The organism is Vibrio palustris (genome assembly GCF_024346995.1).
GTDB classification, from domain to species: domain Bacteria; phylum Pseudomonadota; class Gammaproteobacteria; order Enterobacterales; family Vibrionaceae; genus Vibrio; species Vibrio palustris.
Window position 1 is genome coordinate 980,414 of record NZ_AP024888.1, and the last position, 102,354, is coordinate 1,082,767.

The following is a 102,354-nucleotide window of genomic DNA, read 5'->3' on the forward strand; positions in this document are numbered from 1 at the left end:
CCTCTACAAAAAACACAACCCGCTCTCATGCTAGAGTGGCTCATAAGAGCAAGTTAGATAAATCCAATGGTCAATACTCACTGGATTAATTCAGTCCGAACATGCCTCGCATCTGCGAAAGTTCTTCAGCCAACACGGTAATCGGGCCTTGCAATGCTTTACGGTCTTGCGTCGACAATGCTTCATAAGATTGAAAACCGTCGCCCTCTCGATACTTCGCTAAAATGGTATCGACACGTTGAAAGTTGCGATCAATTTTGGCAAGAAACTGAGCATGTTCTGCTTGTAAAGGCTCACGCAGCAAATCGACAATCTTTTTCGCGCCGTCAATATTGGCTTGAAAATCCCAAAGATCCGTATGGCTGTAACGGTCTTCTTCACCGCTAATTTTGGTTGCTGCCACCTCTTCAATCAACGCCGCAGAACCATCCACTACGTTGCTTGGTGGAAAGGCTAAATTGGTTAAGCGGCTTTCCAGCTCTTGGGTATCACTCATCAATTGTTGGGCAAATTTATCCATTCCTTGCGTTGAGTTTTGTGCCCACAATGCGTATTCAATACGGTGAAAACCAGAAAAGTTAGGATCATTCACGCCTTTTTCATAATCATCTTCACGGGCATCCATACTGGCATCTAAATCGGCAAATAACTCAGCAACAGGTTCAATACGCTCGTAGTGAATACGCGCCGGGGCATACAGTGATTTGGCTTTGGCAATATCACCATTTTCCACCGCTTGGGTGAACGCTCGGGTATCGTTGACAAGCTCATGCACTTCATCGATGACATAGAGTTTATATTCTGTCATCGGTTGTACTAACGCAGCCGAGTCACTCGCGGCATTGGCGTGCACTGCAAACGAAGCCAGTAGCGCGGGTAAGACAAGACGTTTGAAAGGGTGTGTCATAATAACGTTCCTATGTTTTATAATTAATGGTTTTATAGTTAATGGTTTTATAATGTACTCGTTATGTTTGGTGTTCTGCCGTTGTTAATTAATCGGATGGCGTTGACGTTTCAGTCCGAGTACGACGCATGTTGAGGCTAAACCATGCTAACGCGGGGATTAAATACAGACCGTAAACAAACACCTCACTGACCGTCGGGGCTTCTTGATAACCAAACAAGCCCTGTAAAAGAGTGCCTGTCACGCTATGCGTCGATAATATGGCACCAAAATGATAAGCAATATTTTGGTAATGATTCCAAATCCCTGCTTCATGAAAGGCACGAATCGCTCCCGCTGCTAAGCCAGCGGCCACGAAAAGAATCAACAGAGCGCTCCAGCGGAAAAACGCCGCCAAAGGCAAACGCACACCGCCAAAATACATCACTCCCCCCAATAAGATGGCAGTGATAAGTCCTGTCATCGCACCGAGCGGTGCCATCACTCCGACGTCTTGAGAAAATGCCGCAATCAGAAAGAAAACGGACTCTAATCCTTCACGTGCTACCGCCAAAAACACCATTATCACGAGCGCTTTGGCTTTTCCATCTTGCTGACTGATTGCGCCATCAATAGCCGTTTGCAGATCTTTGCCTATATTTTTGCTGGCGTTTTGCATCCAAAAAACCATGTAGGTCAACATAACAACGGCAATCGCAGCAACAATGCCCTCGAACAATTCTTGTTGCTGCTGAGGAAATTCGCCGGTGGTTGCTTCAATAAAAAACCCTAATCCCAGGCACAAGGCTACTGCGCTAAACGCGCCGATCCATACCGCATTCATCCACTGACTTTGACCGGTTTTTTTAAGGTAGCTGGCGATTAATACGACAATCAAAGCAGCCTCTAACCCTTCACGCAGCATTATCAAAAAAGGAACAAAAAACATAAATACAAACACCAAGAATAATGATAACTATTCTCATTCTAATGATGTTTCAAAATGTGTCAACTCGTTTATCCGTCGCTTTGCTGCGCAGAAAACACACTTAACAGCCTCATGAAATTTATGTTAAGTACATAAAAATCAATTAAATAAACAATATTTTCTGTTCGATAATTCAGAGGAAGTGATGAAGGCCGCGAGAAAGTAATAGGAGTTACTATGAATAAGATCACATTTATATAGCGCTAAACACGATCGTCAGCAAATACTAAGGGAAGGCTTCGCAATGTGTTACTAAGAGGTTCAAGATGCTTAATACCGACACTTAAGCATCTTCGTCGACAACGTTTCAAATGTTAAACCAGAGCAATCAATCCGGAAATTGCACGTCAGGGAGACATTCAAAGCCAGGTTTCGCGAATAGAAACCCCTGCATTAACCTAACACCTTGAGCCTTTATCCAGGAGTACTCTGCAAGAGTTTCTACCCCCTCTGCCAACGCGGTGATATTTAAGCTATCCAGCATGGCTAAGCTGTGTATAAAAATGGTTTGCCGCACGGTATCTTTGTCGATGCCACGGATAAGCTCCATATCAAATTTGACAATATCGGTTTGAAAGTCAGCAAGTAGAGTTAATCCCGAATACCCCGATCCAAAATCATCAGTCGCCGTTTTAAAACCGAGCTTTTGGTAGTACTCAACCACTTTTTTGATGTGCTGATTACTCTGTAGCTTTTCGTTCTCAGTAAACTCGAACATGATATTTTCTAAAGGAAAGTCATATTGCTCGGCCGCTTCTAACGTCGTGCGAATACATCGTTCGGGTTTATAAATAGCATTAGGTAAGAAATTAATACTCAACATCGAGGTGATTCCTAGCTTCGCGGCGAGTGCGATCGCTTTTATGCGGCAATGCTGATCAAATAAATACCGGTTATCATCATTCACCTGAGAGATGATAGAAAAAGCCGATTCATTGTTCAGCCCACGAACGAGGGCTTCATAACCAAATACCTCATGAGTTTGACAATTCACGATCGGATGAAATGCCATAGTAAAATCAAACGGCAATGATTCATCACTTTTGCACTTTTGACAGTTAGGCAATTTAGAAGATAAACAGGATGAAGTCATAGGATACCTTTTCGTCAATACACAATTGGCGTGAACGGTTGACTCATTCACGCCAATACTATTGCATAAGCTTTGTTGAACTTCGACTTTTTATCAATATAAAAATAGCAATACTACTGCCTCCGATCAGTCAGTTGCTGTACTATCCGCCATTACCCTGGTTTTCATTAAAGCTTTGGGTGAATATCGTTAGGAATAGGACAAGCGTAAGGATGACGCTTAAGCTCTTGGGTTAATTCCTGCTTGGCTTGATCAACATGGCTAGGATTAAGTAGTACGTCTAACCCTGTCGCTGCCATCACCTTTGCTGCGGCAAACATGCCTTTAAAACCAACCGATGTGTTTCCTTGTGACACCGCCTGCCAAGTGTGCAATGGCGTGCCAAAGGCGTAACAAGGCGCTAAACATTGTACCGTAGGTACCACCCAGCTCACATCGCCCACATCAGTAGAACCATACAGAAGTTCGTAGCTGGCTTGGTAAGCGACGATGTTGCGCATCACTGGTGAATGATACAAATAATCCAGAGATCTCGGCGCTATACTGCGATTAGCAGCCAGAACTTGATCGATATTGGCTTTAATATCGTCACAGGTTAAGGTCTTCTGCATTTTCTCCAAGTAAGTAAATTCTTCATGGGTATACTCGGGAATCCCCAAACGTTCAATATGCGTAGACATTAACTGCTCTAGATATCGATTAGGTTGATAACTCGAGCAGGCTTTCGTGAAATCAACCTTAACGGTGGTACCGCTCATCAAGGCTGCCCCCTGCGCTATTTGCTGAATACGTTCATAAATATCTTGAACATCAGCAACTCGTGGAGAGCGTATTAAATAGCGCACAGAGGCGTCGGCTTGCACCACATTCGGGGCAGAGCCGCCCGTTTTCGTTATCGCATAATGCATGCGCGAGTCGGTAGGAATATGTTCACGCAGATAGTTCGCACCGATATTCATCAGTTCAACGGAATCTAATGCGCTACGTCCGACATGGGGGGCTGCAGCAGCGTGAGCCGCTTTACCATGAAAGTGAAAATCCGCTTGGATATTAGCAAGAGTTGGTGTGTTAAATACCCCCATAAACGTTTGTGGATGCCAAGTAATCGCGATGTCTGTATCGGAAAAAACGCCTTCGCGCACCATGAAAGTTTTTCCAGAGCCGCCTTCTTCTGCCGGACAACCATAGAAAGTCACACGACCTGGTAACTGTTTTTCTTCAATGTGCTGTTTAATTGCTAAAACCGCAGCCACAGACGCGACCCCCAGCAGATGATGACCGCAGCCATGCCCATTCCCCCCCTCTTCAAGGCATGACGGATGGGCTTCATGCGCATGTTGGCTTAACTCTGGCAAGGCATCATATTCTCCTAATAGGCCAATATTAGGATACCCTTGCCCATAAGTGGCCTTAAAGGCGGTATCAAGGCCGGCAATTGGCGCGGTAATCGTAAAGCCTTGCGCGCCTAAAAAGTTTTTTATTGCCGCACACGATTGGTGCTCTTCAAAGCGCGTTTCGGCATATCCCCAAATGGCCTGACTCAGCTGAATTAAGCGCTCAGCATGATCATCGATGTCCTGCCAAAGTGATTGATAAATCGTGTTATTAGTCGCTGACATACTCATTCCTTCTCTAAGAAAACCGGGACAAATACACTGAGCATCCCTCTGCCAAATCACGTAACGTTAAGCGAACTCTTTTGCGTCCATCACAACATGTGAAAGCAACACCATGGCGTTTTGTAATACCGACTCATTAAAATCAAATTTATCGTTATGATGACCTGCAGCCAGCTCAGTGCCAAAAATCATGTAGGTGGCTTGACCGCCATGTTGCTTAACCCGCTCCATAAAGTAGGTCGCATCTTCCGATCCTGCCGAGCCTTTCAGTTCATGATGCACTTGTTTAAAGCGCTGTAAGCTTGTCGCTTTATCGGCAATAAACGTCACCCAATCCGGCGACGGCACACTTCGCTGGGCGGCGCCCACAACATCGATATCAAAATCGACTTCATACATCTGCGCCACACCTTGAATAATGGCTTTGCTGCGCGCGAACATATAATCATTGATCTCGTTATTTTCGCCGCGGCATTCCACTTGTAAGTGGGCATGCTGAGCAATCACATTACGTCCCGTTCCACCGTTGAACACGCCGACGTTAATGCGGGAGGCGCCATCACAATGACGGCTAATACTATGCAAGCCAATGGTCGCCTGAGCAGCGGCTAAAATGGCATTGCGGCCTTGTTCTGGATTACCGCCTGCATGAGCAGGCACGCCATGAAAGTCCACATTAAACTTGGTCGTGGCCAGAAAGTTATCACTGCCACAAATCACTTCACCATCCGGTACACCAGTTCCGATATGGATCGCCATAAACAAATCAACATCATCGACGACACCGGCATCCGCCATGGATTTAGCGCCGCGCGTGCCTTCTTCCGCGGGTTGAAAAATCAATTTCATTGTTCCGCATAACTGCGCTTTATTTGCGATTAAATAATGCGCAACCCCTAAGCCAATCGCGGTGTGCCCGTCATGCCCGCAAGCATGGGCCATGTTATGATTAATCGACGCAAAGCCACACTGCTCAGGAACATGAGCGCAATCGGATGATTCTTCTAAGTCCAATGCATCCATGTCAACGCGTACACCCACTGTCGGACCAGGTCGGCCAGTCTCTAGCGTCGCCACGATTCCAGTAAAGCCACCAGCAAACGCATCAATCCATTTTTCTAACGCGCCTTGCTGCAGCGCACGCGCTTTTTGTGCCGCTAAAAATTCGGCGCTGGGCACTCCCATGCGCGATTCTTCACAAATCACGTCGCGACCGAGTGCTAAGGAGTACCCCAACTTATCGAGTTCTTCAGCGACGAGTGTCGCGGTACGAAATTCAACCCAACCTGACTCTGGGTGTTTGTGTAAATCACGGCGCCAAGCGACCATTTTTTCGGTCAGTGCATTGAGCTGAGAGTCGTGTTCTGTTGCTGACATAATGGATTCTCCAATTTGCTTTCAAGCGTTACTAACGAACGGAATAGAGGGAAAACTAAGGGGTGAGCCCCCTAAGTTTTAGATTATTTTTAAGCCAACAAGCACTACAACATAGGATAAATGCCTGGGCCAATCGGTAAATTAAACGTGAAGAAAATCAATAGCATGACTAACCAAGAACCTAAAAACGCCAGAGAATAAGGAATTAATAAGGCGATCATCGTGCCCATCCCCGCGTCTTTGTCGTACTCTTTCATCATCGATAAAATCACAACAAAATAAGGGCTTAGCGGTGTCACAATATTGGTGGAGGAATCGGCTACGCGATACGCCAACTGAATAAACGCTGGGTGGTAACCTAACTGCATAAACATCGGTACAAACACTGGCGCTTCTAACGCCCATTTGGCCGAGCCACTAGGGATTAAAAAGTTAAGCCCCGCAGTAAAAACACAATAACCGAGGATAACGGCAATGCCATCAAAATGGATACTAGCAAGAAAATCAGCACCATTTACCGCAATCCATGTTCCTAAATGGCTCCAGTTAAAGTAAGCAATAAACTGAGAACAAAAGAAAATCAGAACAATATAACTCGACATATCAGAAATGGCTTCTGACATGTATTTGGTCATATCTTTACTGTTTTTAATCAGCCCCATGGTAATGCCATAAGCCAAACCAACAGCGACAAAAAAGAATAGAATGATCGGAATAATGCCTTTCAAAAACGGCGACGGAATTAGACCTCCATCGGCATTTTGTAAAGGCGAATTGGGCCAAACTGCGAGCGCAATAATGGCACTCAAATACACTATCGCGGTGATACCTGCATTACGTAATGCGCGTTTTTCCACGCCTGGGGCATGCTCTTTGACGGTTTTACGCTTTCCTTGATATTCACCAAACTTTGGCTCTATGACTTTATCCGTCACGAGTACGCCAACGACGGTCAATACAAACACGGAGACAATATTAAAATACCAGTTATCAACGGGTGTTACCGTGAGATCGTTTGATACAGCTTTGACCGCTTCAGAAGAAATCCCCGACAGTAATGCGTCTGTTCCGGCAATTACTAAATTCGCGGTAAACCCCGCGCCTGCACTGGCAAAGCCTGCCATGAGCCCGACAATTGGATGACGGCCTACCGACATAAAAACTAATGCCGCCAGTGGAGGTAAAACGATCATCGCGGCATCAGACGCAATGTTCATCATAATGCCGGAAAACACTACTGCGGTCGTAATGAGGGCCTTAGGCGCATTTAAAATTGTGTGTTTCACCACACTTTCAAGCAGCCCAACACGCTCGGCTAACCCAACGCCAATCAGCATGGCCAACACTAACCCAAGTGGAGCAAATCCAGTGAAGTTGTTCAGCATATGGGTAAAAATAAATACGATGCCATCGTGGGATAACAAACTGCGAATCGGTAAATCTTTACCCGTCGCGGGGTGGATGACGGACGCACCTTCACTCGCGGCCCATACCGAGGCGGCAATGACGACTAACGCAAGAACAAAAAACAACACGATCGGTTCTGGCAGTTTATTACCCAGTCGTTCAATGGTTTTAAATAAACCACTTGGTTCTGATGAACGAGCTACTTTTGTGGCTTCAAATTGAGACATATCAACAATCCTTCGCAATATCACAATGTTATTTGACGCTTCTGGTTTTCTTCCTGATACCATAGAACGAAGCAATCAATGCATAAACTCAATGTATTGATTAAAGGAATACCCCACAAGACAACGAATACAATGGGGGGATAACCAATCGTTATCACGGATGAAATATGGCAATAAAGATCAATCAATTAAAATGTTTAGTAACGGTAGCGGAACACGGAAGTATTCGTGCGGCCAGTCGAGCACTGGCTATTTCTCAGCCAGCGGTCACGCGCGCAATACGTGAACTCGAAGCCTATTTAGGTGCACAAATCGTCATTAGAGGTACACAGGGCATTACTCTAACTGAGCCTGGTGAACATTTGCTTGCTCATGCGCATTTAGTGCTGCGAGAACTGCACCTTGCTGAAGAATCGTTTAAGCAAGCTACGGGGCATCAGTACGGAACGGTCAATGTGGGGATTGGAGCAAGTGTGGCCTGTGAGTTGATGCCGCAAGTGATCCGTAAATTTAGAGAAAAGTATCCGCATGTCAAAATCAAAATACAAGAAGGACAATTAGAAGCGCACATTGAAAGCCTACGCCAAGGAAAGCTCGACTTTGCTATCAACACACTTCAGCCTAATATGGAACTTCATGATTTTAAACGCGAAAAAATTATGGAAATTCCATTTAAGTTAGTCGTACGTAAAAACCACCCACAGCTCAATGGGGAGTGCTCAATTGAAGAATTACAAGATTATGATTGGATAATGCCGACCACTCGCAGTAGCTATCTCAATACAGTCTACGATGCGTTAAGTCAGCACAGCCGTCACTTAAAAAATACTATCACGTGTGAGTCTTATCTATCGACATTGGCCATTGTTAGTCAAACCGATTGCATTGCCCTAGTCTCAGAAACCGCGTTCGATCATTACACTTACTCCAATCAACTCGATGAAATTATTTTAGATCCGCCTCTACCATTGGCGACCTATTATTTAGTGTCGAGAAAATCAAGCCAGCTTACGCCGATAGCGCAAGCATTGGCGCAGCTCTTTATGTATCAAACACGGCCACTGTTTTCCAGCGCTGAACAGCCAACGTGTTGATACCACATGCAAAAAACGCCCTCTATATTCGGGCGTTTTACTCAGAGTTGCTCGGAAAAACGGGTTTGCACATGTTGGTGAGCGGCGTCAGATATATCACACCCTAAATACTGTCGCTGAAGATTATGGGCGGCAATTAACGTCGCCCCAGAGCCAAAAAAGGGGTCGACCACGGTTTGTTTTTCACAGCTACTTTGCTTAATCAACGTTTCTAATAAGCCCACGGGTTTCTCGGTCGGGTAACCGCGATAGACACGCTTAAATGTGAGAATATCGGGAATGCTTAAATCGTTAAGCTTACGTTTACCCTTTTCAAAAAACAAAATATATTCGTGGCGTGCTCGGTAATGATATCCCATACCAATGCTAACTTTATCCCAAATAATCGGCTTCCAAAACTTAAAGCCAACTTGCTCAGCAATCGGTTTAATCGCGAACATGGTTTCTTGGTCACAGAATAGATAAAAGTGCGCATTAGGCTTTAACACGCGATACACTTCGTTAAGCAATGCTTCAAAGCGATCGTTAGGGAAAATATCAAACCATTGATTACTTGATGATTTACTAACTTTAAGCCGCGTAGTTGTGCCTATTTTACGATGCTTTTCCAGCGACTCATAAGGAGGATCGGTGATCATAAGATCGACGCTTCCCGCCTCCAATGTCGCTAACCATTGCACCGCATCTTGTTTGAACAGTTGCATTAATTAATACTCATCACGCTTATATTTAAGCGGCTTAACAACAGCATCCAACCCCTCGACTTTGAGAGCCAAACACAGCTGCATGAGTTCCCCTAGTTCTCCTTGAGGGAATTCGCTTTTGTTGGCAAACCACAATAGGTAGGCTTCAGGTAAATCAATAAGATAGCGCCCAGCATATTTACCAAACGGCATTTTCATGCGCGCTAACTTTATGATGTTCTCTTTTTCTAACATGGGAATCTACTCATGCACATAATCATTCACCCATTCAAGAATATCAATTAAATCATGATCAGACATGTCGAGCAGACGATCGCCGACATAACATTCAATAACACAACGATCCGGTTGTGGGGCAGTTTGGGGATTACCAAGCCAAATACCTTTCGCTTTGGCTAATTTATCACGCAGTACTAATGCTTTTTCATAGCTGACAGGTAAATACCAGTGAAACATGTTGGCCTGCGGAGCTCGAGGGTTAAGCTCAAAATCCAGATAGTCATGAAAAATTTGATACACTTGCTGAGTGCGTTCAAACAACGCCCCCATACGCGCAATGCGCTCATCGAACTGCATCGCTGCCGACACAATATACGGCGTGCGATGATATACATTCCCCCCTTGGCGGCGCATCCATAGCCGTGCTTTTTTGATAAAGTCGTGATTACCCAACAATAGTGAGCCACCTAGGCCATTCACACCTTTGTATAAAGAAACATAAACAGAATCGAACCCGTGGGCAATATCGGCATACGAACATTCGTAGTAAGCCGCACTTTCCCATAACCGTGCTCCATCCATATGTAAATGGATGTCTTGGTCATGACAGTAAGATTTGATTTTCTCAAGCTCATCCCAACCAGGTAATTGCCCGCCTAATTCTCGCATCGGCAATTCATAGACAGCCGCGGCTAGCTCATCTGGCCAAGCTTTTAAGTCCTCGACCGACCAAGGACGATAAGCATCGCCCACCGGCAAAACATTAAAGCGCTGTTGAAGCTGATACCCTTGCCCTTCATGACGCATAACATGGCAAGTTTCATGCATCGCGACATTAAAACAGTGGCGTTGCTGACAGGCTAATTGCAGGGCTGTAGGCTGTGTCATGGTGCCAGAAATCACAAATAGTGCCGATTCAAACCCAAGTAACTGAGCAATTTTGTTCTCAAATTGCTCAATGGCTTCGCCATCGCCATAAACATCATGTTTGATGTTATTCTGTTCGCACCAAGTGGCCATGGCGGAAAACAACTCCGCTGGGGTCTGCTCTCGGTTCCCCGAAAGAAAAGTGTGGCACTGCTCGCGTAAACCTGTTGCCATCATCATACTCCAAGATCTGTGATTATTTTGGTTATCATTATTGTTTACCTTACCCCCACTAAGCTGATAAATCTAATCAAATTTATTTGCTTTCCTCGACTATTTTTTGGCGAATTCTCTCCCGCGATTCTCAGGAAAATACCTCACAGGCATAGCCGAGACTATCATTGGTTGCTACTATACGCGCCCAAACTTGACTAAACGACTCAAGTATTGGTTTTACCCTGTTTAATTTAAGGGACGATTTTGTTTTTTCCTTTGTAAGGCACAGATTTTTCACATGCAGCAAACCCAACATACAACATCGCTCGCGCGACAGCTTTTTCAAATGACTTGGCCAATGATGTTTGGCGTACTGTCGTTAATGAGTTTTCAACTCGTGGACAGTGCATTTATCGGCCAGTTAGGTGTGTTACCGCTCGCGACTCAGGGCTTTACTATGCCTATCCAGATGATCATTATCGGATTACAAGTAGGCTTAGGTATTGCGACTACTGCCGTCATTTCTAAAGCATTAGGCGCACGTCAAACCCGTTATGCCAAACAGCTAGGTGGGTTAGTCGTCGCAATGGGGAGTTTTGGCGTTGCTATATTTTGCTTACTGATTTATTGGATTCGCGATCCTATTCTTGCGTTGCTCAGTGCTCCTGAGGACATTGGTCCTATCATTGATACTTATTGGATTTGGTGGCTTGCAAGCGCATGGATTGGAGCTGTTTTGTACTTCCTATATAGCTTATGCCGTGCGAATGGCAATACCATGTTACCCGGTACCATTATGATGGTCACCAGCTTACTCAACTTGATTCTTGACCCTTTATTTATTTTTACGTTCGATATGGGGTTAAATGGTGCCGCTTTCGCCACTTGTGCCGCCTTTGGTATCGGTATTCTCATCGTCGCTCCCAAAGTATCGATGAGACATTGGATGCTTTTTGATTGGCACGATATACATATTAAAAACAGTATTGTTGATATTGTTCATATTATGGGCCCAGCGATGCTCAGCCAGCTACTCCCGCCACTATCTTCAATGCTGGCAACGAAACTCCTCGCCTCATTTGGTACAGAGGCCGTGGCTGCGTGGGCAGTGGGATCTCGCTTTGAATTCTTTTCTATTGTCGGAGTCTTGGCATTAACGATGTCGATGCCGCCTATGGTGGGTCGCCTTCTCGGGGCCAAAAATACCGCAGAAATTCGTTCTTTAGTCTCAATTGCGGTGAAGTTCATCTTTATCTTTCAGCTTATTATCGCTGTTGTTGCTTGGCTTTTTGCCACACCACTGGCCAATATTATGACGAGCGAACCAGATGTTCAGCACATATTGAATTGGCACTTAACGATCGTACCATTTAGTTTAGGGTTATTGGGCATTTGTATGCTCATGGTATCGGTATCTAATGCGCTCGGAAAGTCGTATGTCGCCCTACTTATTTCTGCATTACGTTTATTTGCCTGTTTCCTTCCTTGTTTATGGCTAGGTGCCGAGTGGGGCGGATTACACGGGGTTTTCTGGGGGGCTTTCGCGGGCAACCTTCTCGCGGGTGTGATTGCTTACCTACTCTACGATTCTGCATTGAGTAAGGTAGAAAAGCGCATTACGTCTGCGCCTTCCACTAAATCTAAGTAAGTCGGACGAGTGTTTGACTCGCCCCTTCATTTAAGCACAAAAAAAGCACCGCTCAACGGTGCTTTTTATTTTCTATTGCCGAGTGAATGGCTCAATCGTTATTTTTGACGACGGGCTTCTACGGATGCCGCTAATTGACGTAGTACCACTTCGGTATCATCCCAGCCGATACAACCGTCCGTCACCGACTGACCATACGTCAGTGTTTGGTTTGGTTCTAAATCTTGGCGACCTTCAACTAAGTGCGACTCAATCATCACACCAAAAATAGCGTCATCACCTTGTGCAATCTGCGCACCAACATCCTCCGCAACCACACATTGACGTTGATACTGTTTAGAACTGTTCGCATGGCTAAAGTCGATCATAATTTTAGGTCTCAGACCCATTGTATCCATTTTCTCTTTTACTTCTGCTACCTGTTTTTGGCTATAGTTTGGCTCTTTACCACCGCGTAAAATAATATGGCAATCAGGGTTACCATGCGTTCCGACAATGGCAGAATGACCAGACTTGGTGACAGATAAGAAGTTATGTGGTGCACCGGCTGAGCGGATCGCATCCGCTGCAATTTTAATGTTGCCATCGGTGCCATTTTTAAAGCCAACTGGGCAAGATAAACCTGATGCCAATTCGCGATGGACTTGAGATTCTGTCGTCCGAGCACCGATCGCTCCCCAACTGATCAAATCTGCGACATATTGTGGCGTAATCATGTCTAAAAATTCACTCGCCGTTGGAATTCCCATATCCGTAAGATCGAGCAGCAATTTACGGCCAATACGCAAACCATCATTAATTGCATACGTATCATTCATATAAGGGTCGTTGATTAGACCTTTCCACCCTACCGTCGTACGAGGTTTTTCAAAATACACACGCATGACAATTTCTAGCTTATCACCGAGTTCTTCACGCATGGCTTTTAAACGCTGCCCATACTCAAGGGCGGCTTGTGGATCATGAATAGAACATGGACCAATAATAACGAGCAGACGGTCATCCTGACCTTCTAAAATGTTATGAATCGCATCACGGGCTTTAAATGTTGTGGAGGCGGCGATATCTGTTGCAGGAAACTTTTCTAATACCGCAACAGGTGGTAGTAATTCTTTGATTTCATTTATTCTTACGTCATCGTTCTGATACATCGCGTCCATCATCCTAGTTTATTCTCGTACTCGTTCTATTTTAGAGATTATTAGCAGTCCGTTCGCTGCTTTACGAGTAAGGTAGCGATTATCACCAAAAATGGCAACCAGTTATTTCCTTTAAATGCAATATTTAAACTAAAAAGCACTAATTACAGAATCGTAAAATTAACTTTACACTTGTAAAACCTCGAGAAATGCAGCAGATTTAAATAATTAATTTATTGATTATTATCATTTTATTACTTTTAACACGCAGACACTCATGCGCAACTGAGCGGATTCACGTCAATGATATTCGTCTCATCACTCAGTATAAATCGCGATAAGTAGGCATAAAAATTGGTTTACATCACATTTTTATCTTTCTTTTATTAATGACAAAATGCAAAATTGCTTATGCGCTTCTCACTATTTTTCTGTCCTTAGAATTGAGAGCGATGTTTAACGATTGCGCCCTCAGTATCTTGAAATAAAATTTTTTATAATCAATCTCATTGCTAGTAATAAATTAAGGTGACACTTATGATGCGTTACGTCACTCAGTGGTTAAAGAAAGACCCTGATGCAAAAAGTCGCGAAGAATTAAACTATTTAATCGACGAACAAATGACCGATGAACTCGAAGAGCGTTTTGCTTCTCGGTTGCAATTTGGTACCGCTGGATTGCGCGGCAAAGTTGGGGCTGGTCCTAACCGAATGAACCGTCTTGTCATCCAAGAAACAGCAACTGGACTTGGCAACTACCTACTCACCACCGTTAAAGATGCCAAAAAACGGGGTGTCGTGATTGGCTATGATGGTCGCCCAGACTCCCAACAATTTGCAGAAGACACCGCGAGTGTGCTTACGGCATTAGGCATTCACGTGTATCTAACCCACGATGTGGCAGCGACACCGATTGTCGCCTTTGGGGTGGAGCATTTCTATGCTGCGGCGGCTGTTGTCGTAACCGCGAGCCATAACCCTCCCGAGTACAATGGGTTCAAAGTCTATTGGGAAAATGGCGCCCAGATCATTCCGCCGCATGACTCAGGCATTGCCGCCGAAATCGATACGGCCGCCAAGCACCCAATCACCACATTAGATTTATCTGAAGCTAAAGGGCTTGGTTTACTCACCATGTTGGGCGATGAGTATTATGATACCTATCGTGCAGCCATCAATGCCAATCCATTGCTTAATAATCATCAGCAACCACAAGACCTCGTGATTGCCTATACCGCGATGCATGGTGTTGGGGCAGATATGGCCGAAACATTACTGGCGGATGCGGGTTTCACGCAAGTTCACAGTGTGGCCGCACAACGCGAACCCGATGGCACATTCCCAACCGTCAACTTCCCCAACCCGGAAGAAGCTGGCGCGATGGATAAAGTGATCGAATTGGCCAATGCCACGCATGCTCATTTGGCCTGTGCTAACGATCCCGATGCAGACCGATTTGCAGTCGCGGCACGTAAAACGGATGGCACGTATCAAATGCTCACTGGCGATCAGGTGGGGACACTGTTTGGTCACTATTTGCTATCACGAGCCGAAACACCTAGCAAAGCACTTGTAGGTAATACGATTGTTTCGTCAAGTTTGCTGGGTAAAATTGCTCAAGCTTGTGGCGCGGAATATTACCAGACGTTGACTGGGTTTAAATGGTTAACCAACGTCGCAATGGATAAGCAAACCAATGACAAGCCATTTGTCTTTGCTTATGAAGAAGCGCTCGGCTATACCATTGGTAACACGGTGTGGGATAAAGATGGTTTATCGGCTTTGGTTGGCTTTGCACAATTAAGCGCAGAGTTGCTTGCTCAAGGCAAAACGGTTTGGGATGCTCTGGAAGATATTTATCGTGAACATGGTTTATATGTGACTGCGCAACAAAGTATTGCATTAGACCCTAATGCGCCAGCGATTGGTGATAAACTGCGTGCTAAGCCACCGCAAGACATTGCAGGTCGAGACGTCATCATGACTGACGACTTCAAGTTGTGTGAGCGTCACTATGCCAATGGCGATAAAGCGCCAATCCACTTACCAGCCAGTGACGTGTTGATCTATCATCTCGACGGAGGAGCACGTGTTATTGTGCGTCCATCAGGCACAGAACCTAAACTCAAATGTTATTATGAGTTAGCGGGCAGCTTTGCCGATGATGAGTCGTTTGCTAGCGCACAAGAGCGAGCGGAAGAGCAATTAGCTCTATTGATCACCGAGCATCAACATAGCCTAGACGACTAAGCTAGCCGCGAAGTGTCACGATCCAACGATCTGCTCAGCGGTTGAGACTCTCGAGCTAATAAAACCCACTTTTGATCGCTCAAAAGTGGGCTTGTTTTGCGCTTACTAAACTAAAAACTAAACGTCGTAACCGCAGTCTTACGTTTATACTAAATCATTGAGCATCTCGGAGTCATAGGCTTTTAGCGGCTTACCTGATTGTACGCGCTCGACAAAGTCTGGGTTAGCAATAAACGCACGACCAATCGCAATCAAGTCAAATTTCTCATCCGCAATCGCTTCAGCAGCGGTATCCGCGGTGTAATTACCGACTCCCATTAGGGTATGGGAATACTGCTGACGTAAATAGGTAGAAATACGACCATCAAACGCATCAAACTCTACAGAGTCATCAAACATCCCCTCATGCACATAAGCAAGCTGACGTGAATTCAATTCAGTCAATAAATGGTCAAAGACACCACGGTCGCGTGCATCCGCTTCAATATGCATATACCCACCAGGAGACAGGCGAATCCCCACACGATCGGCACCGATTTCGTGACAAACCGCATCCACGACTTGAAGAGGGAAACGAGCCATATTCTCAGCTGTTTCACCAAACTCATCTTGTCGATGGTTAGTATTAAAGTGTAAAAACTGATCCAATAAATAACCGTTAGCCGCATGAATTTCGACACCATCAAAACCCGCTTCGATAGCATTCTTAGCCGCTTGGCTGTAGTCAGCAACTAACTGATCAATATCTTCGTGCGTGGCGGCTTTTGGTGTCACATATTCTAAATCACGGCGACGTGGGACCGAACCATCAAAACGAATCGCCGACGGAGCCAGTACCTCACCATCAAAAAACTCTGGGTGAGCGACGCGTCCGGTATGCCAAATTTGTAGGAAAATTTTCCCGCCTTTGTTCTGTACCGCTTCGGTGACTTTTTTCCATCCCGCAATTTGCGCTGATGAAAATATTCCAGGAGTATTTGGATAGCCCTGCCCATCAGGACGAATAATGGTCGCTTCAGTAATAATCAAACCTGCGTCAGCACGACGCTCGTAATAACGCACCATCGCCTCTGTGGGGACTAAATCATCATCGGCCATGCAACGAGTGAGTGGAGCCATCGCGATACGGTTTTTAAGCGTTAAGGTGTCGTTAAGCGCGTAAGGCTGAAATAATATGTCAGTCATGGTGGTTTCCTAGTTGTTACTTTCAATGCATACACCCTACTCCTTTCTTGAATGTTTGTTCAAGTAATTTTTCGATCAAACTTCCAAGCATCTTTTCAGCTCATACGATTCACGATACACTCTCTCTTTATGAATCGTGAGGGATGACAAAGAGTGCGCGCCGCCGAATTTGATCGCGAAAAAGTATTAAGAGCCGCAATGAATCAGTTCATTCGTTATGGCTTTTCAAAAACCAGTATGCAAGACCTTAAACGCGTGACAGGTCTGCATCCGGGGTCGATATACTGTGCGTTTGAAAACAAGCGTGGTTTACTTTTAGCCGCCTTAGAACAGTATGCCGATGATCGTGCCTGCGAATTTGAAGCATTTTTTCTTCAAGCAGACACCGTTCTGGCAGGGATCACGGCATATCTTCAACATATTGTGAGCGAATGCCAAGCAGAAAGCATTCGAGATTGCTTATTGCAAAAAGCCCTTAGCGAATTTTCACAGAATGACGAAATGGTAGAGCAGGCACTCTGTGAAGCCCTTGCAGCTTGGCAGCAAGGGCTAAACGAAAAATTGCATATTGCTCAGCAAAAACAGGAATTACCTGCGGATGCTGATTGTGATTTTTTATGTCACTACTTAACGATGGGCATTTGCGGTTTACGATCTTTTGCTCATACCAAACCGCAGCCTGCTGTTATTCAACAACTTGCAGATAAACTACTTGCTGCTCTTTACCCCTAATTTTCGATTGCTCATTATCAAGGAATGACAGGATGTCTTCGAATACAACGTCACCACCGACCAGCACCGTATCATCTCAGTCAACAATCAAGCATTTCTGCCAAGGAGCCATGGCAATTGCACCATTGAGTATTGCCGTGCTGCCTTGGGGGCTATTAGCCGGTTCTTATGCAATGGATGCAGGCTTAACGGGATTAGAAAGCCAAGCCTTATCGGCGATTCTTTTTGCGGGCTCAGCTCAGTTAGTGGCGACCGGTATGCTAAAAAGTGGGGTCGGACTGGTGACATTATTGCTCACCACCCTATTTATCACCTCACGACATTGTTTATATAGCATCGCCATGCGTGAATCGATCAAATCATTGCCACTACGTTGGCGGCTTATTCTTGGCTTTTTGCTGACAGATGAGCTGTTTGCGGTATCCGGACAGCGCCCTGATAAGCCTTATGACCGATGGTTTTTATTAGGTGCTGGGCTGAGTTTCTATATAGCTTGGAATGTGGCGACGGTGGTCGGAATTTTAGCAGGCCATTATATTCCTAATCTCAATACATTGGGGCTAGATTTTGCAGTGGCAGCCACGTTTATTGCCATTGTCGTTCCCAATACGAAATCTTTACCAGTATTCGCTGCGGTGTTTATCGCTTTGGTATGCTCAGTGGTGTGTGACGTCTATAACGTACCTGGTGGATTAATGCTTTCTAGCGCCGCGGGGATGGTTTCTGGATACCTGTGTGAAACTCATATGAAGAGAGTAAACCAATGACGATGCTATCTATTATTGCTATGGCGGCGTTGGTATTTTTAAGTCGTTATATCTTTCTTGAACCGAGCTTGCCGATAAAATTACGTCCAGGAATACAACGATTACTTGCATATTCTGGACCCGCGGTCTTGACCGCATTGTGGGGGCCAATTGTCTTTACCCATGAAAATACATTATGGCTTAAGGCTGACAATCCCTATTTGTGGTCGGCATGTGTAGCGGTACTGTTGGCATGGAAAACCAAAAATGTCTTACTGACCACAGTCATCAGTATGGGGATGTTTTTGGTGTTACATCTTATGGTTTTCAACTAGCTTTATTGGGCGATCCATTCTATTTCAATTAACGTGGTATCGCCCTCTTTTAAGCGTGCTAAAAAAGCATCACCAGCATGAACTTCACCGACACCTTGTGGTGTACCAGTCATGACCACATCATTGTCTTCCAACGTCGTAAATGTCGCCAATTCCTCAAGAATCATCTGCGGCGAATAGATCATTTGCGACACATGTGCATTTTGGACGCGGACACAGTTGATCAGAAGCTCAAGCTTTAACTCAGTAATATCAATATGATCAAGGGCAATAAATTTACTAAACACCGCAGAGCCATTAAAGGCTTTCGCTCTTTCCCACGGAAGTCCTTTCTGTTTAAGCTTGGATTGCAACTGTCGTTTGGTTAAGTCTAACCCTACCCCAACCCCAACATACTGCCCGCCCTGTACGACCAGACATATCTCAGTCTCATAGTGTAATGATTCATCATGCTTAGCACATAGCGTCGCGGTTATCGCACTGTTAGGTTTATTAAACACTACCATCTGGTCTGGAACCACGTTATTTAATTCTTTAATATGGTCCACATAATTACGCCCAACACATAACACCTTAGAGGGAGTAATCAATGTATTATTAAAACGCACAGAATTCATAGCTCTTCCTTGAACATAATTATAACCTGCTAATTTAGTCGCTTAATTAACAAAGACACTAAACAAAGTAGGTATTGTCACCATCGAGGTCACTATTGTAGTTGCAGCAGCAATTTTTCACATAGCAACTTCATCATTTGCATTTCTTCCGGTGCCAACTTTAACTTACAAAACATTTCAGCCGGTACCGAAACAGCCTTAGCATGCAGTTCTTGTCCTTGCGCGGTTAAATGCAAAGTTCGCACTCGTTCATCATGTTCACCGCGTTTACGTAACACTAGCCCTTTCACTTCTAAGCGTTTCAACAGCGGAGTCAGTGTGCCTGAATCTAAGTGCAACCTCTGCCCCAAATCTTTCACACTCACACCGTCAGATTGCCACAACACCATCATCACAATATATTGCAAATATGTCAGGTCTAGTACCTCAAGCAAAGGACGATAAGCTCGAACCACTGCATTGGCCGCGCTGTATAACGGAAAGCACATTTGTTTATCAAGTAACAAATGTTCATCATTCGATGCGTCTAAATCATCGGAAGTGGACGAGGAAGTACAATTGCTCATAGTCATCATTACGTTAACATTACCCAACTGACAATATACGTCGAATTCAAAAAAAAATCATCCGTTGCCGCTTAACGCCTAAGCTTCTCGCTTAGCAAACAACCTCAGATCACAATCTATGCCCATGTGTTGGGTCAGAGCCCTTCAGTACGCAAAACGTCAAAACTGCTCCTTTATTATCCAATCCATAAAAACGACATGTAAATGTCAATTTTGAGTAATCAAATCGTCATCAATGGACACTAAATTTGAGTCATACCAAAACGTTAGAGCAAAGAAGCTCATACCCATTATAGATAAGGCAATACGATGAAAAAATCCGTTTTAGCAACCGCGGTTCTTGCAACTCTTGTTTCAGGTTCCACTTTGGCAGCAACCGTATATAAAGCAGATGGTACTGAATTTAAAGTTGGTGGTCGCGTTGAATTTCGTGGGGATTTCAATGCTGAAACCAATGGTCAAGAAATTGACGGTACAATGAGCGACCAAACACGTGCACGTTTGAATTTAAAAGGGTCATCTGAAATTTCAGATGGTGTCAAAGCCTTTGCTTTCTACGAAGTAGAACAAAAAGCCAATGACTCTGATGAAAAAATGAAGAATCGCTACATGTATGCGGGTGTTGATATGCACGGCAACGCACTCTCTTTTGGTGCACAAGATATGGCTTCAGTTCAAATTTCTAAATTTTCCGATATTGGTGCTTTTACAGGATTACAAAAGCCTATCGCAGCCTCTAAAGACCACACTGAAGGTGTTATCGCTTACCGTGGTGACTTCGATGCTTTGAATGTACAAGCAACGTACAAAGCAGAATCAACAGATGACTCTGATTCATACGGCGTATCGGGCACTTATTCACTCCCTGTTGGCGTAAAACTGGGTCTGGCTTACTCTGCCGATCAGGATAAAGTCGCCGGTAATGCCACATCAACGGATAAAGGCAACCAAATCCTAGCGGGTATCAGTTACTCTATGGATGCATTGTATCTAGCGGCTACTTACTCAACGGGTGATACCGGGAATGGGGATGATGAATTTGATATTATGGAATTTGCAGCGGCTTACGACATTACAGATCAAGTTCAAGTGCAAGCCATTTACGGTAAAGATACTACCAAGCCAGAAACAGGCGCGGATGTGGATAACGAAGATTTCGTTGAATTAGGCGGTTACTACAAATTCAACAGCAACCTAAAATCTTACATTGCCTACAAAGCCAACTCTGCAGATGGTGCTGATGATGACACTATCCGTCTTGGTCTAAAATACGGCTTCTAATCAATACCAATCAAGTCCTGAAACTGCCTTAATCCATGGCCTAACATTCGTTAGGCCATTTTTTTGCACCAATTTAGACAGAATATGCCCTACCACTAGGCATTCGCCGATAGAAACACAACCACAAAATCATAACCAACTGAAATTACTAAAGAAAAAAACTGGCATACTTACTGCTTTATAATAAGTACAAATGCAGGCAGCGTTTGTGCTTCTTGTTAGTGGTATGGCAGAAACCACTGAGCACTTCATTTTTAACCTCCCAACGGGAGGTTTTTTTTTATAAGAAGTTAGACATCGCCGAGTCAATCACTACGCTCGCTTAGGCTGCTGGTAAGTTTTCCCTGCCGCTTGATAAACATCCTTACGCTTTACGCCAAATTGAGTGTCAAAGAACCAAGCGATAAAGCGAATCACATCGTCTTCTTTATTCATGATGTACTCGAAGAACTCGTCTTGTCCACCTTGCGGATTAGTTTCGAATGTCACATGGTAAATGCGTTCTTCACCTTCAACTTCTGCCAACGTGAATTGCCCAGTAAGATCTTGTGCGGCCTCCGCGACTTGCTCGTCATCAGCGTTTTTTAATGTTGCAAGAGCCGTCGGTAAATCGCTATCGGCGCATAAGCGCACCACAAGTGCTTCAAAATCTGATTGTTGCATGATGTATCCTCTATCAATGTAGATTGGATTATAACGGTAAAGATATAAGAGTGGTACTGATTGTTCTGGTGCTCTCAATGACATACTGTCAAATAAAAAAGGCCTGCATCGTGCAGGCCTTTTTATGCATAGACTTTCTAGCTGTCTTGTCCGGCGTCATCAGCGTCAGACTTATGAGTTAATGACGCTTCTTTTTCGGCAAGCAGTTTATCCATTCTGTCACGCTGATGAATAAATTGCTGACGATCTTTTTTCGAGACAGAGCGTGCCATTGGGATTTTCGCTTTCATAGCATTAACAGGATGACCTTTAATAATCAATTCATAATGTAAATGCGGTCCAGTCACTCGCCCTGTTGAACCCGATAGCGCGATTTTTTGTCCTCGTTTGACATGCTGTCCTCGATGCACATAAATCTTACTTAAGTGCAAATAGCGCGTGGTATACGTACTATCATGGCGAACCACAACATATAACCCAGCATAAGGGTGGTCGCGAATCAAAGTGACAACGCCGTCACCTGTCGTTAATACTGGCGTTCCCACCGGAGTCGCAAAATCCGTTCCATAGTGAGGCATGATGCGTCCAGTAATCGGATGGCGACGATGTGGATTATAAGGCGATGAGATACGATAACGGCGTTTGGTTGGATAACGACGAAATGCTTTTTGTAAGCTTTCCCCATGGCGGTCATAGTACTGTCCATCTTTATTCAAATACGCCGCAATAACACGCTTTCGATTAAAAATTTTGATCGCTTTAATTTCGCGCACACCTGTCAACTGCCCTTTGACATATTGATTTGCTTGCACGACTTCAAATCGGTCGCCAGCACGCAGGTCTCGCCCAAAATTAATCTTGTCTTTTAATAATTGGACAATTTGTTCAATATCAGCAATATGTAAACCCGCTCGGTGCGCTGACTGCGAAAACGAACCATGAATTTCACCAATAACGGTACTATTTTTCCACGTACCTGGTAAATTCACTTCGTGATAATCATAACCACCATCAGAGTTTAAGGTGTAAGAAGAACTATTAGCAATATCAAATACCAGCTCCATCTTCTTTAGGTGCTTACCATCATCGGTTTGCCAAAAACGCAGCGTATTACCCGGCTGTAATGTATCCAGCTTGAGGTAGTTCAAGTCGGTTTCCATTACCTTCATGAGATCTTTGTACGGAAAATGAAGACGTGAAAAAATCAGACTTAGGTTATCACCACTTTTTATGGTGTATTCATAATCTGGTATGTTTTGTGTTTGCTTTTGCTTTTGCTGTTCTAACTGTTTATCCAAGATCGACCCGACAACTTGGTTCTCAGGTATGGTAACTTTTATTTGCTTGTGCAGACCATTGTCGTGAAAAGCGGAGGATAAGAGCGTCATTCCAATCAGCGGAAATCCGATTATTAAGACTTTTTGTCGCTTAGACAACTCGGAAAACCGTTGCAGCAGGGACTTTATTTGCACAATCTAACCCGTGTAATTCATAAAACTGTTCCAAGATTAAGGCTTTCAGAGAAAAATGTCACCCGAGAGATGAAAAACAATCCATGAAAAAGGCACATTAAGTGCCTTTTCGCCCATATAATATGCAATCTTAGTACGCAAACTAATACAAAAAGTTCCCTAGCTCAAAGTATAGGTTACATCAGTTTCTGATAGAGCAGGCTTAATCATGAGTGGAAACAAGGCAATTATCCTCCCCATAACCATTTGGAATATAGTTGTCAGCACGGGGATCATTAACCCATGTATCGCCATCCATTAAGTAGCGAAATTGAAATTCGCCATCTTTTGGCAAACGAGTTTTAAATTTAAACTGATGCGATTTGGGTACTTTTTTCATCGGTTCGGGCTGCCACCCAAGAAAGTCAGCGACAATAGCGACCTGTGAAGCATCATCAGGCACCTCTATTTCAAAGGTCACTTCGACTTCATCTTTGGTTTTAAAGAAGCGTTTATTGATCATGACAAACTCCATTTGTATAAAAAACATTCAACCCCATAAGAATAGGTCATTCTTTTATATGCACAATGTTGTGGTCAAAAAATAGTGCTAACCATGACAAGACGCAAACTCCTCTGCAACCTACTGTTAATCATCATATTCCATCCTGATTTATTGACCCCTTTACCTGTCCGGCTCGTTGTCAATAAGTGACTAATTACTCTATAAATGATAATACGGTAACGTTTGCTTTTAGTAATAGATAAATTTGAATATTTAAATATTAATGGTGAATAGTATTGCGATTATGAATAAAAATAGATATTCTCCCCAAGCGATTAAACAAGGACATTAAGTGAATGAATATTCCATGGAAGGAGAAATTAAACCACACAGTCACATGAGATAAATGATGCAGAACAACGCACACAAACGTCCCATCACTTCCGCTACCCTTTGGCGATTTTTACTCCCTTCTCTTCTTGGGATGTTTCTTTTTATGGCCCCTATTCAATATCAGGGTTCATTCTCTATTCCTGTGGCTGTTATGGCCAAGTCGTTGCAATCACTACTAGGTGCATACCTTGTCCCTGTCATCACAATGATTGTCGCGTTTATGGGTGTTGCCTCACTCATTGTAAAACTGACGAAACCCAGTGCTATTCTCAACCGTCCATTCTTGAATAGTCTTTTTAATCCATCTTGGATATGGTTAGTAGTACGCCTATTTGGGAGCGTGTCCGTCGTCATGACGTTTTGGCAAATCGGCCCAGAAATGATCAGAGAATCTAACACCGGCGGCTTAGTTTTAAGGGATCTTTTACCTACGCTGTTTTCCGTGTTTATTTTTGCTGGGTTATTACTTCCATTGCTATTAAACTTTGGCTTGTTAGAGCTTTTTGGAAGCCTACTTAGTAAGATAATGCGACCGATTTTTAATTTACCAGGGCGCAGTGCAATTGACTGTATGGCCTCTTGGCTCGGTGACGGTAGTGTTGGGATCTTATTAACGAGCAAACAATACGAAGAAAAATTTTATACCCAGCGAGAAGCCGCCGTAGTCGCGACAACATTCTCCGCGGTTTCTATTACATTCAGCTTAGTGGTCATTGCTCAAGTCGGGCTTGAATCAATGTTTTTGCCGTTTTACGCAACGATCTGTTTAGCCGGGCTCGTTGCTGCCATCGTGATTCCACGTCTACCGCCTTTGTGCTGGAAGAAAGATCGTTTTGTCGATGGCTCAAAACCAGAAGTAGATGCAAACCATTTACCACAAGGTGAAACTGCATGGTCATGGGGTTTAACACTCGCATTAAAGAAAGCCGAGAGTGTGCAATCTTTACGCTCAGTCTTTGCTGCCGGCGTGCATAACGCAATTGATATGGTGTTTGGCGTACTACCTGTCGTCATGGGACTGGGAACCGCAGCTTTGTTATTGGCCGAGCATACCTCAGTATTCTCATTACTTGGGCAACCTTTTATTCCTTACCTTCATCTATTAGGAATTCCAGAAGCGGTAGAAGCATCGAGTACCATCGTCGTCGGGTTCGCCGATATGTTTATCCCCGCGATCTTATCGACTTCGATTGAGAGCGACATGACCCGTTTTGTCATTGCCGCCATGTCTGTCACTCAGTTAATTTATATGTCAGAAGTCGGGGCACTCATGCTAGGCAGTAAAATCCCGATAAACATTATTGAGTTATTTATGATTTTCATTCTGCGTACTTTGATTACCTTGCCAATCATTGCTGGCGTGGCGCATTGCTTATTCTAAAAGTCCGCCTGACGTATAAAAAAACCGCCTCATACAGGCGGTTTTTTTATTCATTCTCCGTAATACTGAACACCAATTTTTATACGCTCACGTCCTTGCTGATCACGCCACTGGTTTGCATCTCGTAAAGAATATGAACAACCGCAATATTCTTGTTGATAGAAACGCTCTCGCTTCGCCAGTTCAACCATACGGTTTGCGCCGCCTTGCTTACGCCAATTGAATGTCCAATAAGTCAACTCAGGAAAGCGAGCGGCCGCTCGTATACCGCAATCATTAATTTGCTCCATATTCTTCCAACGCGAGATCCCAAGACAGCTAGTAAACGTATCGAAGCCGTGTTCATGCGCGTATTGAGCCGTACGCTCAAAGCGCATATCAAAGCACTCAGTACAACGCTGTCCCCTTTCAGGCTCCCACTCTAGGCCTTTGACGCGCTCATACCAGTTTTGCACATCATAGTCTGCATCAATAAACGGAATACCTAACTGCTCTGCAAAGCGAATATTTTCTTCTTTGCGCAATAAATACTCTTTTTTAGGGTGTATGTTGGGGTTATAGAAAAAAATGGTAAAGCTAATACCAGCATCGGCCATACGTTGCATCACGTCGCCAGCGCAAGGTGCACAACAAGAATGCAGCAACACATTATTTGATTGCGTTGGTGTATCTAAAACTATCGTTTGTTTACCCATAACCGCTTCCATCGTGAGTAGGCATGAATCGTCTTGTGACGAAAAGAAACCATATGATACCAATTTACTATTATTCGAGCAAAAAACCTCGCGTAATAGAAGTTATGATCTAACACCGCTATGACAACGACAACTGGTACTCTCGTTTACGTTAACTACACTCTAAGTGGTTAAACTCTAGTGAATCATTACGATACATAGAAAACCAATAACGAGATTTTCACCCAATCAAGGAGGGCTTTATGTCCATTGAAAACGTTCTATACCGTGCAGAAGCAACCGCAACTGGTGGCCGAGAAGGGTCGGCAAAAACCACTGATGGGAAACTGGATTTAACGCTATCGACTCCTAAAGAACTTGGTGGCGCTGGCGGCGCAGGGACTAACCCTGAACAGCTATTTGCGATGGGCTACTCAGCCTGCTTCCTAGGCGCGCTACAATTCGTCGCCTCTCAAGAAAAGGTTGCCCTGCCAAAAGAAACAACAGTCACAGGTGATGTGGGTATCGGTGCGCTTCCGACTGGTTTTGGTATTGAAGTCGAGTTGAAAATCCATGCGCCAAACCTTGATAAAGATAAAGTCAAAGAGCTCGTCGATAAAGCTCATATTGTTTGTCCATATTCCAATGCGACGCAAAATAATATTGATGTCATGCTCACTATTGTATAAATCGCTTAAAGGGTAGGTGCCCCGCCTACCCTCTTTTATCGTTGCCTTCATATTTACGTCTCTCCATCTTTCTTTCTCTTTCTCTTTCTCTTTCTCTTTCTCTTTCTCTTTCTCTTCATTGATTATGTAGTTTTTAGGCATGAACTTCGCTAGTATACGCGCGCTAAAGATCAATCTCGTGTGATCAACATCACCTTCTTTAGTGCCAAAAAACTTGCCCAGGATTAACCACACTAAAAGGAGATAATGTGGAATCAATACGTAATAATGAACCGTCAACCCCGCCGATACAGAAACTTACCGTTGACAAATATAGCTGGAAAGCAATGCTCGGTTCTGCCGTTGGCTATGCCATGGATGGATTTGATCTGCTGATTTTAGGTTTCATGCTTAACGCTATAGCATCGGATCTTTCTTTATCTACCGCACAATCCGGCGCGTTAGTCACTTGGACATTAGTCGGTGCGGTTATCGGAGGGATTGTCTTTGGCGCATTGAGTGATCGCTTTGGTCGAGTTCGTTTACTCACATGGACCATTATTATGTTTGCTGTCTTTACTGGTTTATGTGCCTTTGCACAAGGCTACTGGGACTTATTAATTTATCGTACTTTAGCAGGGGTCGGTTTAGGTGGTGAGTTTGGTATAGGAATGGCACTCGCCGCAGAGGCATGGCCATCAAAATACCGTTCGCGTGTTTCTTCTTATGTTGCTCTAGGTTGGCAAGTCGGTGTTTTATTAGCCGCTGTATTAACACCATTACTTTTACCTACAATCGGGTGGCGTGGCATGTTTTTAGTTGGGGTAATTCCGGCTCTGATAGCCTGGTTTATTCGTCATCGCTTGCACGAACCTGACGTATTCACACAATCGCAAAAATCTCCTAAACCTTCTTTATCTACATCATTTAAGCTACTAATTAAAGATAAAGACACCATAAAAATTAGCACCGGAATTGCTATTTTAACCTCAGTTCAGAACTTTGGTTATTATGGGATCATGATCTGGATGCCTTCATTTTTGGCAAAGCAATTAGGATTCGGTTTAACTCGTTCTGCTGTATGGACAAGTGTGACGATCCTAGGCATGATGTTTGGTATCTGGGTGTTTGGTCAGCTAGCCGATCGAATTGGACGTAAACCTAGCTTTATTGTGTTTCAGATTGGTGCCGCTGTCATGGTTATGGTTTATTCTCAGCTCACCGATCCTTATACCATGCTATGGGCGGGTGCCTTATTAGGGATGTTTGTCAACGGGATGCTTGGTGGCTATGGGGCTCTAATTTCAGAATCATATCCAACAGAAGTGCGTGCTACTGCTCAAAATGTGTTATTCAACATTGGTCGAGCCATTGGCGGATTAGGCCCTATGGTCATCGGCGCTATCGCGACACTGTATTCATTTCAGTATGCGATTATTCTCCTGGCCGGGATTTATATCATCGATATGATTGCGACCATTTTTTTAGTGAAAGAACTAAAAGGCTCAGAACTGCAATAACTCATATTGATGGTGCGCATTAAATCGAAAAGGTCGTGATAAATCACGACCTTTTTAAGTATGCGAGCTTCTATATCCTATATCAGTTTATGGCTGATACTGGCTTTTCGCCGCTTCTACTTTCGAAAAGTCCAAGCCTAATTCATCAACCGCTTCTTTAATCAACCCTGGATTTTGCATCACCTCTGCCATCACTTGCTGTAACTGATCTTGAGGTAGTCCTAATTGACTAATAGTCGTCATTGCCGCCATTGGGTTTTGTGTCAAGGCTTCAAATACTTCTGTAATTTGCGCATCGCTTACATTGTTCTCTTTTAATACCGCAATAATTGGATTCATTTTTCTACCTTTCAACTGATTATATAAGTTAGCAGTTTATCACTGCTGCACACTTGTGTGTACTACCAGTCATATGCTGGCAATGTTAACGCCTACTTTTTTCGCACATTAATCGTCGATAGTTTCAAACTCAAGCTCATCCAACGCCTCATAATGAATCGCTTGCTCAAACGCTTTCAAGCGCTTATAAATTGATAGTAACTCAACAATCGTTGTCCATGAGTTGACTAAGTATTGAAACGAATCTTCGACTTTACCAAACGCATTCATAATACGTTGCATAGTTCCGAGCGTGAAAGCCCCCGCCACGATAGATGGTGCTAACACAATGAGCGGAATAAAGTTGCCAAACTGTAAGTAACCATAACGAACGACATTAAAATACACATAATGAAGATATAGTCTGAAGTAACTAAAGCGTACATCGCCAAATAACTGCCTTAATGTTTTCGGCTCGGCTCGATGTTCATAATCTTCCCCGTAAACCAGCTCTTTACGATAAGCGGCTTCTACCTTCTGGTTTTTGAACTCAAGACCCGGCAGCTTAATACCCGCAATACCTAGCAGTGCGGTGCCAATCACTGACCAAATAATCGCAACAAATACCAGTCCTTGCGAGACATGTCCAACAATCGGTAATTCCGTCACTTTCGCAGATAAGTGCCATAAAATAGGCAAGAAGGCGATTAAGGTCATCACCGCATTCAAAAAGCTGACACCGAGGTTTTCTACAATACTCGCGAATCGCATCGTATCTTCCTGAATACGCTGTGATGCACCTTCAATATGCCGTACTCTTTGCCACTTTGATGTATAGTATTCAGTTAATGCGGTGCGCCAACGAAACACATAATGACTCACAAAAAAAGCGTTGAAGACGGCAACCATGATTGCGGTCATCAATAACACTCCTACTGTAGTGAGCTGCCCATAAAACTCGCTGAGCTTAATACTCCCCGGATGACCTAGCGCTTGCTGGATTAAATTATAAAAATCACCGTACCAATTATTTAGGCTAACGCTGACTTCAACCTGAAACCAAACGATAAACACAATCAAAGCAGAGCCAGCAACCGACCATTTTGCCCACGGGTTATCCGTCAACTGCAACCATACGCCGACAAAAAGGCCAAAGCATACCAGCATATATTGATAGAGCCATCCGTCTAATGCGCGACTGTATGCTTCTTGATAAGCGCTTTGCACCGCGTCGCTAGCACCGTTTTGTGGAACCGTTGGAAAGCCGTAGCCAAACCACTCTCCAACACTGAGCATTGTTCCCATACCTTTAATGGCCACATACCAAGCAATAATGCATAGCAAAGACCACATTATAAAAGAACTAAAAAACCATTTGGGGTTAGGAAAAAAAGAGCGAAACATATAGGGCGCATTCCATAAAAGTGAGTCACGAAAATCAACACTCATTCCGTGAGAAAAGTAAATAATACCTCAGACTGGTTTAAATGAAAAAAATTCCAACTAAATCAATCATCATAGCCCGAAAGGATTAACAATAAGTATGTATTTAGTCAACGGTAAACTATGAAAAAAATAAATATCAACTCAATTGACCGAGCTGTTAGAGATTATAGGTTGTGTATCATCGTTGATTTACAATACTTGAGCATAAAACTCTGATTTTCTATCTCTGACGTAATTATTATGATGCAAGCAAGAAAATGACCTATAAAAATAAGATAATCAATATAAAAACATGATTTAATATCATTTATTTTTAACAAATATCTAGTTGATTAAAATCCATTCTCACGGCAGAATTGCCGTCTTTTGCTCAATACCTATTTTTTGATGGTAGATAGATATAATTAGGCTTTACCATTTTTTTTACATTTTTCTATTTAGAATAAAAGGACCCCCACTTATGCGCCAAATGCTCGGTAACTTGTCTATCAAGTTGCAAGTTGTTGTACCAGTGATTATCACCATGGTGCTCTTACTTGCAGGCATTATGTACAGCACATCGACTCTAAAAAATAGCTTTCATCAAGCCACCACATCGACGGAAAACTTGATTGAAAATAAAGAAGCTGTCATTCATGTTATCGATAATACGTATGCGATGCGTATTAAAGCGATCTACAGTCTATTCCGTACAGACGATTTGAATGCGTTAGAAATGAATCTGAACAAAAAGCTAGACGACACGCATCAGCGATTAGATCAACTAAACGCCATTCCAGCGATACGCAATGAAACACAAGCGTTACGCCGTGCAAGTGACGAATATGTGCGCTTTTCAGTACAAACCATGATGCCATTACTAAAACAAAAGCATAACAGTGGAATGGATCGGGCATTGGAACAGCGTTATAACAATGCATCTGCAGAGTATCGCAAGAAAGGTCAAGATATGGTTCAAGCAATTGAAGCCTTATCATCACGCCTAAATGACCATTCCTTACAGGAAATGAAAACCAATTCGCAGCATTCTAGCAGCGTGATGGATAATACGGTCATTGGGTTACTTGTCATTTTGCTGCTTGCGGCAGGGGCAACGTGGATACTTGCTAGTATCATTGTCGCACCAATTCAAAAGCTACAAAACGTGATGAATGCTGTGTCGTCTGGCAATCTTACCGTTACTGCGCAAGTTGAAGGGAATAATGAACTGTCTCGATTAGCGAAAGATATCAATGCAACGGTCAGTCATTTAAGAAACACCATGGGTTCATTAGTACGTGTCAGTGAAGATGTGGCATCAGCATCAACTGAACTGGCTGCAGTCATGACCCAATCGTCGGTCAACTCAGATCAAGAAAAACACGAGGTGGAACAAGTGGCATCTGCCGTTAATCAGCTCGAGAGCACGGCTAGAAATGTGACCGATAACGCTCACCAAGCTGATAACGCAGCGATACTTGCCAAAAAAGCCACTGAAGAAAGTTTAGAAATGTTTGCATCAAGCCAGCAAGCCAATGACAAGATGATGGGACAATTAACTGCAGCGGCTGATGTGGTCAGTAGTTTAAAAACCCAATCAGAGAAAATCGGCCAAGTCATAGAAGTTATTCAAAGTATCTCAGAACAAACCAACCTCTTAGCACTGAATGCGGCCATTGAAGCAGCGCGTGCGGGTGAATCAGGTCGAGGGTTTGCGGTTGTGGCCGATGAAGTTCGTATGCTTGCAGCGCGTACTCAAGACTCAACCAAAGAAATTCAAACGATTATTGAAGAGCTACAAACACAATCAGGCACCGCGAACAGCAGCATGGTTGTTACCCTTGATACATTAAATGAAAGCCAAGAAATGGCAACACAGTTAAGTCAGTTCCTTAATCGTATTCACGAGACAATTAACGAACTAACGGGCATTAATACGCAAGTCGCCAGTGCATCTGAAGAACAAAGCCACGTTACGGCAGATATTAATAAAAACCTCACCAATATTTACGAACTGGTTAGTCAGAATGTGGCCGGCATTACGCAATCAGCCGCTGCAAGCCAAGAGTTATCTAGTTTAGCTGAACAACAAAATCACGAACTCAATAAATTTACGATTTAATCTTTAATGGTTGAATAACAAAAAGGCAACGAATTATCGTTGCCTTTTTTATATTAGAATGTTGTCCAGCTATTCTAGCGTAGCTTATTCGTTATCATCATCAATGACGGGCGCTTTTTTCTTTTTAGGAATGAAAACATTATCGCCCACATCCACATTGTTATAGAAACTTTTATCGCGCTTAACTGGCTTTTTAGTCACTTTTTTCGGCTTGGCTTTCTGTGCACCAGCATGACCAGCCTGGGTTTTACTCACTGGTTTTTTCGCCGGCTTAATGCCTTTAAACTTACCTTGTAATCCCTCAAGGACACTAAATGACATTTCTTGTTGTAGGTAACGCTCGACGCGTTTCAAGCTTTCCCAATCTTTCGGGCCGACAAACGAAATCGCATCGCCCGTATTTCCGGCGCGCCCAGTACGACCAACTCGGTGCACGTATTCTTCAGTATGCTTAGGCATATCAAAGTTAATCACGTGTGTCACATTTGAAATGTCCAATCCACGGGACGCCACATCAGTAGTTACAAGAATCTTAAATACGGCCCTTTCAAACTGACTCATAATGGTATTACGTTGCGTTTGCGTCAGATTACCGCTTAGCGCGATCGCTTTCAGTTTACGTTCATTAAGCTTATCGGTTAATCGCTCAGTATCATTACGCGTCGCGGTAAAAATAATCACCTGACGGTAATCTTCTTGTTCGAGAATGCGATCTAGCAAAGCTTCTTTATGATCTAAATGGTCACATAGATAAAAACGTTGCGTAATGTCTTTGTCTACTGAATTAGAGGTACCAACGGAAATGCTTTTTGGAGCATTGAGCATTTCTGATGCAATATCATTCACTTGATCATGGTCTAATGTCGCAGAAAAACATAACGTTTGACGGCGACGGTGCTTAGCGGCGCGGTGAATACGGCGCAGTTGCGGGGCAAAGCCAAGATCAAGCATGCGGTCAGCTTCATCTAAAACTAACGTCTCTAAGCCATCTAAAAATAGGGAACGATGATCAAGGTGATCGGCTAAACGCCCAGGTGTCGCGACAATAAAACGTGGGTAACGACGCAAAGCCTTAACTTGATCGTTAAAGTTCTCTCCTCCCGAGATTAACGTCGCGGTGTAACTAAATCCCGCTAGCATAGTACGCAGCTCACTGTATACTTGTTTTGCTAATTCTCGAGTAGGAACAAGAATAACACCGCGAGGATCGCGTGCAGAAAATGCCTTACTTTTAAGGGATTTATGAAGCATAGGCAGTAAGAACGCCAAGGTTTTGCCTGATCCTGTTTTTGAAGAGGCCAGCAAATCTTTCCCTAACATAGAATAAGGAATCGCTTGCTGCTGGATTTCAGTTGGGGTTTTGAAATCATAGTGCATCAAGTTCTTCAATAAACGATTATCTAAGCCTAAATCTTTAAACTGCAAAGGATTCTCCAAGTTAAATGTCTGCCTGCGTCATTCAGGCAAATACTATCAATTAAAAACAGCGTATATTACCGCGAAACCCTGCATTAAGCATAGTGAATATCATAAATAATATGGCGCACTTCGCCGCGGTATAAGCAGCCTGAATATGAACTTAGATCACAGATTCACATAAGATAAGAAAAAATAGAGGTTTCTTGATGAAATCTTTGGATTATTTTTACGTTTATGCTCGCAGAGTTTATAGGTTTAGCACTACACTATAGGGGTAATAGATACTTACACCTTTTGCGATACACTATCGCGACAAACGATATAATCAAGGAGTTCATTATGAACAAGATGTTACTGGCTGCAGCAACGTCATCGGTACTGTTATTGGCAGGTTGTGCATCTGGCACCAATGAAGCAACCACATCTAAGCTTGATAACTTGACAGATCAAGTCGAGCAACTACAAGATGAAGTGGCTTCACTGAAAAGTGAACATGCCGCTCTTGCGTCGAAAACAAATCAATCGGCAGATGCAGCCATGGCTGCTCAAGATGAAGCACAACGTGCGAACAAACGCATCGATAATATTGCTCAGTCTTACACTAAATAATCCGAATTCAATAACAAAAAGAGTCAGCATATGCTGACTCTTTTTTATTTACTTAACACTTTAGCCACATAGATTAATCGCGAGAAGCCACACTCACGGGCACACCGTTTTTGGCCATAATTGCTGCTTTAGAACGACTCTTAGATTGATTAAACTCTTTTAACCACCAGCCTAATTCCGCAGGCACGACCAAATGCTCTTTGGTGCCATTACTGCGAGTCAGAGGTTCGTGGGCTTCAAGATAAACATGGTGATCAGGTTCCAAACTGACTTTAACCGGATCATTAATCACTCGGACTTTAGTTCCCGTATGAACTTGATTAAATAACCATTTAATATTTTTTGGCTCCATACGAATGCAACCAGAACTCACACGTAACCCGATACCAAAATTCTTGTTAGTACCATGAATGAGATACGTACCGTCACCATAAGCTAAGCGAAGCGCATAATTCCCTAATGGATTGTCTGGTCCTGCCGGAACAACCGCAGGCAGCGTTTTACCTTTTTTTTCATACTCAGCTCGAATAGATTGCGGTGGCGTCCAAGTTGGATGAGCGCGCTTTTGGCTGATCGCGGTTTTCATTACCGGAGTATCACGACCAATACGACCGATCCCCACAGGAAAAACACTCACTGTGTGTTGATTGGGCTCAAAATAATACAACCTTAGCTCAGCTAAGTTAATGACAACCCCTTGATAATCGACATCGGGAAGAATAATTTGCGACGGAATGGTGAGAACATATCCAGCTTTGGGTAAAAATGGATCGACGCCTTTATTGGCAGCCATCAATGCTAGAAAGCCGACGTCATATTGCTTCGCAATTTGCGCCATAGACTCGCCTTTTTTAACCATATGATATTGTAAATTACCCACTATACGACTGTCTTTAACGGGCAAATCATAGGTTGTGGCCAGTGCTGGTAAATTCACACCACTCAGCACGGCCCCCAATACGATCATGGCTCTTAGACCCATTTTATTCATTACCTTTTGCTTGCTTATATAAGCTTAAGGTTACTGCTCTTTCTGCCTTGTGATCAACGATTGGTTGAGGATAATCGAGTTTTTTCTGAGCTTTCCAAGGCTGATGGATAGTTTTGTTGTCAAGTGTTGATAACTCGGGAACCCAACGCCGAATAAACTCACCTTGCGGATCAAATTTCTCACCCTGCGTCGTCGGATTAAAAATTCGAAAATACGGCTGACCATCACATCCCGTCGATGCAGACCATTGCCATCCGCCATTGTTGGACGCAAAATCTCCATCAATAAGCTGGCGCATGAAATAGGTTTCTCCGTGACGCCAATGAATGTGCAAATCTTTAGTGAGAAAGCTCGCAACAATCATACGTAATCGATTATGCATCCAGCCTGTATTGTTGAGTTGCCGCATCGCGGCGTCGACAATCGGATAACCTGTACGACCTTGAGACCATGCTTGAAAATGCTCATCATTATGCTGCCACGCAATGTTACGCGCCCACTGATGAAAATTATCGCCTTTACATAATCGCGGTTCAAAATACATTAAATGTTGGTAGAACTCACGCCAAATGACTTCACTTAACCAGGTTGCTGCACCGTCACTTAATTCACCAGACTTTGTTTCAGCTTGTAATCTTGCCATACATTGCCGTGGTGATATCGCGCCAATAGCAAGGTAGGGAGATAATAGGCTAGTTCCCGCCATGGCAGGAAAATCACGTTGAGTTTGATAGTCATTAACCGTGTTGTGACAAAATAAACGTAGCTGCTGACGTATCCCCTCAAAATCAACCACATAGTCACTGCTGTCTACCCGTGGATAATCAAAAGCTTGGTTGTGCGACCACAACCATTGCTGGGCCGTATTTGATAATTGCGCCACCGGCTCTGCGGCTGCGGTTTTCACAATTTGCGGCCAGATTACCTGCTTTAACCAGGCCTTTTTAAATGGTGTAAATACTTTGAAGTATTCGCCTTGTTGATTCAGCACCGTCCCCGGAGCTTGCACACATTTATCATCAAAGCTACTCCAACCGATATTAAGATCCTGACTGCGTTGGTAGGCCAAAAGATCACGATGAGTCTCATTGACTTCATACTCTTTATTCACATAAATATGATCGGCATTGATTTCCTTGGCCACATCCATCAGCACATCAACAGATTCACTAAAATCATCACACTGTCGATACAACAAGGGTATAGAGTAGGTATTAAGCTCTGCTTGTAATGTTGCTAAACGACGATAAATGAGATCCGCTTGTATTGGTGCCATTTGATGGCTTTCCCATTGTTTGGGGGTCGCAATAAACACAGCAATAACAGATTCCCCAGTCTCTATTGCTCTATTGAGCGCAGTATTATCTATGGCTCGTAAATCACGGCGCAACCAGACTAACTTCATACTAACATCCTTATGTTATTAGCGTGTTTAATACATCCGACAAACAGCATTCTCCCGCCACGTTTTTTTGTATATCACGAATGTGGTTATACTGTACTGAGGTGAGACTACGATTAGAAAAAATGCCTACTTGGCTATACGCATCCAGTATTTCTTCACTGACAAGTCCAGATAAATCTTCGATACCATCGAGAAACGTGATACTCACTCCTTTTCCAGAAAGTTTCAGCATCCATAGCCAAGCATAAATACTGCCAGCAGAATCCATATTGATGCACAAACACTGCTCTTTATGACGAACTTTATTCTCAGCCTCAAAAATCCCGACTAAGGTCGCCAACATAAGTGATTGTAATAGTCCTTTTTGAATACTACGCTGCGGACCTTTCACATGGTCTAACGTTTCAATGACTGGATTGAGAAATTGCGTTTCCACCAAATCTAACGGGTATTCTTTAAATACCGTTGCAATGATTTTATGGGCTTTCGTTCGCTGCAATTTTGACAGTGCGTCAAGTAATACTGAGCATTCCGCGAGTTCACTAGACTGATCGAGTTCTTCCTCAGATTGCTGGCCCATTAGCAAAGGTTTGACTTTACCAATAGAGACCCCTTTTGCCAGCCAACTTTGAATTTGTCGAATCGTCGCAATATCACTTGATAAATATAAACGATGACCTTTTTCCGTACGCTGAGGTTGCACTAGATTATAACGACGCTGCCAAGCGCGGAGCGTCACAGGCTTTACACCAGTGAGTTCCGAAACTTCACGAATGGTATACAATGGTTCTTCACAAGCCATAGCGTAATTTCAACTCCTGTGGATAAGGTTCTAAGTATCGTTGCTGACTTAGGTATTCATCGGGATACATCGTTAAGTAATGCTTTATCAGCGTAACAGGCGCAAGCAAAGGCAATACGCCTTTACGATAATCGTGAATAACTTGAGTCAATTCTGCTTTCTGTGTTTTCGATAAATCTCGTTTAAAGTAGCCTTGAAAATGCATGAGCACATTCGTATTATTTTTCCGACTAGCACGATGAGATAAAGCGTTCATTAATCCCAACCGATATTCTTCAATAAACTCACCTAAATCGTAGTTTTTAATATTGGCGACCATGCGCCCCAATGATCGGTAAGATTGTGGATGGTGTGCCATGAGCATCAATTTGTAACGCGAGTGAAAATTAACGACATCTTTTACGGTTGGATTGTCTCCGAGCGATTCATATAAATCATGTAGACTAAAAACTCGTGTCACGAAATTTTCACGTAATACGTCATCATGTAAGCGGCCATCTTCTTCAATCGGTAGCCACGGTAGCTGCTCTTGAAGCTGACGCGTATACAAGCCGACACCGTCTTTCTCGGCAAAATTCTGCCTATACACCTTCACCCTTTCCATGCCACACGTCGGGGATTTGGCGCACACAACATAACCACACAGAGGAAGCGAAGTTAACTCTAAGGCCTTATCTTTAGAAAACTGGTTCATTGTATCTGTATAATCTTGAGACTCATCTTTGGTCTCAACTAAGGCCACCCGTTCCTCATCTTGTATTAATCGAATGGCTTTACGTGGAATGGGCATTCCAATCGCAACTTCAGGGCATATCGGTAAGAATTGCGCAAAACTGGCTAGTTCATCATTCACAAACGCATTACGTTTATGACCGCCGTCAAACCTTACTTGCTCACCTAAGACACAAGCACTGATTCCGATTAAAATTGATTGTGCTGTCATGTAACCACCGTTATACAAATAGTTATTTTGTACAGGTATAGCATATGCAAACTTGTTATACAAATAAAATAACTGTACAAATCCTTAATACATAAAAATAAATGCATTACTTATCATATGGTTAAGTTAAATAACCGATTAAATAACTTGCTGTTTTATGGGGAAATATATATGTTTGTTAATCAAATCAACTTTTTTGAAACATCACGGTAAGGTATAATCAAGTTGGTTTATTGAAGTAACCAATACATAAAATAATAGCGTGCTAATCTATAAAAAATGTATTTTCGACTGTCAATCATAGACATTTCTGTGAGATAGGTATTGATGATTTATATAGGACCCACACATTTACACAATGTGTCAAAAGGTATATAAAATTGACTAATCATTGCGGCTTAAACGAGAAAACTATTCAAGAGCTTGAGCATGAGTTGTTGACCGGTACTGCCGACGGTTGCAAAAAAATTGAGTATCTACTTAGTCAAGACTCTACCGCAGATGAGCCTATTTTCCGACTACAACTTACCGTGTTGGCGGCGAAATTACAGTTAGATAATGAACAACTATCGAAGAGTTTAAAATACATCCGCAGCGCCTATCGCCTACAACAAACCTTAGATACCGATGATTATTTAGCGGAGATTCTCCATTTACATGCTTATATTTTCTGGAAACAAGCTAAATACTACTCAGCCTTACAATTTTGGACGCGTGCGCTTGAATTATCAGCGTGGTCAGACAGCACAGATATACAAATACAAGCATTGATTGGCCTGGGCAATGTTTGGCGGGCAACAGAATCTTATCACTTGGCCAAAGCAACCCATCAGCTCGCGGTAAGAATCGCTAATCATACTCGTCAAGCAAAACTCGAAATTCGCTCACGTATTTTGCTGTCATGGGATTTGCACTTACTCAAACAATACCCTTCTATGCTCACCGAATTAGAAGGTGCGGAAGATTTGTTACATCATAATCCTGATAACACATTAAAAGCGCAAATTTGCGATTTTAGGGCGGCCGCATTACTGGAGCTTGATCGTATCGAAGATGCACATCGCGCGACCACAATGGCGCAAACACTTGCAGAAACCCATGGATTCGATGAAATGCACATCTTAGCTTTACTCAATAAAGCCAAAATTGATGTGCGCCGTACTATGCCAGAACGAGCCTTAGAATGGCTTAACCAAGCTGAAAGTATTGCCACCACTAATCATAATCATGAGCTACTCACCCGCATCTACGCTCAGCAGTCGGCGATATCCGAGTCGCTAACTTATTATCAAGATGCTTTTATTGCCTACCAACGCTTTCGTCATCATTCATTGGCAAGGCAAAGAGAAAAAACGTTGCAATTAGGCTCGGATAAAGCGCGAAAATCTAAGAATTTACTCGAGCAAAAAGCGCGTAAAATTATTAATCGTCTCCGTAGTCAATATGAGTTCAACCCTGGAAAACAATTCCCTAACCTAGTCTCAGAGACACTCTGGTGGGAGCGTTTGGTCGAATTAAAAACACAATTAAAGGCATCGAATTATTCGATCATCATGATTCATCATAATAGCCCACAACATATCGACATTTGCACAGAAATCACACATAGCCTGTCAGCTCCAGGGGATTATTTAGCGCGTCTGGACACAACACACTTAGGCTGGCTTATCAATTCGAAAGACAGCTTAGCGAGTCAGCTTTATGATACGTTTCAGCAAATGATAACGATGTATCCGTGGGAGCGAAGAGGACTCGTCAAAGACCTACCTAAAGTTTCTTTACATAATATTTTAATGTTCCCATTTACGTTAGAACAACTAGAAATTGAAGAAAGCTCAATCATAGGATAAGAGTAACTCTATGGAAGCGTTATTAAAAAAGATACAAAATAGTGGATACGATGTCACCTACCTATCGGGCCAAGACGCCATTTCTTTATGGGAAGAAATTAGCAAAAATGTCGCTGAAACCGAGAGGGAAAAAGCGTTATGTTTACTCATTAGCTCTGAATATCTCAATCATGCCCGCTTATATGAACAAAGCATTCAACAATTACATCATGCGCTCCAGTTAATCTCAGATGATGAAGATGAACATCATATTGAGCTACAGCTTTCGATTAAGCAAAGTCTCTGTGAGTGCTATATTGCCACGAGACAATACGCGTTAGCACTGGCGGAATATGTACTAATCACCAAACTGGCGATGCAACACTACGACTTAGACTCACACGCATCGGCAATTATTGGGATGGGCCGACTTTGTGAGCATTTCGGAGATTACAATCGCGCCATTCGTTACTATAAAAAGATTGATCATATTGATCATGCCTTATCAAGCCGTAACGTACGTTTGCAATATAAGCTCTACAAACTGGGTAGCTATATTCGACTCCAACGTTATAAAGCGGCGCAGGCACTATTACTAGAATGCGAAGAACTGTCTATATTAGTAAACGACAAATTATTAAATGGTAAGGTTTTGTTATATAAAGCAAGGCTATACCGCTTTAAAGGTAAATTAACCGAATCTCTGAATGTCCTTTCTACTATTTCCTACACTCTAGGGGCTATAAGTGATAACTGGTTTGCCTGCGCATGTCGTATCGAACAGGCATATTGTATGTCTCACCTTAATAAACCGCATTTAGCGATCTATTTACTCGATAACGCTCATCATAAAGTCGCTAATTTTTATCACCCTAAGCTCAAAATCGACCTGTACAATGCCTATAGTGACCTCTACACAAAATCTAGACAGTATCAACAAGCATTAAGGTATGAAAAATTAGCTTTTGAGTGTGAGTCTGAACTCATTAGTCTAATTCCTATTGCCGAGTTAGGCGCAAACCAATTACGCCGACTTTCTCAGCTTGATTTGCAACTGAAGTTAATTTTGTCAGAAATAGAGAATCGTGAGCTGAAAGAAACGACAGAGACACAACGTAATGCGGTGGCTCAGCTGCAACAAGATGTCTTTACCGACCCTTTAACTCAAATGCATAACCGTCGCTGGCTTGACAGTCAATTGAAAGACATGCTTTTGCACGATACTAACTTTGCATTTTTGATTATCGATATTGATCATTTTAAATCAATTAATGATGACTACAGCCACTTAGTCGGGGATCAAGCGATCAGCCGAGTCTCTATGGAAATTCGTCATTATTTTAATGATGAAGGACAGCACTGGGTACGATTTGGTGGAGAAGAGTTCTTAGTGATTATTGAAAATAAAAGTTTAGCAGAAGTGAATGCTTTAGCCGAACAGTTACGCCACAATATTGCACAAACAGACTGGCAGCACATGTTAGGTGATAGACAACTTACCGTCAGCATTGGCGTAACGTTACACCGGGTCGGAGAGAATACTCAACGAACATTTAACCGAGCAGATAAAGCCTTATATCGCGCCAAAGCAAACGGCCGTAATCAAGTATGTTACGAAGAGTGATTTATTGAAAATGATGCGTACACATCGGGTAACGGTATTCTTTCTGGCATGCTCGCAAGTGCACACTTAAACACGCTTTTGCAGACAATAGATAAAAAAATAGCCAATCGTAAGACACGATTGGCTTAAATATAATGTGAACAAAAATATTCACTAACAACGTCAGTTGGCTAGGTGACTCTTGGCTTAAAGAGTCATTATTACTAATGCAGTTTGCGTGCCAACTTTTTAATGCCCGTCAATTCAAGCCCCCATTCCAATTCCGCTTAAAAAACACTCAACCATCACTAGGTAAATGCATTATGCAATTCCCATTTTGCAAAGATTTGCGTAACGTTGCTATCCATAAAGCAAAACCTTTGCAAGGTTTTCGCTGGAATAAGTCAAACCGACAAAAGTTCGCTATACTGCGCTAAATTCTCAGTTGAACGAGTTGGCTTAAGGTATCTAATGAATTATATAAGTACGTACTTAAAAGGTATTGCAATGGGAGCGGCCGACGTGGTTCCCGGTGTCTCTGGGGGCACTATCGCTTTTATCACTGGAGTCTATGACACGCTGTTAGAAAGTATTCGTCGAGTAAACCCAAACCTTATTACTATCTGGCGTAAACACGGCTTTAAAGCGGTGTGCGAGCATATTAATCTTTTCTTTTTACTGTCTCTGTTCGGCGGCATTCTAACCAGTATACTGACATTGGCTAAGCTCATCTCTTGGCTATTAGACACCCATCCGATCCCTACTTGGTCTTTCTTCTTTGGGCTTATTTTGGTGTCTGTTTATCACATGATGAAACAAATTGAGCATAAAAAAATACCGCAATGGATAACCTTATTGGTGGGAATAGCGGTGGCCTATAGTATTACCGAAGTGAAACCAATCACGATGGATGCAACCGATATTAATATCTTTATCGCCGGTTCTATTGCAATTTGTGCGATGATCCTACCGGGTATCTCAGGGAGCTTTATTCTTCTATTACTAGGCATGTATGCGCCAATTCTAGGGGCGGTAAAATCAATGCAATTGGATGTTATCGGATTATTCGCCATCGGTTGTCTCGCGGGACTCATGACATTTTCGCATTTATTATCTTGGTTATTAAAACATCACAGAGATACGACGCTTATGCTTTTAACTGGGCTAATGCTTGGTACCCTACCTAAAATATGGCCTTGGAAAGAAACGTTAACGTGGAGAGTAAATTCACATGGTGAACAGGTCCCTCTATTGCAACAGAACTTATCACCTTTTCAATATGAAACAGTGACTTCAAATCCATCTCAATTGATACTCGCCATCATAATGATGTTGTGTGCGATTGTCGTCGTTTTAGGCTTAGAAAAATACGCTAGCGATAACAATAAATAACCCGTATCTCTTCTTGTGGTGAGGGCGCGCCTTCATCACAAGAAGCTCACCGTGAATCACTGCATCGATCAACGAATCACGGTATACTCGTCCTAACTTGACTATTGGATAATGTGACATGAAACGATTTCTAACCCTAGCGTTTACACTTATTGCCAGCTTTAGCGCACAGAGCAAGTCCGCTGAGGATATTACCGTCATACAACCTTATGTCACGGTAACCAAAACGGCCCAATTGAGCGCTTTTGTTTACGGAAAAATTGTGAATAATTCCAACAAACCTCAGGTGTTAACCAGCGTAACAACGAGTGCCTCGACACGAGTAGAGATTCAAAATACCGATAGCCACAGCAAAAAAGCGGTTGTGCATAAATTGGAAAATTTGAGTATTCCCGCACAAAGCTCCAAAGTGCTAGAACCACGGGCGACTCGAATTGCTTTGTTAGGACTGGTAAAACCGTTAGAAACACATAAACATATAACGCTAAAGCTGCATTTCGAGAGTGGAGCAACGATTAATGTGAACGTTCCGGTACGCCTAAGTTTAAAAGATGCAATGCACTCACCGGGGGTTATCCCCATCCCAATAAATAACAAAATTACGCATTAATATTCACTCTCTAGCTTAGTAAAAACACACATAACTGCGCACAACTCTTCCCGCATTGACTGCGGCTTCATGCCGTTCCTATCAATACAATATTCTTAACTATATCCCTTATAACACTACGTACCACTAATTTTTTCATCAATAAGACAATAAACTCTAGACAGCTCGATTGATGACGTTAGTATTAGTGACTGCTCAAAACACATAACTAAAAATCGTTACAAAACCATTGTTATATAGGAATGAATATGCAAAGCAGTAACATATTACAACGCTATGCTCAGGGGAATCTGGTTCTGCAGATCATTGTGGGCATTATCGCGGGTGTCGTTCTCGCCCTTATTTCACCAGCCGCTGCTATCAGTGTCAAATTACTTGGTTCACTGTTTGTTGGCGCGCTGAAAGCTGTTGCACCTATTCTTGTCTTTATTTTAGTTGCTGCTTCTATTGCAACTCAGAAGAAAAACCAAAGCTCGAATATGCGTCCAGTGGTCACTCTCTACCTTATTGGTACGTTTGCCGCATCACTTACCGCAGTTGCACTCAGCTTCCTTTTCCCAACCACATTAAACCTGGGTGATTCAGTCACAGGCACCACCCCTCCTCAAGGGATTGGTGAAGTATTACACACATTACTGTTTAAATTAGTGGATAACCCAATTAGTGCACTAATGAATGCAAACTATATTGGTATTCTGGCTTGGGCGATTGGTTTAGGGATTGCACTTCATCATGCATCAGATAGCACCAAAGGTGTATTTGAAGATCTAAGTCATGGTGTATCAAAAATCGTGCGCTTTATTATCCGACTTGCGCCTATTGGTATTTTTGGTTTAGTGGCGTCAACGTTCGCGACCACGGGCTTTGACTCTTTAGTGAATTTTGGGCATCTGTTGGCAGTATTGCTTAGCGCAATGGCATTTATAGCCCTCGTGGTAAACCCTTTAATTGTTTATATCAAAACAGGCGTGAACCCTTATCCATTGGTTCTACAATGTTTACGGGAAAGTGGCGTAACGGCTTTCTTCACTCGTTCGAGTGCAGCCAATATCCCAGTCAACATGAACTTGTGTGAAAAACTAAAGTTAGATGAAGATACTTATTCCGTCTCCATCCCATTAGGTGCGACCATTAATATGGGCGGTGCAGCGATTACCATTACTGTACTGACGCTTGCTGCTGTACATACTTTGGGTATCGATGTTGATATTACAACCGCAATTCTATTAAGCCTAGTCGCCGCGATTTCAGCATGTGGTGCATCAGGTGTGGCCGGCGGCTCGCTACTACTCATTCCTCTAGCATGTAGCCTTTTTGGGATTTCCAACGATGTCGCGATGCAAGTCGTAGGGGTTGGCTTCATCATCGGTGTCATCCAAGACTCTGCTGAAACCGCTTTAAATAGCTCGACCGATGTTGTATTTACTGCTGCAGTATGTCGCAGTAAAAATAAATAATAATACACTTAATCTACCGCTCAATAGCGGCATCATTAAGCAATTGTTTATAAAAAAACCCAGCCTAAGGCTGGGTTTTTTAGTGTTACCATCCGGATTAAACTAGAAGTGTTTTTGTGTAAAATCTAGCGATGGGCCATTGGATGCTTTCTCTGATGAGGCACCATCATAACCCGCTTCATTCTTTCCCAAGTGACCGTCACTGTCGCCCCCTACTTCCTGAAGATCAGTGGCTTCCAACTCTGAAGAAAGATGGTCAAAAGCGCTAGGATCGTCTGATTCTTCTTGTTCGAGTAATGGAATCGGACGTTTATACAACTTATTTAATACACGAATAACCGCATGTTCAGAAAATTCTTTACTCACTATTTTTTTATATAGCGGTTTAGTCAAAGATTGCAACCCCACCACGGATTCAACGCCAATTTTCCCACCGACCGTATCGCGAACCACTTTCGCGGGTTCATAATTAAACATTGCCGACAGAAAAAACCAAATATACGCGATTTCATTGCCGTGAGTACCATAATCCATCCATGCATGCCCTGCATGGAACATGGCTTCACTATGACCATGCTCCGCTGCTCGCTCTAACCAATAACACGCTTTACGATGGTTACTAGCGACTCCGATACCCTGTAAATAATGTAAACCGAGCTTCATCATCGCCGTGCTATCACGCAGTTTAATCGCTTTATACAACCAGTAATTTGCATCACTTGCTGACGGAGTCAGATTATTCCGAGACGTACACCAATCAGCCATGAACAAAATCGCTTCTATTGAGTTCTGCTCTGCCGCTTCTTTCATGAACATCAGCCCACGTTCTACATTGACTTCCGTCCCTCGGCCCTCCGTAAGAAGTTTACCGACCTCAATTTTAGCGGCTAAATCGCCATCTAGAGCGCGTATGTATGTTTCCCAGAAATGCACTCTCTCTTCCATAAGCACATTATTACTTATACGCTTACCTAAACGAATCAGTCCAAAAATACCATTTCTGTCATCCTGTAATGCCGCTTTTTCATACCAAAAAAAAGCTTCTTTCAAATTATCTCGCTCGGCCTCTTTGGCAAGATACAACATTGTTGGTACATGACCAGACTCTGCTTTAAACAAGCGATCTTTCTTCTCTTGCTCACGCATACGCTGCAGAGCCTTATGGTAGGCGAGTTCTTTGGCTTCTTTTTCCATTTTTAATCGGCGCTTTCTCATCGATAAAGAAATCATCCAAATAAAAATTAGGATAAAGGAAACCCCTAAAACACCGACCGCAATTCCAATATTATCCATTGATAAATATTCTTTCTCTTTGTTTGCTAACACCCGTGAGTCAATGAGTGTTAAATATAAATACATTTACATCATGATAAAGCTTATCATACCTTAACCTAGCCACTTTACCCATCATTCACACCCCTCTTCTCATCATAGTGATGGATTGACAGTGAAAAGAAACATCGACGCCAAGCTAGCAATAAAAAGCGATGACAAATTCAATAATAGCTTAATAAGTATGACAGAAAATAAACAAAGAAACTTATTAATAAAAAACAATACTATAGAACAAAAATCACCGACAGAACCTCACGAATCCCCGCCCGACAAATAGGGGCTATCGCCTAACCGCTCTTTTTCATGCTGCCTTTTTCAACCTCTTACCTTGACCTATTAAAAACAAAGGCTTTTACTAAAGGATAAGATTCAAAAAGCCACCACTCACATGGAAGAAGTCGAATTTATCATGAATGATCTGGTCTCTAGCCCTTATCCTTTAGGGGCAACACTTAATACTCACGGATGCAATTTTTCTATCTATGCACCCGCCAGTTCAGATATCCAACTCGCTCTGTTCGAGCCAACAGGTGAAACGTACACGACACATCCACTACACAATGAATATGCTGGTATTAAACATACGTTCGTTCCTAACATAAAGGAAGGTCAGCGATACGGTTTTATTGTGTCAATCAATGACCAACCTCACTACCTTGCTGATCCCTATGCCAAAGCACTATCACAGCCACTGACCTATCAACCGCCTTTTGATGCCAAGCAAAGCCTCTCTTTAGCGAAATGTCTTGTCACTACTCATGATTTTGATTGGCAAGATTCCGCCATGCCTAAAAGACCGAGAGATGAAATGGTGCTTTGTGAAACGCATGTCAAAGGGCTAACAAAACTGCATCCTGACGTACCTGCTCGTGAAAATGGATCGTATCTAGGCCTTGTAAGTGAGCCCATGCTCGAGTTCTATCAACAACAGAATATCAATACGTTACAACTATTGCCCATTGCCGCCTGTATGCATGAACCCCACCTACTAGAAATGGACATGGTCAATTATTGGGGTTATAACCCTTACCTCTTTATGGCCCCCGACCCTCGCTATGCGCATAAAGACGCGGTAGTAGAATTCAAAACGGCAGTGCGCGAACTTCACAAAGCCGGCATAGAAGTCATTTTAGATGTGGTCTATAACCACACGGCTGAGGGAGGGGATAATGGTCCTATCTTTAATTTAAAGGCTCTCGATCCGCACTATTACTTAATGCACGAGGGACATTTTGCTAATTTCACCGGCTGCGGTAATACGTTAAACCTTGCGTACCAACCTTCGCTAAATCTGGTTATGGATACGCTGCGTTATTGGGTTGAGGAATATCAGATTGACGGTTTTCGCTTTGATTTAGCAGCAACATTAGGTCGTTATGGCGATCAATTTCGTAGTGACGGTGGTTTTTTTAAAGCCATCGCTCAAGACCCAATTCTCAGAGACATCAAACTCATTGCTGAACCTTGGGATATTGGTCCTAATGGCTATCAAGTGGGAAATTTTCCGTTTGGCTGGAATGAGACCAACGATAAACTTAGAGATGTCGCACGTAGCTTTTGGCGTGGTGATGCAGGTTATATGAAAAATTTTGCGACACGTCTTATGGGTTCTCGTGATTTATATAGCGCCGCGAACTGGCCATTTAAACTCACAGTCAATTACATTACCTATCATGACGGGTTTACCATGCAAGATCTTGTGTCTTATAAGCACAAACATAACGAAGCCAATGGCGAGGACAATCGCGATGGCCATGGTGATAACCGATCGGATAACTACGGCGAAGAAGGTGAAACCTTCAACGTCACCATTAAAAGCCGTCGAGAGCGCCAAAAACGTAATATGGTAGCAAGTGTATTGTTTGCCTTTGGTATTCCTCACCTACTCACCGCAGATTTGTTATCACATACCCAGCAAGGCAATAATAATGCCTATTGCCAAGACAATGAATTAAGCTGGCTTGACTGGGAGCTCACCCACTCACAAGAGACCTTTCGTCATTGGGTCGCAAAAATTATCAAAGCACGTCAAGAATATATGGTGCCATTTATTCGCGCTTTCAGCGGTAAAACTCGTAATGATAATCGCGTCTACTGGCGCCGTGTGGATGGCCATGAAATGAGCATGGAAGATTGGGATTCACTCTCGTCAGTCGCCTTACACTTAGGTATTGGCGAGCATGGTGATGAGCTGCTCTACTTAATCAATCAAACTCGCGCTCCTGCCCGCTTTACCTTACCAGAAGATCGCAAACAACAATGGCAAATTATTTGCGATACCAATAATCTGCATAATCAAAAACTAGGAGTCGCAGAAAAAGAACGATTACAGTTGCCAGTTTCCATGTCTATTTTACATTTCTCGCCGCAAAAAAAATAAATAAGTACGACGGATTCTTCGTCATATTTCTTGAAAGCCCGATATAACAGCTACAGCTTAACTACATGGATGGTTGAGTTGTGGCAGTTTATTAACATTATTCTGTTTTTCCCTTGATATTAGACTGCTCAAATAGCCAGACATTAATTATTCACCATAAAACGTCTAGTTAAACGTTTAATGAAAAAAAGACTGGATGGAAACAATACCGCATCAATAATGCAATAAAAATTTATAAGTCATTGTTTGTGTAAACCAATATTCAAGTTTAAAACTTATCGCCCATTTGGGAAATAAAAAGGTGGTTCATATGCAGAAAACCGTTTCAGTAGTCATTCCTTGCTATAACGAAAGTGAGGTGATTGATCATACCGTAGAAGAAATGCTACGCGTGACCCAAGGTATTGAGAACTACCAGTTCGAACTTTTATTCGTTAACGATGGTAGTGCCGATGATACTGAAAGCAAATTACTGCAATACAGTAAAGCGCATGACAATGTACACCTGATTTCTTTTTCTCGTAACTTTGGTCATCAACCTGCCGTATCTGCAGGTATCCAAGCCAGCACGGGAGACGCAGTGGTATTGATTGACGCTGATTTACAAGATCCTCCACAGCTTATCGAAGGTATGATCAACCTTTGGGAGAAAGGCTATGACGTGGTCTATGGCACCCGCGAAAACCGCGAAGGCGAATCAAAATTTAAACTGGCCTCAGCGAAATGGTTTTACCGTATATTGAATTACCTCTCAGAAGTACCGATCCCATTAGATACTGGCGACTTTCGCTTAATGGATCGCCAAGTCGTCGATCAACTCAACCAGATGCCAGAGAAACACCGCTTCATTCGCGGCATGGTAAGCTGGATTGGTTTCAATCAAACCTCCATTACCTACAAACGTAATGAGCGTTTTGCAGGCGAAACTAAATATCCGCTGAAGAAAATGTTGTCATTTGCTTTAGATGGCATCCTGTCTTTCTCGGTGAAACCTCTCAAACTCTCTATTATTATGGGGTTCATTTCATCAGGCATTGCTTTAATTATGCTGTTTTATACCATCTATATTCGGTTAGCAACCGATCAGTGGCAATCTGGTTGGGCATCTATGCTCGTCGCTATGTTATTTATTGGTGGGGTGCAATTAATTTCCATCGGTATTTTAGGTGAGTATATAGCACGTATTTATAGTGAATCTCAAAGCAGACCGCTATATGTCGTGAAGAAAAACATCAGACAACCGAGACAAGATGATGAATCTAACCTCGATTAAGCACACGCTTTATGCAAATTTACGACAAAAGGTACGGTTTGCAGCTGTCGGCGGTTTAAATACCGCCGTTTCTTACTTCGCTTTTGTGACTCTTTATCAGCAGTTAGATAATTATATCCTAGCTTCTGTACTCGCGTACTGCATTGGTGTTATGTGCAGTTTTCTTCTTAACCGCGGATTTGTCTTTAATAGTCAGCACCAGAAAGGACAGTTTATTCCGTTCATTCTAGTGAATCTCGCCTCTTTAGGCGCAAGTACGCTCACTTTATATTTACTCGTTACTGAGTTACATATTAATGCGTACATTGGGCAGTTTTTTAGTATTTTTGTGTCCATGATAATGAACTATATAGGCTATCAACGCATTTTTAAAAATGGTATTAGTTTGAAAACATTAACTCAACGCTTCACTGATGGAGCACAAACTATGAAACTATCATCTGGAATACGCGCAATTTTATTCCTCGCTTGCTTAGCGGTCACACTACATAATATTTATACATCAGTACTCATTAATATTGCACATGACGCCCTGCCTTATATGGCGCATTATTCTGATAAATTCACATCAGAAGGTCGTTGGATTAATTTTGCGGTTTTTCCGATCAGTAGCAGTTTAAACCCGCAATTAGCTAACGCTCTATGCTTTCTTTTTATCGGCATGTTTGGGTATAACGTGTCTCGGTCACTGAGCCGTGATCGCTGGTTAGCGGCGTTTTTTGCACTCACTGTGATGAACATTCCATACTACACCATGCTCTTTAAATGGCCAATGACACTGCTTCCAGGGTGTATCATGCTGGCGCTATTTAGTTACTATCGTAATCGTTTGTCGATTCCAAGTATGTTGCTAATTGCGGGTGTGCTCCTTTTCGCTACCTACCCTGCTTTCTATTTTGTGATGCCTTTGATTTATATCGCACACTTAAAAGATCGTAGCTACAAAGACATCATGGTTTTCATGTTGTGGTGGGCCGCGGGTTATGTATTGGGGTATTTAATCGGTAATGGTCTAATTTACCTGTATACATGGCTTTTTGAAGGGCATGCGCATTTCATGCAGATGGCTTCTTGGCGTAAAGAGTCCCCACTGACTGGAATGGCATCGCTCATACACAACGTGGATAGAAGTGCGGGTGACTTTGTACGTAATGCCAACTATATATCAGAACTGAGCGCTTGGTATTTTCTCCCTGCTCTTGGCATTACCTTGCTGATGGTTAAAGATAACGTTAAGTATTTTTTAATCCTGCTTGCAATGATTATCTCCATCTATGCGAGTGTCGTAGTATTGGGCGTTCATGTACCGCTACGTTCAGGTATTACATTGCCACTAGGGATTGCGATGGTGGTTTTCTTACTTAAACACCCATGGGCAAAATACATCAATCTGATTTTATTACTGATCCCACTGGCCTATCAAACTTATCATTACAATAATAAGTACAACAATACACGTATTATTATGTCTCAAGTGATTGAAAAGAATGACGTAAATCATAAAATTGAAGACAAATCAAAATACGATAAAATTGTTGCAACGGTAGACCAAGAAAAAATGAGTGAGTGGCTAAAGCACGTGACTGGGTCTAAGCAGTTTAATAACCTGTCTAACTTGGAATATCACATGATTCGACCATACTTTTACAAACAAGGATGGCCAGATTCAGCGATTAGCGTGAAATACATTCACCAAAAAGCCCCAATTAAAGGTGAAACTGAAGTATCCATTAAAGACCGCACACTGTATGTCCGTTTCGAATAACGTTCAGCGGTGAGCGCACCAAGACCCAAAAACGCGTCCCTTCACAGGACGCGTTTTTTTATCTCTTCATCATAACAATGTGCGACCTGATACCGCGACACATAACACGCACAGCAGGGAGTATGGCTTTTCAAATCGGCTTAGCATCATGGGTAATAAACATTAAATTTATAAAATTTATAAAATACATAAATACCACTGAAAAATGTGAGCATTATAGAATAGGAAAGCCCAATTGATAGCGTTAAACTGTGCTAGGTTATCCAGCCAAAGACGGCATCCAATCTTATAACAATAATGCCGAGTATTGATAATTGGTTACTACCGACATAAGGTCACAGGAGATATTTTGAATTCTATTACAATGGGCGTGATTGGTAATTATTTTGGTCACCTATCAAGCGCAGAAAACGTGCAAGAAAGCGAGCTACCCAGTGGGTTGTTTGTCATTGACCAAAATGCTTCATCACTCACGACCGATAGCATCATGAACTACCCATCTTTGGGTGAAAATATTGATATCGAACCCGAGTTTGTTATCGAATATGACATTATTTACGATGGTGAGCAAGTTAGCCAAGTTCGTGGACGCCGCATTACCATCGGTAACGATACGACCATTCGCCAGTTGCAAGATGCACAGAAAATCAGTGCACGTAAATCATGGGGCAAAGCATCAAAAGGTCTGCATTCACAATGGTGGTCGCTCGAATCTATTGACAACTTATCGCATATTAGTCTTATCTCTTATATTGAGAATAATGGCGAATGTCACCTCGCAACCCAGCCTTTAGATATCGAGAACATTAAATTATTCGGACAACCTTTAGAAGATTGGCTCGTAACTGCTATCAATCAACAAGGTGGTGATGGCATGTTCGACCAAATATTACCGCAACTACAAGCCAATGGTTACCCTAAAACATTGACCCTGTTTACTGGTGCGCCCAATTATACTGCCTGGGGAAAGAAACACTTTCTTCAACCAGACGATATAATGCATATTATTGGTTATCAAACAACAGAATATAACCACAAAGAAGTGATGGAATTATTTGAAAGTAACAATATTAAAGAAGTTCCGAATATTCTTTATCTTAAGCAAAAAATTAAAGAGCCATCATTAATTGCTTAATTAGCATATATTAATTCGACATGTAACTGTATGATATATCGTATATTTACATGTCGTCATTTTTAAAAATAGCTAGATCTTTATTCCATAAATTAATGTAACAATAATAAACACTCTTAATTTTAATGAAGTTGTCATTGGAAAATGATTATTTAATAGCGCATTGAATTATTTCATCAATGTCTATGTCTTTAATATTAGGAGAAAACATGTCTATTATCCAAAAAGGGAAATTGGTCGGAATAGCACTAGGCGCTGTCTGCTCCATATATACATTACCTGCCCATGCCGATTTTTTTCGAGCGCTACCACAAGCAACCCCATTGAATGTTGATGCACTTACATTCGCGCCACACTTTGATTTTGATACTGACTCTTGTTTACCCGACGCAGGTATCTCATCGACAGGTCAGCAAAATGGGGGATTAAAAAACTCAGGATCCATTACGGGCGGCTGTCGTCGTACCGATTTTATGAATTTTTCTAATACCTACCACCGCTATGTATGTAAGACAACAAACGCGAACTATTGTGCCCATATTTATGCCTTGTACTTTCAAAAAGATCAGGCAGTTGCCGGCGTCGACGCGTTTGGTCACCGTCATGATTGGGAATACACAGTGGTATGGACACGTAACGGACAACCGACCCACTTTAGTACCAGCGCTCATGGTAAGTTAACGACTCACGATTGGAATAGCATCGAAAAAGACGGCAACCATCCAAAAGCCGTCTACCACAAAGATGGCGGATTAACCCACGCATTCCGTTTTGCCAAAGCGGGAGAAAACAGAGCTGAAAATCCAACCGGTCGCTGGGTATTACCGCCTTTAGTAAGCTGGTATACAATGCACGGACAAGCCAGTAATGCGACTCTTCGTGACGACTTAAATCGCTATAATTACGATCACGGAATTGCACCATTCCTTGATCATAATATGTTGAAATACATTAATCCGTTCCGTCCGGCAGGTTATCCAACCTACAACAATAACGATATGGTCAATTCTAAGTAATCCAATGTTAGCTAAGATGGGGAACGCTCCCCATCTTAGTATTAGGAGGTTATGTGTCTCATACCATCACAGCACTGTTACTCATGCTCAGCTTAGCAGGCAATGTCGCCTTTCTATCACACAGCTTGCTTAAACCTACCCATTCCAATTCATTTGAAGATAAACCGCTGCAAACTAGGCAGACACCAACTGAAGTCGCGATGTGCCAGCCCAAACCACCTCAAGCCAATGTCGCGACTGCGCCACACGCTCAACCGACACAAGTAAGTTCCAACAATATTGAACCAAATACCGCAGTAAACACCGCGAATATTCACGCACTTACAAAAAATGGCACCCACCTTCTGAGTTCCGCTCAACAAGCGCAGCTTGCTAAGCAATTACAATCTAACCCAACCATTGTACAACGCTTGCTCAATGCCATACGAAACCACCAGCTATCAGAACAGATTCGCTCACAACTTGTCGGTATTATTGCCAATCAAGACAGTGACCGCTTGTTTGATAGTGCTACGGCGTTCATGCAAGACTCTCAACCCGATTTACAACGTTTAGGCAGTGAATTAGCCAGCCGGCTTATTCGCAACCACCAGAGTGTTGAACGGACTGCTCGTTTACTTAATGATGTCAGCCTGCCCAAACCTGCTTTACGCGATATCTTACGCAATAGTTCCTTATTACCCTTATCAGCACCAGACAAACAAAAAATGCACATGATGCTCGCAAACTACATGAGCTATGCGGATTCAGATTTACAACCAGATATTCTCACCAGTTTAGCGCGGTTAAGTGTCAATGATGAACAGCGGCTAACGACATTGACCCCTTATTTAACAAGTGCTCAACCTGCGTTACAAAATGCAGCCATTCATGCGTTATATCAGCAACATAATTTATCACCAAATAGTCAGGCCTATAGTATTGTCGAGTCGCTCGCCAACGATCGAAGTACGCCAGCTCGTGTTCGCAGCGCGGCCTTCTCCCTCTTGTCTAATACGTCACCATAAAAAAACGGGTATTAAAGTGCCACCGATAGTGGTCTTCAATACCCGTTCTATTTGAACGCGTTCATCATTGACTCGGTTACACACTTGGTAAAAAGATCTCAGCCATCATGCAACGTACGCTCCCGCCTCCGATTTGCTCAATAGTGGTCACATCAATGGGTAACAATGTGCCGTACTGTTGCAACGCACTCAGCTGTTGTGGTTGGAACGCCTGGTAGGCCGATTGTGAAAGAACAATCAACGTTTCTCCAGTCGCGGTCGTCAACGGTAAGACATTGCCACAGAAATGATTCATTTGTTCAATCGTAATCGGGATGACTTGCTTGCTTTTCGCGATGCGCTGTACCACGTGACTGCGCATCGGCTCTGCAATCACTTCGTCACAAAGCAGACAAAATTTCTCCCCCATAGCCATCATGACATTGGTATGATAAACGCTCTTCCCAGAGGGCAAACACGTAGCAAAGGCCACCGCTTCATAACCTATATGCCGCGCATATTCCTTGAGGACATCTTCATCGCACCGTTGTGATAATGCCGCGTAGATAAGCCCCAGATCGTGATCCATCACCATAGCCCCAGTGCTTTCTAGGTATCGCTGTGTAGCAATATATTGAGAGAAAGTTTCAACTCTGCTTACTGCACGACCAGCCTGGCACAGCACTTCAACCAGCGCCTCTACCCGTACTTCTGCTTGACGGTTGTGTGACGCCATAGGGAATGTAATTAATCCCCCATCAGCCAAGGTATTAAACCAATTATTAGGGAATACTGCATCAGGGGTTGGCATGGAGGATAGTGGATAGTCAAACTCAATCACGGTAACACCACTTTGGTGTAAATGAGTGACCAAAGCCTCATATTCAGCCATCGCCCGCTGCTGTATTGTCTCAGTTGGCATCGATAATGGTGTCTGAAATTCATTATCAACCGCCGTTTGTTCATTAAATTGGAACTCTTTCGGTGGAACCACTACCACGGTATTGGCATGTTGCCTGTGGCGCGGATAAAAAGTTTCAATCAATTGTTTTTTCATAACGTCACCCACTACACATGATTTCATCATTATTTTAGTCACGATCGTCAAACGCAACAGAGTATTGCTTCGCAGTGTGATCAAGAGCGCTTACCATTTAACGACACATTCATGAATATTTAGTTGATTTACGTATATGACCAACGGCCACATCACCGTCTATCACAATCATTCATCGCTTTTATCTGGCTCAGTTTTCTCTTAGAATTCAACTAACCCCATTTCTCAACAAACAGAATTTTTTATGAATAAAAGTGTTATTACCAACCTTATTGCTATCGCTCTTCTAGCCTGTGGCTATATCACTCACAATGATCTTGCACTGAATGCCGGGTTATTTGCTTTTTCAGGCGCGATTACCAACTGGCTCGCCATTCATATGCTGTTTGAAAAAGTGCCAGGGCTGTATGGCTCAGGAGTTATTCCTGCGCGCTTTGAGTCATTTAAAGCTGCGATAAAAACCTTGATGATGGAGCAATTTTTTACCTCAGAAAACATTCAACGTTTTTTACAAAAAGACACCACATCCGGCGATGGCATTGATCTTGAGCCGGTCATTGCGAGTGTCGATTTTAATCCAGCGTTTGATTCATTGGTTGAGGTCATTGAAGGTTCAAAATTTGGCGGTATGTTATCTATGTTTGGCGGAGTCGAGGCACTGCAACCGATGCGCGAACCTTTTATCGAAAAGATGCAGATCTCGATGAAAAATATTAGCCAAAGTGACACGGTCAAGCAGGCACTCAAGTCCCAACTGCAATCTGATGAGCTTCAAGAAGAAATTCAAATGAAAATTGAAAGTATCATCGAGCAACGTCTTAACGAGTTAACACCACAATTGGTCAAAGAAATGGTGCAAAAAATGATCAAAGAGCATTTGGGTTGGCTTGTCGTATGGGGCGGAATATTCGGTGGTATTATTGGCGTATTGTCCACCTTACTAATCTAAGATTTATCAGCCAGTTAGTTCGCTAACTGGCTTTTTCTTAAGAGCGTTCTCGATTGTTTAATGGAAAACGTTTTATCTTAGCAATTGTCTTTATCTGCGTAATGGCATAGTGCCTTGGCACAAACCAATATAACCCACCCACTAATGCAAAAGCGCCAATTAAATCCATAGGACGATGCACACCTAGCCATAAGCGTGAATAGGCGACGCCAAGCGTCCATACCAGCAAGACGCTCAAAGACACATACCGTTTCTGTTCAATAAAAAGAGAACCAAAGAACAAGGCGCATATTGCAACAAAAATAGTATGTCCGGATGGAAAGGCATAATCTAAATGTTGCTTCCACGCATCTAAGCGCCAGTGAGAAATATAATTTTTCATATTACTCATGACATCCAACTTCTGTTCTACACCTAACTTATAAAAATGCGTTGGCTCTGGGAGAAGTAAGTGCTGTGTCATGATGGTGGTATAAGGTCTTGAAACTTCGGTAAAATCCTTAATACCGAGTTTTAAGATATTTGCGATTAACAATAAAATAAACAATTGCGCAAATAGACTTAAACAGCGTTGTAACGAGTAGGATGCGCCTTTTAAGGACCATAAAAGCCAAGCACCGACCATACAAACCGCCACCCAGCCTTGTGCAGAGTAAGAAAGGTAATGCATGGTGAACCCCATGACAGGGTTGGGGTGTCCGAGTAAATTCACCGGCCAGAAGAAAAAGCACGCAATGGTCGTCATTACAGTGATTACACACAATAACAAGTACACAAGCTTATCGCGGCTTTCTCTCCAATGAACAAATTTCATGTCAATCCTTTTTAGCATCTAGATTACCCGACATTATAATTCGTATAAAAACGAACTGTATCAATATTGTGTTAAATCACCGTCATTGTGTCCCAAATGAATTAGGTCTATTTTCCTTACCGGGATTTAACAAACGAGCGGGATATTGGATAAGGAAAACGCATCAACTATTGAATGGTAAAGCTCTTGATGCTTGCAATACATGCAAAATGATCCGCTGCTTATTTGCCTCTAGGCGATGAGCTGGCACCATAACCGACATAGCTCCTACCAATTTTGAGCCCTTCATTACAGGCGCGCTGATACTTGATACTCCAGGATCTATTTCTGACGTACTTAATGAATATCCTTGCTGACGAATATGCTCGAGTTCTGTTTTCCAGTGTTCTAACTGAGTCTCTTCACCAAAGTAACGCAGAATTTTCTGACAGCGTTGCTCGGGTAAAAATGCCAACATCACTTTGGATGACGCACCACGCAATAGTGGCTGGCTTTGCCCTTGCACGTAACTACACCGAAGAGCCTGCATACTCTCTTTTTGGCTCACACATAACGCACGATACCCAACCGGAACCATATAAGCCGCCATTTCCCCGGTCTGTTTTTGTAAACGCGTCAACACACTATCAACGTCTTCAAGGTTGTGTTCACTGGTACAATAGCTGCGCATTAAAAGCAGCGCCGCCGGTCCAATAATTAGGGATTTATCATGCGCTCCCTCTTCGATGAGGTTCCATTCTTTCAGTAATTTTATATGGCGATATAAACTGCTCAAGGGCACATGTAATTGCTCACTTAACACCTTTGCCGGCACAGGCTCGTCATTGACCGCGACTTGCATAAGTAGCTGCAACGCTTTTTCATTGACTGGACTCGCATTCGCTTGCGTTGTTTTCATGGTTTCCTACCCGTTCTCCTTCAATCGTTAAGGTACATTCTCACATTATAGAAATACATTACAAATTGAATCTAATTATTCTCATAATTAGAGAATAATTAGACCTTAACTATGATTTTCTCACCCCATCACTAATACAGGAAACCATGCACACAAAAAACCGAAATGAGTCACCTCATTTCGGTTTAATATCGTCGCATCTCAAATAATTAAGCGAGCTTAAACGTCGCAACTTTGGCTTTGAGTTCTTCCGACTGCCCATTGAGATCTGTGGCCTGAACCAATGCATGCTGTGCGCCATCAACCAATTGATCGGTGACATCTTTAATCGAAGTGATATTGGAAGTAATCTCATCTGTGACATGGGTTTGCTCTTGCGCCGCCGTCGCGATTTGCGTCGCCATATCACTAATAGAACTTACCGATGAGCGGATCGCCTCTAAGGCTTCGGTGGCTTTATCGGCACCCTCAACGGAGTGTTGTGCCAGCGATTCACTCGCCGACATAATATCCACAGCCTGCTGAGTATTATGCTGTAAGGTCGATATCGTGGTTTTAATGACATCCGTAGATTTATGAGTGCGCTGAGATAATACTCGAACTTCATCGGCAACCACCGCAAACCCTCGTCCTTGCTCACCCGCTCGGGCAGCTTCAATGGCCGCATTAAGCGCCAACAAATTGGTTTGTTCAGCAATTTCTTGAATCGAGGTCAAGACAGTCGCAATCTCTTGTGAGTGCTGATTAAGCTCTGCGATGACACCAGATGCACGATGCACTTCACTGGCGAGCTGATTAATGGAGTGTCGCGAATTATCCACCACAGTATACCCTTGCTCGGTATGCTCTGATGATTGCTGCGCTGCATTCGCCGCATGATCAGCGTGCGAGGCAATTTCTTGCGTGGCCGAAGACATTTGGGTCACTGCGGTTGCGACCAATGTAATTTCTTGTTGCTGGGTTTCCAATTCAGACACCGAGCGATTGGTTTGCAACGTCGATTGTGTCGCCTGCTCCGTTAATTGCTCAGCTTGTTGTCTAACATGACTAATCAACGATTGTAAACTCGCCACAAAACGATTGAAGTTATGGGCGAGATCGCCAATTTCATCTTGGCTTTCAATTGGCATACGCCTTGTGAGATCCCCATTACCATCTGCGATGCTTTTCAACGCTAAAGAAACATTTTTTAATGGTTTAAGTAGTACATTACACAAAATATTAAATAACAGCACACACAGCACTACCACGACAATCGTGGCAATCACTTGGCTCCATAGTGAGTTGTATAAAGGCGCTATTAATGAGTGATGATCCAAAACAATAACGCTGCTAAGCCCCGTTCCCTGAATCGGCTTAGCAAATAACACGGAGTCTTTACCGTTCACTTCTACCCGTAAACGATGACCAGAGACTTCGCTCTGTTTTATATCCGCATCACTTAGACCTAGCTGACTGACACTTTTATTCAATAACTCAGTATTTTGATGGGTAAATATATTGCCGTCACGATTAACGATAAACATGTAGCCTTTACCCGGCAGCACCACCTGTTTCATCGTTTTGATAATATCCGTAATTTGCATATCCGCGCCCAACACAACGTTTTGACCATTGAGCGTTAACGCTTTCCCCATCGAAACCACATTAGCCCCAGTTGCTGACGCAACCGTCGGGTTATCCATAAAGACGCGACTCGGATTTGCTTGGGCATTTTTATACCATCCCCACTGGCGCGGGTCATTATTGCCCTCAGGTAACACCACACCATTAGCATTATTTTGTGAACCATCTGGATAGGCTAAAAATACGTTATCAAAACCAGCAGATTGCTTTAACTGAATTAATCGACTGACGACATCACTAGTCGCAATATCGCTGGGCAGTGATGTCATCACGCGTGATTTAGAGGTAAGCCAATCAGCAACATATTGATTATACGATGCTGAAGAGTTATTGAGACTTTGATCAATACTGGTATCTAATCGTGAGAGTGACGCTTTAAATGCGAGTCCTTCAACAATCACGCTTCCTAAAATAATGGCAAGGCTCGCAGCCAATGCTAACTTGGTTCTTAAAGACAAACTTTTCAACATAATCTACCCTACGTTTCGATTATTTTTATAATAATGCTCTTAAATCCACCGATAGATATGAATGTTAAAAAACGTCAAACGCTATTCACACCATCAACCAATAAACTTATCGCATCGAGTGAGTATATTTTTTTTAGCGTGAATTAAATGAGAAGTAGATGGGGAAATGACGTTTGTAATGTGAGGAATATGAAACGGATGTCTCAAAAATGAAAAACGGAAGTGAATGATTCACTTCCGTTTTATGCGATATTAACTTTTTTTCCATGGCAGTGTGTTTCGCTGGTAATACTGCCAACTTAACCAAAAGCTCACAGCACCAAGCACAGCATAAATTAACAAATTCAGCATCCCATACCACTGCATCACATTGCTCACCGAATCACCAGATAACAAACGAAATGGCACAGAAGCCACTCCTGACACCAAATGACTGAGTGCGTGCGTTCCTAAGATAGATGGGCTCAGCCATTGAATTGCATATGAACCAATAATCATTGCCAATAGTGGAGAATTAATGAATTGCGAAATCAGCATCGCGATACAAGCAATCGGTAAGCTAAATAGCGCGATTGTCCCCATCACCAATACATACTGGAAAAAGGCAGTAAAGATACTGGTGACAGACTGAGAGACGCTGCCCGTCGATGACAACAGCACAGAGAACACAGACATTTCCAGTTGAATCAATAATAGTAACAATGAACAGATCGCTGGGATAACAAGCAAACCGAACACCAGCTTCGATGCGTAAATTTGCAGTTCAGACACCGGCATACTGCGCCAAAATTGTACACTGCCTTCAGTACGTTCTTTACGTAAGGTTTTGGGGAAGTACGTCGTCGTCATTAGCAGGGATATCAAACCAACGAACAATAGAGCAAGGTGTAAATGCTGAAAACCGCCAAAGCCCTGACCCATCAGTAACGACGAATCAATCGATTTATCCATACCGTCGAAATTATTCATCTCGATGTCGTAGGAAATGTTTCCTTGCGTTAGCAATAAGAGCATAAAACCAATGCTCGTAATACCAGTCCAAAGTGGGCCCTTGATAACACGAGGATGCTCAATCAGCTCTTTTTTTAGTAATGTCGTAAAAACACTCATACATTGTGCTCCTTTTGCAAAGCGATAAAGACATCAGCCAATTTTACAGTGTAAATATTGCCCCACTCGCTTACCGTATCACGCTGATGCCCCCTTAATAACCAGCGTGTGGTTCCTAAGCCTGCCTCAGAAGAAATCGGCGCAAGCGCTTTCACTTGCTCATCATAAGTATTCGCCGCCTCAAGGATGAAGTACTCATCAGTAAGCTCGAACATGGTACTGTGGACAATTTTTTGACCTTGTTTCAAGATCAGCACATCGGTTAGTAAATGTTCAATTTCACTCACTTCATGGCTGGCAATAATTACCGAACGCGCTCCCTCACCATCTTCAAACCATTTCAGCATTTGACGATAAAAAGTATCACGATACATTAGATCAAGTCCTAACGTCGGCTCATCCAAAATCAGAATGCGGCACTGAGTTGCCATCACCAAAGCCAAATGGACTTGTACCTTCATCCCTTTAGAGAGGGATCGCACTAGGCTCTTTACATTCACCGAGGTGCCTTGCAAAAATTCAAGCGCATGGTCTTTTTGAAAATCAGGATGCACACCCGCCGTATAATCAATCAGTTGCTTAACTGTCATCCAATCCGGTAAGCAGTTGGTGTCAGAAATACATGCAATACTACGCATCGCTTGGGCGTGGTGTTTAATGGGATCAAAACCATTGATATCCACTTTTCCTTCAAAGGCTTGCAAACCTAACAATGAACGAATCAGTGTAGATTTACCCGCGCCATTATGACCAAGTAGCCCCAGTACCTGACCAGGCTGAACGGTAAAATCCATCTCATGTAATGCATATCCTGCATTCTCTTTGGAGTAAGACTTACGTAAATTACTCGCCGTGATTAAAGCCTTCATAGTTCTTTCTCCATGATGGGTTGTAAATGGGCCACCAGCTCAGGGATATCAATATTAAGCTGTTGTAATGTTTTGGCTAACTCAGGAAGTTGTACGTCTAAAAAGTGCTCACGATGATCCGTTTGCAGTGCCGCTTGCGCCCCAGGTAGAACAAACATACCTTGTCCTCTGCGTTTTTCCACTAAGCCTTCATCGACTAAACACTGATACCCTTTGGCAACCGTAAGATGATTAATTTTCAAGTCTGCCGATACTTGACGTACCGAAGGTAATGCTGCCCCTTCAGGCCACTGACCAAGACGTATTTGTTGTCTTACATGCTCAGCAAGCTGCCGATAAATGGGCTCTCTATCATGCCATTCCATAATGAAACCTAACCAGTGTTATAGTTAACTATAACACTATACTTGATAATCTTAGGGTGCAAGGCTTTCTTCAACAATTTTTACAACCCAACCGCCAGACAAGATTGAACGATTACTTAAATAAGCAGATAATAATGTGATTTCATGTGACATTTTGATGAAATTAAGCATTCACTCATAGAGCTAACCTTGCTTTTATCACCAAAGATCGGCACCCTCATAGACCAATACGCGTTCGCGATATCAAGGACAATTCGAATGAAAACATTAACAACGTTACCCTGCTTACTCGCACTTACGTTTGCCGCCTCCGCCTCAGCAAACGTGACCATTAAAGTGCCAAGTTCTGTCGATATGCTCGTCGTCGACAATGCCAAACCAAAAGAAAATGGTGGCTTATTTGAGGCAACAAAAACCATCGATTTGAAAGACGGACAACATCAAATCCTATTTCGTTATAAACCCGTCTTTACTGAAGGTAGCGATCGCTACACTGTCGAAAGCGAACCACTTCTCGCAACATTTACCGCGACAGATAGTGAAGTCAAATTTGATTTTCCTGAATATCGCAACCGTCGTAATGCAGAGAAAAAAATTGATAATATGACTTGGTCACTGGTGGATGGCGATGGCAAGACCATCAAAACCAAGCAAGACAAATTAATCAAAGAAGGCTTACAAATTGGGCGTAATTACCCAGAAGAAGTGGCTGCATACAATAAAAAAGGCGGCGTAGCCGCGATAGGCGTGCCCGTCAATCAAGCGAGCGCTCAATCGCATCAATCAATGCCTAACAATGTCCAACCAGGCGATGATACTGCCGAGCAAATGTTGCACTTCTGGTACTCTAAGGCAACACCTGCCGCCAAAGCTCGCTTTAAAAAGTTTGTGAACCAGTAATCTGAGCACAGCACCATATAGAATAAAAAAGGAGCACATTTTGTGCTCCTTTGCGGTTAAATCGAGTCAATTTTTTACTCAGTACTGGCTTAGCGCCACAACAGCATTGCAATAGCGGTTAATAAAATCACACACGCGATATTGAGATAAATCCCCACTTTCATCATCTCTTTTTGCTTGATATACCCCGTACCATAGACAATCGCATTCGGTGGCGTCGCCACTGGCAACATGAAGGCGCAGGATGTCGCGACACCAATTAATACCGAAAGTAACACGGGAGATAACCCAAGCGCTTCGGCAACGGTCGCAAATACCGGGATCAGCAACGCCGCACTGGCAGTATTACTCGCAAACTCGGTCAAGAACACCACAAATAAGGCGATCACCACCACAATAAACACTATGCTAAAGCTAGAGATTAACGAATTTAATTCATTAGCTAAAAAGACACTCGTCCCCGTATGCTTTAACACATTACTTAAACAAATTCCGCCTCCGAACAGAAGTAATACTCCCCAGTCTTCCGTTTTTTCGATGTCTTTCCAATGTACAACCCGCGCAAAGCTCACTAACACAATCGCACCCAGTGCAATGATCGTATCAAAACTCTTAAAACCACCTAAGTAACTATTAATTGGTTTACTAAATATCCAGAAACATACGGTTAGCGCGAAAATCCCCAGTGTTACCACTTTACCTTTGTCCCAAGCGACCGGCTTATGGTTCACTTCAAAATCGCCACTCAGATCCGGTTTGATGACCCAATACATCACACAAAGCGCCACGGGCAACAGGATGATCACGGTAGGGAGTCCAAAAGACATCCATTCGGTAAATGATAGCCCCACTTCTGCCGCCGCAATTGCATTGGGCGGGCTGCCCACCAAAGTACCAATCCCACCAATGCTAGCGCTGTATGCTACCCCCAAAAGTACAAACACATAAGTTCTGTGTCCTTGCTGACTATCGACTTTACCAAGAATACCTAATACCAAAGGCAGCATCATCGCGGCTGTTGCGGTATTACTGATCCACATCGACAAAAAAGCCGTAACACCAAATAAAAGAAACGCCGCGACTTTTAAGCGTCCTCTCGCCAATATCAATACCTTATCGGCAATGACTTTATCCAAACCTTGCTGATGCAAAGCCGCCGCTAAGGCAAACCCGCCTAAAAAGACGAAGATAATTGAACTAGAAAAATTGTTCAGCGCGGTTTGCGTATCAAACACTCCAAATAGCACCGCTATAATCGGTACCAAAATGGCAGTGACAGTGACATGCAAAGCTTCGGTTAACCACAACACAGCAGTAAAGGCTAAGATACTCAGCCCTAAAACAACATTCGGCTCGAAAGGTAGTGTGTTATATAACAGCGCAAATAATGCAATATCTGCAATCACAATGAGACTATTACGATTAAATAACCATTCTCGTGTGTTTTTAGGCAGAGGGACCTGATCATTTCTGTTTGTTGTCATTGCTACGTATCCTTATTAGACATCGGGAGACCCTATTTTTTGTGCCCTACGTTATAGGCGAAAACGCGTTATAACTTTGTTAAGTCAATCAAAACTCATCATATTGATACGTCATATACTTGCAGTTAAATCGCAAAAACATAGCTTAGATCACACAATCAAATAACAAAAACCCAGGAGGCGACGATTATGCATAACAAAGTCACATCAATCAGTGGAAAACAATGATTTAAATAAAGTAATAATGAAAATAAAACCAACAAAAACATAATATTAGTAAATATTAACTGTATAAATGAAGTCTTAACTAATTTTTATAACGAATCACGAAAAAAAATAAATTAAATTCAAAAAACACCATCATTTTTTACGTGATGTAAAAAATTTGCTGCATATTTACACACATTACGTTTTTGTAACACTTCTCAACATATCGAATATGTGAAACAATTCACACTTACCCTTTATATCCTTATCTGTACTACTAGGAATCCTTATGTCTTCCATTTTGGATCAGTTAGCGTTTTCAGCCGCCATCACTGGGCCTATCTGTCTTATGCTCGTGCTCGGAGTGGTGTTTAAACGTATCAACTTAATCAACGAAAATTTTATTGATGTCGCGTCTAAAGTCGTGTTTAAAGTCACGCTTCCCACACTTCTCTTTTTAAGCATTGTTCAATCTAATCACGACTTTTCGCAAAGCTCGTCTTTGGTCATTTTTGCCGTTGCTGCCAATTTTGTATTCTTTTTACTTTCAACGTTCTCAACCAACAAAATTTTTAAAAATAACGCAGATAGCGGTGTGATTATTCAAGGCGGTTTTCGCTCGAATACGGGTATTATTGGTTTAGCGTATGTGGCAAACGCTTATGGCAGTAATGGTGTGGCACTGGCGGCTTTATATGTCGCATGTACAACCATGCTATATAATGTTCAAGCGGTGATTAGCCTTACGCCAAAAGGCGCGCAATCCACTACTGAAGCGGCCAAAGTAATGTTACGCAGCATCCGTAAGAACCCACTCATCATCGCCATTGTGGCAGGTTTTGTCTTTTACGGTCTCTCGATTCCCATCCCTCATATGGTATCGGATGCGGGTCATTACTTCGCGAATATGACCTTACCATTAGCCTTATTATGCACAGGTGGCTCTCTCGACTTGAAAGCGATGAGCTCAAACAAAGGACCTACTTGGTTTTCCAGCATGACGAAACTGGTTTTTTCACCACTTTTGATCACTGCCGCTGGCATACTCTGTGGCTTTAAAGGCTTAGAGCTCGGCATCATCTTTTTGATGAGCGCATCACCAACGGCAGCAAGCAGCTACGTCATGGCACGCTCTATGGGCGGTAATGCCGCTCTCGCGGCTAACATTATTGCCATTACTACAGTGTTTTCATTACTAACCTGTACCATCGGTATTTTTACTTTGTCATCGCTCCAGTTGTTTTAATCTGATAACGGTTGGTTGGCCCATTTTATATTCACGAATCATGCGGCTTATCAACTAGTGACGCGTAAATCACTTAACATGCGTTATTTGTATACATTTTTAATGTAATAAATGGCCATATATGCACCAAGATGAATCATGCCAACTAAAAGGCTTGCTTTATCTTGGTGCATTGTTTTATCCACGTTATGGTTATCAGCCCGTTATTGCTCGAAAACTCCCTGCAATCGTCAGTTTTAGGCGTATTTTAAGCCGAACGACAATGTGGCACATGGTTTGCTATCTAATTGATATATAGCAAAGAGTGCGCCGCAAGAAGCGTCCACATCATCACGCTAAATCGAGTTCTCTCGACGTTAGATTGTGAGCATTGACCAAGACAGGATGAAGACTATGCAAGGAAGCGAATCATCAAGCTCGTTACAACGAGGGCTTAAAAATAGACATATACAATTAATTGCCCTAGGTGGAGCCATCGGTACTGGATTATTTTTAGGTATCGCTCAAACCATAAAAACCGCCGGCCCTTCAGTATTACTTGGCTACGCCATTGCCGGTATGATTGCATTTTTTATCATGCGCCAATTAGGCGAAATGGTGGTCGAAGAGCCCGTAGCTGGCACTTTCAGTCACTTTGCTGATCGCTATTGGCATCGCTTTGCGGGTTTTTTATCAGGCTGGAATTATTGGGTTCTTTATATTTTAGTCGGTATGGCAGAGCTCACGGCCATTGGCATTTACGTCCAATACTGGTTCCCCGATATTCCAACTTGGGTATCTGCCTTAGCGTTTTTCTTACTGATTAATGCCGTGAATTTAACCACGGTAAAGTTATTTGGCGAGTTAGAATTCTGGTTTGCGCTGATTAAAATTGTCGCGATTGTTGGAATGATAGTTTACGGCGCTTACATTCTGGTGATGGACGATACTGGCACATCTACCGTGAGTAATCTTTGGCAAAATGGAGGATTCTTTCCTGAGGGAATCCACGGCTTAACCATGGCAATGGCCGCAATTATGTTTTCTTTCGGTGGTTTGGAGTTAATTGGTATCACCGCAGCCGAAGCAGAAAATCCAGAAAAAAGCATTCCGAGTGCGACCAATCAGGTTATCTACCGTATTTTACTGTTTTATATTGGTTCACTGGTCGTATTATTATCGCTGTATCCTTGGCAGAAAGTTGCAGAAGGTGGCAGTCCGTTTGTGATGATTTTCCATGCATTAGACAGCAACTGGATTGCGAACGTATTGAATGTCATTATCTTAACCGCAGCGTTATCGGTTTATAACAGCTGTGTATACAGCAACAGCCGCATGATGTATGGACTAGCAAAACAAGGCAACGCCCCAAAAGCCATGCTTAAAATTAACAAACGCGGGGTGCCTATGGCGGCACTTGCTATATCCGCTATATCAACGGGCGGATGTGTATTAATTAACTACTTCATGCCAGCACAAGCCTTTGGTTTCTTAATGGCTTTGGTGGTCTCGGCTTTGGTGTTGAACTGGGCGGTCATTTCTATTACGCACATGAAATTCAAACTCGCCAAAATCAAGCAGCGCCAGAAACCCCGTTATCCATCTTGGGGCTATCCGATCACTAACTGGATCTGCCTATTCTTCTTAGTCGGGATCCTTGGCATTATGTTCATGACGCCAGGCATGCGCTTATCAGTCTATCTCCTTCCAGCATGGATCGTATTGTTAGCGGGTGCTTACTATATAAAAACCAAACGAGCATCGAATCAGGCGACATCCGCCATGGCCGTGAAATAACTGGGCATTATCTTGGTTCGCCACCTTAGATGCCTGTCTAAGGTGGCTGTTCAGAGTGTCAATACTAATAATCCTCTCAAGTTCAGTGCGTTATTTTACCGCTCATATCACACTTAATGCATAGTATTATTTGGTATCAATAACTTGTGATCGTGATTACAACACGCCTTTGTTAAACCCCTTACTCTACTACCTCAACCGGATTGTTACTGTTTCGACAGGCAAAACCTGGGCGCTTTTATCAGCGCCCAGGTTTTTTTATATCTGTACTACAAGGAAGCCCTACATGCTAAAACACACATTACTTGCTTTCCCGCTCGCCATATTACCTCTAAGTGTACTCGCGGCGACTCAGCAACCCACATTAACTAAGCACCACGTTCCGCTATTAACCGTGGATAATCATCAATTTAAAGATTTAAACCGCGATGGTGTACTGAACCCCTACGAAGACTGGCGTTTATCCGATGAACAACGGGCGAAAGATCTCGTATCACGTATGACACTTGAGCAAAAAGCCGGTGCCATGATGCATGCTTCGGCTCCGTCCCCCACCAGTGTATTAGGGCGTGGTCCGGTTTATGATTTAAAACAACTCAAAACAATGATTCAAACCGATCATGTTAATGCCATGATTACGCGCTTAGATGGTGATAACCCACAGCGTTTTGCCGAGCAAAATAATGCCTTACAGGCTCTGGCAGAAGAGACTTCTCTGGGTATTCCGGTAACGATCAGTACCGACCCACGTAACGCCTATCATTATTCGACACACGACGATATTGATAGCGCAGCAGCAGGCAAGTTTTCGCAATGGCCACAATCACCCGGTTTTGGCGCCATCAATGATAAAAAGCTCACGCGCCAATATGCCGATATTCTACGTCAAGAATATCGCGCTGTGGGGATCACTGAAGCGCTATCACCACAAGCGGATATTGCCTCAGAGCCGCGCTGGGCACGCATTCAAGGTACGTTTGGAGAAGATCCACAGATTGTGCATGATATGGTGGAGAGCTACGTAGAAGGCATGCAAAACGGCCGCAGCGGACTCAACGCCGGCAGTGTCATCACCGTTGTAAAACACTGGGTCGGATATGGCGCCGCGAAAGATGGCTGGGATAGCCACAGTGCTTATGGTAAATATGCAGACTTTGAAGACAACAATTTAGACCAGCACATCTATCCGTTTAAAGGCGCGTTTGATGCACACGTTGCCAGCGTGATGCCGACTTATTCCATTTTAAAAGGCGTGAAAGTGAATGGCAAAGACATCGAACAAGTCGGCGCTGGATTTAGTCATTATCTTCTCACTGATTTATTACGCGATACCTATCACTTCGATGGGGTGATACTCAGTGATTGGCTGATTACCGCTGATTGTAATAAAAGTTGTATTGATGGCGCACCAAAAGGCAAAGCCGGTCGACCAGAAGATTTAGGCATGTCATGGGGGGTCGGTGATTTATCGATTCAGCAACGATTTGTCAAAGCAGTAAAAGCCGGCGTCGATCAATTTGGTGGCGTGGCCGACCCAACGCCTATTGTTTCTGCGGTTAACCAAGGAGATCTTAGCCAAGATGACATTGACCACGCGGTGGTAAAAATCATGAAGCAAAAGTTCGCGACTGGTTTATTTGAAGCGCCATTCGTGGATCCGGATAAAGCAAGCGAACGCTTAGGCGCCCCTAAAAACCAAGCATTAGCCGATGAAGCACAAGCACGTTCCGTAGTACTGCTTAAAAACCAAGATGATACCCTACCACTAAAATCAGGCACTAACGTCTTTCTGTATCATATGGAGCCCTCTGCTGCGCAAGCCGCTGGACTCAATGTGGTCGATTCATTAGACCAAGCCGATGTTGCACTATTGCGGGTATCCAGTCCCTATAGCCACCCTCACCCCAATTACTTTTTTGGCGTTTTACAACATGAGGGGCCGCTCACGTTTGCCCAAGATAGTGATGATTACCGCATGATCCAAAAAGCGAGCAAGGCCGTTCCGACCATCGTGAATATCTATCTCGATCGCCCAACAGTACTGAAGCAAATTAACGATCAATCTGCGGCAATTTTGGCTAACTTTGGCGCAAATGACACGGTATTATTCAACGCGATGACCGGCCACCACGCCATTACAGGCCATTTACCATTTGAAATGCCGCGCTCAATGCAAGCCGCTAAAGAGCAACACTCCGACTTACCCCATGACAGCAAAAACCCTCTTTATCCGATTGGATTTGGCATGAGTTTGTAAGGTGGGTTACAGACAAGGATTAACGTAAACACGAAAAAGGACGCGTTATCGCGTCCTTTTTATATCTAACAATGGCTTTAGCTGTTTAATTCTGAGCAGGCGTGAATACACAATCACGCACTTTCAAACGAGTAGCCGTAACGCTAGCCATGACTATTGATCACACGAATAGATTAATGGCGAGTAATCACGGTACTTCTTAGCTAATTTATCAACAACGCCCATGGTGGCAATATACTTGGCTTATTACTCATTCTGCTATATGTACTGTTTAAGTACTCGTTAATTACCGTGCTTTTAAGCTTTCAAACCGTAAACCACTCGCAGTACGTTCCGGAAAGCCTTTCCAATAAGTATGATGAGCACTGTTAACGCCCTCGTCCCACTGGCCATCGTTAGAATGTGGCACCACATCTAGGTAGGCTGCCATACTCGCGTCATGTTTGAGGTATTGCCCTAACCAAGCGGTAATAAAATGCGTTGAAATGTTATTCATCCGCACATTATCCCAAACGGGATCTAAATAATGCATCGAGAGATTAAACCCTAAATCCGGATCGAATTTGTACATTTCCTCTGGCGGCGCCATGGGAGCTCCCGCATTATGATTGGCATAATTAAACGTTAGCAAAGATCGATCAACGTATGTTGCTGCTTTCCACAATGCACGAACACCATCATCGTAACCAACAATGTCATCTTTTGATCCAGCAATCATCAGCATGGGAACACGAATACCTTTCGCCGTTTGTTCATCCATAAATCCATTATTCATACCTGCAGGCGCGAAGGTAACGGCTGTTTTTATACGATCATCGGCAAGCGCGAGATACTCATCACTGCCTGCTAAGTATTGATCTAATGTGCCCGTCGGTGCAGAGAAAAAACCTTCATTTTGATGAATACCATAAGAGGTTAAACCGCCTCCTACTGTTACAGTTGTGCCATATGCTCCCATAGAATAACCAATGATCCCTGTATTATTGGTGTCCACTAAGTCATAAAGATACGATGAGGGATCGTTAGCTAAATCACTTATTTGGTCGAGAATAAACAACTGATCTTTCGTACGGTTAACAATACTGGAGCTGATATCACCTAACGTGCGGTACGTTGAATCTGTATGGTCGATAGCAACCACAACGTAACCTTTTGAGGCAATATTTTCTGCTATGGGTGACAACAAAAAGCGATTACCAGGATAGCCATGGGAGATGATGACAAGAGGAAAAGCTTTCTTAGATTTCAGTGGTTTCGCCCCTACTACAGCACGCCCATGCAGAGCGATTTTTGTTTTTCCATCACGTGCATATACATCGAGCACATGGGACCCTTTCGCATTACGCGCCGCGGGATACCAAGTTTCAACCGTTAACGGTCGATCATAATAAGGGAAGGCATCACCCTTCTGCCTGTCTCGATCTGTCTTCAACACATCAATCTGATTTTTATGTATGAAATCTAATTGCCTAACGCCGACGGTCTGATTGCCATATGCGGCGAGCTCTGGAGCATCTGCTCGTATAATATCAATACGATTCTCAGCATATGCTGCTGACAATGGAAGACAAGACGCCATTAAAAGCGTCACAGCATAGCGCGATATAGGTTTATTATTCATCGCCATCATCCTTTACACTGACTGTTTTAATCTAAGCCACTCCCCCAATGGGTCGTTATCCATTATTGATTAACGGTGGAAACTCGGGATCCATGAGCGCGCAATTATCTAGCAGCTAATCCATTCATTAATCAAATAGATTAACCTTGATTAATTAAAACATAACATCAACGACCATTGATGTGAGTTCTCCCTAATAATGTTATTTTTCATTAACATATCATGTAATATTGCGATGTTAATTTGCTCTGAAGCTACGTTCCGTCGCGCGCGTACTTTGATTGATAACCCAAAGAAGACTGCGCCCAATAATCGTCGTTCCACCTAGCTTTTTTGCACATCACTTCCCCCGATTTCAACTGCTAAGTGCGACACTATCCAATATCAAGCAGCCAAAGCCAACTCCTCAAATACAATGGTTGGCTGCTTGAAGCCTAAACACTTTTTTGGTGAGCGTTAACCAGTAGAACCTTGATTGAGTGGATTACAGGTTAAATACGTTAGGATAAGGCTTGCGAAGAGTAACATCTTGAACGATTTTCGTTAGAACAGACATGCTCGACATACCTCGTTTGTTACAGGTCTCAACGAGAGAATGCGCATACGGCCCCTGAACTTCTCGCCCGCATCAGATGTCGTACCGAAGCTAATCTTACGCTGAATGACACTACCACGTATTCTCCGCTCAGCCTCGTTGTTGGTGAGTAGTATTGAGGTATCGGTTAAGAACAACCACAAGCTTTGCCTGTGAGATTGTAGCTTTTTACATCGACCTTTGTATCGCTGAACAACGATACCACTGCCTTTTTGCAGCCAGTGGTCAAAAGATTTTCGGAGTCGATTAATACGGCGAATATACTGTTCGTACTGGGTTTCTGTATTTTCCAAGCCGTGACGTATTCTAAAAACCATATTAGAGAGCAGTGTTAGCCGTTGTTCAACGAAAGCGGTATAACCGCCGCCGGTATATGTCCACTTCCCCTTAATGAGACAGTGTTAAACTAGAGTTTTCCAGTCTTGCTCACTAAATTTGCGGCGAGGTATAAGCAAAAGACCAGTCCATTATCAAATGTGACTGATCTTCATTTTTAAGTTAATTCCATCTAATTACACAACAAAACTATATTGACTTACGGTTTATAAAAATATTCATCTATATACACAACTGGCTTAGAATTTTTCAACTCATCAACAACTTGATTTTTCATTTCTTCTGTTTCTTTTTTACTTATCTTTTTTATATCATCAGATTCTATGAAAAGATCATTATTATACCGAACAAAATCATCAAACCCGTATTCTATATATTTTTTATTTATAATGGATTTTTTAAAACTAGGAGTGTTCTTAACCAAACTCTGATAAAATCTAGATTTAATTAAGTCCTTAAGTCCTTTTCTTGAGAAATTATTCTTCAGATAAATAGAATAAAAAGAAAATACTCTATTATTTATATCACCATATTTTTCTAGTTTCTTAAATGAATCACGATAAAACTCTCCTCCCATATCCTCAATACCATGCACATAATTATTCAGCATTAGATCTGCGACTTTAGAGAAATTTTTATCTATCATATATTTGTATACTTCCTTTCTATCATTTTTTTTTATTTCTCGATTATAATTAACATAATTATATAAAGGATATAAGTAACCATTTTTAGCATTAGCAATAATGTTATGTACGTAGTCATTATCATAACGTTCATCATTAATTAAATTAAGATAATATTTGGCCTTAATGTCTCCTTTTTTTTTCTTTTCTGATAATAATCTAATTGCTATTTTTTTCCACTTTTCATTACAATAATCCCTTAAATAATTCGAACAATTATCAGACTCTGGCGACAATCTTAACGCCGAATATGGGTTACCAAGTCTCGCTGAGCGTTTAAATAAATCAGCCATTATGCGGCCAGAAAATGCACTTCCTCCTGATATATTAGCTAGCCAATACATTGCATCAGGATCATTTTTCTTAACTAATTTTTCTAGTAAAGGCTTAGCGAGGTCCCAACGATTTCTTTGTATATACAAAACGGGTTGATATAAAGGATTACCAGGTTTATAGGTACTAGATGAATAATCATCATCATTCATATTCTTTGATTTGTTTTTTAAAAATACATGAATTATTTTTTGAGTGGTTAAATTTTTTGATTCATTTTCATGTGTATCATATTTACAACCAGAAATAATGAAGGTAGATATGAGTAAAACTAATATCACTCTTAACATAAATTTCATATATCCCACCATTTTCTCTTCTTAATCCAATGTTCCTTGGATACTTTATTTAACAAAAAATCTCTATCTTTTTTGATGTCAAAGTCATCATTTTTATGTTCATTCTTTATAACAATAGTTTCATTATAATTAATCATATAATCCAAATCATACTGTCCTACAATAAATTCTATCACTTGTAAGTTTGACTTTTTCTTATAAAGATTTAAATTTTTAGATAATTCATTGTGGTTAAAATATATACTGGATTTAAACGATTCGATATCAAACAAATCAAACTCTTCCAAAATATCTTTATAATAGTTTATAGACCTTCTATTTTTAACTTCATAAACTCTTTTATCAATGTCACTTCTTGTTTTTTCTATAAGTTCAATAAGCCTGTAAATATATAACCATCCTTCAAATATATTAAACCATTTTTCATATGTAATATTTGAGATTTTACCCTTACCACCTAATAGGCTTAAGGTCGTTTGGTATTGCTGACGTGCATTAATTTCATTAGCATCTGGTTTTTTGAAGATCCATTGTATAACTTTATCTGTAGCTGATAACTTCTGCATCAGTATTTGAGCGTTGTCTTTGCTTATATAATCTAGGTTTCTAATATCACATAAACAACTAAATAGGTTAGCAAGTACTTCTGGCGGGAGTTTTTGCACCCATAATTGCGTTTCCTTTTGACTATCTTTATCAATGATATTTTTTGCAAGAACATTTCCATAATCTTCTTTCAATGAATCATAATTGTAATCTTCCCACATTTTAGCGGGTAGTAGTAAAACCTCTCCAACATTCAATCCATAAAACAAAGCACTCGTGAATAGGTTATTCATTGTTCGGATTGCGATATCATTATTATTTATATAATCATTGGTATGATTATCTATAGCACTAATGTTTACAAAACCATTTTCGTAAAAAACATTAAGTATATGGTCAAATAACCTATCTATATTTAAGTAATTTAGCGCTATTGCGTATTTACCGGAGGCACCAACACCACTCACCCAGCGAGCAGCGACGATCCAATAAAGGGTGCCATTATGTAATGTTAACCTAATCTCGCCACCTAAACCAACACCATAATTCACTGTATACTTTGTTGATATTTGACCTATACGCATTTTATCATCATGTACGGTATAACCATTGAAGGATTGTTTTGGAGGACGCCAATACACTTCACCGACAAAATTGCCTCCTACTTCAACACCCGCAAACATATCAACACTTCCTTGCACATCAATAGATCCATGTTGTACTGCAGCCACTGCGGTATTGTTCTCTGTCTTTCTCTGGTAAATACTGTGCCTGTCAGTGGGTATGTAGTCATTCGTGGTGTACGCACTGCCTCTAACACCAATGTTGCCGTCTTTTCCATCGGATGGACCAATCTTAATATTTTCGGATAAAGCAATACTTGCTCCAGCAGTGGCATAGACATCAAGGCAAAGATGACAAAAGAACTCACCAACCAAGTAGGGCTGAGGTTTCGAATCCTCTCTGGTATTATAATATAGGAACGTTTCATGTCCCTTTAACTTATCACCGGGCTTTTTATACTTGTTCAATGGAAACCACGCTTCCGTTCTCATCTTTCCAGAGAACAACTCAAATGACATCTTAAATTGTCCATCATACTCTCCATAACGATTTGCGGTTATTCCTGTATAATTGACTAATGGGTCATTGATATCTTCTTTATGATTAACAGTAAAACGAAAAAATTGTACCGATGCGTCTGTGACGTACTCTGACTTAATATCACTGGGTGCGTACCCTATTTCCCAATGATAATCACTAGACCAGAACTTACTCTCAATCACCTCTTTGTCATCACATAAATTTTCAGGATTCAAAATAAACTTATCATTAAGTGTTTGAGGGAGTAACGACTGTTTATTTTTATTTGATAAACCAATGTTGATCGATTTGAGAGCTTGGTCGAGATTTCGAAAAGGGTTCTTCTCAGGCGGTAATTTTTTATTTTGGGTTTCACTAATAACGACAATACTATCTGTTATATCTTTTAAGTGACCTTTAGCTTGTTTTAAATCTTCTTTTGTTTCTGGCAGATACCATGATGGCCCACGAACCCAGCCTAACTTCCCTTCTGACATAAGGACACATTCAACCACTCGACAGTAATCGTTTCCAGGTCTTATCGCTTTTTCTTGTTTTTTCTTTGCAAAATATTCTTCGTTATCCCAGACCACTTTAAAGGTTTTGATAGACTTCAATATATCCGGTTTAATATATTGCACGTTTTTGCCTGTATTCGCTCGTTTCTCTGCTAAACTTTTCAGTCTTTCAAATCGAGTTAACGCAAGTTTTTTTATCCAAAGCATCCCGGAAAAAATTTTAGGCAGTGGTATTTTACTATAGCTTTTACCGTGGTTATTTTTTCCTAATAAATTACTGACATCACTGTTCCACTGCTCTAATGTTGCATCAATGATTTTGATTAATGCTAAACATGGATAATACGACCATAACTTTGCACCGGTTTCTTTTAACATCGTATCCAGTGCTTTTTCTTCTGTTACTTTTATTTTACCAGCAATATCTCGCTTTCCTATTTTTTGAAAGTCTTGATTAACATCTTTAAATAACTCATCGATAAGATTATCAGCATTACTGATATCTATTGGTAATCCCTTTTTATAATCATCGCTTTCCCGCCAATTAGAATAATTCTCCCTAAACTCTTTTGGCCCTTGATTTTCTTCTTTATTTCCTTCAAGCTCATCAATAGTTAAACATTGTTCAGGTAATAAAAATCCATGTTTATTTATATAATTGAGATCATTCATGTAATACTCAATTCTAGCATCGCTTACGGATATAAGATCTGTAAAATCTTTAATTAAACCACGAGAGCGTTCATGAGATAAAAATGCTAACTTATCATTGCTATAATAATTGAGTCTTCTTTTGACAATTTTTATTGTATGTTCTATTTCTTTTTCTATTTCGCTAGTATAGTGTTTAGCTTTACTGTCGTAGACATAAAAAGAACCATCATCCGACTTTTTCATTTTCGCTTTATCAATAGCTTTATTCTCAAAAGATTTAATATTTTCAGTCAAACTACGTTCTAGTGTAGTTTTTATTAATTCTTTTGCTTTTAATTGATTTTCATCAAGCGTTGACTTTCGGTCAAGACTTTTATACTGCAACTCTTCCAAGAAAATATCAAAGGTTTGTTGAAATCCTTTTTCTAGCTCCTGATCGGCAAGTTTTTGGATGAAGTTCTCTTTACCCTTGTAAGCATCAGATTCTAAAGTTTTCAATGCTAAAACTAGAAACTCATACCTCTCGCTGTCTTTATTATTTAAAAACATATCATGCGGTGAAGTATAAAAACTTGAAAAAATACCCAGTTCTTTCAGTTGTTTAAGTGTTTTACTATTATCATCTGTATCTATAGCATTAAAAAGATTACTTTGTTCTTTTTTGATTGTACTCTTCGCTAATTGCGTAATGGCATAGTAAGCTTTTTTCCCAGTTTTAGGACTTGACGGAACGTATAATATATCAGCATATTTAGGGCTATCGCACAAATCTTTACTGTTAGCACTCTTCTCTGGTATCTCAGGTAGCTTAGTCACTAATTGATAATCAAGTGGATTACTAGGCGTTTCTCCCGGAATACGGATTTCATTCCCAGCGTATATCACATCGAGATCTTTAATTTGATCAACATTTAATTTATATAAGTCATTGACGTCAACATGAAATCTATCAGCTAATAAAGATAAACAATCGCCTTTCTTAATTTTGTAATTTTTTGTGGATTCAGTCATAATATCACACCAACTCTTTGAATACTTTTGACGTTAATAGATATGGATAATTTATTTTATTATCTTTATCTTTTCCTTTCTTAAATATTGTTTTTTTATTTGAATTACTTATCCAACTTAACGAATTGAAAGGCCCTAGTATGGTATCAATATCAACTTCGTTAATATCTGCACTATTTATTGAGTCCCACATCATCACAGAATAAAATCTAAAGAAAAGTGGTGAATCATCAATCACTACATAGTGCAATGCTTGTAAATGCTCAATTAAAACTTCCTGCTCAACTGGAGTATTAGTAGAAAATAAAACACAGCTGCTATGGAATTGACTATCATCAACTAATTTAGAATCAAAATCTTTTTGGGCTGTATATTTAATAGCCACAGGCCCAACCTCATTCAAATGCTCGTAAGGCGTGCCGGCGAACAAGTGAACCAATGTCAGATCGGGTAGATACGTATACGCAAGATCTTCTATATCCGGCACACGCACTTTATCCACTACCAGCCATTGCTGGCCTTGAGGTTGCTTTAAACGACTGAATATACTCATGCTGTTTCCTCTGCGCTCGCACATGGGCAATCAGCCCTTGGACAGCTTCCGTCCGCCTGCTTTTGGCACATTTTAGCGAGTGGCGTATTGTCCATCGCCATTTGCTCTAGAGCCTCAACACTGATTAATTCAGGACTTGCAAGAGCATACAGCTCAGGATCCGCAGGCGTCAGCGATGCCACGGCACTCGGCATAACACCTTCGGCTAAATCTTTGATTTCTTTTAATGCTTTAGGAAGCAATGCCGCGAGTCCGGCGTAACCGGAGCCAGCGCCTGCGCTGCCGCCAGAGTTGATATTGATGGCTGAGCCGACCACGGTCACGCCTGAAGCGTCCATTTTAATAAAGCTACCGCCCACTTTGAGGGTCATCTCGTCCCCGCCGTTTAACACAATTTTATTGCCCGCTTTGAGGTGCACTTCACTGCCGGCATCGACAATGGTTTTGTCGGTGACTTTTTGCTGCAACGAGCCTTTCACATCCACATTGTGGTTTTTGGTAATTTTAGTGCGGCTCTCACCACGGATCGTCAAGTGACGGTTATTTTTTACTTGGCTATAACTGTCGCGGTCAACAGTGAGATGTTTGTCGTTATGAATCAGCTGCGTGTGGTCGTTTTCAACCAAACCTTGATAGTCTTTTTGTGCATACACATGAATTTGTTCGCTATCGGCTTGGTCTTCAAAACTGAGTTCGTTAAATCCTTCTCCTTGATGAGTCTCCGAGCGGATCACGGTTTTGGTTTTATTATCCGGCAAAGGATAAGGTGCTATATTGGTCGCATGATAGGTTCGGCCCGTAATAATCGGCTGATCTGGATCGCCATTTAAAAACGACACGATCACTTCATGACCAATGCGCGGGATTGCCATCATGCCATATTGAGAGCCCGCCCAACCTTGCGAGGCTCGCACCCAGCATGAGCTCTGCTCATTGGCGGCCGAGTAACGATCCCACGGGAAGTGCACCTTCACACGGCCATATTTGTCACAGAAAATTTCTTCGCCTTCAGGCCCGACTACAACGGCCATCATTGGCCCATCCACACTCGGTTTAGGCTGTGGCGTCGCCCGCCAGTTGACCGTACTCGGGATCGCGGTAAATTGGTTGGAGTAGGTAGTGGCGCCGCTACCGCCCTCTTCTTCCAGCGCTTGCGGTTGCGTACCTTGATGGGTCACGCCGACCAATACATAATCGGCATTCATCGCGTCATCCAGATGCTCTGACAAGGTAAAGCTGTATCCGGCTCGTAATGCCGCTTGATTGCTTTTACCCCGGAAGGTTTTTGCTTCACGGCGTAAATAGTCTAAACGGATTTGGTTGAAGGCTTTTCCAGACTCATCATCTTTAAATCGCCCAGGGGCATCAAAGTGCTCGTAGTCGGTCAGTTGGTAATCCATATTCTGCCCACGCGCTTGTTGGGCGAATTGATAGGTCGGCTTTTTGAAACTGTAATCTTGCAACGCGGTGCTGCTCACTTCACTACGGGTATGCGCATTGAATTGCGAGATGTACGGTTCATCATGCGCTCCACCAGCTAATGCATTGTAAGGCACCGGCTCGGCCAGTGCAGTTAAATTAGCGCTCGCATCAGTAAACACTAACGTGTGCTTGCCCTGCTCATGGGTAAAGCTATACACCAAGCCCTCTTCGGCGGCGAGACGATGTAAAAAGGCTAAATCCGTTTCACGGTACTGCACACAAAATTCTCGCTGGGCACAGTCGCGCTGCAAATTAAAGGCATAGTCATTAATACCCATTTCTTGCAAGACGGTCGAAAGTATTTCTGGGACGGTTTTGAGTTGAAAAATGCGGCTGTTTTGACGTAATGATAAACGCTCGAGTGACGGCACCAGCGTTAGCGAGTAATAGGTAAATTGATGACCAATATCGCCTTGAGTAAATTGTCGCACAATACCATTGAGTCGCTGTACCACTTCACCATTGCGAAAGAAGGTGACATCCACCGCTCTATCTACCACTTGTTGTGAAGTAATTGTCGACTGGCGGCTAGCTAGTTCAATGCGGTAGTAGAAACCATAACAAGGCTGCCCCTTGAAAACACTATCGGACAAAGATTCATGCCCTTCAAAGCGATGGACAACCAGTGTATCGTCGTCTAACCCATCGATTTTAATTGAAAAACCTAGCTTAGCCATACCAATGATTCCTATACGTTCTTAAAACAGTAAAACCTTAAGCTCAAAACACCATGCAATGTGTTGAGCTTAAGGTTCAATATTTCGCCTACCCCTTGGGGCAGGCGAATCGTTCGAAAGCGTGATGAATTACGCTTCGACAGGCTTACGCCAATCATCAGAACCTGAAGTTCCTGCGTTGATGTGATCCCAAGTAATTTTACGGTAAGACAGAGATACCGTTAGATTTTGAGTGAAATCTGATTTCGCTGGATCTTGGCAGTGTGGCATTTCACAATGAATATCAACAATCGATGCGTTTTCAAGCTTAGTGGTAAAGAAGTTTTCTTGTTTACCTTCAATTGAAGTACGGTACCATTTTAGTTCTACTGTTGACATTTTTTCGCCAGATGCCAATGCGTTATATAGCAATGGAACCGCTTTGTTTAGCGCGACAGTAAATTTAAATGGTTTGTGAGCACGTTGACCAGACGGCTGACCTGATTGAGGATCCGTTGGTACTGTTACGTTGTGATCAAATTGTTGAACCAACATTTCGTCTTCGTGACCTTCAACGAAAGAATCGCCGATTGAATCTGCGGTACATGCACCAGCAGTGATAAGACCCTGAGTTTGACCTTCAATTGAGATATAACATGGAGTTGGCATTGCAAATTCCTTTCTAAAAATGATTGATGCGCACAGCGCGCTGTCCTTATAGAAAGAGCAAGGTCGATGCCAAGATTATCACCTATAAAAATCAGTTACTTATAATTAATGATTCATTATTAAAGCAACAAGCTGCCTAATTATGAGCAAGATCTTGCTCGTTGGGCAAGTTAACGATCGTCAAGCTAGATGAAAGTGTGATCCCGCTTCAAACAGGGATTTGCCTCAATATTTCATGACAAACCCCATTGGTCTCAAACCAAAAAACGCTCGATTTACACTATAAATCGAGCGCCATTCCAGTAAAAACGGCTACCACTACACGGCCAACGTTTTACATACTCTTAATCGGTGAGTTTATAAAACACTGTCGCCAATGGCGGAAGACGTAAATGCAGGGAATTAGGTAGCCCTTGGCTCTCTACGGCTTGCGATTGTACCGATGCGTGCACCAAGTAATCGCTGCCATCGTAACGCTGATCATCAGTATTTAATATCAATTGGTAGCGGCCAATGTGTGGCACGCCTAAATGGAAGTCATCATGAGGGACTGGCGTAAAGTTAGTGATCACCAATATTCGTTGACCAGATTCACTTAAACGTTCGTGCGCTAAAATGCTCGCTTCATCCGCATCAGACAAACGCCATTCAAATCCTGCGGATTCATTATCTAACTCGTAAAGCGCAGGCTGAGCACAATAGGTATGGTTAAGATCTTTTATCAAATTTTGCATGCCTTTATGGCGTGAAAACTCTAATAAAAACCATTGTAATTGATCATCGTGATTCCACTCACCTGTTTGTGCAAATTCAGAGCCCATGAAATTCAATTTTTTGCCCGGCTGACCATACATATAACCAAAAAAGGCGCGTAAATTAGCGGTACGTTGCCATTCATCACCCGGCATTTTGTAAATAAGCGATTGTTTGCCATACACCACTTCATCATGTGATAACGACAAAATGTAGTTTTCACTGTGGGCATAAATCAACGGAAAGGTAATGGTGTTGTGATGGTAACGACGATGAATCGGATCTTCTGCCATATATTCTAAGCTGTCGTGCATCCAGCCCATATTCCATTTAAAACCAAACCCAAGGCCACCTAAGAATGTCGGCGCAGAAACACCGGGATATGCGGTCGATTCTTCAGCGATGGTCATAGCATTAGGGAAGTGGCGATACACTTCTTCATTCATCCACTTTAGCATGGCAATGGCATCGTAATTTTCTCGGCCACCGTCAATGTTGGGGATCCATTGATCGTGCTCGCGTGAATAATCGAGATACAACATAGAGGCAACCGCATCAACGCGAATACCATCAATATGAAATTGCTCAAACCAATACAGCGCATTAGAGACTAAAAAGCGACGTACATGTTCTTTACCCATATCATAAATATAGGAATTCCAATCTGGATGCCAGCCACGGCGGGGATCAGGATCATGAAAAAGCGCGGTGCCATCAAAGTTCGCAAGACCGTGGCTATCTTCAGGAAAATGCGCAGGTACCCAATCTAATACCACGCCAATATTGGCCTGATGGCAGTGATCGACAAAGTACTTAAAGTCATCGGGTGAACCAAAACGGCTGGTTGGCGCAAACAAGCCCACTGGTTGATAGCCCCAAGAGCCGTAAAAGGGGTATTCCGACACTGGCATTAACTCAACATGGGTATAGCCCATCTCGGTTAAATACGGTACGAGCTCATCAGCCAATTCACGATACGTTAAAAAACGATTGCCTTCACCACGCCGCCACGATCCCACATGTAACTCATAGAAAGAGAGTGGCAGTTTGCGCTTTTCGGTAACGGGGCGAGATTGCCAAGCATCATCTTGCCATTGATACAGTGCATGATCATAGGTCACCGATGATAACGACGGATATTGCTCAGCATGAAATCCCCACGGATCCGCTCGATGCGGCAACACTTCTCCTTGTGGGCCTTTTAGCTCAAATTTGTATTGCGTACCGTTGGGAAGATTGGGCACAAAAATGCCCCACAAACCATAATCGAGTCGCTGCATTGGGGTTCGGCGACCATCCCAATTATTAAACTCACCCACTAAGCTGCACGTCGAGGCATGTGGCGCGAAGACAAGAAAGCGGGTTCCTTGAATCATTTTGCCATCTCGATGTAGAGATACACATTGCGCCCCCATTTCATGGTACATCTTCACTGGGGTATGCAACGATTCATAGTCGACGTAAATCTCATGATATTGATAGGGATCATCTAAGATTTGTTCAGTGCCGCCCCAATCAATTGAGAGCGTGTAATGAGTAAAGCGCAGATCGCGATCCGACGTCAGCAAAAAGATCCCGTCGTTTTGCGGATCCAAACACAACGGATCTTCACCTTCGATCAATATAGAGACCTCGTCGGCACCCGGCATCCAAACACGTAATGCCCCTTGATTTTGCGGCAAAAAAGGACCTAAAACACCAAACGGATCGGCGCACTGCACTTGTTCAAGTGACTGATAAACGGATTGCGTCTTCGCTGGTTTTTTCATTATATTCAATGTCGAACAACTCCCGAATTTGCAAGGTGTAACATGTACATCGCGCAAACTTGTCTTCCATGAACACTGCGCCAACATCATCGACGCAGTGAAATATCAATACTCATACTGATGAGTATTACGGCATTCTTATGGTAACGAAGAGTGACTCACGATTGCGTGATTAACACCAGATTTCTTCGCCACCAGCACGATAAACATAGCTCATAAAGCTATAAAAATCAGTCGTTAGGCTGACTGGCTTGTCGACGGTGTTCAGTGAGCTGCTCTGCGATATGATTAACGTCTTCGCGCGCAAACATTTTCTCTAACTCTACCGATAACTTGCGACGCCAGTTGGGGTATTCATCAACAGTGCCCGGTACGTTCACAGGCTTATCCATCGCTAGCCAATCTTCTAACTGTACACTTAATAATGCAGACTGCCCAGTAGCAACATGTAACTGTAATGCATCACTTAATTGCGTGCTCATCGGCACCGATAACGCATCTAGTCCAACGTCTTGGGGCAAGCGATGATGCCCAGCAACAGAGTCTAAAATGCCCTGCTTATCACTTAACCGTTCATCAAATAAACGCTGTAACACCTGCTCATCTGGATACAAGCCAATCTCGGCCCCCATCTTCAAATCTTCGCAATGCCAAAAGCCACGCAAGGTTGGCATATCGTGCGTACATAGCGTTGCCATCGACTGGAAAGGATAATCGGCTGGCGAAATATATCCACCATCGGTTTTTGAAGTTTCAAAAAAGAAGACTTTATAGGAATGGACACCGGCATCACGCAGTAGCTCCGCCATTTCATCGGGCACAGTACCTAAGTCTTCACCAATTACGCTACATTGTTGTCGGTGTGACTCAAGCGCCAAAATGGCGAGCATGTCTTTCACTGGGTAGTGCATATATGCCCCATTGATCGCACTTTCGCCCCGAGGAATCCACCACAAACGCAGTAATCCCATAACATGATCAATACGTAAAGCGCCGCAATGCTGCATATTGCGACGTAATAATTGGATGAATAATTCATACCCTGTGGCTTGTAGTTGCTCTGGGTTAATCGGCGGCAATCCCCAATTTTGACCTAATGGGCCGAGTACATCTGGCGGAGCGCCGACACTGGCTTGCAAAACGACATTGCCATTGTCGGCCCACGTTTCAGAGCCGGAATCCGCCACACCAACCGCAAGATCGCGATAAATACCCATCGGCATGCCGAGTTCTAACGCCAATTGCTGAGCGATATTCATTTGCTCATCGGCAATCCACTGTAAGTACATGTACATTTCAACATCATCGGGATGTTGCGCGGTATACTCAGCAACCGCCGCATTGTCATAACGGCGAAACTCGTCAGGAAACGCTGGCCAGCCCCAAATATGATCATGCTCACAAGCCAAAGCCGCGTGCAGGGCATCAAAGACGGCTTGCTGGCGTAAGCTTGCTCCACCTTCTTCAATAAACTGGTAAAACTGTTGAGCTCTATCGCTGTTGTATGCTAAATGCTGCAGTTGAAATTGTTGGTATAAGAGAGCAAAAGCTTGGCGCTTTAGCGCCGCCACTTGCGAATAATCAACCCAATCGGTATCACGCGCTTGCTGCTTCTGCTGTTGAAACTCAGCGCCATTCACGAGCTGTTGAAGGGCATGACTGGCTGAAAATTCAGGCACGGCTTCCACATCAATATAGAAAATATTTAACCAGCGACGCGACGATGGACTATACGGGCTCGCCGCTTCTGGATTGGCAGGAAACAACGCGTGAATCGGGTTTAACCCAACAAAGTCGCCACCACGTTTGGCAATATCACGGATTAAGTGCTGTAAGTCACCAAAATCGCCCATGCCCCAATTGTGCGCACTTTTTAAAGTATACAACTGGACACTCGGCCCCCATAGTTTCTTCCCTTGCGTTAATTCGGGCTGTTTATAACACTGTGATGGGGCGTTGATAACCCGCATAGCATAGCTTGCCGATGCGTCCAGATGAGTCAAAGTCAATTCGTGATAACCAAGCTCGACTTCAACAGGCACCGTCACGTTTATCAGTTCACTTGCTGGCTCCTCAAGGCTGATAAGCTCACTTAATGCGCCTTGATGCTGCTCGCCTTGCTCGGTGGTGAGCTGCCATGACCAATCATCCACAGCTGAGTCATTGGGAAGGTTGACAGGAAATATGATCGGCTCGCCTTGACGATATACGCGTACACTAGGGACGACATCGGTGGTTTGCCGCTTGGCGACACTCGCTAGTAGCGCATCATCACTGCTAGTATCGTAACCGAGCGCGGCCAATAATGATTCAATCACTCCTGGTGACACTTCGGTATGCTCACCGCGTGCGCTGATATAATGATCGGCAATCGGAATAGACTCGGAAACACTTTGTAGTGTTGTCTTATTGATCATCGTCTGGAAAGCCTCCCAGCTTGACGTTGAATGCGTATTGTAAACCATAAATATGGGGCAAAAAGTGAGTATTCACTTTGCCCCACTCTACTAGCGCTTAACAGGTTTTAATTTCCAGATACGGTTAACGTAATCGCGGATACTACGGTCTGAACTGAATTTCCCCATGAGCGCGGTATTTAAAATGGCTTTTTTCGCCCAGACTTGAATATCGCGATAATCATGGTCAATCGCTTCTTGTGCTTGCACGTAAGAAGCAAAATCGGCTAACACCAAGTAAGGGTCTCCCCCATTCAATAAGCTTTCATAGGTAGCTCTAAGCTTACCGGGTTCGCCGGGGGTAAAGGTTTCACCAGCTAGTAAATCTAACGATGCTTTGAGTAGCGGGTCGGCTTGATAACAATCGTATGGGTTATACCCATTCGCACGTAATTCATCTACCCCATCCACATCAAGACCAAAGATGTAAATATTATCATCGCCGACTTCCTCGCGAATTTCGACATTCGCCCCATCCATGGTACCCACGGTTAATGCACCATTGAGTGCCAGTTTCATATTCCCAGTACCAGAAGCTTCTTTACCCGCCGTGGAGATTTGTTCAGACACATCCGCCGCAGGGATAACGATTTCAGCGATACTCACGCGATAATCCGGAATAAACACCACTTTCAGCTTATCGTTGATTTGCGGATCGGCGTTAACGGTTTCCGCAATCTTATTAATGGCGTAAATGATTTCTTTTGCTAAGTAGTAGCCTGGCGCCGCTTTTGCGCCAAAGAAGAAGACACGTGGATGCATATCAAAACTGTCATCGGTTTTTAAACGATGATACAAAGAAAGCATATAAAGCATATTCAAATGCTGACGTTTATATTCATGCAACCGCTTAATCTGTACATCAAAGATCGCATCAGGGTTGAGTTCAATTCCCATGTGCTCTTGTACCCAGTCAGCCAAGCGTTGTTTATTGGCTTTTTTCACCGCCATAAACTGCTCTTGAAACTCGCTGTCGTCAGCGTAATCGGCAATTTTTTCAAGCTGCTCAAGATGCGCAGGCCATTCGTCACCAATTTTTTCAGAAATCAGGTTGGATAAATCTGGATTACAAAACTTCAACCACCGGCGCGGTGTGATGCCATTGGTCACATTGGTAAGGCGATCTGGATAAAGTTCATGGAAGTCAGGAAATAAATGCCGTTTCACTAGATCAGAGTGCAGTGCTGCGACCCCATTAACCGCATACGCCCCGACGACACATAAGTTCGCCATACGCACCATACGGTGGAATCCTTCTTGAATCACGGATAATTTTTGTTGTTTAGATACATCGCCTGGCCACTTCGCACTGACTTCAAGTAAGAAGCGCCGGTTGATTTCATAGATAATTTCCATATGGCGAGGCAGTAAGCGTTGGATCAAGCTTTCATCCCATGATTCTAGCGCTTCGGGCAATAACGTATGGTTGGTATAAGCAAACGTGCGACTACAGATACCCCATGCTTGATCCCAAGGCATTGCCTGCTCGTCCATTAAAATACGCATCAGTTCGGGAATCGCAATTGTTGGGTGCGTATCATTAAGTTGGATTGTCTCATAATCAGGCAGTTCATCGAGCGAGAAGCCCGCGGCTTTATGACGACGTAAAATATCTCCCATAGAGGCCGCACTATGAAAGTATTGCTGCATTAAACGGAGGGTTTTGCCTTTTTCATGGTTATCGTTAGGGTATAACACCTTGGTAATGTTATCGGCATCAATCAACGCATGTTGCGCTTCAAAGTAATTACCGTTATTGAAGCTTTCTAAAGAGAAGGGAGCAATCGCACGTGCTTCCCATAAACGCAGTGGGTACACGGTGTTATTTTCATATCCGACAATCGGCAGATCCCATGGCATGGCTTGCACTTTCATCCCTGGTACCCAAGTACGACGTTCCTCGCCATCAATGTATTCCACATCAACATGACCATAAAAACCGATGTCTTGCTTGAGTTCTGGACGAGCGACTTCCCACGGGTATCCTTCGATCCCTTGCCACGCATCTGGCGCTTCTTTCTGTTGGCAATCTTTGAAAGATTGTTTGAATAAACCATATTCGTAATGCAAACCATACCCAACTGTGGGGTATTCCATCGCGGCACACGAGTCCATAAAACACGCGGCAAGACGCCCTAAACCGCCATTGCCCAATGATGGGTCACGCTCTTCTTCAAGCAAATCGGTCAGGCTATGACCTAGTTCTTGCATCGCATCATTGATTTCATCATAAAGGCCTAAACTAATCAGGTTGTTACCCGTTAAACGGCCAATCAAAAACTCCAAAGATAAATAGTTGACGCTTTTCGCTTTAATGACTCTTTCATCCTGCTCGGTTTCAAGCAGGTTAAGCATTGTCATCTCGGCCATGGCTTTCGCCATTGCTAAATACCATACATGAGGAGACGCACTCTCCACCGTTGTAGCGTACGTCACATTCAAATGACGCTTCACATTATCTTGAAATAACTTCTTGTCAAACGGGTGGGTCTGGGTCGGTTTCATCGAGAGTTCTCACTTATTGTCATCCATCTAAAGGTCGCGTGCTAAACCTTACTGACAAGCGCCGTATCGTTGAAAACCAATCGTGGCGTATCTGGGGGTGTAGCACACATCCTGTCACTACTGTGTGGTAATCCAAATACATTCTCGCTAATCAAATCAATATGATAAACGTGCATTAATCACACTACATAATAGTCCTTTATAAACAGTAGTTGCGCTTTTGGCGAGGCCAATAATAATTACGATTATTTGTGTTCAATATGAATCATAGATCACATTCGTGTTCATGTTAGCGTGGTGAATTACATGTCGTTTCGCCACCTAGGGGCATTTTCTAGCAAATAAGGGGATAATTAATGTGAGAGCTTTCACAGATACCGTAACTCAATAATGAGGTCATAGGTATCGAACACATAACCAGGATAAAACGGTCTATTGGGGGGAGATAATCGACGCTGGGAGAAAGCAAGAGAGGGATTGTTATTAAGGACGTCGCAGAAGGTATGCTCTCCATTCAATCGTGACCAACAAAGGGCCTGATACACGATAGCGATGGCCATAATGAGATAACATCATCGCTACCTCATTACGCTAGATATATCGCTTAGAATGGTTTAGGGGCAAATCCAGTCATGGCTTCTAAACGCAGTGCTTTACCTTCTTTGGTCATAGGATGCACAACAACCAGGCCTTTCACTGATTTTTTTAGTTTGCCTAAATCTGCCTGCTCGGCTTTGGTTAATTCACGCGAGAACGGCATGTCGTTTAGAGAACGACGTTTTTTATCTACATCGTACTGAAGCTTACTTTTCACTTGGTGTTGTTGCTTTTCAAGTTCTGCAATTTCATTAGTAAAACGAGTGATCAATTCTTGATCGCCGCGCTGACGAGCCGTATCCAGCTTTTTGCGACGCGTCTCGAGGCGGTTGTTAAGGTTTTGAAGTTCGGTATTTAAACTCATGAGGCTCTCGGCTCTGTCTAGAAAATAAGGGCGGCAGTATAACACCCATAAAGAAAAAGGCACTCTAAAGAGTGCCTTTTTATAAAAATCAATCCAGCGGTGTTTGCTAAATCAATGCCATCGTGGCGAGCTCTAACCCAAGCACTGAGCTAATACCCATCACGACAATCAAAGAAACCTTGAAAACCGATTTTGACCACGCCACATAATCATTATTTTGAATTGGGCGGAAGGTTACGCGTGTCCACATAAAGCATACTGCACCAGCTACGACTAAATATTCGTAGCCAGCCTCGCCAAAGTAATACAACGCAAAAGCAACAAGGTTAAAAGCAACCACGTAAGCCATCATATGTTTGCGAGCTTTCTCTATGCCAGAAACCACGGGTAGCACAGGGATATTGGCACTGCGGTAGTCTTCCATTCGAAACATCGCAATTGCATAAGAATGCGGCATTTGCCATAGACAGAACAAAACGAACAACAACAATGCTTCTACGTTTATGTAATTGGTCACAGCCACATACCCAACAAGCGGTGGAACTGCGCCAGAAATACTTCCCACCAAGGTGCCATAAACCGATGAGCGTTTATACCACATGGTGTAGAAGAACACGTAAAAAACAAAACCCAATAGTACAACCACGGCAGACAACGGGTTAATCTCCCGATAAATCAGGCCCGTACCCGCTAGTAACAGTACTAGAGCAAAGACAAAAGCACGATCACTATCGACTTCGCCTTTGACCAATAACCGATCGCGAGTGCGCTGCATTTTGGCATCAATATCTCTATCAAAGATATTATTCACAACACAGCCAGATGCAATGACCATCGCCACGCTCAACAGAGTACACATCAGCTTGTAAGCACTGAAGGCTTCTGATTGAGCAGCGAGGAAGAACCCCGCTGCTACTGAGATGAGATTACCAATGATAATCCCTGGCTTGGTTATAGAGAGATAACCTTTAAGCATACAAAAAGCCTACATTGCCATGTTGATATTGAGGTTCCACATAATCCAGATAGAACCACCAATCACGATGAACACAACAATTGCTGAGAACATCAAAGAGACAAAGTTCCAGCGCCCTTCTTCAGTCTTAATCTCCATATGTAGGAAATAGATGAAGTGGACGATAACCTGAATAATGGCACACGCAAACATGATGATGTACGTTGTGGTCTCTGGCAGGCTTTGAGTCGCAACAAAATAAAATGGCACGATGGTCAACACCAACGCCATGATAAATCCAACAACGTAGCCCTTCACACTAGATTCGGCGTGTTGATTACTCATTGCATCACCCCTACTAAATAAACGAATGTGAAGACACAAACCCAAACAATATCAAGGAAGTGCCAGAATAGACTCAAGCAGTTAAAACGCGTTTCCATGGTTTCTGTTAAGCCTTTAGTGCTAAGTTGGATAAGACCAACCGCTAGCCAAATCAGACCGCAGGTCACGTGGATACCGTGAGTCGCCACTAACGCAAAGAATGCAGACAAGAACGCACTGCGATCCGGCCCGTACCCTTCAACAATTAGGTGATGGAACTCATAAATCTCCATGCCAATGAAGCCAGCGCCTAGTAGGAAAGTCACAACCATCCATAACTTAAGTGCGCCAATTTGCTTTTTCTTCATGGCAATAATGCCGAAACCAAACGTAATACTACTGACTAGTAGCAACATGGTTTCAACGAAGACAAATGGTAGTTCAAAAATATCTTTACCAGAAACGCCACCAGCGGTGCCTTTTTCTAGCACTGCATAAGTTGCAAACAAGGTTGCAAACAAAATACAGTCACTCATCAGGTAAATCCAAAAGCCAAACAGCTTATTGCCACCTGCATCGTGGTGATCGTGGGCATGCTCATTAGCGTGCATGGTTCACCTCCCCATCTTTTGCTTTCTGCGCCGCTTGTGCCGCACGGACACGTTCACGGTGCGCTTCTTCAATTGCTTTTACTTCTTCTACTTCTACATAGTAATCAACGTCATCGTTGAAGCTATGCCAAATTGAAGTCGCAATCACACCGACGATACCAATGATGGCTAGCCACCAGATGTACCAGATCATGCCGAAACCAAAGATAAGAGAGAACAGCGACACATACATACCTGTTGGGGTATTTTTTGGCATGTGAATACGCTCGTATTCTACTTCTTTTTCGATGTCATGTTCGCCACGCTGTTTTTGGTACCAGAATGCGTCGATTTCATCCGCTTTTGGAATTACAGCAAAGTTGTAGAATGGCGGTGGAGATGGAATTGACCACTCAAGAGTACGTCCGTCCCATGCATCACCCGTTACATCTAAATTATCTTCACGATCACGGTAGCTCACGTAGAACTGTGTGAATTGGCAAATAATACCAACCGCAACGAGCGCCGTACCAAACGCGGCAACGGCCAAGAATGGGAAGAACTCTGGGTTAATATCTTGGCTGATACGACGAGTCATACCCATAAAGCCAAGCGCGTAAAGTGGCAAGAATGCCAAGATGAAACCAATCAACCAGAACCAGTACGCACGTTTACCCCAAGTTTCGTTCAGTTTGAAACCAGTGACTTTCGGGAACCAGTAAGTGATTGCAGCAAAACAACCAAATACCACACCACCAATAATAACGTTATGGAAGTGAGCAATTAGGAATACTGAGTTATGTAGGACGAAGTCTGCGCCAGGGACAGCCATTAGTACGCCTGTCATACCACCGATACTGAATGAAATCAGGAAGCCGATGGTCCACATCATAGGTGTGGTAAACGTGATGCGCCCTTTGTACATGGTAAACAACCAGTTGAAGATTTTAACCCCGGTAGGAATTGAAATAATCATGGTCGCAATACCAAAGAAGGCATTCACATTCGCGCCGCCCCCCATCGTAAAGAAGTGGTGAAGCCATACAACAAACGCTAGCACAGTAATGACGATAGTCGCCCATACTAATGATGTATAACCAAACAGTTTCTTACGTGAGAAGGTTGCAGTAACTTCTGAGTACACACCGAATAAAGGCAGAATTAGGATATACACCTCAGGGTGACCCCATGCCCAAATCAAGTTAATGTACATCATCATGTTCCCACCCATATCATTGGTGAAGAAGTGGAAACCTAAGTAGCGATCCAATGTTAACAATGCAATTGTCACTGTTAGAATTGGGAATGAGATGATGATTAGAATGTTTGCACACAGTGACGCCCAAGTGAATACAGGCATTTTCATCATCGGCATGCTTGGAGCACGCATACGAAGAATCGTCACAAAGAAGTTCACACCGGTCAACGTCGTACCCACACCGGAGATTTGCAATGCCCAGATCCAGTAATCGACACCAACTCCTGGGCTCGCTTTAATCCCAGATAACGGTGGGTATGCAAGCCAACCAGTACGACCAAACTCACCCAAACCTAGCGACATGTTTGTTAGAATAACACCAACAACAAATAACCAGAATGACAAGTTGTTCAAGTACGGGAAAGCAACATCTCGTGCACCAATTTGCAGTGGCACAACCACGTTCATCAAACCGATAACTAACGGCATTGCTACGAAGAAAATCATGATCACGCCGTGCGCGGTAAAGATTTGGTCGTAGTGATGTGGTGGGAGATAGCCCGCTTCACCAGCCGCAGATAAAGCCTGCTGGCTTCGCATCATGACGGCATCCGTAAATCCCCGCACTAGCATAACCATAGCGACGGCGATGTACATGAAGCCTAATTTTTTATGGTCTACTGATGTAAACCATTCATTCCATAGGTACTGCCATTTGCCAGCTTTTGTTACCAAGCCAACAACGGTTGCACCGACAATAGCAATGATTGCCATTGTTACCACGATGATAGGCTCGTGATATGGAATCGAATCTAAAGTTAACCTTCCAAACATCTCAATTACCCTTTATGTTCAGTCGTATCAGCATGTTCAGAATCATGCATTTCAGTATCCATATGCATAGATTCTGAAGAGTGTGATTTCTCGAACTGCTCTCTCATGGAATGCATCTGACCCATAGTGTTTCCAGGATGCTGCAATACTACATCATTAAACAGACCTTTCGGCACTGATGAGAAGTAAGTAACAGGATCGTTTTCACTTGGCGCCGCAAGTTTGCGGTAATCAGAAAAGTCATGAATAGATTTATCAGACGCTTTAACTTTCGCGACCCATTCTTTGAAGCTTGCTTGGTCCGGCAGAGCCTTCGCTTTAAACTTCATGTGAGAGAAACCATGGCCACTGTAGCTTGCACCAATACCTCGATATTCACCCGGCTCATCCGCAATCAGGTGCAATCGAGTCACCATGCCTGGCATCGCGTATAGCTGACTTCCTAAACTTGGGATAAAGAAGGAGTTCATGATGTTGTCAGCGACTAGCTTAAACTTAACCGGTGTCTTTTGAGGGAAAGCGACGTAGTTAACCGTTGCAATTTTCTGATCCGGATAGATAAATAGCCATTTCCAATCCAAAGCAACCACTTGGATAGTCATTGTTTCCTGACCGTCTTTGGCGATTGGTTTAGAAGGTTCTAAGTGGTGAGATGACCGCCAAGTTATTGTTGCGAGAATCGCAATGATAACAATAGGTACGATCCAAACGACCAACTCTATTTTGGTAGAGTGTGACCACTCAGGTGCATACTCTTCTTGCTTTGTATTATTGGCCCGATACTTGTAGGCGAAATAAATCGTCATCAGTATCACTGGAATGACAACAATCAGCATAAGAACAAGAGCAGTAAGAATCAGCTCTTTTTCTTGAACACCGACATTGCCTTTCGGATCAAGTAATACAAACTTACATCCCGAAAGAGCGAGGGCTAACATAAGTATCCCTGCCTTCGATATGATGCTTTTATATCTTGAGGCTTCCATTGACTTTCTCGACTGTTTTATTTGCAAATTCCAAAAACTAAAGTGAGCACTTTAGGAATCTGCGGTGGATTTACAGGTTTTTTTAATGCGCTGATCAAACGATCAGATTTCATAATGAAATGTTCACAAAGAGTGTATTATCAGCGATAAGAGCTCTACATAAAACAACAAGTAGAGTACAAGTATCACATAATAAAAACATTCCTTTATAAAGAGCGCATTATGCTTACAAAAGGGATTAATCACAGTACATTAAAATGAAATCTTACCTTCCATTTTTGAAATGCACTAAAATTAAACACCTAAAGATAATATTATTTTATCCATATACTAGAGTGTAGTCGTCACATAACATCATGTGCACTAAATGGTGTGTTTTTTGACCACCACCACATAGCATTAGCCCAATCTTATATATCGATCCGAGCCATCCTACACTTGCTTGGAGTATGAATAAATAAAACCTGAAGAATAAATTGTTTAATTCTCTGATTTATCTCTAACGGCTTTGATCAATACCGACGTATCCATACGACCATCTCCCTTCTGAGATAGTGATGTGTAATCATCAAAGACAGTTTGTGTTAAAGGTAAATGAATGCCTTGTTGCTGTGCTTCATCCAAACAGAAGCCGAGGTCTTTAATCATCCAATCAATGGCAAACCCAAAATCAAACTCATCTTTTGCCATGGTTTGTGCTCGGTTTTCCATTTGCCAAGATCCCGCGGCGCCATTTTTCAAACACGAAACTAAGGTCGCAACATCTAAACCCGATTTTTCAGCAATGAGTAAACCTTCGGACAGCCCTGTTAATGCACCCGCAATACAGACTTGATTAACCATTTTGGCGCGTTGTCCCTGGCCAACCTTCCCCATCAACGTTGACGAGCGCGCGTAAGCAGTCAAAATAGGTTGTAGAGTGTCGAACAATGCTGCTTCTGCGCCACACATTACCGTTAACACACCATTTTCTGCGCCGGCTTGACCTCCAGAGACGGGGGCATCCATAAAGGCAATATCGTATGCTTGCGCAGCTAAATTTAACTCTTCGGCTAAAGTGGCTGATGTGGTGGTATGGTCAACTAAAATCGCCCCCGGTTTCATCGCGGCAAGCGCGCCGTCAGGAGCGGTCGTGACACTACGGACATCATCATCATTACCGACACACATCAGTACAACATCTGCCTCTTTCACACATTCCGCAATGGTCGCGGCGTAATTGCCTGGATACGTTTGCGCCCATTGCTGAGCTTTTTGTGTCGTACGGTTGTAGACCGTGACCTCGAAGCCCTTTTCAACAAGGTGTCCCGCCATTGGGTAACCCATCACTCCCAATCCGATAAAACTGACCTTCATAATATTCATTCCTTGCTATTGATTAATTCGCACCAAACAGATGGTAACCCTTTGGCGAGCTTATGCAATCCATTATCCAGCACTCAGTTTGTAACCATAAAAAAACCGGACCCAAAGTCCGGTTTCTATTATTTAAACGATGAGATTAACCATCTAGATTTGCGTTATGGTAAACCTGTTGTACATCATCACAGTCATCCAACAAATCTAGGAATTTCTGGAATGTCTCCGCATCTTCCCCTGTCACATCAGTATAGGTTTGAGGAACAAAGGTGATTTCCTCTACATCAATCTCTGTGTCTGGGAACGCTTCAGTCAATGCCGTTTTGGCTTTGAAGAATTCAGTATGAGGAGCAAAAACCGTTACGACACCGTCTTCAGCTTCGACATCACTGACATCAATATCAGCCATCATTAATGCTTCTAATACTGGCTCGTCATCTTCACCTTTAAATTGGAAAACCGCTTGGTGTTCAAACATATGTGATACTGTGCCTGGACTACCAATTTTCGCTCCTGTTTTCACGAAACATTGGCGAACGTCTTGGAAGGTACGATTACCGTTATCCGTTAAACAGTCAACAATCACACTGGCGCCGCCTGGGCCAAACCCTTCGTAACGCGCAGTTTCATAATCTTCACCGCCGCCACCACTGGCTTTGTCTAGGGCTTTATCAATAACATGGCCTGGAACATTGTCTTTCTTCGCTTTCGAGATGAGAGCACGAAGCGATAAATTTGCTTCCGGGTCTGCGCCGCCATTTTTCGCACACACGTAAATTTCTTTACCGTATCTGGAAAAGACTTTAATTTTTGCGCCTTGAGTTTTCGCCATTGAGGCTTTGCGCACTTCAAAACTTCTTCCCATCGGGATGTTCTCTCTGGTTCTGTATATTGCGGAGGATTTTAGCAAGAGTAAACGTCATTTCAATTTCTCTTGCAAAGACATAAGCGTTCTTCTAAGCGACGCCCATCACTCGTTTATATTTGTCGACAGATTGCTGAAACCACTGTTTTTCATCATCTAGACGAATGGATTTCATTTGTTGAGTGATTGCGTCTGGTCCAGATTTGCCTTGCTTCATTTTCCAAACAATAAAAGAAGCTTGTTTATCGAGCTCTATTTTATTTTTTTCTTTGGGATCTAGCTGCGCAAGGTTGTAGGACATGCTTATACTCTTCAATCGAAACACTTAGTGGAGCAATATAGCATAGAGACAGTAGAAAAATTAAGGGGAAAAATGCTCAATATGAGTGAATACATCAAGAAACAGCTAAAAATACGAAGGGTGGCTTATGCCACCCTTCTGAATTCAATGATAGTTGCCAATCAATCAAGTAAGCCTAAATCACGCGCTTCCTCAATAGAAAGACCACTGTCTCTTATATCACGGAGTATTTCGATACGACGGCGAGCTTCAGCTGACTTTATGCCTTTTCCTTCACTACGCTGAAAATCCGCTTCATCCATGAAGCCCCATTTACTTGCCATGTTAGCCATATCATCATGGTTAATAGAATTAATTGACATAATAAGTACCTCCAATAAAACCATGGTGGGGACAGGGTCATCTTTAGCAAACCTCTCGTATCATGTTAAGGCTTTTCGATGAAGATTGTGAAGCAACGCAAAGAACGTCCATACCGTCATTATTTCCTCACCACAAATTTAGTTTAAGCAGCAAAAGCGATATAAAATTAAAAGATCGGCGTTTTTTTGGTTATAACTTTTGTTCAGCATCCTAAAAGATCGAACAGTCGTTGCTCGATCATTGGTTACAACGATGGTTTGAATACTTTATATAGCTAAATGATCATTGGGTTATCGGAAGCATGATCATGCTTGAGAAAGTGACATGGATCGTATCACTATAAACTCATCGTATAATAACGGTAGGAAAATAGACAAAAAAAAGGCGAGGACTCTAAGAGTACTCGCCAAAACTATTCAGAATGAATGTAATAACAATATGAGCCAATCTAAGTTATTAGATAGGACAAAAGGTTGTCTATTCGGTATAAACAATACCTTTCATCTTGAATATCAATGTCAGAACGACGTCAAGCTTATGTTGGAAGTTTGTTGAGAGTTATACTTCTAACGTAAGTTCATCCAATACTTGAAACACACTCTCATCTAAGTGCCCTTCCATGATTTTTTTACTCACTTTCCGTCTTACCGCAAGTCCTGATATAAGACGTTCTATCGACAAATGACGGCGGTTTGATTGGGAGTTATAAAGTTCGATCACCTTGCTTAATGTCTCATATGGCACAACCTGGTCCCCGACTTTAAGCATTTCTAGCTTATCAACGAGCTCAACACACTCTTCGCGAATAGAATTCGGTGAATGTCCTGTCATTGCCGCTAACGCAATAATACTTCGTTCTAGCGCTTCTGAAGAAGTATATTTAGATAACGTAATCGTGATTTCATCAGCATTAATTTCCACCAAGTGTTTACGCAATTTCACTCGGCGTCCAAGGTTACCTCGAGATGAAGACGGTTTACGCTGAATTGGCTCAAATTCACCATCAATGATTTGAGATAGCTCTTCGAGTTTTTGTTTCGATACCATTTCATTGCGTAATGGATTGGGTAAGGTAGGTGCCATGTTTCGCTTACCAGCGTTTGTCGTACGTGCACGTGAATAGCGTAAAACCTCTTCCACATCGCATTTTATATCCACTTCATAATCTTGAATTTTGTTTTTTTCGACTAAGGATGTGATGGTTAAGTGATAGCCCCACAAGTTAACCACAAACATATTTTCGTCACCCTTGCCTTCCGATAACCGTTTAAGTTCGCGGATCAAGTCCATAGAAAAGCGTCGCCATTCAATATTTCTAGCGAGCTTTTGATTTAGCTCGCTCAATAACATGACATCGGTATGACGACGTGACATACGACTACGGAAGTATGAGTACAGCTGGAATACGAGTGTATGTTGACGCAAGATCTCTGGAGGGAACAAGAAAAAGTAATCACGAGTTAACAGCTCTTCGAAAAATGATGGCTCCCAGACCAAAATATATAAATTCGGTTTAATACGGATCTCACCATCACTATTTTCTGTAGGCGCTTCTTCTGATGCAGTGATGGTACGCGCAAGAAACCGGAAACGGTCACTTTTAAAGCCCTCCGGCATATTTTCACTTAGCCATCGACCAGTAAGCTCATGCAGTTGAAAGTCGGTAAATTCGATACGATCAATACTGTCGCGAATGGAATCTCGTGCTGGCCCACTGTCTTTTTTGCCACGTAATTGAAGAATGTCGGTGATGTATAATGGTGTTTTATTAGGTACATGACTAGCATTCAGATGGTAATCTTCTTGGTGTGAATCATGATATTGAACCGTTAATGTGAACAGAGCAAACAGAGTCATGAGATCGTCGACGGTCATGATATTTTTTGATGATCGTGTTTCGATCACCGCTTTGGTACCTGAGATCGACACCATCGATTTTTGATATTGTTTACGGGTACGTGGTGGCGCAAGAGCCTGATCAATAATACCGGCCCAATTAGTCGGAGATACAATGAATTGATCGGCTTCGTCTTTCATTGCTGGTGGCATGTTCAAACCATGTTCATGCAACAAACGTTGATTAACCTGTGTTTGTGCTAATGCTTTTGAACGCTTACGTTTTTCCGTTTGTTTCACTGAATCGGTCATTAAGCTGGTAGAGCCAAGGACTGAAATCAACTGATTCGGATTAATAAACCGATGTAGCATGGTTTTACCAGCTAAGCCTTCTTCAAACTTGACGGGGATTTGTTTGAAAAGACCGACTTGCACAGCAGCTCGCAAGCGTTGTTGGATCGCGGCTCGAGTCAGTTTCCCATCTGTCGCGTCGATGAGTTCTGTGGTTGATACCAATCCATCTTTGCTACGAAACCCCTGTAGTGAGATTAAGTTTAATAGTTCGATAATACTTTTGGTGACGCCTTTGAAGTGTTGATACTGATCTATCCAATCAACTGCTATTTCTGATACTTCAAATAAATGCCCATCTTTGTGAGAGCGTGGTGCTTTAATCAATAATTTTTCTTCAGAACTCATATCTGCTTCCGCATCACGTTAACCGTAATATCGCTATGTTTCCATGAAGCATAATGAAGTTTTGATCATAAATAAAGAAAAATTTTTAGGTTTTAAATAACTGATCTTTTTGTTTAATCTGATTAATATTGATTAATATGATCATATGATCTGGACGAGAAGTTGCTTTTAAGTGACTGTTTTTAAACTAGATAAAAAATACCTTCTCGAAAGCATGATCATCTATTTTTAGAAACTATGATCATCATATTTTAGAAAGCATGATCAGATGATCTTGAATCAATGATCATGAATAGTTGGCATCAATGATCAAAGAGATTACCCAAGCATGATCATCATATGATCACAGGTTATCCACAAACTGAATTTGCTGTTTGCTGGTTTATTCGCTTTTTCATGCCGACTTCGACTTCGTTGCCGTTTACTATCATCCGATTTCGTCAATTTTAATACGAAAGCATGATCATGGAAGTGACTCATCCCCTACTTTTGTGGTTATTTTGGTCGATTTTATTGGTTGAATGACATCGGGCTCTTATTTCTTCTTAGATACTGATACATAGCGCGGGTTCGTAAGCATGATCAAGGTGATTTACACGCTGGTATCGGTGTTTCGATTTTACTCTATAACTGCAAATATACTCTTTTATGCCGCTGCATGCATTGGTACATCTGGCATCTACCGTAACTTAGCTGTTATTTATCATGCTTCCGAAAGGATCATTATCTTGATCATTGATCCGTTTGCTATTGATTGCAATTGACTGGTGAGGGATCGATTTAAAGCGATGATTTTTTCTTGATCATCGTTCCGTAGAGTAAGATTTTACACGGAACGATGATCATGATGGTAGCCTTGATCATGCTTCCTTATTGTTGATTGATCATAAAAAATTGCTTTTTATTGCTGAGCGTAACCGCAAAATAGAAATATTTAAGCTTTTTTCAAGTTGAAATGACATATGCCGTAATTTACTAGCGTATTGTAATCGTTCCGTAGACGTTACTTTTTATTTTTCGTTAATATTTATAACTTTTTAATTAGTTTACATTGTAAATAAGTGACGCTGTCACATTTTTATTGTTTGAATTTTTTACCGTAGTTATTGGTAGAAAACTGATGATATTTATTGGGTTTGTTCATACTATTGCTAAATTAAGTTGTATTTAATGTGATATAGCTCTATAAGTATACGTACACCTTTTTGTTGTAAATTAATTGCTATGCTGTACAATTTATTTATCAAAGTCCTACTGATGGAAT

General features: G+C 42.5%; 81 protein-coding genes and 1 pseudogene. 28 read left to right on the forward strand and 54 right to left on the reverse strand.

Going from position 1 to position 102,354, the window contains the following annotated elements; translation table 11 throughout:
* Positions 1–85 precede the first annotated feature (85 nt).
* The 6 genes from efeO to OCU30_RS16900 all read right to left on the reverse strand — a co-directional run bounded on the left by efeO (position 86) and on the right by OCU30_RS16900 (position 7,597).
* Positions 86–907: an iron uptake system protein EfeO gene (gene efeO / locus OCU30_RS16875; RefSeq protein WP_077314805.1), complete on the reverse strand. Its 822-nt coding sequence runs from the start codon at positions 905–907 to the stop codon at positions 86–88.
* 88 nt (positions 908–995) lie between these two features.
* Positions 996–1,835: an iron uptake transporter permease EfeU gene (gene efeU, locus OCU30_RS16880; RefSeq protein ID WP_077314804.1), complete on the reverse strand. Its 840-nt coding sequence runs from the start codon at positions 1,833–1,835 to the stop codon at positions 996–998.
* Between the two features lie 367 nt (positions 1,836–2,202).
* Positions 2,203–2,967, reverse strand: a complete 765-nt coding sequence (locus OCU30_RS16885) for an EAL domain-containing protein (protein WP_077314803.1) — start codon at positions 2,965–2,967, stop codon at positions 2,203–2,205.
* Positions 2,968–3,134: 167 nt separating this feature from the next.
* Positions 3,135–4,586 (reverse strand): amidohydrolase, encoded by a 1,452-nt coding sequence (locus tag OCU30_RS16890; RefSeq protein ID WP_077314802.1) that lies wholly within the window; start codon positions 4,584–4,586, stop codon positions 3,135–3,137.
* Between the two features lie 66 nt (positions 4,587–4,652).
* Positions 4,653–5,963, reverse strand: a complete 1,311-nt coding sequence (locus tag OCU30_RS16895; protein WP_077314801.1) for a M20 family metallo-hydrolase — start codon at positions 5,961–5,963, stop codon at positions 4,653–4,655.
* Positions 5,964–6,067: 104 nt separating this feature from the next.
* Positions 6,068–7,597: an AbgT family transporter gene (locus OCU30_RS16900; protein WP_077314800.1), complete on the reverse strand. Its 1,530-nt coding sequence runs from the start codon at positions 7,595–7,597 to the stop codon at positions 6,068–6,070.
* 167 nt (positions 7,598–7,764) lie between these two features.
* Here OCU30_RS16900 and OCU30_RS16905 point away from each other — a divergent pair, with 167 nt between their 5' ends.
* Entirely contained in the window at positions 7,765–8,691 is a 927-nt protein-coding gene (locus tag OCU30_RS16905; RefSeq protein ID WP_077314799.1) for a LysR substrate-binding domain-containing protein, read from the forward strand.
* A 41-nt stretch (positions 8,692–8,732) separates the two neighbouring features.
* On the opposite strand, the gene OCU30_RS16910 is transcribed toward OCU30_RS16905, so the two are convergent.
* Genes OCU30_RS16910 through OCU30_RS16920 form a run of 3 tightly spaced genes read right to left on the reverse strand, consistent with a single transcriptional unit; the run spans position 8,733 to position 10,715 of the window.
* Positions 8,733–9,395, reverse strand: coding sequence for a DNA-methyltransferase (locus tag OCU30_RS16910; RefSeq protein WP_077314798.1), 663 nt, complete (start codon positions 9,393–9,395; stop codon positions 8,733–8,735).
* Positions 9,396–9,398: 3 nt separating this feature from the next.
* Entirely contained in the window at positions 9,399–9,629 is a 231-nt protein-coding gene (locus OCU30_RS16915; protein ID WP_077314797.1) for a DUF3820 family protein, read from the reverse strand.
* Between the two features lie 6 nt (positions 9,630–9,635).
* Positions 9,636–10,715: a threonine aldolase family protein gene (locus OCU30_RS16920; protein WP_077314796.1), complete on the reverse strand. Its 1,080-nt coding sequence runs from the start codon at positions 10,713–10,715 to the stop codon at positions 9,636–9,638.
* 280 nt (positions 10,716–10,995) lie between these two features.
* On the opposite strand from OCU30_RS16920, the gene OCU30_RS16925 reads away from it, so the two are divergent.
* Positions 10,996–12,345, forward strand: coding sequence for an MATE family efflux transporter (locus tag OCU30_RS16925; protein WP_077314795.1), 1,350 nt, complete (start codon positions 10,996–10,998; stop codon positions 12,343–12,345).
* A gap of 98 nt (positions 12,346–12,443) precedes the next feature.
* Here OCU30_RS16925 and aroG read toward each other — a convergent pair whose 3' ends face one another.
* A complete protein-coding gene (gene aroG / locus OCU30_RS16930; RefSeq protein ID WP_077315109.1) occupies positions 12,444–13,496 on the reverse strand; it encodes a 3-deoxy-7-phosphoheptulonate synthase AroG in 1,053 nt (350 codons plus the stop codon).
* Positions 13,497–14,021: 525 nt separating this feature from the next.
* On the opposite strand from aroG, the gene OCU30_RS16935 reads away from it, so the two are divergent.
* The gene (locus tag OCU30_RS16935; protein ID WP_077314794.1) at positions 14,022–15,734 is read left to right on the forward strand and encodes a phospho-sugar mutase; all 1,713 of its coding nucleotides are present in this window, start codon (positions 14,022–14,024) and stop codon (positions 15,732–15,734) included.
* Between the two features lie 144 nt (positions 15,735–15,878).
* Here the strand turns inward: OCU30_RS16935 and OCU30_RS16940 are convergent, their stop codons facing one another.
* Entirely contained in the window at positions 15,879–16,919 is a 1,041-nt protein-coding gene (locus OCU30_RS16940) for an alkene reductase (protein WP_077314793.1), read from the reverse strand.
* A gap of 153 nt (positions 16,920–17,072) precedes the next feature.
* On the opposite strand from OCU30_RS16940, the gene OCU30_RS16945 reads away from it, so the two are divergent.
* Genes OCU30_RS16945 through OCU30_RS16955 form a run of 3 tightly spaced genes read left to right on the forward strand, consistent with a single transcriptional unit; the run spans position 17,073 to position 18,732 of the window.
* The gene (locus tag OCU30_RS16945) at positions 17,073–17,651 is read left to right on the forward strand and encodes a TetR/AcrR family transcriptional regulator (RefSeq protein WP_077314792.1); all 579 of its coding nucleotides are present in this window, start codon (positions 17,073–17,075) and stop codon (positions 17,649–17,651) included.
* Positions 17,652–17,683: 32 nt separating this feature from the next.
* The gene (locus OCU30_RS16950) at positions 17,684–18,418 is read left to right on the forward strand and encodes an AzlC family ABC transporter permease (protein ID WP_077314791.1); all 735 of its coding nucleotides are present in this window, start codon (positions 17,684–17,686) and stop codon (positions 18,416–18,418) included.
* A complete protein-coding gene (locus OCU30_RS16955) occupies positions 18,415–18,732 on the forward strand; it encodes an AzlD domain-containing protein (protein WP_077314790.1) in 318 nt (105 codons plus the stop codon). Before OCU30_RS16950 ends, OCU30_RS16955 begins: the two co-directional genes overlap by 4 nt.
* Before the next feature lie 2 nt (positions 18,733–18,734).
* Here OCU30_RS16955 and OCU30_RS16960 read toward each other — a convergent pair whose 3' ends face one another.
* Positions 18,735–19,349, reverse strand: coding sequence for a fumarylacetoacetate hydrolase family protein (locus tag OCU30_RS16960; RefSeq protein ID WP_077314789.1), 615 nt, complete (start codon positions 19,347–19,349; stop codon positions 18,735–18,737).
* Positions 19,350–19,441: 92 nt separating this feature from the next.
* Positions 19,442–19,915 (reverse strand): transcriptional regulator OhrR, encoded by a 474-nt coding sequence (gene ohrR, locus OCU30_RS16965; protein ID WP_077314788.1) that lies wholly within the window; start codon positions 19,913–19,915, stop codon positions 19,442–19,444.
* Between the two features lie 309 nt (positions 19,916–20,224).
* On the opposite strand from ohrR, the gene OCU30_RS16970 reads away from it, so the two are divergent.
* Positions 20,225–21,196, forward strand: coding sequence for a porin (locus OCU30_RS16970; protein WP_077314787.1), 972 nt, complete (start codon positions 20,225–20,227; stop codon positions 21,194–21,196).
* A gap of 312 nt (positions 21,197–21,508) precedes the next feature.
* Here the strand turns inward: OCU30_RS16970 and OCU30_RS16975 are convergent, their stop codons facing one another.
* From OCU30_RS16975 to OCU30_RS16985, 3 genes are all read right to left on the reverse strand, one after another.
* The gene (locus OCU30_RS16975; protein ID WP_077314786.1) at positions 21,509–21,859 is read right to left on the reverse strand and encodes a hypothetical protein; all 351 of its coding nucleotides are present in this window, start codon (positions 21,857–21,859) and stop codon (positions 21,509–21,511) included.
* Between the two features lie 137 nt (positions 21,860–21,996).
* Positions 21,997–23,331 carry a peptidoglycan DD-metalloendopeptidase family protein gene (locus OCU30_RS16980; protein WP_205408813.1) on the reverse strand — a complete coding sequence of 445 codons (1,335 nt, stop codon included), beginning with the start codon at positions 23,329–23,331 and terminating at the stop codon, positions 21,997–21,999.
* Positions 23,332–23,533: 202 nt separating this feature from the next.
* Positions 23,534–23,833, reverse strand: coding sequence for an isoamylase early set domain-containing protein (locus OCU30_RS16985; protein WP_077314784.1), 300 nt, complete (start codon positions 23,831–23,833; stop codon positions 23,534–23,536).
* A 391-nt stretch (positions 23,834–24,224) separates the two neighbouring features.
* On the opposite strand from OCU30_RS16985, the gene OCU30_RS16990 reads away from it, so the two are divergent.
* Positions 24,225–25,589, forward strand: coding sequence for a YjiH family protein (locus tag OCU30_RS16990; RefSeq protein WP_077315108.1), 1,365 nt, complete (start codon positions 24,225–24,227; stop codon positions 25,587–25,589).
* Between the two features lie 50 nt (positions 25,590–25,639).
* Here the strand turns inward: OCU30_RS16990 and OCU30_RS16995 are convergent, their stop codons facing one another.
* A complete protein-coding gene (locus tag OCU30_RS16995) occupies positions 25,640–26,284 on the reverse strand; it encodes an epoxyqueuosine reductase QueH (protein WP_095532915.1) in 645 nt (214 codons plus the stop codon).
* Between the two features lie 242 nt (positions 26,285–26,526).
* On the opposite strand from OCU30_RS16995, the gene OCU30_RS17000 reads away from it, so the two are divergent.
* Both OCU30_RS17000 and OCU30_RS17005 read left to right on the forward strand, forming a co-directional pair.
* Positions 26,527–26,952 (forward strand): organic hydroperoxide resistance protein, encoded by a 426-nt coding sequence (locus OCU30_RS17000; protein ID WP_077314782.1) that lies wholly within the window; start codon positions 26,527–26,529, stop codon positions 26,950–26,952.
* A gap of 248 nt (positions 26,953–27,200) precedes the next feature.
* Complete coding sequence (locus OCU30_RS17005; RefSeq protein WP_205408812.1) at positions 27,201–28,451, forward strand: MFS transporter; 1,251 nt, start codon at positions 27,201–27,203, stop codon at positions 28,449–28,451.
* 87 nt (positions 28,452–28,538) lie between these two features.
* Here OCU30_RS17005 and OCU30_RS17010 read toward each other — a convergent pair whose 3' ends face one another.
* Together OCU30_RS17010 and sbmA are read right to left on the reverse strand one after the other, a co-directional pair.
* Positions 28,539–28,790, reverse strand: a complete 252-nt coding sequence (locus tag OCU30_RS17010) for a DUF2999 family protein (protein ID WP_077314781.1) — start codon at positions 28,788–28,790, stop codon at positions 28,539–28,541.
* A gap of 108 nt (positions 28,791–28,898) precedes the next feature.
* A complete protein-coding gene (gene sbmA, locus OCU30_RS17015; RefSeq protein WP_077314780.1) occupies positions 28,899–30,173 on the reverse strand; it encodes a peptide antibiotic transporter SbmA in 1,275 nt (424 codons plus the stop codon).
* Positions 30,174–30,675: 502 nt separating this feature from the next.
* On the opposite strand from sbmA, the gene OCU30_RS17020 reads away from it, so the two are divergent.
* A complete protein-coding gene (locus tag OCU30_RS17020; protein ID WP_077314779.1) occupies positions 30,676–32,316 on the forward strand; it encodes a methyl-accepting chemotaxis protein in 1,641 nt (546 codons plus the stop codon).
* An 84-nt stretch (positions 32,317–32,400) separates the two neighbouring features.
* On the opposite strand, the gene OCU30_RS17025 is transcribed toward OCU30_RS17020, so the two are convergent.
* The gene (locus OCU30_RS17025; RefSeq protein WP_077314778.1) at positions 32,401–33,741 is read right to left on the reverse strand and encodes a DEAD/DEAH box helicase; all 1,341 of its coding nucleotides are present in this window, start codon (positions 33,739–33,741) and stop codon (positions 32,401–32,403) included.
* 333 nt (positions 33,742–34,074) lie between these two features.
* On the opposite strand from OCU30_RS17025, the gene OCU30_RS17030 reads away from it, so the two are divergent.
* Entirely contained in the window at positions 34,075–34,344 is a 270-nt protein-coding gene (locus OCU30_RS17030; RefSeq protein ID WP_077314777.1) for an Lpp/OprI family alanine-zipper lipoprotein, read from the forward strand.
* Between the two features lie 73 nt (positions 34,345–34,417).
* Here OCU30_RS17030 and OCU30_RS17035 read toward each other — a convergent pair whose 3' ends face one another.
* The 4 genes from OCU30_RS17035 to OCU30_RS17050 are packed head-to-tail and all read right to left on the reverse strand — an operon-like array spanning position 34,418 to position 38,485.
* Complete coding sequence (locus OCU30_RS17035) at positions 34,418–35,311, reverse strand: L,D-transpeptidase family protein (protein WP_077315106.1); 894 nt, start codon at positions 35,309–35,311, stop codon at positions 34,418–34,420.
* A gap of 16 nt (positions 35,312–35,327) precedes the next feature.
* The gene (gene phrB / locus OCU30_RS17040) at positions 35,328–36,740 is read right to left on the reverse strand and encodes a deoxyribodipyrimidine photo-lyase (protein ID WP_077314776.1); all 1,413 of its coding nucleotides are present in this window, start codon (positions 36,738–36,740) and stop codon (positions 35,328–35,330) included.
* Between the two features lie 10 nt (positions 36,741–36,750).
* On the reverse strand, positions 36,751–37,542 hold the full coding sequence (locus OCU30_RS17045; protein ID WP_077314775.1) for a MerR family transcriptional regulator: 792 nt from the start codon (positions 37,540–37,542) through the stop codon (positions 36,751–36,753).
* On the reverse strand, positions 37,532–38,485 hold the full coding sequence (locus OCU30_RS17050; protein WP_077314774.1) for a YbgA family protein: 954 nt from the start codon (positions 38,483–38,485) through the stop codon (positions 37,532–37,534). Before OCU30_RS17050 ends, OCU30_RS17045 begins: the two co-directional genes overlap by 11 nt.
* Before the next feature lie 380 nt (positions 38,486–38,865).
* Between OCU30_RS17050 and OCU30_RS17055 the strand changes: the two genes are divergently transcribed.
* From OCU30_RS17055 to sstT, 5 genes are all read left to right on the forward strand, one after another.
* A complete protein-coding gene (locus OCU30_RS17055; RefSeq protein ID WP_077314773.1) occupies positions 38,866–40,335 on the forward strand; it encodes a hypothetical protein in 1,470 nt (489 codons plus the stop codon).
* A gap of 10 nt (positions 40,336–40,345) precedes the next feature.
* Positions 40,346–41,938, forward strand: a complete 1,593-nt coding sequence (locus tag OCU30_RS17060) for a GGDEF domain-containing protein (RefSeq protein ID WP_077314772.1) — start codon at positions 40,346–40,348, stop codon at positions 41,936–41,938.
* Between the two features lie 450 nt (positions 41,939–42,388).
* Positions 42,389–43,309: a polyprenyl-phosphate transporter gene (locus OCU30_RS17065; protein WP_077314770.1), complete on the forward strand. Its 921-nt coding sequence runs from the start codon at positions 42,389–42,391 to the stop codon at positions 43,307–43,309.
* Between the two features lie 118 nt (positions 43,310–43,427).
* On the forward strand, positions 43,428–43,919 hold the full coding sequence (locus OCU30_RS17070) for a copper chaperone PCu(A)C (protein ID WP_077314769.1): 492 nt from the start codon (positions 43,428–43,430) through the stop codon (positions 43,917–43,919).
* Positions 43,920–44,167: 248 nt separating this feature from the next.
* The gene (sstT, locus tag OCU30_RS17075) at positions 44,168–45,376 is read left to right on the forward strand and encodes a serine/threonine transporter SstT (protein ID WP_077314768.1); all 1,209 of its coding nucleotides are present in this window, start codon (positions 44,168–44,170) and stop codon (positions 45,374–45,376) included.
* 102 nt (positions 45,377–45,478) lie between these two features.
* Here the strand turns inward: sstT and OCU30_RS17080 are convergent, their stop codons facing one another.
* Positions 45,479–46,669 (reverse strand): tetratricopeptide repeat protein, encoded by a 1,191-nt coding sequence (locus OCU30_RS17080; protein ID WP_077315105.1) that lies wholly within the window; start codon positions 46,667–46,669, stop codon positions 45,479–45,481.
* Between the two features lie 451 nt (positions 46,670–47,120).
* Here OCU30_RS17080 and glgX point away from each other — a divergent pair, with 451 nt between their 5' ends.
* From glgX to OCU30_RS17110, 6 genes are all read left to right on the forward strand, one after another.
* Positions 47,121–49,091 (forward strand): glycogen debranching protein GlgX, encoded by a 1,971-nt coding sequence (gene glgX / locus OCU30_RS17085; RefSeq protein WP_077315104.1) that lies wholly within the window; start codon positions 47,121–47,123, stop codon positions 49,089–49,091.
* Positions 49,092–49,401: 310 nt separating this feature from the next.
* The gene (locus OCU30_RS17090; protein ID WP_077314767.1) at positions 49,402–50,364 is read left to right on the forward strand and encodes a glycosyltransferase family 2 protein; all 963 of its coding nucleotides are present in this window, start codon (positions 49,402–49,404) and stop codon (positions 50,362–50,364) included.
* Positions 50,342–52,129, forward strand: coding sequence for a GtrA family protein (locus OCU30_RS17095; protein ID WP_077314766.1), 1,788 nt, complete (start codon positions 50,342–50,344; stop codon positions 52,127–52,129). The genes OCU30_RS17090 and OCU30_RS17095 overlap by 23 nt, the downstream gene beginning before the upstream one ends.
* 349 nt (positions 52,130–52,478) lie before the next feature.
* Complete coding sequence (locus OCU30_RS17100) at positions 52,479–53,264, forward strand: DUF5718 family protein (protein ID WP_139343489.1); 786 nt, start codon at positions 52,479–52,481, stop codon at positions 53,262–53,264.
* A 209-nt stretch (positions 53,265–53,473) separates the two neighbouring features.
* Positions 53,474–54,280, forward strand: a complete 807-nt coding sequence (locus OCU30_RS17105) for an NPP1 family protein (RefSeq protein WP_077314764.1) — start codon at positions 53,474–53,476, stop codon at positions 54,278–54,280.
* Between the two features lie 53 nt (positions 54,281–54,333).
* Positions 54,334–55,287 carry a hypothetical protein gene (locus OCU30_RS17110; protein ID WP_077314763.1) on the forward strand — a complete coding sequence of 318 codons (954 nt, stop codon included), beginning with the start codon at positions 54,334–54,336 and terminating at the stop codon, positions 55,285–55,287.
* 76 nt (positions 55,288–55,363) lie between these two features.
* On the opposite strand, the gene OCU30_RS17115 is transcribed toward OCU30_RS17110, so the two are convergent.
* Positions 55,364–56,323 (reverse strand): arginine deiminase-related protein, encoded by a 960-nt coding sequence (locus tag OCU30_RS17115; RefSeq protein ID WP_095532912.1) that lies wholly within the window; start codon positions 56,321–56,323, stop codon positions 55,364–55,366.
* A gap of 244 nt (positions 56,324–56,567) precedes the next feature.
* Here OCU30_RS17115 and OCU30_RS17120 point away from each other — a divergent pair, with 244 nt between their 5' ends.
* Positions 56,568–57,272, forward strand: coding sequence for a DUF445 domain-containing protein (locus OCU30_RS17120; protein ID WP_077314762.1), 705 nt, complete (start codon positions 56,568–56,570; stop codon positions 57,270–57,272).
* Between the two features lie 37 nt (positions 57,273–57,309).
* On the opposite strand, the gene OCU30_RS17125 is transcribed toward OCU30_RS17120, so the two are convergent.
* The 6 genes from OCU30_RS17125 to OCU30_RS17150 form a co-directional block, all read right to left on the reverse strand.
* Positions 57,310–58,086 carry a phosphatase PAP2 family protein gene (locus OCU30_RS17125; protein WP_159439141.1) on the reverse strand — a complete coding sequence of 259 codons (777 nt, stop codon included), beginning with the start codon at positions 58,084–58,086 and terminating at the stop codon, positions 57,310–57,312.
* Between the two features lie 163 nt (positions 58,087–58,249).
* On the reverse strand, positions 58,250–58,984 hold the full coding sequence (locus tag OCU30_RS17130; protein WP_077314760.1) for an IclR family transcriptional regulator: 735 nt from the start codon (positions 58,982–58,984) through the stop codon (positions 58,250–58,252).
* A 209-nt stretch (positions 58,985–59,193) separates the two neighbouring features.
* Positions 59,194–61,080, reverse strand: a complete 1,887-nt coding sequence (locus OCU30_RS17135; RefSeq protein ID WP_077314759.1) for a methyl-accepting chemotaxis protein — start codon at positions 61,078–61,080, stop codon at positions 59,194–59,196.
* Positions 61,081–61,332: 252 nt separating this feature from the next.
* Entirely contained in the window at positions 61,333–62,190 is an 858-nt protein-coding gene (locus OCU30_RS17140; protein ID WP_077314758.1) for an ABC transporter permease, read from the reverse strand.
* Positions 62,187–63,059 (reverse strand): ABC transporter ATP-binding protein, encoded by an 873-nt coding sequence (locus tag OCU30_RS17145; protein ID WP_077314757.1) that lies wholly within the window; start codon positions 63,057–63,059, stop codon positions 62,187–62,189. Before OCU30_RS17145 ends, OCU30_RS17140 begins: the two co-directional genes overlap by 4 nt.
* Complete coding sequence (locus tag OCU30_RS17150) at positions 63,056–63,427, reverse strand: GntR family transcriptional regulator (protein ID WP_095532911.1); 372 nt, start codon at positions 63,425–63,427, stop codon at positions 63,056–63,058. The genes OCU30_RS17145 and OCU30_RS17150 overlap by 4 nt, the downstream gene beginning before the upstream one ends.
* A gap of 255 nt (positions 63,428–63,682) precedes the next feature.
* On the opposite strand from OCU30_RS17150, the gene OCU30_RS17155 reads away from it, so the two are divergent.
* Positions 63,683–64,324, forward strand: a complete 642-nt coding sequence (locus OCU30_RS17155) for a DUF2057 family protein (protein WP_077314755.1) — start codon at positions 63,683–63,685, stop codon at positions 64,322–64,324.
* Positions 64,325–64,413: 89 nt separating this feature from the next.
* Here OCU30_RS17155 and OCU30_RS17160 read toward each other — a convergent pair whose 3' ends face one another.
* On the reverse strand, positions 64,414–65,808 hold the full coding sequence (locus OCU30_RS17160; protein WP_261821313.1) for an SLC13 family permease: 1,395 nt from the start codon (positions 65,806–65,808) through the stop codon (positions 64,414–64,416).
* A 496-nt stretch (positions 65,809–66,304) separates the two neighbouring features.
* Between OCU30_RS17160 and OCU30_RS17165 the strand changes: the two genes are divergently transcribed.
* The 3 genes from OCU30_RS17165 to OCU30_RS17175 all read left to right on the forward strand — a co-directional run bounded on the left by OCU30_RS17165 (position 66,305) and on the right by OCU30_RS17175 (position 71,294).
* Positions 66,305–67,261: an AEC family transporter gene (locus OCU30_RS17165; protein ID WP_077314753.1), complete on the forward strand. Its 957-nt coding sequence runs from the start codon at positions 66,305–66,307 to the stop codon at positions 67,259–67,261.
* Between the two features lie 393 nt (positions 67,262–67,654).
* Positions 67,655–69,037, forward strand: coding sequence for an amino acid permease (locus OCU30_RS17170; protein WP_077314752.1), 1,383 nt, complete (start codon positions 67,655–67,657; stop codon positions 69,035–69,037).
* A 286-nt stretch (positions 69,038–69,323) separates the two neighbouring features.
* On the forward strand, positions 69,324–71,294 hold the full coding sequence (locus tag OCU30_RS17175; protein ID WP_077314751.1) for a glycoside hydrolase family 3 protein: 1,971 nt from the start codon (positions 69,324–69,326) through the stop codon (positions 71,292–71,294).
* Between the two features lie 286 nt (positions 71,295–71,580).
* On the opposite strand, the gene OCU30_RS17180 is transcribed toward OCU30_RS17175, so the two are convergent.
* From OCU30_RS17180 to OCU30_RS17280, 21 genes and pseudogenes are all read right to left on the reverse strand, one after another.
* Positions 71,581–72,915 carry an alpha/beta hydrolase family protein gene (locus OCU30_RS17180; RefSeq protein ID WP_077314750.1) on the reverse strand — a complete coding sequence of 445 codons (1,335 nt, stop codon included), beginning with the start codon at positions 72,913–72,915 and terminating at the stop codon, positions 71,581–71,583.
* A gap of 484 nt (positions 72,916–73,399) precedes the next feature.
* A pseudogene (locus tag OCU30_RS17185) lies at positions 73,400–73,884 on the reverse strand (IS66 family transposase); the annotation flags it as partial.
* Positions 73,885–74,045: 161 nt separating this feature from the next.
* On the reverse strand, positions 74,046–75,164 hold the full coding sequence (locus tag OCU30_RS17190; protein WP_139343488.1) for a hypothetical protein: 1,119 nt from the start codon (positions 75,162–75,164) through the stop codon (positions 74,046–74,048).
* Entirely contained in the window at positions 75,161–78,976 is a 3,816-nt protein-coding gene (locus OCU30_RS17195; RefSeq protein ID WP_077314748.1) for a LysM peptidoglycan-binding domain-containing protein, read from the reverse strand. The genes OCU30_RS17190 and OCU30_RS17195 overlap by 4 nt, the downstream gene beginning before the upstream one ends.
* A gap of 4 nt (positions 78,977–78,980) precedes the next feature.
* Positions 78,981–79,529, reverse strand: coding sequence for a DUF4123 domain-containing protein (locus OCU30_RS17200; RefSeq protein WP_159439140.1), 549 nt, complete (start codon positions 79,527–79,529; stop codon positions 78,981–78,983).
* The gene (locus tag OCU30_RS17205; RefSeq protein ID WP_077314746.1) at positions 79,526–81,688 is read right to left on the reverse strand and encodes a type VI secretion system Vgr family protein; all 2,163 of its coding nucleotides are present in this window, start codon (positions 81,686–81,688) and stop codon (positions 79,526–79,528) included. Before OCU30_RS17205 ends, OCU30_RS17200 begins: the two co-directional genes overlap by 4 nt.
* A 129-nt stretch (positions 81,689–81,817) precedes the next feature.
* Positions 81,818–82,336, reverse strand: a complete 519-nt coding sequence (hcp-2, locus tag OCU30_RS17210) for a type VI secretion system effector Hcp-2 (protein WP_077314745.1) — start codon at positions 82,334–82,336, stop codon at positions 81,818–81,820.
* Between the two features lie 344 nt (positions 82,337–82,680).
* Complete coding sequence (gene glgB, locus OCU30_RS17215; RefSeq protein ID WP_205408811.1) at positions 82,681–84,867, reverse strand: 1,4-alpha-glucan branching protein GlgB; 2,187 nt, start codon at positions 84,865–84,867, stop codon at positions 82,681–82,683.
* Between the two features lie 221 nt (positions 84,868–85,088).
* Positions 85,089–87,275, reverse strand: a complete 2,187-nt coding sequence (malQ, locus tag OCU30_RS17220) for a 4-alpha-glucanotransferase (RefSeq protein WP_077314743.1) — start codon at positions 87,273–87,275, stop codon at positions 85,089–85,091.
* A 90-nt stretch (positions 87,276–87,365) separates the two neighbouring features.
* Entirely contained in the window at positions 87,366–89,819 is a 2,454-nt protein-coding gene (locus OCU30_RS17225) for a glycogen/starch/alpha-glucan phosphorylase (RefSeq protein ID WP_077314742.1), read from the reverse strand.
* A gap of 604 nt (positions 89,820–90,423) precedes the next feature.
* Positions 90,424–90,780, reverse strand: coding sequence for a YibL family ribosome-associated protein (locus OCU30_RS17230; protein WP_077314741.1), 357 nt, complete (start codon positions 90,778–90,780; stop codon positions 90,424–90,426).
* Between the two features lie 106 nt (positions 90,781–90,886).
* On the reverse strand, positions 90,887–91,756 hold the full coding sequence (gene cyoE, locus OCU30_RS17235; RefSeq protein ID WP_077314740.1) for a heme o synthase: 870 nt from the start codon (positions 91,754–91,756) through the stop codon (positions 90,887–90,889).
* Positions 91,757–91,765: 9 nt separating this feature from the next.
* Positions 91,766–92,080 (reverse strand): cytochrome o ubiquinol oxidase subunit IV, encoded by a 315-nt coding sequence (cyoD, locus tag OCU30_RS17240; RefSeq protein ID WP_077314739.1) that lies wholly within the window; start codon positions 92,078–92,080, stop codon positions 91,766–91,768.
* Positions 92,077–92,670 carry a cytochrome o ubiquinol oxidase subunit III gene (gene cyoC, locus OCU30_RS17245; RefSeq protein ID WP_077314738.1) on the reverse strand — a complete coding sequence of 198 codons (594 nt, stop codon included), beginning with the start codon at positions 92,668–92,670 and terminating at the stop codon, positions 92,077–92,079. The genes cyoD and cyoC overlap by 4 nt, the downstream gene beginning before the upstream one ends.
* Positions 92,660–94,681, reverse strand: coding sequence for a cytochrome o ubiquinol oxidase subunit I (gene cyoB, locus OCU30_RS17250; protein ID WP_077314737.1), 2,022 nt, complete (start codon positions 94,679–94,681; stop codon positions 92,660–92,662). The genes cyoC and cyoB overlap by 11 nt, the downstream gene beginning before the upstream one ends.
* A gap of 5 nt (positions 94,682–94,686) precedes the next feature.
* Complete coding sequence (gene cyoA, locus OCU30_RS17255; protein WP_077314736.1) at positions 94,687–95,667, reverse strand: ubiquinol oxidase subunit II; 981 nt, start codon at positions 95,665–95,667, stop codon at positions 94,687–94,689.
* A 480-nt stretch (positions 95,668–96,147) separates the two neighbouring features.
* On the reverse strand, positions 96,148–97,023 hold the full coding sequence (locus tag OCU30_RS17260; protein WP_077314735.1) for an NAD(P)-dependent oxidoreductase: 876 nt from the start codon (positions 97,021–97,023) through the stop codon (positions 96,148–96,150).
* A 145-nt stretch (positions 97,024–97,168) separates the two neighbouring features.
* Complete coding sequence (locus OCU30_RS17265) at positions 97,169–97,891, reverse strand: YebC/PmpR family DNA-binding transcriptional regulator (protein ID WP_077314734.1); 723 nt, start codon at positions 97,889–97,891, stop codon at positions 97,169–97,171.
* Positions 97,892–97,982: 91 nt separating this feature from the next.
* Positions 97,983–98,192 (reverse strand): DUF3283 family protein, encoded by a 210-nt coding sequence (locus OCU30_RS17270; RefSeq protein ID WP_077314733.1) that lies wholly within the window; start codon positions 98,190–98,192, stop codon positions 97,983–97,985.
* Between the two features lie 161 nt (positions 98,193–98,353).
* Positions 98,354–98,554: a hypothetical protein gene (locus OCU30_RS17275; protein ID WP_077314732.1), complete on the reverse strand. Its 201-nt coding sequence runs from the start codon at positions 98,552–98,554 to the stop codon at positions 98,354–98,356.
* Positions 98,555–99,113: 559 nt separating this feature from the next.
* A complete protein-coding gene (locus tag OCU30_RS17280; RefSeq protein WP_077314730.1) occupies positions 99,114–101,090 on the reverse strand; it encodes a replication initiator protein RctB domain-containing protein in 1,977 nt (658 codons plus the stop codon).
* Positions 101,091–102,354: the final 1,264 nt, after the last annotated feature.

Excerpts from the sequence above, each read along its gene's own strand:
- OCU30_RS17065 (WP_077314770.1), top strand. The coding sequence starts at position 42,389 with ATGAATTATATAAGTACGTACTTAAAAGGTATTGCAATGGGAGCGGCC.
- glgX (WP_077315104.1), top strand. The coding sequence starts at position 47,121 with ATGAATGATCTGGTCTCTAGCCCTTATCCTTTAGGGGCAACACTTAAT.
- OCU30_RS16915 (WP_077314797.1), bottom strand. The coding sequence starts at position 9,629 with ATGTTAGAAAAAGAGAACATCATAAAGTTAGCGCGCATGAAAATGCCG.
- OCU30_RS16955 (WP_077314790.1), top strand. The coding sequence starts at position 18,415 with ATGACGATGCTATCTATTATTGCTATGGCGGCGTTGGTATTTTTAAGT.
- OCU30_RS17200 (WP_159439140.1), bottom strand. The coding sequence starts at position 79,529 with ATGAGTATATTCAGTCGTTTAAAGCAACCTCAAGGCCAGCAATGGCTG.
- cyoC (WP_077314738.1), bottom strand. The coding sequence starts at position 92,670 with ATGCACGCTAATGAGCATGCCCACGATCACCACGATGCAGGTGGCAAT.
- aroG (WP_077315109.1), bottom strand. The coding sequence starts at position 13,496 with ATGTATCAGAACGATGACGTAAGAATAAATGAAATCAAAGAATTACTA.
- OCU30_RS17230 (WP_077314741.1), bottom strand. The coding sequence starts at position 90,780 with ATGAGTTTAAATACCGAACTTCAAAACCTTAACAACCGCCTCGAGACG.
- OCU30_RS17195 (WP_077314748.1), bottom strand. The coding sequence starts at position 78,976 with ATGACTGAATCCACAAAAAATTACAAAATTAAGAAAGGCGATTGTTTA.
- sbmA (WP_077314780.1), bottom strand. The coding sequence starts at position 30,173 with ATGTTTCGCTCTTTTTTTCCTAACCCCAAATGGTTTTTTAGTTCTTTT.
- phrB (WP_077314776.1), bottom strand. The coding sequence starts at position 36,740 with ATGAAGTTAGTCTGGTTGCGCCGTGATTTACGAGCCATAGATAATACT.
- OCU30_RS17155 (WP_077314755.1), top strand. The coding sequence starts at position 63,683 with ATGAAAACATTAACAACGTTACCCTGCTTACTCGCACTTACGTTTGCC.
- OCU30_RS16970 (WP_077314787.1), top strand. The coding sequence starts at position 20,225 with ATGAAAAAATCCGTTTTAGCAACCGCGGTTCTTGCAACTCTTGTTTCA.
- cyoE (WP_077314740.1), bottom strand. The coding sequence starts at position 91,756 with ATGCTTAAAGGTTATCTCTCTATAACCAAGCCAGGGATTATCATTGGT.
- efeU (WP_077314804.1), bottom strand. The coding sequence starts at position 1,835 with ATGTTTTTTGTTCCTTTTTTGATAATGCTGCGTGAAGGGTTAGAGGCT.
- OCU30_RS16935 (WP_077314794.1), top strand. The coding sequence starts at position 14,022 with ATGATGCGTTACGTCACTCAGTGGTTAAAGAAAGACCCTGATGCAAAA.
- OCU30_RS17070 (WP_077314769.1), top strand. The coding sequence starts at position 43,428 with ATGAAACGATTTCTAACCCTAGCGTTTACACTTATTGCCAGCTTTAGC.
- OCU30_RS17095 (WP_077314766.1), top strand. The coding sequence starts at position 50,342 with ATGATGAATCTAACCTCGATTAAGCACACGCTTTATGCAAATTTACGA.
- OCU30_RS17010 (WP_077314781.1), bottom strand. The coding sequence starts at position 28,790 with ATGAATCCAATTATTGCGGTATTAAAAGAGAACAATGTAAGCGATGCG.
- OCU30_RS17205 (WP_077314746.1), bottom strand. The coding sequence starts at position 81,688 with ATGGCTAAGCTAGGTTTTTCAATTAAAATCGATGGGTTAGACGACGAT.
- OCU30_RS17165 (WP_077314753.1), top strand. The coding sequence starts at position 66,305 with ATGTCTTCCATTTTGGATCAGTTAGCGTTTTCAGCCGCCATCACTGGG.
- OCU30_RS16920 (WP_077314796.1), bottom strand. The coding sequence starts at position 10,715 with ATGGCAACAGGTTTACGCGAGCAGTGCCACACTTTTCTTTCGGGGAAC.
- OCU30_RS16985 (WP_077314784.1), bottom strand. The coding sequence starts at position 23,833 with ATGATCAATAAACGCTTCTTTAAAACCAAAGATGAAGTCGAAGTGACC.
- OCU30_RS17265 (WP_077314734.1), bottom strand. The coding sequence starts at position 97,891 with ATGGGAAGAAGTTTTGAAGTGCGCAAAGCCTCAATGGCGAAAACTCAA.
- OCU30_RS16925 (WP_077314795.1), top strand. The coding sequence starts at position 10,996 with ATGCAGCAAACCCAACATACAACATCGCTCGCGCGACAGCTTTTTCAA.
- cyoA (WP_077314736.1), bottom strand. The coding sequence starts at position 95,667 with ATGGAAGCCTCAAGATATAAAAGCATCATATCGAAGGCAGGGATACTT.
- OCU30_RS17130 (WP_077314760.1), bottom strand. The coding sequence starts at position 58,984 with ATGAAAACAACGCAAGCGAATGCGAGTCCAGTCAATGAAAAAGCGTTG.
- OCU30_RS17135 (WP_077314759.1), bottom strand. The coding sequence starts at position 61,080 with ATGTTGAAAAGTTTGTCTTTAAGAACCAAGTTAGCATTGGCTGCGAGC.
- OCU30_RS16950 (WP_077314791.1), top strand. The coding sequence starts at position 17,684 with ATGTCTTCGAATACAACGTCACCACCGACCAGCACCGTATCATCTCAG.
- OCU30_RS17020 (WP_077314779.1), top strand. The coding sequence starts at position 30,676 with ATGCGCCAAATGCTCGGTAACTTGTCTATCAAGTTGCAAGTTGTTGTA.
- OCU30_RS17275 (WP_077314732.1), bottom strand. The coding sequence starts at position 98,554 with ATGTCAATTAATTCTATTAACCATGATGATATGGCTAACATGGCAAGT.
- OCU30_RS16990 (WP_077315108.1), top strand. The coding sequence starts at position 24,225 with ATGCAGAACAACGCACACAAACGTCCCATCACTTCCGCTACCCTTTGG.
- OCU30_RS17260 (WP_077314735.1), bottom strand. The coding sequence starts at position 97,023 with ATGAAGGTCAGTTTTATCGGATTGGGAGTGATGGGTTACCCAATGGCG.
- OCU30_RS17170 (WP_077314752.1), top strand. The coding sequence starts at position 67,655 with ATGCAAGGAAGCGAATCATCAAGCTCGTTACAACGAGGGCTTAAAAAT.
- cyoD (WP_077314739.1), bottom strand. The coding sequence starts at position 92,080 with ATGAGTAATCAACACGCCGAATCTAGTGTGAAGGGCTACGTTGTTGGA.
- OCU30_RS16895 (WP_077314801.1), bottom strand. The coding sequence starts at position 5,963 with ATGTCAGCAACAGAACACGACTCTCAGCTCAATGCACTGACCGAAAAA.
- OCU30_RS17060 (WP_077314772.1), top strand. The coding sequence starts at position 40,346 with ATGGAAGCGTTATTAAAAAAGATACAAAATAGTGGATACGATGTCACC.
- OCU30_RS17270 (WP_077314733.1), bottom strand. The coding sequence starts at position 98,192 with ATGTCCTACAACCTTGCGCAGCTAGATCCCAAAGAAAAAAATAAAATA.
- OCU30_RS17175 (WP_077314751.1), top strand. The coding sequence starts at position 69,324 with ATGCTAAAACACACATTACTTGCTTTCCCGCTCGCCATATTACCTCTA.
- ohrR (WP_077314788.1), bottom strand. The coding sequence starts at position 19,915 with ATGAGCAATTGTACTTCCTCGTCCACTTCCGATGATTTAGACGCATCG.
- OCU30_RS17280 (WP_077314730.1), bottom strand. The coding sequence starts at position 101,090 with ATGAGTTCTGAAGAAAAATTATTGATTAAAGCACCACGCTCTCACAAA.
- OCU30_RS16995 (WP_095532915.1), bottom strand. The coding sequence starts at position 26,284 with ATGGGTAAACAAACGATAGTTTTAGATACACCAACGCAATCAAATAAT.
- OCU30_RS17090 (WP_077314767.1), top strand. The coding sequence starts at position 49,402 with ATGCAGAAAACCGTTTCAGTAGTCATTCCTTGCTATAACGAAAGTGAG.
- malQ (WP_077314743.1), bottom strand. The coding sequence starts at position 87,275 with ATGATCAATAAGACAACACTACAAAGTGTTTCCGAGTCTATTCCGATT.
- OCU30_RS16940 (WP_077314793.1), bottom strand. The coding sequence starts at position 16,919 with ATGACTGACATATTATTTCAGCCTTACGCGCTTAACGACACCTTAACG.
- OCU30_RS16885 (WP_077314803.1), bottom strand. The coding sequence starts at position 2,967 with ATGACTTCATCCTGTTTATCTTCTAAATTGCCTAACTGTCAAAAGTGC.
- OCU30_RS17160 (WP_261821313.1), bottom strand. The coding sequence starts at position 65,808 with ATGACAACAAACAGAAATGATCAGGTCCCTCTGCCTAAAAACACACGA.
- OCU30_RS17105 (WP_077314764.1), top strand. The coding sequence starts at position 53,474 with ATGTCTATTATCCAAAAAGGGAAATTGGTCGGAATAGCACTAGGCGCT.
- OCU30_RS17050 (WP_077314774.1), bottom strand. The coding sequence starts at position 38,485 with ATGACAGCACAATCAATTTTAATCGGAATCAGTGCTTGTGTCTTAGGT.
- OCU30_RS17145 (WP_077314757.1), bottom strand. The coding sequence starts at position 63,059 with ATGAAGGCTTTAATCACGGCGAGTAATTTACGTAAGTCTTACTCCAAA.
- OCU30_RS17190 (WP_139343488.1), bottom strand. The coding sequence starts at position 75,164 with ATGAAATTTATGTTAAGAGTGATATTAGTTTTACTCATATCTACCTTC.
- OCU30_RS17125 (WP_159439141.1), bottom strand. The coding sequence starts at position 58,086 with ATGAAATTTGTTCATTGGAGAGAAAGCCGCGATAAGCTTGTGTACTTG.
- OCU30_RS16900 (WP_077314800.1), bottom strand. The coding sequence starts at position 7,597 with ATGTCTCAATTTGAAGCCACAAAAGTAGCTCGTTCATCAGAACCAAGT.
- OCU30_RS16910 (WP_077314798.1), bottom strand. The coding sequence starts at position 9,395 with ATGCAACTGTTCAAACAAGATGCGGTGCAATGGTTAGCGACATTGGAG.
- hcp-2 (WP_077314745.1), bottom strand. The coding sequence starts at position 82,336 with ATGCCAACTCCATGTTATATCTCAATTGAAGGTCAAACTCAGGGTCTT.
- OCU30_RS16905 (WP_077314799.1), top strand. The coding sequence starts at position 7,765 with ATGGCAATAAAGATCAATCAATTAAAATGTTTAGTAACGGTAGCGGAA.
- cyoB (WP_077314737.1), bottom strand. The coding sequence starts at position 94,681 with ATGTTTGGAAGGTTAACTTTAGATTCGATTCCATATCACGAGCCTATC.
- OCU30_RS16960 (WP_077314789.1), bottom strand. The coding sequence starts at position 19,349 with ATGAATTCTGTGCGTTTTAATAATACATTGATTACTCCCTCTAAGGTG.
- OCU30_RS17030 (WP_077314777.1), top strand. The coding sequence starts at position 34,075 with ATGAACAAGATGTTACTGGCTGCAGCAACGTCATCGGTACTGTTATTG.
- efeO (WP_077314805.1), bottom strand. The coding sequence starts at position 907 with ATGACACACCCTTTCAAACGTCTTGTCTTACCCGCGCTACTGGCTTCG.
- OCU30_RS17180 (WP_077314750.1), bottom strand. The coding sequence starts at position 72,915 with ATGAATAATAAACCTATATCGCGCTATGCTGTGACGCTTTTAATGGCG.
- OCU30_RS17045 (WP_077314775.1), bottom strand. The coding sequence starts at position 37,542 with ATGGCTTGTGAAGAACCATTGTATACCATTCGTGAAGTTTCGGAACTC.
- OCU30_RS16975 (WP_077314786.1), bottom strand. The coding sequence starts at position 21,859 with ATGCAACAATCAGATTTTGAAGCACTTGTGGTGCGCTTATGCGCCGAT.
- sstT (WP_077314768.1), top strand. The coding sequence starts at position 44,168 with ATGCAAAGCAGTAACATATTACAACGCTATGCTCAGGGGAATCTGGTT.
- OCU30_RS17140 (WP_077314758.1), bottom strand. The coding sequence starts at position 62,190 with ATGAGTGTTTTTACGACATTACTAAAAAAAGAGCTGATTGAGCATCCT.
- OCU30_RS17035 (WP_077315106.1), bottom strand. The coding sequence starts at position 35,311 with ATGATCGTATTGGGGGCCGTGCTGAGTGGTGTGAATTTACCAGCACTG.
- OCU30_RS16890 (WP_077314802.1), bottom strand. The coding sequence starts at position 4,586 with ATGTCAGCGACTAATAACACGATTTATCAATCACTTTGGCAGGACATC.
- OCU30_RS17225 (WP_077314742.1), bottom strand. The coding sequence starts at position 89,819 with ATGAAACCGACCCAGACCCACCCGTTTGACAAGAAGTTATTTCAAGAT.
- OCU30_RS17080 (WP_077315105.1), bottom strand. The coding sequence starts at position 46,669 with ATGGATAATATTGGAATTGCGGTCGGTGTTTTAGGGGTTTCCTTTATC.
- OCU30_RS17120 (WP_077314762.1), top strand. The coding sequence starts at position 56,568 with ATGAATAAAAGTGTTATTACCAACCTTATTGCTATCGCTCTTCTAGCC.
- OCU30_RS17115 (WP_095532912.1), bottom strand. The coding sequence starts at position 56,323 with ATGAAAAAACAATTGATTGAAACTTTTTATCCGCGCCACAGGCAACAT.
- OCU30_RS17000 (WP_077314782.1), top strand. The coding sequence starts at position 26,527 with ATGTCCATTGAAAACGTTCTATACCGTGCAGAAGCAACCGCAACTGGT.